Source organism: Methylobacterium sp. Leaf100, from assembly GCF_001422845.1.
GTDB lineage: Bacteria > Pseudomonadota > Alphaproteobacteria > Rhizobiales > Beijerinckiaceae > Methylobacterium.
This window is the reverse complement of record NZ_LMMW01000013.1, coordinates 1-112,055: the sequence shown is the minus strand read 5'-3', so window position 1 is coordinate 112,055 and position 112,055 is coordinate 1. Positions and strand designations below refer to the sequence as shown.

General features: G+C 70.2%; 105 protein-coding genes, 3 tRNA genes and 4 pseudogenes (1 of these 112 running past the window's edge). 43 read left to right on the top strand and 69 right to left on the bottom strand.

Annotated features, from left to right (window positions below):
• Positions 1-42, top strand: the 3' end of a protein-coding gene (locus tag ASF25_RS11290; protein ID WP_156368944.1) for a hypothetical protein. The gene continues 258 nt to the left of window position 1, outside the view; the window shows 42 of its 300 coding nt (coding positions 259-300); its start codon lies beyond the left edge, outside the window; it ends in the stop codon at positions 40-42.
• A 73-nt stretch (positions 43-115) separates the two neighbouring features.
• Here ASF25_RS11290 and aat read toward each other — a convergent pair whose 3' ends face one another.
• The 6 genes from aat to ASF25_RS11260 form a co-directional block, all read right to left on the bottom strand.
• Positions 116-784 carry a leucyl/phenylalanyl-tRNA--protein transferase gene (gene aat, locus ASF25_RS11285; protein ID WP_056169488.1) on the bottom strand — a complete coding sequence of 223 codons (669 nt, stop codon included), beginning with the start codon at positions 782-784 and terminating at the stop codon, positions 116-118.
• Between the two features lie 131 nt (positions 785-915).
• Positions 916-1,251, bottom strand: coding sequence for a hypothetical protein (locus ASF25_RS11280; protein ID WP_056169490.1), 336 nt, complete (start codon positions 1,249-1,251; stop codon positions 916-918).
• A 435-nt stretch (positions 1,252-1,686) separates the two neighbouring features.
• Positions 1,687-1,992, bottom strand: coding sequence for a hypothetical protein (locus ASF25_RS11275; RefSeq protein ID WP_056262829.1), 306 nt, complete (start codon positions 1,990-1,992; stop codon positions 1,687-1,689).
• A gap of 161 nt (positions 1,993-2,153) precedes the next feature.
• Positions 2,154-3,509, bottom strand: a complete 1,356-nt coding sequence (accC, locus tag ASF25_RS11270) for an acetyl-CoA carboxylase biotin carboxylase subunit (RefSeq protein WP_056262832.1) — start codon at positions 3,507-3,509, stop codon at positions 2,154-2,156.
• A 13-nt stretch (positions 3,510-3,522) separates the two neighbouring features.
• Positions 3,523-4,002: an acetyl-CoA carboxylase biotin carboxyl carrier protein gene (gene accB / locus ASF25_RS11265; protein ID WP_056169636.1), complete on the bottom strand. Its 480-nt coding sequence runs from the start codon at positions 4,000-4,002 to the stop codon at positions 3,523-3,525.
• Positions 4,003-4,102: 100 nt separating this feature from the next.
• Positions 4,103-4,924, bottom strand: coding sequence for a DsbA family protein (locus ASF25_RS11260; protein WP_056304693.1), 822 nt, complete (start codon positions 4,922-4,924; stop codon positions 4,103-4,105).
• 167 nt (positions 4,925-5,091) lie between these two features.
• On the opposite strand from ASF25_RS11260, the gene ASF25_RS11255 reads away from it, so the two are divergent.
• The 3 genes and pseudogenes from ASF25_RS11255 to ASF25_RS11245 all read left to right on the top strand — a co-directional run bounded on the left by ASF25_RS11255 (position 5,092) and on the right by ASF25_RS11245 (position 8,321).
• Complete coding sequence (locus ASF25_RS11255; protein WP_200927293.1) at positions 5,092-6,294, top strand: aminotransferase class I/II-fold pyridoxal phosphate-dependent enzyme; 1,203 nt, start codon at positions 5,092-5,094, stop codon at positions 6,292-6,294.
• A gap of 304 nt (positions 6,295-6,598) precedes the next feature.
• Positions 6,599-7,402 (top strand): annotated as a pseudogene (locus tag ASF25_RS11250) (transglutaminase family protein); the annotation flags it as partial.
• 229 nt (positions 7,403-7,631) lie between these two features.
• Positions 7,632-8,321: a metallophosphoesterase family protein gene (locus ASF25_RS11245; protein WP_056169504.1), complete on the top strand. Its 690-nt coding sequence runs from the start codon at positions 7,632-7,634 to the stop codon at positions 8,319-8,321.
• Between the two features lies 1 nt (position 8,322).
• On the opposite strand, the gene ASF25_RS11240 is transcribed toward ASF25_RS11245, so the two are convergent.
• Positions 8,323-9,165 (bottom strand): tetratricopeptide repeat protein, encoded by an 843-nt coding sequence (locus tag ASF25_RS11240; protein WP_056304691.1) that lies wholly within the window; start codon positions 9,163-9,165, stop codon positions 8,323-8,325.
• Between the two features lie 161 nt (positions 9,166-9,326).
• Between ASF25_RS11240 and ASF25_RS11235 the strand changes: the two genes are divergently transcribed.
• On the top strand, positions 9,327-10,736 hold the full coding sequence (locus ASF25_RS11235; RefSeq protein ID WP_244472996.1) for a leucyl aminopeptidase family protein: 1,410 nt from the start codon (positions 9,327-9,329) through the stop codon (positions 10,734-10,736).
• Between the two features lie 223 nt (positions 10,737-10,959).
• On the opposite strand, the gene ASF25_RS11230 is transcribed toward ASF25_RS11235, so the two are convergent.
• Both ASF25_RS11230 and ASF25_RS11225 read right to left on the bottom strand, forming a co-directional pair.
• On the bottom strand, positions 10,960-11,883 hold the full coding sequence (locus tag ASF25_RS11230) for an EcsC family protein (protein ID WP_244472995.1): 924 nt from the start codon (positions 11,881-11,883) through the stop codon (positions 10,960-10,962).
• Between the two features lie 5 nt (positions 11,884-11,888).
• Positions 11,889-13,310 (bottom strand): MFS transporter, encoded by a 1,422-nt coding sequence (locus ASF25_RS11225; RefSeq protein ID WP_244472994.1) that lies wholly within the window; start codon positions 13,308-13,310, stop codon positions 11,889-11,891.
• Positions 13,311-13,707: 397 nt separating this feature from the next.
• On the opposite strand from ASF25_RS11225, the gene ASF25_RS11220 reads away from it, so the two are divergent.
• The 3 genes from ASF25_RS11220 to ASF25_RS11210 all read left to right on the top strand — a co-directional run bounded on the left by ASF25_RS11220 (position 13,708) and on the right by ASF25_RS11210 (position 15,982).
• Positions 13,708-14,850, top strand: a complete 1,143-nt coding sequence (locus ASF25_RS11220; RefSeq protein ID WP_056304685.1) for a histidine kinase dimerization/phosphoacceptor domain -containing protein — start codon at positions 13,708-13,710, stop codon at positions 14,848-14,850.
• Positions 14,838-15,308, top strand: coding sequence for a response regulator (locus tag ASF25_RS11215; protein WP_056304684.1), 471 nt, complete (start codon positions 14,838-14,840; stop codon positions 15,306-15,308). The genes ASF25_RS11220 and ASF25_RS11215 overlap by 13 nt, the downstream gene beginning before the upstream one ends.
• A gap of 209 nt (positions 15,309-15,517) precedes the next feature.
• Positions 15,518-15,982, top strand: a complete 465-nt coding sequence (locus ASF25_RS11210; RefSeq protein ID WP_056304682.1) for an SAM-dependent methyltransferase — start codon at positions 15,518-15,520, stop codon at positions 15,980-15,982.
• 130 nt (positions 15,983-16,112) lie between these two features.
• On the opposite strand, the gene mutS is transcribed toward ASF25_RS11210, so the two are convergent.
• On the bottom strand, positions 16,113-18,860 hold the full coding sequence (mutS, locus tag ASF25_RS11205; protein WP_056304709.1) for a DNA mismatch repair protein MutS: 2,748 nt from the start codon (positions 18,858-18,860) through the stop codon (positions 16,113-16,115).
• A 210-nt stretch (positions 18,861-19,070) separates the two neighbouring features.
• Positions 19,071-19,373, bottom strand: a complete 303-nt coding sequence (locus ASF25_RS11200; protein WP_056169526.1) for a hypothetical protein — start codon at positions 19,371-19,373, stop codon at positions 19,071-19,073.
• A 648-nt stretch (positions 19,374-20,021) separates the two neighbouring features.
• On the opposite strand from ASF25_RS11200, the gene ASF25_RS11195 reads away from it, so the two are divergent.
• The 3 genes from ASF25_RS11195 to ASF25_RS11185 all read left to right on the top strand — a co-directional run bounded on the left by ASF25_RS11195 (position 20,022) and on the right by ASF25_RS11185 (position 24,698).
• On the top strand, positions 20,022-21,689 hold the full coding sequence (locus ASF25_RS11195; protein WP_056304708.1) for a methyl-accepting chemotaxis protein: 1,668 nt from the start codon (positions 20,022-20,024) through the stop codon (positions 21,687-21,689).
• 97 nt (positions 21,690-21,786) lie between these two features.
• Positions 21,787-24,261 carry an ATP-dependent helicase HrpB gene (hrpB, locus tag ASF25_RS11190; protein WP_056304680.1) on the top strand — a complete coding sequence of 825 codons (2,475 nt, stop codon included), beginning with the start codon at positions 21,787-21,789 and terminating at the stop codon, positions 24,259-24,261.
• Positions 24,258-24,698, top strand: coding sequence for a DUF805 domain-containing protein (locus tag ASF25_RS11185; RefSeq protein ID WP_056304678.1), 441 nt, complete (start codon positions 24,258-24,260; stop codon positions 24,696-24,698). Before hrpB ends, ASF25_RS11185 begins: the two co-directional genes overlap by 4 nt.
• 279 nt (positions 24,699-24,977) lie before the next feature.
• On the opposite strand, the gene ASF25_RS11180 is transcribed toward ASF25_RS11185, so the two are convergent.
• The 4 genes from ASF25_RS11180 to ASF25_RS11165 form a co-directional block, all read right to left on the bottom strand.
• Complete coding sequence (locus ASF25_RS11180; protein ID WP_056169534.1) at positions 24,978-25,499, bottom strand: hypothetical protein; 522 nt, start codon at positions 25,497-25,499, stop codon at positions 24,978-24,980.
• 146 nt (positions 25,500-25,645) lie between these two features.
• Positions 25,646-25,721 (bottom strand) — tRNA-Ala (locus tag ASF25_RS11175).
• A 48-nt stretch (positions 25,722-25,769) separates the two neighbouring features.
• Positions 25,770-25,845: transfer RNA gene (locus ASF25_RS11170), tRNA-Ala, on the bottom strand.
• Positions 25,846-26,011: 166 nt separating this feature from the next.
• On the bottom strand, positions 26,012-26,404 hold the full coding sequence (locus ASF25_RS11165; RefSeq protein WP_082502617.1) for a TIGR02300 family protein: 393 nt from the start codon (positions 26,402-26,404) through the stop codon (positions 26,012-26,014).
• Between the two features lie 268 nt (positions 26,405-26,672).
• Between ASF25_RS11165 and aroA the strand changes: the two genes are divergently transcribed.
• Positions 26,673-28,022, top strand: coding sequence for a 3-phosphoshikimate 1-carboxyvinyltransferase (gene aroA / locus ASF25_RS11160; protein ID WP_056304674.1), 1,350 nt, complete (start codon positions 26,673-26,675; stop codon positions 28,020-28,022).
• On the top strand, positions 28,019-28,675 hold the full coding sequence (gene cmk / locus ASF25_RS11155) for a (d)CMP kinase (RefSeq protein ID WP_056304672.1): 657 nt from the start codon (positions 28,019-28,021) through the stop codon (positions 28,673-28,675). The genes aroA and cmk overlap by 4 nt, the downstream gene beginning before the upstream one ends.
• Before the next feature lie 313 nt (positions 28,676-28,988).
• Here the strand turns inward: cmk and rfbA are convergent, their stop codons facing one another.
• The 4 genes from rfbA to rfbC are packed head-to-tail and all read right to left on the bottom strand — an operon-like array spanning position 28,989 to position 32,449.
• Complete coding sequence (gene rfbA, locus ASF25_RS11150) at positions 28,989-29,882, bottom strand: glucose-1-phosphate thymidylyltransferase RfbA (protein ID WP_056304670.1); 894 nt, start codon at positions 29,880-29,882, stop codon at positions 28,989-28,991.
• The gene (gene rfbD / locus ASF25_RS11145) at positions 29,879-30,784 is read right to left on the bottom strand and encodes a dTDP-4-dehydrorhamnose reductase (RefSeq protein WP_056304668.1); all 906 of its coding nucleotides are present in this window, start codon (positions 30,782-30,784) and stop codon (positions 29,879-29,881) included. Before rfbD ends, rfbA begins: the two co-directional genes overlap by 4 nt.
• Entirely contained in the window at positions 30,785-31,861 is a 1,077-nt protein-coding gene (gene rfbB, locus ASF25_RS11140) for a dTDP-glucose 4,6-dehydratase (RefSeq protein ID WP_056304666.1), read from the bottom strand.
• Positions 31,862-31,897: 36 nt separating this feature from the next.
• A complete protein-coding gene (rfbC, locus tag ASF25_RS11135; protein ID WP_056304664.1) occupies positions 31,898-32,449 on the bottom strand; it encodes a dTDP-4-dehydrorhamnose 3,5-epimerase in 552 nt (183 codons plus the stop codon).
• 219 nt (positions 32,450-32,668) lie between these two features.
• Between rfbC and ASF25_RS11130 the strand changes: the two genes are divergently transcribed.
• From ASF25_RS11130 to ASF25_RS11120, 3 genes are all read left to right on the top strand, one after another.
• The gene (locus ASF25_RS11130; protein ID WP_056304662.1) at positions 32,669-33,094 is read left to right on the top strand and encodes a DUF2147 domain-containing protein; all 426 of its coding nucleotides are present in this window, start codon (positions 32,669-32,671) and stop codon (positions 33,092-33,094) included.
• Positions 33,095-33,113: 19 nt separating this feature from the next.
• Positions 33,114-33,890 carry an SDR family oxidoreductase gene (locus ASF25_RS11125; RefSeq protein WP_056304660.1) on the top strand — a complete coding sequence of 259 codons (777 nt, stop codon included), beginning with the start codon at positions 33,114-33,116 and terminating at the stop codon, positions 33,888-33,890.
• Positions 33,891-34,015: 125 nt separating this feature from the next.
• Positions 34,016-34,417 (top strand): hypothetical protein, encoded by a 402-nt coding sequence (locus tag ASF25_RS11120; RefSeq protein ID WP_056304658.1) that lies wholly within the window; start codon positions 34,016-34,018, stop codon positions 34,415-34,417.
• A 77-nt stretch (positions 34,418-34,494) separates the two neighbouring features.
• Here the strand turns inward: ASF25_RS11120 and ASF25_RS11115 are convergent, their stop codons facing one another.
• From ASF25_RS11115 to ASF25_RS11055, 13 genes are all read right to left on the bottom strand, one after another.
• The gene (locus ASF25_RS11115; RefSeq protein ID WP_056304656.1) at positions 34,495-35,472 is read right to left on the bottom strand and encodes a hypothetical protein; all 978 of its coding nucleotides are present in this window, start codon (positions 35,470-35,472) and stop codon (positions 34,495-34,497) included.
• Between the two features lie 130 nt (positions 35,473-35,602).
• Positions 35,603-36,418: a hypothetical protein gene (locus ASF25_RS11110; protein ID WP_056304654.1), complete on the bottom strand. Its 816-nt coding sequence runs from the start codon at positions 36,416-36,418 to the stop codon at positions 35,603-35,605.
• The gene (locus ASF25_RS11105) at positions 36,418-36,714 is read right to left on the bottom strand and encodes a cytochrome C oxidase subunit IV family protein (RefSeq protein ID WP_056304652.1); all 297 of its coding nucleotides are present in this window, start codon (positions 36,712-36,714) and stop codon (positions 36,418-36,420) included. The genes ASF25_RS11110 and ASF25_RS11105 overlap by 1 nt, the downstream gene beginning before the upstream one ends.
• Complete coding sequence (locus ASF25_RS11100) at positions 36,711-37,448, bottom strand: cytochrome c oxidase subunit 3 (RefSeq protein ID WP_082502615.1); 738 nt, start codon at positions 37,446-37,448, stop codon at positions 36,711-36,713. The genes ASF25_RS11105 and ASF25_RS11100 overlap by 4 nt, the downstream gene beginning before the upstream one ends.
• On the bottom strand, positions 37,445-39,142 hold the full coding sequence (ctaD, locus tag ASF25_RS11095) for a cytochrome c oxidase subunit I (RefSeq protein WP_056304650.1): 1,698 nt from the start codon (positions 39,140-39,142) through the stop codon (positions 37,445-37,447). The genes ASF25_RS11100 and ctaD overlap by 4 nt, the downstream gene beginning before the upstream one ends.
• A gap of 46 nt (positions 39,143-39,188) precedes the next feature.
• Positions 39,189-40,271 (bottom strand): cytochrome c oxidase subunit II, encoded by a 1,083-nt coding sequence (coxB, locus tag ASF25_RS11090; protein WP_056304648.1) that lies wholly within the window; start codon positions 40,269-40,271, stop codon positions 39,189-39,191.
• Positions 40,268-40,783: a hypothetical protein gene (locus tag ASF25_RS11085; protein WP_056304646.1), complete on the bottom strand. Its 516-nt coding sequence runs from the start codon at positions 40,781-40,783 to the stop codon at positions 40,268-40,270. Before ASF25_RS11085 ends, coxB begins: the two co-directional genes overlap by 4 nt.
• Positions 40,776-41,750 carry a hypothetical protein gene (locus tag ASF25_RS11080; protein WP_056304703.1) on the bottom strand — a complete coding sequence of 325 codons (975 nt, stop codon included), beginning with the start codon at positions 41,748-41,750 and terminating at the stop codon, positions 40,776-40,778. Before ASF25_RS11080 ends, ASF25_RS11085 begins: the two co-directional genes overlap by 8 nt.
• 14 nt (positions 41,751-41,764) lie before the next feature.
• Complete coding sequence (locus tag ASF25_RS11075; RefSeq protein WP_056304643.1) at positions 41,765-42,319, bottom strand: cytochrome c; 555 nt, start codon at positions 42,317-42,319, stop codon at positions 41,765-41,767.
• A complete protein-coding gene (locus ASF25_RS11070) occupies positions 42,316-42,840 on the bottom strand; it encodes a DUF3341 domain-containing protein (RefSeq protein WP_056304640.1) in 525 nt (174 codons plus the stop codon). Before ASF25_RS11070 ends, ASF25_RS11075 begins: the two co-directional genes overlap by 4 nt.
• On the bottom strand, positions 42,837-44,192 hold the full coding sequence (gene nrfD, locus ASF25_RS11065; protein WP_056304638.1) for an NrfD/PsrC family molybdoenzyme membrane anchor subunit: 1,356 nt from the start codon (positions 44,190-44,192) through the stop codon (positions 42,837-42,839). Before nrfD ends, ASF25_RS11070 begins: the two co-directional genes overlap by 4 nt.
• Entirely contained in the window at positions 44,189-47,053 is a 2,865-nt protein-coding gene (locus ASF25_RS11060; RefSeq protein ID WP_056304637.1) for a 4Fe-4S dicluster domain-containing protein, read from the bottom strand. The genes nrfD and ASF25_RS11060 overlap by 4 nt, the downstream gene beginning before the upstream one ends.
• Positions 47,041-47,700 carry a cytochrome c3 family protein gene (locus ASF25_RS11055; protein WP_056304635.1) on the bottom strand — a complete coding sequence of 220 codons (660 nt, stop codon included), beginning with the start codon at positions 47,698-47,700 and terminating at the stop codon, positions 47,041-47,043. The genes ASF25_RS11060 and ASF25_RS11055 overlap by 13 nt, the downstream gene beginning before the upstream one ends.
• 286 nt (positions 47,701-47,986) lie before the next feature.
• On the opposite strand from ASF25_RS11055, the gene ASF25_RS11050 reads away from it, so the two are divergent.
• A complete protein-coding gene (locus ASF25_RS11050) occupies positions 47,987-50,320 on the top strand; it encodes an FdhF/YdeP family oxidoreductase (protein WP_056304633.1) in 2,334 nt (777 codons plus the stop codon).
• A 61-nt stretch (positions 50,321-50,381) separates the two neighbouring features.
• Here ASF25_RS11050 and ASF25_RS11045 read toward each other — a convergent pair whose 3' ends face one another.
• From ASF25_RS11045 to ASF25_RS23890, 4 genes and pseudogenes are all read right to left on the bottom strand, one after another.
• Entirely contained in the window at positions 50,382-52,199 is a 1,818-nt protein-coding gene (locus ASF25_RS11045) for an ABC transporter ATP-binding protein (protein WP_056304632.1), read from the bottom strand.
• A complete protein-coding gene (locus ASF25_RS23070; RefSeq protein WP_056304631.1) occupies positions 52,196-53,362 on the bottom strand; it encodes a hypothetical protein in 1,167 nt (388 codons plus the stop codon). Before ASF25_RS23070 ends, ASF25_RS11045 begins: the two co-directional genes overlap by 4 nt.
• Entirely contained in the window at positions 53,359-54,216 is an 858-nt protein-coding gene (locus ASF25_RS23895; protein WP_274533783.1) for a sugar nucleotide-binding protein, read from the bottom strand. Before ASF25_RS23895 ends, ASF25_RS23070 begins: the two co-directional genes overlap by 4 nt.
• A gap of 183 nt (positions 54,217-54,399) precedes the next feature.
• Positions 54,400-55,548: pseudogene (locus ASF25_RS23890) on the bottom strand (family 1 glycosylhydrolase); the annotation flags it as partial.
• Positions 55,549-55,924: 376 nt separating this feature from the next.
• Between ASF25_RS23890 and ASF25_RS11030 the strand changes: the two are divergent.
• The 3 genes from ASF25_RS11030 to ASF25_RS22675 all read left to right on the top strand — a co-directional run bounded on the left by ASF25_RS11030 (position 55,925) and on the right by ASF25_RS22675 (position 58,594).
• On the top strand, positions 55,925-57,052 hold the full coding sequence (locus ASF25_RS11030) for a glycosyltransferase (protein ID WP_244472993.1): 1,128 nt from the start codon (positions 55,925-55,927) through the stop codon (positions 57,050-57,052).
• Between the two features lie 73 nt (positions 57,053-57,125).
• Complete coding sequence (gene glf, locus ASF25_RS11025; RefSeq protein WP_056262960.1) at positions 57,126-58,280, top strand: UDP-galactopyranose mutase; 1,155 nt, start codon at positions 57,126-57,128, stop codon at positions 58,278-58,280.
• The gene (locus ASF25_RS22675) at positions 58,277-58,594 is read left to right on the top strand and encodes a hypothetical protein (RefSeq protein ID WP_156368942.1); all 318 of its coding nucleotides are present in this window, start codon (positions 58,277-58,279) and stop codon (positions 58,592-58,594) included. The genes glf and ASF25_RS22675 overlap by 4 nt, the downstream gene beginning before the upstream one ends.
• Before the next feature lie 368 nt (positions 58,595-58,962).
• On the opposite strand, the gene ASF25_RS11015 is transcribed toward ASF25_RS22675, so the two are convergent.
• The 10 genes and pseudogenes from ASF25_RS11015 to alaS form a co-directional block, all read right to left on the bottom strand.
• Positions 58,963-59,187: a hypothetical protein gene (locus ASF25_RS11015; protein ID WP_244472992.1), complete on the bottom strand. Its 225-nt coding sequence runs from the start codon at positions 59,185-59,187 to the stop codon at positions 58,963-58,965.
• 59 nt (positions 59,188-59,246) lie between these two features.
• Positions 59,247-59,378: pseudogene (locus ASF25_RS23595) on the bottom strand (helix-turn-helix domain-containing protein); the annotation flags it as partial.
• A gap of 297 nt (positions 59,379-59,675) precedes the next feature.
• Entirely contained in the window at positions 59,676-59,846 is a 171-nt protein-coding gene (locus ASF25_RS23590; RefSeq protein ID WP_244472991.1) for a hypothetical protein, read from the bottom strand.
• 192 nt (positions 59,847-60,038) lie between these two features.
• Positions 60,039-60,929, bottom strand: a complete 891-nt coding sequence (locus tag ASF25_RS11005; RefSeq protein WP_056304629.1) for an ABC transporter permease — start codon at positions 60,927-60,929, stop codon at positions 60,039-60,041.
• 2 nt (positions 60,930-60,931) lie between these two features.
• Positions 60,932-61,888, bottom strand: a complete 957-nt coding sequence (locus ASF25_RS11000; protein WP_056304628.1) for an ABC transporter permease — start codon at positions 61,886-61,888, stop codon at positions 60,932-60,934.
• A gap of 244 nt (positions 61,889-62,132) precedes the next feature.
• Positions 62,133-63,407, bottom strand: a complete 1,275-nt coding sequence (locus ASF25_RS10995; protein WP_056304627.1) for an extracellular solute-binding protein — start codon at positions 63,405-63,407, stop codon at positions 62,133-62,135.
• A 30-nt stretch (positions 63,408-63,437) separates the two neighbouring features.
• On the bottom strand, positions 63,438-64,430 hold the full coding sequence (locus tag ASF25_RS10990) for an ABC transporter ATP-binding protein (protein WP_056263875.1): 993 nt from the start codon (positions 64,428-64,430) through the stop codon (positions 63,438-63,440).
• 78 nt (positions 64,431-64,508) lie between these two features.
• Positions 64,509-65,930 (bottom strand): dihydropyrimidinase, encoded by a 1,422-nt coding sequence (gene hydA, locus ASF25_RS10985; RefSeq protein WP_056304626.1) that lies wholly within the window; start codon positions 65,928-65,930, stop codon positions 64,509-64,511.
• A 4-nt stretch (positions 65,931-65,934) separates the two neighbouring features.
• Entirely contained in the window at positions 65,935-67,041 is a 1,107-nt protein-coding gene (locus tag ASF25_RS10980) for a ring-opening amidohydrolase (RefSeq protein WP_056304625.1), read from the bottom strand.
• Positions 67,042-67,574: 533 nt separating this feature from the next.
• On the bottom strand, positions 67,575-70,223 hold the full coding sequence (gene alaS / locus ASF25_RS10975) for an alanine--tRNA ligase (RefSeq protein WP_056304624.1): 2,649 nt from the start codon (positions 70,221-70,223) through the stop codon (positions 67,575-67,577).
• Between the two features lie 196 nt (positions 70,224-70,419).
• On the opposite strand from alaS, the gene ASF25_RS10970 reads away from it, so the two are divergent.
• The 4 genes and pseudogenes from ASF25_RS10970 to ASF25_RS23585 all read left to right on the top strand — a co-directional run.
• Positions 70,420-70,830 carry an MAPEG family protein gene (locus tag ASF25_RS10970; protein WP_056263868.1) on the top strand — a complete coding sequence of 137 codons (411 nt, stop codon included), beginning with the start codon at positions 70,420-70,422 and terminating at the stop codon, positions 70,828-70,830.
• A gap of 121 nt (positions 70,831-70,951) precedes the next feature.
• Positions 70,952-72,241, top strand: coding sequence for a PQQ-dependent sugar dehydrogenase (locus tag ASF25_RS10965; RefSeq protein ID WP_056169366.1), 1,290 nt, complete (start codon positions 70,952-70,954; stop codon positions 72,239-72,241).
• 130 nt (positions 72,242-72,371) lie between these two features.
• Positions 72,372-72,707 carry a cytochrome c gene (locus tag ASF25_RS10960; RefSeq protein WP_056263865.1) on the top strand — a complete coding sequence of 112 codons (336 nt, stop codon included), beginning with the start codon at positions 72,372-72,374 and terminating at the stop codon, positions 72,705-72,707.
• Positions 72,708-73,049 (top strand): annotated as a pseudogene (locus ASF25_RS23585) (hypothetical protein); the annotation flags it as partial.
• 76 nt (positions 73,050-73,125) lie between these two features.
• On the opposite strand, the gene recA reads toward ASF25_RS23585, so the two are convergent.
• The 8 genes from recA to flgB form a co-directional block, all read right to left on the bottom strand.
• A complete protein-coding gene (gene recA / locus ASF25_RS10955) occupies positions 73,126-74,217 on the bottom strand; it encodes a recombinase RecA (protein ID WP_056169360.1) in 1,092 nt (363 codons plus the stop codon).
• 372 nt (positions 74,218-74,589) lie between these two features.
• Entirely contained in the window at positions 74,590-77,298 is a 2,709-nt protein-coding gene (locus ASF25_RS10950) for an ATP-binding protein (protein WP_056304623.1), read from the bottom strand.
• A 148-nt stretch (positions 77,299-77,446) separates the two neighbouring features.
• On the bottom strand, positions 77,447-78,514 hold the full coding sequence (gene flhB / locus ASF25_RS10945) for a flagellar biosynthesis protein FlhB (protein ID WP_056263861.1): 1,068 nt from the start codon (positions 78,512-78,514) through the stop codon (positions 77,447-77,449).
• Positions 78,515-78,546: 32 nt separating this feature from the next.
• Positions 78,547-79,311 carry a flagellar biosynthetic protein FliR gene (gene fliR, locus ASF25_RS10940; protein ID WP_056304622.1) on the bottom strand — a complete coding sequence of 255 codons (765 nt, stop codon included), beginning with the start codon at positions 79,309-79,311 and terminating at the stop codon, positions 78,547-78,549.
• Between the two features lie 39 nt (positions 79,312-79,350).
• Entirely contained in the window at positions 79,351-79,617 is a 267-nt protein-coding gene (gene fliQ, locus ASF25_RS10935; RefSeq protein WP_056169344.1) for a flagellar biosynthesis protein FliQ, read from the bottom strand.
• A gap of 277 nt (positions 79,618-79,894) precedes the next feature.
• Complete coding sequence (gene fliE / locus ASF25_RS10930) at positions 79,895-80,212, bottom strand: flagellar hook-basal body complex protein FliE (RefSeq protein ID WP_056169341.1); 318 nt, start codon at positions 80,210-80,212, stop codon at positions 79,895-79,897.
• 29 nt (positions 80,213-80,241) lie between these two features.
• The gene (gene flgC / locus ASF25_RS10925; RefSeq protein ID WP_056169338.1) at positions 80,242-80,652 is read right to left on the bottom strand and encodes a flagellar basal body rod protein FlgC; all 411 of its coding nucleotides are present in this window, start codon (positions 80,650-80,652) and stop codon (positions 80,242-80,244) included.
• A gap of 53 nt (positions 80,653-80,705) precedes the next feature.
• Positions 80,706-81,137: a flagellar basal body rod protein FlgB gene (gene flgB / locus ASF25_RS10920; protein ID WP_056263887.1), complete on the bottom strand. Its 432-nt coding sequence runs from the start codon at positions 81,135-81,137 to the stop codon at positions 80,706-80,708.
• A 233-nt stretch (positions 81,138-81,370) separates the two neighbouring features.
• Here flgB and ASF25_RS10915 point away from each other — a divergent pair, with 233 nt between their 5' ends.
• Positions 81,371-82,807, top strand: coding sequence for a hypothetical protein (locus ASF25_RS10915; RefSeq protein WP_056304621.1), 1,437 nt, complete (start codon positions 81,371-81,373; stop codon positions 82,805-82,807).
• 121 nt (positions 82,808-82,928) lie between these two features.
• Positions 82,929-83,672, top strand: a complete 744-nt coding sequence (fliP, locus tag ASF25_RS10910) for a flagellar type III secretion system pore protein FliP (protein WP_056304620.1) — start codon at positions 82,929-82,931, stop codon at positions 83,670-83,672.
• A 62-nt stretch (positions 83,673-83,734) separates the two neighbouring features.
• On the opposite strand, the gene ASF25_RS10905 is transcribed toward fliP, so the two are convergent.
• From ASF25_RS10905 to fliL, 7 genes are all read right to left on the bottom strand, one after another.
• Positions 83,735-87,094: a hypothetical protein gene (locus ASF25_RS10905; protein WP_056304619.1), complete on the bottom strand. Its 3,360-nt coding sequence runs from the start codon at positions 87,092-87,094 to the stop codon at positions 83,735-83,737.
• Between the two features lie 121 nt (positions 87,095-87,215).
• Positions 87,216-87,626 (bottom strand): hypothetical protein, encoded by a 411-nt coding sequence (locus ASF25_RS10900; protein WP_056169326.1) that lies wholly within the window; start codon positions 87,624-87,626, stop codon positions 87,216-87,218.
• 122 nt (positions 87,627-87,748) lie between these two features.
• Positions 87,749-88,447 (bottom strand): invasion associated locus B family protein, encoded by a 699-nt coding sequence (locus ASF25_RS10895; protein WP_244472990.1) that lies wholly within the window; start codon positions 88,445-88,447, stop codon positions 87,749-87,751.
• A 161-nt stretch (positions 88,448-88,608) separates the two neighbouring features.
• Positions 88,609-89,496, bottom strand: coding sequence for a hypothetical protein (locus ASF25_RS10890; protein ID WP_244472989.1), 888 nt, complete (start codon positions 89,494-89,496; stop codon positions 88,609-88,611).
• Positions 89,493-90,041 (bottom strand): DUF6468 domain-containing protein, encoded by a 549-nt coding sequence (locus tag ASF25_RS10885; protein ID WP_056169323.1) that lies wholly within the window; start codon positions 90,039-90,041, stop codon positions 89,493-89,495. Before ASF25_RS10885 ends, ASF25_RS10890 begins: the two co-directional genes overlap by 4 nt.
• A 7-nt stretch (positions 90,042-90,048) precedes the next feature.
• Positions 90,049-91,254, bottom strand: a complete 1,206-nt coding sequence (gene fliM, locus ASF25_RS10880; RefSeq protein ID WP_056169321.1) for a flagellar motor switch protein FliM — start codon at positions 91,252-91,254, stop codon at positions 90,049-90,051.
• A gap of 36 nt (positions 91,255-91,290) precedes the next feature.
• Positions 91,291-91,785 carry a flagellar basal body-associated protein FliL gene (gene fliL / locus ASF25_RS10875; protein ID WP_056169319.1) on the bottom strand — a complete coding sequence of 165 codons (495 nt, stop codon included), beginning with the start codon at positions 91,783-91,785 and terminating at the stop codon, positions 91,291-91,293.
• A 273-nt stretch (positions 91,786-92,058) separates the two neighbouring features.
• On the opposite strand from fliL, the gene flgF reads away from it, so the two are divergent.
• From flgF to flgH, 4 genes are read left to right on the top strand one after another with little or no spacing between them, the layout of a single operon-like run.
• The gene (gene flgF / locus ASF25_RS10870; protein ID WP_056169315.1) at positions 92,059-92,799 is read left to right on the top strand and encodes a flagellar basal-body rod protein FlgF; all 741 of its coding nucleotides are present in this window, start codon (positions 92,059-92,061) and stop codon (positions 92,797-92,799) included.
• 12 nt (positions 92,800-92,811) lie between these two features.
• Entirely contained in the window at positions 92,812-93,603 is a 792-nt protein-coding gene (gene flgG, locus ASF25_RS10865) for a flagellar basal-body rod protein FlgG (protein WP_056169314.1), read from the top strand.
• Positions 93,604-93,620: 17 nt separating this feature from the next.
• Positions 93,621-94,673: a flagellar basal body P-ring formation chaperone FlgA gene (gene flgA, locus ASF25_RS10860; RefSeq protein ID WP_056169400.1), complete on the top strand. Its 1,053-nt coding sequence runs from the start codon at positions 93,621-93,623 to the stop codon at positions 94,671-94,673.
• Positions 94,674-94,708: 35 nt separating this feature from the next.
• Complete coding sequence (gene flgH, locus ASF25_RS10855) at positions 94,709-95,455, top strand: flagellar basal body L-ring protein FlgH (protein WP_056169311.1); 747 nt, start codon at positions 94,709-94,711, stop codon at positions 95,453-95,455.
• 57 nt (positions 95,456-95,512) lie between these two features.
• On the opposite strand, the gene ASF25_RS23245 is transcribed toward flgH, so the two are convergent.
• From ASF25_RS23245 to ASF25_RS10840, 4 genes are all read right to left on the bottom strand, one after another.
• Positions 95,513-95,689: a hypothetical protein gene (locus tag ASF25_RS23245; protein ID WP_200918727.1), complete on the bottom strand. Its 177-nt coding sequence runs from the start codon at positions 95,687-95,689 to the stop codon at positions 95,513-95,515.
• A gap of 221 nt (positions 95,690-95,910) precedes the next feature.
• The gene (gene dksA, locus ASF25_RS10850; protein WP_056169307.1) at positions 95,911-96,330 is read right to left on the bottom strand and encodes an RNA polymerase-binding protein DksA; all 420 of its coding nucleotides are present in this window, start codon (positions 96,328-96,330) and stop codon (positions 95,911-95,913) included.
• Between the two features lie 266 nt (positions 96,331-96,596).
• On the bottom strand, positions 96,597-97,961 hold the full coding sequence (locus ASF25_RS10845) for an MBOAT family O-acyltransferase (RefSeq protein ID WP_056304618.1): 1,365 nt from the start codon (positions 97,959-97,961) through the stop codon (positions 96,597-96,599).
• A gap of 119 nt (positions 97,962-98,080) precedes the next feature.
• Complete coding sequence (locus ASF25_RS10840; RefSeq protein WP_056169302.1) at positions 98,081-98,506, bottom strand: flagellar assembly protein FliX; 426 nt, start codon at positions 98,504-98,506, stop codon at positions 98,081-98,083.
• A gap of 321 nt (positions 98,507-98,827) precedes the next feature.
• Here ASF25_RS10840 and ASF25_RS10835 point away from each other — a divergent pair, with 321 nt between their 5' ends.
• From ASF25_RS10835 to ASF25_RS10810, 6 genes are all read left to right on the top strand, one after another.
• Entirely contained in the window at positions 98,828-99,982 is a 1,155-nt protein-coding gene (locus ASF25_RS10835) for a flagellar basal body P-ring protein FlgI (protein ID WP_056304617.1), read from the top strand.
• Positions 99,983-100,019: 37 nt separating this feature from the next.
• On the top strand, positions 100,020-100,445 hold the full coding sequence (locus ASF25_RS10830; protein WP_056263845.1) for a rod-binding protein: 426 nt from the start codon (positions 100,020-100,022) through the stop codon (positions 100,443-100,445).
• Positions 100,429-100,914, top strand: coding sequence for a hypothetical protein (locus ASF25_RS10825; protein ID WP_056169293.1), 486 nt, complete (start codon positions 100,429-100,431; stop codon positions 100,912-100,914). The genes ASF25_RS10830 and ASF25_RS10825 overlap by 17 nt, the downstream gene beginning before the upstream one ends.
• 80 nt (positions 100,915-100,994) lie before the next feature.
• Entirely contained in the window at positions 100,995-101,462 is a 468-nt protein-coding gene (locus ASF25_RS10820; protein WP_056169290.1) for a BLUF domain-containing protein, read from the top strand.
• A 50-nt stretch (positions 101,463-101,512) separates the two neighbouring features.
• Entirely contained in the window at positions 101,513-101,965 is a 453-nt protein-coding gene (locus ASF25_RS10815) for a response regulator (RefSeq protein WP_056169287.1), read from the top strand.
• A 33-nt stretch (positions 101,966-101,998) separates the two neighbouring features.
• On the top strand, positions 101,999-104,335 hold the full coding sequence (locus tag ASF25_RS10810) for a DUF3772 domain-containing protein (protein ID WP_056304616.1): 2,337 nt from the start codon (positions 101,999-102,001) through the stop codon (positions 104,333-104,335).
• A 34-nt stretch (positions 104,336-104,369) separates the two neighbouring features.
• Here ASF25_RS10810 and ASF25_RS10805 read toward each other — a convergent pair whose 3' ends face one another.
• Positions 104,370-106,007 carry a peptide chain release factor 3 gene (locus ASF25_RS10805; protein WP_056169275.1) on the bottom strand — a complete coding sequence of 546 codons (1,638 nt, stop codon included), beginning with the start codon at positions 106,005-106,007 and terminating at the stop codon, positions 104,370-104,372.
• A 116-nt stretch (positions 106,008-106,123) separates the two neighbouring features.
• The gene (locus ASF25_RS10800) at positions 106,124-106,876 is read right to left on the bottom strand and encodes an SDR family oxidoreductase (RefSeq protein WP_056304615.1); all 753 of its coding nucleotides are present in this window, start codon (positions 106,874-106,876) and stop codon (positions 106,124-106,126) included.
• A 99-nt stretch (positions 106,877-106,975) separates the two neighbouring features.
• On the opposite strand from ASF25_RS10800, the gene ASF25_RS10795 reads away from it, so the two are divergent.
• The 4 genes from ASF25_RS10795 (at position 106,976) to ASF25_RS10780 (ending at position 108,861) form a co-directional block, all read left to right on the top strand.
• A tRNA-Gln gene (locus tag ASF25_RS10795) sits at positions 106,976-107,050 on the top strand.
• A gap of 342 nt (positions 107,051-107,392) precedes the next feature.
• Positions 107,393-107,968, top strand: a complete 576-nt coding sequence (locus tag ASF25_RS10790; protein ID WP_056304614.1) for a hypothetical protein — start codon at positions 107,393-107,395, stop codon at positions 107,966-107,968.
• 189 nt (positions 107,969-108,157) lie between these two features.
• Positions 108,158-108,412 carry a hypothetical protein gene (locus tag ASF25_RS10785; RefSeq protein ID WP_056304613.1) on the top strand — a complete coding sequence of 85 codons (255 nt, stop codon included), beginning with the start codon at positions 108,158-108,160 and terminating at the stop codon, positions 108,410-108,412.
• Complete coding sequence (locus ASF25_RS10780; protein ID WP_056304612.1) at positions 108,409-108,861, top strand: DUF4326 domain-containing protein; 453 nt, start codon at positions 108,409-108,411, stop codon at positions 108,859-108,861. Before ASF25_RS10785 ends, ASF25_RS10780 begins: the two co-directional genes overlap by 4 nt.
• A gap of 61 nt (positions 108,862-108,922) precedes the next feature.
• Here the strand turns inward: ASF25_RS10780 and ASF25_RS22665 are convergent, their stop codons facing one another.
• Complete coding sequence (locus ASF25_RS22665; protein ID WP_156368940.1) at positions 108,923-109,084, bottom strand: hypothetical protein; 162 nt, start codon at positions 109,082-109,084, stop codon at positions 108,923-108,925.
• 151 nt (positions 109,085-109,235) lie between these two features.
• Between ASF25_RS22665 and ASF25_RS10775 the strand changes: the two genes are divergently transcribed.
• Positions 109,236-109,814, top strand: coding sequence for a hypothetical protein (locus ASF25_RS10775; protein ID WP_056304611.1), 579 nt, complete (start codon positions 109,236-109,238; stop codon positions 109,812-109,814).
• 148 nt (positions 109,815-109,962) lie between these two features.
• Positions 109,963-110,424 (top strand): hypothetical protein, encoded by a 462-nt coding sequence (locus tag ASF25_RS22660; RefSeq protein WP_156368939.1) that lies wholly within the window; start codon positions 109,963-109,965, stop codon positions 110,422-110,424.
• Between the two features lie 416 nt (positions 110,425-110,840).
• Here ASF25_RS22660 and ASF25_RS10770 read toward each other — a convergent pair whose 3' ends face one another.
• The gene (locus tag ASF25_RS10770) at positions 110,841-111,098 is read right to left on the bottom strand and encodes a helix-turn-helix transcriptional regulator (RefSeq protein WP_056304610.1); all 258 of its coding nucleotides are present in this window, start codon (positions 111,096-111,098) and stop codon (positions 110,841-110,843) included.
• Positions 111,099-111,211: 113 nt separating this feature from the next.
• Here ASF25_RS10770 and ASF25_RS10765 point away from each other — a divergent pair, with 113 nt between their 5' ends.
• Positions 111,212-111,982, top strand: coding sequence for an IS1595 family transposase (locus ASF25_RS10765; RefSeq protein ID WP_280137337.1), 771 nt, complete (start codon positions 111,212-111,214; stop codon positions 111,980-111,982).
• The last annotated feature ends 73 nt before the right edge of the window (positions 111,983-112,055 follow it).

The following is a 112,055-nucleotide window of genomic DNA, read 5'->3' as shown; positions in this document are numbered from 1 at the left end:
CCCCTGCCCGCGCAGAAGGGTCCGTCGGCCATGGCGCGATGAGCGCCGATGCGTTGCACCGGGCGGGCTCACCGTATCGGTCACCGACCCCGCGTCCGTCAGGACCCCGCGTCCGCTAGGGCGCCGCGATCGCCGCAAGCGCCGTGTGCCCGTCGACCACCACGCCGCGCGGCCACACATCCCAATCGGCGTCGCCGGTGATCGCCTCGGCGAGACGTCGCTTGTAGACGTGGCGCGGCACCTCCTCGGCGCCGAACTGCAGCAGGTGGTCGGTGACGAACTGGGTGTCGGCAAGGCGGTAGCCCCCGGTCCGCAGGCGGGCGACGAGGTGGACCAGGGCGACTTTCGAGGCGTCCCGCACGGTGTGGAACATGCTCTCGCCGAAGAACGCCGCCCCGAGGGAGACCCCGTAGAGTCCGCCGACGAGGCGGCCCTCGGCATAGACCTCCACCGTGTGGGCGTGGCCGGCGTCGAAGAGCGCGCCGTAGAGGTCGCGGATGCGGGCGTTGATCCAGGTGCGCGCGGCATCCCGGCGCGGGGCGGCGCATCCGGCGATCACCGCGTCGAAATCGTGGTCGACCCGGACTTCGAAGGCATCCGACCGCACGGTGCGGGCGAGGCGCTTGGCGACGTGAAAGCCGTCGAGGGGCAGGATGCCCCGCGCCTTCGGCTCGACCCAGTAGATCGCCGGATCGTCGGCATCCTCCGCCATGGGAAAGATGCCCGCCGCGTAGGCCTTGAGCAAGATTTCGGGCGTGATGTCCACGCGGTCCGCGTCATGCATGGAAAAGACTTTGCATGGAGGAGACTTTGGCGTGGCGCGCGCCGGAATGCCAGGGTGAAGGCGGGCTCCGAACACGGAACGGCGGAGCCGGGAGGCTCCGCCGCTGGACGAATCGGGACCGGGTCCGCCGATCAGAACTCCGGTCCGCCCGAGGTCGTGCCGAGGTTCGGCACCGTGCGGTTGATCTGCTCGGCGTTGCCGCCCTTGGCCGAGTCGACGATGATCGCCTCGCTGTTCGAGGGGAGCGGACGGGCACCGACGCTGCCCGTCGCGTCGAGGTCGACGAGGCCGGTCTCGGGATTGCGATAGGCGCCGTAGACGGACGGGTTGTCGATGGGGCCGCGCGTGGTGTTGCCGGCCTGCGGCACGGCGCGCTCCGGCTGGCCGACATTGCCGGAGGGGGACTGGGCCAGGGCGCCGGTCACGGACAGGGCAAAGGCGGCGACGGCGAGGGTCACGGAACGCATGGGTGTCTTTCGGGATGCTATGGTGTGTCCGGTTGGCGCGGGGCCGATGGCCCTGGCTGGGAAACTGTCTGTCTCCCGTCCGGTGTGGGGAGAGAAGTCGATTGTGCGCAATCGGTTCCAGCGAATTATTTGCTGGCAAAATGCCGCATCGCGTGGCCCTGGCGCCCTTGCCGTGGCCGCCCAATGCAGGGGGATTCTGGAGCCTTCACCATCCGCAATGAGCGGAAAGCGGCAGGTATCGGGTCCGCATAGCCACGCGACCGGACCCAAACTGGGGATTTCTTTCCTTATCAATTGATCGTGATGGTGACGGCGCGTGCCCGAACACCGTCTCGGATTGCGCATGAAAAAAGGCCGGCCCCATGGGGAGCCGGCCAATGACGGACGGTTCGGTTTCGCGAGCCGGGTGTCACACCCGGCTCGCCGCGGGGCGGTCTATTGGGCCGGACCACCGGACGTGCTGCCGGTGTTCGGCGCCCCGCGGGTCGGGTCCGATGCGTTGCCCCCCTTGGCCGAGTCGACGGAGCCCGCGCCGGGGGACATGCCGCCCTCGCCCACCGGCGTCGATTCGGTCCGGGTCGGGGCCATGTCGCGGGTCGAGGGCTTGTCGATGGGGCCGCCGGCGGTGTTGCCCGCCTGCGGAACGCCGCGCTCGGGCTGGCCGACATTGCCGGACGAGGATTGCGCCAGGGCGGGGGTGGCGAGGAGGGCGGTGGCGATCAGAACGTAGGAGAGGCGCATGGACGGTTCCTCGGCGGACACGGGCGAGAGCACTGCGCCGGAGGTGACGCTGACCAGCCCTGGTCGGCGACCGGCCTCGGCGGCACGATGTCACGGGTGAACGAAAGTCGACCCCGCGCCGTTCCCGCCACGGTTGCTGGTTCCGATGCAAAACCGAAGATTTACGGCTCGTCGAGGCCCCCGGCCGCCAGGAAGTTCTCCAGCCAGTGGATATCATAGGCGCCGTTCTGCACATCGGCGTTGCGCACCAGGGTGCGGAACAGCGGCAGGGTGGTGTCGACGCCATCCACCACGAACTCGTCCAGGGCGCGGCGCAGGCGCATCAGGCACTCGTTGCGGGTGCGCCCGTGCACGATGAGCTTGCCGATGAGCGAGTCGTAGTGCGGCGGGATGCGGTAGCCCTGGAACACCGCCGAATCGACCCGCACGCCGAGGCCGCCCGGCGGGTGGAAGTAGGTGATGAGGCCGGGGGACGGCCGGAAGGTCGCCGGGTGCTCGGCGTTGATCCGGCACTCGATGGCGTGCCCCGACACGCTGATTTCGTCCTGTGTCACCGACAGCGGCAGACCGGCGGCGACGCGGATCTGCTCGTTCACGAGGTCGATCCCGGTGATCATCTCGGTGACCGGATGCTCGACCTGGATGCGGGTGTTCATCTCGATGAAGTAGAACTGGCCGTCCTCGTAGAGGAACTCCACCGTGCCGGCGCCGAGGTATTTCAGCTCCTGCATGGCGCGGGCGCAGATGCCGCCGATCTCGGCCCGCATCGCTTCGTTGAGGGCCGGCGAACCGCCCTCCTCCCACACCTTCTGGTGACGGCGCTGGAGCGAGCAGTCGCGCTCGGCCAGATGCACGGCGTTGCCGCGCCCGTCGCCCAGCACCTGAACCTCGATGTGGCGCGGCTTCTCGAGATACTTCTCAAGGTAGACCGCATCGTCGCCGAAGGCGGCCTTGGCCTCCTGGCGGGCCATGCCCAGGGCCTGTTCGAGGTCGGCCTCGGAGCGCGCCACCTTCATGCCGCGGCCGCCGCCACCGGAGGCTGCCTTGACCAGCACCGGATAGCCGATCTCGGCCGCGATGCGCTTGGCCTCCACGGGGTCCTCGACTCCGCCCTCGGAGCCCGGCACGCACGGGATGCCGAGGCGTTTCGCCGTGCGCTTGGCCTCGATCTTGTCGCCCATGATGCGGATGTGCTCGGCCTTCGGGCCGATGAATCCGATCTCGTGATGGGCCAGGACTTCGGCGAAGCGCGCGTTCTCCGACAGAAAGCCGTAGCCGGGGTGCACCGCGTCCGCCCCGGTGATCTCGCAGGCGGCGATGATGGACGGGATGTTGAGGTAGCTGTCGCGGGCGGCCGGGGGGCCGATGCACACGCTCTCGTCGGCGAGCCGCACGTGCATGGCGTCGGCATCGGCAGTGGAATGGACGGCGACGGTCGCGATCCCGAGTTCCTTGGCCGCGCGCAGGATGCGCAGGGCGATCTCGCCGCGATTGGCGATCAGGATCTTGTCGAACATGGTGCCTCGCGCCTCACTCGATGACGAGGAGGGGTTCGCCGAACTCGACGGGCTGGCCGTCCTCGACGAAGACGGCCGTGACGGTGCCGGCGCGGGGGGCCACGATCTCGTTGAAGGTCTTCATGGCCTCGATGAGGAGAACCTTCTCGCCGGCCTCCACCTTGGAGCCGACATCGACGAACACCTTGGCGTCCGGCGACGGGCGGCGATAGGCGGTGCCGACCATGGGCGAGGGCACGGCGCCGGGATGGCCCGCACCCGCCCGGGTGCGCTCGGGCACGGCGCCCGGCCCGGCCGCCGGCGGGGGCGGCGGAGCCACGGCGGCGAGCGCCGGGGCGGGGGCCGCCACCTGGACGTGGACCGGCTCGATGCGGCGAGCGACGCGGATGCGCAGGTCACCCTTCTCGACCTCGATCTCGGTGAGATCCGTCTCGGTGATGAGCTTGGCGAGCTCGCGCACGAGCTCCGGATCGAAGGGATCGTTCTTGGACATCGGCTCCTTGGGCATCGGCTCGGTCGTCGTCAGGCTGGATCGTGTTGTATCGGGAGACGCGGTCTCCCGGGTTCGGGGCGCTTCGCGGCTCGGGGGCCCTTCAGCAGCCGGCGTGGCCGCACTGGCGCACATCGGCGATGACCTTGCGGATCGGATCGACGCCGACGGCGCCCGGAATCACCTCGTCGCCGATGATGAAGGCCGGGGTGCCGGAGAGGCCGAGCTTGTCGCCGAGGCTGACGTTCTCGGAGAGCGCCGCCTTGACCTCGGGCCCCTGCGCGTCCTTGGCGAGGCGCGCCGTGTCGAGGCCCATTTCCTTGGCGACGGCGATCGCGCGCTCGCCCGTCACCCGGCCCTTGGTCTCCAAGAGCTTGACGTGGAACTCGAACATCCGGTCGGCCTTGAGCTGCTGCTTGGCCGCCAGCGCCAGCTTGCTCGCCTCGAGGGATTCTGCGCCCAGCACGGGGAAGTCGCGCAGCACCACGCGCAGCTTCGGATCGGACTTGACCAGGGCCTGGATGTCGCCGAGCGCCTTGCGGCAATAGCCGCAATTGTAGTCGAAGAACTCCACCACGGTGATGTCGCCCGCAGGATTCCCGACGACGACGCCGTGGGGCGAATTGGTGAGGGTGTCGCGGGATTCCTTCAGGGCGGCGGCCTGCGCCAGCTTCTGGGTCTCCTGCGCGCGCTTCTCGCCCTCGGCGATGGCCTCCTGCAGCACGTCCGGATTCTTGACGAGGTAATCCTTGACGATGGCCTCGATGGCCTGGCGCTGGGTGTCGGAGAACACCGGGGCGGCCGAGGTCGCGGCCGTCGCCGCCGGGGCAGTCGCCGCCGGCGCGGCCTGCGGGGCGGTCTGGGCCCACGCGGCGGAAGCGCTGAACAGCATGGCGGAGGTGAGTAGGGACCGGAGCAGGGGCATGCGTCCTCGCGGAGGGGACCGGATGAAAACGCCACCGGCCGTAAGATGATCGTGCACGATGGGCGTGCGTCTATCGGCGGGGTTAGGCGTTTTCGCGGCGGCCGGTCAATCTCGGTCGCGGGCTCCGGACTGTTTCCGTCCCGCCGGATCGGCTCTACGGAGGTGCGATGACGGTTTCGCCAACGCCCCACCCCGCGTCTTCCATCGCTGCATCGCCTCTGCTGCCGTCGCGGCGCGCCGCCCGCGTCGCGCCGTTCCTCGCCATGGACGTGATGGCCGCCGCCGCCGCCCGGGAGGCCCGGGGCGACGGGGTGGTCCACATGGAGGTGGGACAGCCCTCGGCACCGGCCCCGCGTGCGGTGATCGCGGCGGCGCAGGCGGCGCTGGCTGGCGGCGCCCTGCCGTACACCCAGGCGCTGGGCCTGCCGGCGCTGCGCGCCCGCATCGCCCGGCACTATGCCGACACCCACGGCCTCGACGTGGCGCCCGGGCGCATCGTCGTCACCACGGGTTCGTCGGCGGGGTTCATCCTGGCCTTCCTCGGCCTGTTCGACGCCGGCGCCCGCATCGCCGTGCCGCTGCCCGGGTATCCGGCCTATCGCAGCATCCTGCATGCCCTCGACCTCGTGCCCGCTTCCCTGCCGCTGCGGCAGGCGGACCGCTACGCCCCAACGAGCGAGGGCCTGCGCGCGCTCCATGCGCAAGCACCGCTCTCCGGCGTGCTGGTGATGAGCCCGGCCAACCCGTCCGGCACGGTCATCGAACCCGTGCGCCTCGCCGAACTCTGCGCCACGGCCCGCGCCCTGGGGCTCCGCTTCATCTCGGACGAGATCTATCACGGCTTGAGCTACGGCGTGCCGACGGACACGGCGCTGCGCTACGAGCCCGACGCCGTCGTGATCAACTCGTTCTCGAAGACCTGGTGCATGACCGGCTGGCGCATCGGCTGGATGGTGGTGCCCGAATGGCTGGTGCGCCCGGTGGAACGCCTGGCCCAGAACCTGTTCATCTCCGCGCCCTACCTGTCCCAGGTGGCGGCTATCGCGGCGTTCGACGCCGTGGAGGAGGTGGAGGCCGTACGGGCCGGCTACGCCGCCAACCGGGCCCTGCTGCTCGATGCGTTTCCGGGCCTCGGCCTCGGCCGCACCCACCCGGCCGACGGGGCGTTCTACCTCTACGCCGACGTTTCGAACCTCACCGACGACGCGGCCGGGTTCTGCCGGCGGATGCTCGACGAGGCCGGCGTCGCCGCGACGCCGGGCCTCGACTTCGACGGCGTCGACGGCGGCCACCACGTCCGGTTCTCCTTCGCCGGCTCGCATGCGGATTGCGCCGACGCCGTGCGACGCCTGCGGGGCTGGCTGCGCTGAGGCGGCTGGCCCTCTTCATGCATGGGCCGAGAGGCATGGCCCGGGGGTGCTCTCGGGCGAACACCGATGAAGATCCGGCGGGCGCGTGAAACCCTGCACCGACAAAACACGGCGCTGCCTTGCCACCCGGTACCGGGCTCTGCATCCTGCCGGGAGATTTGGCGGCGTCTGGTTTCGGATAAGTCTCCGGCGCAACACTTATTGATCGACGCCCGTGCAACGATAGAGAGTTGCCGGCGGTTTGCGTCTTACCCCCTATTTCGACAAGTCCGGTTCGGGCTTGCACTGGAGCAGTGCCGCCATCATGAAGATCCGGACCGGTTACGCCATCACGTACGAGACGTTTCAGCCGACGCCGATGATGTTCCTGCTGAGCGTACACCCGTCGCGGGCGGGCGATATCCTGACGCCCGAGGTGATGACGTTCGATCCGCCGGTGGATGCGCACCAGTATCTCGACGCCTTCGGCAACGTCACCACCCGCATCCTGGCGCCGGCCGGCCGGATCACCGTGGCGACGGATTTCCTCGTGCACGATTCCGGGGAGCTCGATCCCGTTGTGCCGGACGCGAGGCAGCATCCGGTGCAGGACCTGCCGGACGAGGCTATGCGGTTCCTCCTCGGCAGCCGCTACTGCGACACGGACAAGCTGTCGAACATCGCCTGGGAGCTGTTCGGTGCCGGGCCGGAGGGCTGGGGCCGGGTTCAGGCCGTGTGCGACTTCGTCAACCGCCACATCAAGTTCAACTACCAGGACGCCGACGCCACCCGCTCGGCCCACGACGCCTACACCCAGCAGCGCGGCGTCTGCCGCGACTACGCGCATCTGGCCGTCGCGTTCTGCCGCTGCCTCAACATTCCGGCGCGCTACTGTACGGGCTACCTCGGCGATATCGGCGTGCCCGTGGTGCCGCCGCCGGATTTCTCCGCCTGGTTCGAAGTCTATCTCGGCGGCGCCTGGCACACGTTCGACGCGCGCAACAACCGCCGCCGTATCGGCCGCATCGTCATCGCCCGGGGCCGCGACGCCACGGACGTGGCCATCTCGACGAGCTTCGCCACGGCACTGCTCCTGCGCTTCGACGTCCACACGGACGAGGTTCTGGAGGAGGGAGAGTCCCCGACGCCGATCCTCACGGCCGAGGAAGCCGCCGCCGTGACGGGAAAGCCGACGGATCGGCCGAAAAAGGCCGCCGGGTCTGCCAAGACGCCAGAGACGGCGGTCGCGCCGGTCAAGTCGCCGGAAACGGCCGTGGTTCCGACCGAGGCCGCGACCGTGAACACGCCAAAGGCCACGGCCGGCCTGACCAAGGTCGCCTGAGCGGCCGGCGCCACCCGTGTCGGAAAGCGGCCTCACCTACGCCATCGGCGACATCCACGGATGCGCCGATGCCCTGCGGCGCCTGCTCGCGGCCATCGACCGGCACCGGGCCGGCGCCCCGCGCCGCCTCGTCTTCCTCGGCGACTACATCGACCGCGGGCCGGACAGTGCCGGGGTCGTCGCGACCCTGCGCGCCCTTCAGGCTGCCGAGCCCAAGGCCGTCACCTGCCTCATGGGCAACCACGAGAACCTGATGCTGGCCGCCTATCGCGACGGGTTCGGGAGCGCGCCCTGGCTCGAGAACGGCGGGGTCGCGACCCTGCGCTCCTTCGGCACCCGCGATCCGCAGGCCCTGCCCCACGACGTGCTGAACTGGATGTCGGCCCTGCCGACGGTCTGGGAGGATGCGCGCCGCTACTACGTCCATGCGGGCTTCCGCCCCGGCCGGCCCGGCATCGATCCGGACGAACCGACCCGGCTGTGGATCCGCGAGCCGTTCCTGTCGGCGGACTATGATTTCGGCCGCCACGTCGTCCACGGCCACACGCCGCAAATGGACGGCCGACCGGACCTGCGCCCGCACCGGACCAACCTCGACACGGCCTGCGTCTTCGGCGCCACCCTCACGGCGGGGGTGTTCTCGGACGGTCAGGATGGACCGGTGGAGATTCTCCAGGTGGACGCGCAGGTGGCCGCGGAGGTGTGACTCAGCCGCGCTCGGCCACCCTCGATCCGGCGGGCTTCGCCTTGTCCGAGGCCTTGATGGCTTTCCAGGCGTTCGGCTGGGCGACGAAGGCGCGTAGAGCCACGGTGTTGGCGGCGGCTTCCTCGGGCGAAAGGTCCTGGCGGGACACGGCTTCGGCGTCCGTGAACTTGCCCTTGAGGCCGTAGACCAGGGCGAGGTTCTGGCGCACCCGGGCATCGGCCCGGGGCTGGGCGGCGGCGCGCTGCAGGGTGGCCTCGGCCTCGTCGAGGCGCTTGGCCAGAGCGTAGGACAGGCCGAGATTCGACAGGATCACCGGATCGTCCGGCTGGATCCTGAGGGCGGCCTCGTACAGGCCCTGCGCCCGGGCGTGGTCGCCGAGCTGGTCGGCGACGGCACCCTGGGCCGACAGCACGCGCCAGTCGGGCTGGGCCGCCGTGTGGGCGTTCTGGAGGACCTCCGCGGCCTCGGTGAAGCGGCCGACCTCGGCCAGGCTCTTGCCGTAGGCGGCGAGCACCGCCGTGTTCTTCGGGTTGCGCAGGGCGATCTGCTGGAGCACCGCCACGGCCTGGGGCCGCTGGTCCGTCGCCCGCAGGGCTTGGGCGTAGCGCAGGGCCAGGGGAACGTCGTTGGGATCGGCGGTGTAGCGCTCGCCCATGGCGTCGACCTCGCGGCGGGACACCACGTTGGCGGGCGCGCGGCCGAGGCGCGGCAGGGAGAGACCGCCGAGGGAGCCGGTGGTCTCGGGGCCGTCCTGGCGGGTGCAGGCGCTGGACAGGAGCGCCAGAGCGGCGATCCCCGCGAGGCGCCGGAGCGTCCGTGCCGATGCCAAACGCGGCCTGACCATTGCGCGACTCCGCCTCAACCTTGCCCGCCGGCCGTTGCTTCACGGGGCCGGTCTCCGGGTGATAGACCGTTAACCCTAAGCAGCGGTTAATCCCGCCCCACGGCCGAGGAGCCCGAGCCCTGACCTCCCTGTTCGCCCCCGACTCCAACCACGCCTCCGCCATTCCCATCACCGGCGTCGGGTCGTCGGACTGGCCCCGGATCGAGGCCGCCTTGGATCCGCGCGAGGCGGCCTACGCCCGAGCGACGGGCTTCACGCCGAAGGCCGGCCGCATCGCCCTGCTGCCGGGGCCCGACGGCACCCTGGCGCGGGTGCTGTTCGGCCTCGGCGCAGCGAACCCGGCCCGCGAACGGCTCCTCGCCGGGACCTTGGCCGGCGCGCTTCCGCCCGGCACCTACCGCCTGGAGGGCACCGGCTTTGACGGCACGGAAGCCGCACTGGCGTGGCTGCTCGGCGGCTACCGCTTCACCCGCTACCATGCGGCCGTTCCGGCCGGAGAGGCCGTTCCCGCCGGAGAAGCCGTTCCGGCCGGCGGGTCCGTTCCGGCCGGCCCCGCCCTGCCCCGCCTCGTCGCCCCCGAGGGCGTCGATGCCGAGGCGGTCTCCCGCATCGCCGCCGCCGTGGCGCTCGGGCGCGACCTCGTCAACACCCCGGCCAACGACCTCGGACCCGCCGAGATCGAGGCGGCCGCGCGCGCGCTGGCCGAACGGCACGGCGCCGCCGTCACGGTGGTGTCTGGCGACGATCTCGCGCGCGATTTCCCCCTCGTGCACGCCGTCGGAGCCGCCTCGCCCCGCGCGCCGCGCCTCATCGACCTGACCTGGGGCGATGCCGCCGCCCCCCGCGTCACACTGGTCGGCAAGGGCGTCGCCTTCGACACCGGCGGTCTCGACATCAAGCCGTCCGCCGGCATGCTGCTGATGAAGAAGGACATGGGCGGGGCCGCCGCAGCGCTGGCCGCGGCCGCCATGGTGATGGGCGCGCATCTGCCCGTGCGCCTGCGCGTCCTCATCCCGGCGGTGGAGAATTCCGTCTCGGGCGCGGCCTTCCGGCCCGGTGACGTGCTGCGCAGCCGCGCCGGCCTCACCGTCGAGATCGGCAACACCGACGCGGAAGGGCGCCTCATCCTCGCCGACGCCCTGGCCCTGGCCGATGCCGAGACCCCCGACCTGCTCATCGACTTCGCCACCCTCACGGGGGCGGCCCGCGTGGCCCTGGGCCCGGACCTGCCGGCGTTCTTCACGGAGGACGACGCCCTGGCCGAGGCCGTCGCGGCGGCGGGCCGGACGGCGTTCGACCCGGTGTGGCGCCTGCCCCTGCATGCCCCCTATGCGGGTCTGCTCGACTCGAAGATCGCCGACCTCAACAACGCCCCCGGCGGCCCCTTCGCGGGGGCCATCACGGCCGCGCTGTTCCTGCGCCGCTTCGCGCCCGCCACCCGGGCGCACGTCCATTTCGACCTCTACGGCTGGAATCCCTCGACCAAGCCCGGTCGTCCCGAGGGCGGCGAGGTCCAGACAGCGCGGCTCGTCTATGCCCTTCTGGCGCAGCGTTATCCGGCCGGGACATAGGATTGAACCAACGCATCCCGGGGCCACGCCGCAGAACCCGAGATCGGGAAACACACCGCTCGTCCGATTGACGATGCCGGGTTCCGGGGGCGCGTACGGGAGCCTGGAACGATCCCGGTGCGGGGTCGGCTCCCAGGCTCTGACCAGAGCCCGTCTGGATCGAGCGGGACACCAGGACGCGACGCCGCTCCGGCGGATGCGGCCGGCATCGTTTCTCCAGGGGTCACGCCGCCGTGGCCGCCTTCTCCGCGTCGTACGCCTTGCGCACGAGGGCGGCGCCGTAGGTGCGTTCCAGGCGCCGCACGGTGAAGTGGGCCCGCGCCATGGCCTGGAAGTGGTCCATGAACGCGGCGTTGACGGCAGCCCCCCCGACGGCGCCGAGGATCGGCACGGCCTGGGCGGCGACCTTCTGCGAGACGACGATCCCGAAGCGGGCGGCGATCTGCGCCGAGAACCGGATGAGGGCCGGGGCAGCCTCGTCGAGGAGGGCACGGTTCCCGGCGTAGCGCGCCGCCTCCGCCATGGTCTTGGCCAGCGCCGCGCGCACGGCAAAGTAGCCGCTCTCGGAGAGGGGGGTCTCGGCCCCGCGGGTCCCCAGGGCGAACACCTGCACGCAGGCGAGGGCGTTCTCCGGCTCGGCCAGATCCTCGCCCTCCTCGCGGGCGATCCCCGCGATGGACCGCAGCATCAGGGTGGTGGACAGCGGCAGTTCCACCGCCAGCGTCGCGAGCCCGAAGGCCCCGCCGACGGCGCCCGACATCGCCGCCATGGCCTTGTGGGCGAAGTCGCTCGACGGCAGCAGGCGGCCGAGGCGCGTCCCCGCCCCCACGGGGGCCTCCGCGATCGCCTCGACGAGACTCGTGCCGTCGGCCGGCAGCACGGTCTTCTCCGGCAGGGTCGCGAGGGCGACCCGCAGGGCGGTGTGCATGGCGCTCTCGGTCGCCCGCGACACGACCCCGGTCACCGCCTCCGGTAGGGCGCGGCCGATGGCGTCGAGGGGCGCGCCGGCGGCGGCCGAGAGACGCGCGGCGAGGCCGGGATTCTCCAGGGTTCGCACCGCCCGGCGTAGGGCGGCGGCGTCCGCGTCGCTCAGGGTGGCGTCCTGGGTGGCCGGGGTGGCCGCACTCGTGTCGTCGATGAGGAAGATGTTGCTCACGTCTGCGGTCTCATGCGGGGGCCGGGCGCCGGGACGGCGGATGGATCGGAAGGAGCAAGCCCGGTGCCGCGCGGATAGTTCCCGCCCCGAGCGCCGGGCAGGTCTTCCGGCCCGGCCGGGTCGGCCAGCGCCGCGGGATTCGCGGCGGCCTCGGCCGCGATCCCGGCTGCCTTTGCGGCACTGCGCTCGCCGGCCCGTCCGACGACCAGGCACAGCACCACCACGGGGATGCCCACCGCCGCCGTGATGGCGAAGAACACCGGGTAGCCGTAGGCGGCGACGATGTAGCCGGAGGTGCCGGCCACGAGCTTGCCCGGCAGGGCGTAGAGCGAGGAGAACAGGGCGTACTGGGTCGCGGCGAACCCCGGGGCGGTGAGGCTCGACATGTAGGCGATGAGGGCCATGCCCGCGAAGGAGCCGCAGAAATTGTCGATGGAGATCGCCGCCGTCAGGCGCCAGACCTCCGGGCCGCCGAAGGACAGCCACGAGAAGGCGAGGTTCGAGGCCGCGCCCAGGAAGGCGCCGACCACGAGGGTCGGGAACAGGCCGAAGCGCTGCATCGCCCAGCCGCCGACAAAGGCGCCGGCGATGCCGACCCAGATGCCGTAGAGCTTCGACACGGCGCCGATCTCCGTGAGGGTGAAACCGACCTGGAAGTAGAGCGGGCTCGCCATCACGCCGGAGATGAAGTCCGGCATCCGGTAGAGCGCCACGAGGACGAGGATCGCCCACAGGCCGGGCCCGAGGCGCGCGTGCAGTTCGGCGAGGGGCTCCAGCACCGCGCCCCTGAAGCTCCAGACCTTGGCCGGACGGCCGGCAGCCGCCTCGACGGCGGCGGCGGCGCGGGCCTCGTCCCCCGTGCGGTCGAAGGCGGGGGCGAGGAGCGCGGCCACGAGCCCGACGAGCATCAGGGCCGCCATGAGCAGGTAGGCGGCGCGCCAGCCGTAGGCGGCGGCGAGGAACAGGGCGCCGGCCCCCGCCGACATGAGGCCGAAGCGGTAGCCGAGGTTCGAGGTGGCGGCGAGAACGCCCTGGAGATCCGTGCCGGCGGCGTCGATGCGCCAGCCGTCGATGACCACGTCCTGCGTGGCGGCGCAGAATGCCAGGAGGAAGGCCCCCAGCCCGAGGAGCGCGAGGCTGGTGGCGGGGTCGGCGAAGGCCATCAGGGCGAGGGCGGCGGCGACGGCGCCTTGCGTCGTCACCATCCAGGCGCGCCGGCGCCCGAGGCGGCGGGTCAGCCCCGGCACGTCGAACCGGTCGATGAGCGGCGCCCACAGGAACTTCAGGGTGTAGGGGAGCGCGACGTAGCTGAAGAGCCCGATGGCCTTGATGTCGACGCCCGAATAGGCGAGCCGCGTCGAGAAGGTGCCGAGCACGAGAAGGAGCGGCAGGCCCGACGAGAAGCCCAGCGCCAGCATCAGCGGAATACGCGGATCGCGGGCGAAATCGCGCAGGCGCGGCGCGTGACGCACTCGGCTTGCAGCCATGGAATGGAACTCCTCTCAAGCCCGGCGCTTACTTCCGGCAACCGGAGCGGACGGTGGCCGAGGGCCGGCCGTTTCTCGTCGCGACCGCTCGGGCCGCGATCCTCCGACCGATCTCAGAAATGGCCGATAACTTGTTAACAGCGTGCGTCCAAACTGCGTACATGCGGGACGGGGCCTTTCGGGACTCGGTCTCGCGGGACTGGGCCTTGCATCGCGTCGGACCGGTCGGCTGCACGCCGACCGTCGACTGCGCGGCGCCGCGCCTTACCGGGATGGCCCATGTGACGAACCGCCCCTCCCCGCGTTCCGAAGGCGGTCGGTACCGGCCATGACGGATACGGCTCATCAGGCGGTGCCGGCGGCCCTCGCGCAAACGACCCTCGCCTCGGCCTTCTCCGAAAGCCCGACGCCGATGGTCCTCACGGAAGTGCGGGGCGGCGCCCATCCCATCGTCTGGGCCAATGCGGCGTTCCTCGCCCTCACGGGCTACGCCTGGCACGAGCTCGAAGGCCGCAACTGCCGGATGCTGCAGGGGCCGCAGACCGACCGCGAGACCGTGGCGCGCATCTCCGCGGCCGTCGCGGAGGGCCGCAGCTTCGAGGCCGAACTCGTGAACTACCGCAAGGACGGCACCTCGTTCTGGAACGGAATGACCCTGTCGCCCGTGCGCGACGCCACCGGCGCCGTCACGCACTACTACTCGGCACAGGCCGACATGACCGGCAAGCACAGCCTCGAAGTCGCGATGACGCTCGCCAACATCGACCTCGAGCGCCGCGTGTCCGAGCAGACGGCGGACCTGCGCGCCACCCTGGAGCAGAAGACCGCCCTGCTCCACGAGGTCGACCACCGGGTGAAGAACAACCTCCAGGTGATCTCGTCACTGATGCTGCTCAAGGCCCGGCGCACCCCCGAGGGCGAGGCGCGCGACGCCCTCAACGGCATGGCCGAGCGCATCGGCGCCCTCTCGACGGTGCACCGCATGCTCTACTCGGCCGGGGACGTGACCCGGTTCGACCTGCGCGAATTCGCCGACGATTTCCTGGGCGACCTCGTCGCCGGCCTCGACGGCGAGCGTACGGCCGTGAGCGCCGCCATCGATTCCGTGGCGGTGTCGGCCGCCATGGCGGCGCCCCTGGCGCTGATGCTGCACGAACTCGCCACCAACGCCGTGCGCCACGCCTTCCCGGACAACCGCGCCGGGCGGGTGAGCATCACGGCGCGACGCCTGGACGGCGCCCTGCACATGCTGATCGAGGACGACGGCGTCGGCCTCGCCGCCGCGATCCCGAACCCGGCGGGCTTCGGCCGTTCCCTCGTGGAAATGGTCGTGCGGCAGCTGCGCGGAACCATCGCGTGGAGCGAGACGACACCCGGGACCCGGGTCGAGATCAGCGTGCCCCTCGACGCCATCTCCCTGCGCGAGGCGGCCGACACCACCGCCGAGGAGTTGCCGCAATGGGCCAAGTGACTCCGGGCGCGGGCGGGGCGGCACCGTGCCTGCGCATCCTGGTGGTCGAGGACGAGGTGCTCATCGCCCTCGAACTCGAATGCCTGCTCGAGGATCTCGGCCACGTCACCGTCGGCGTCGCCGGCTCGTCCCAGGAAGCCATCGCGCTGGGCCTCTCGACCCACCCGGACGTGGCGCTGGTGGACATCCACCTCATCGACGGCCCCACGGGCGTCGCCGTGGCCCGGGCGCTCAGCGCCGACCCGCGCACCACGGTGGTGTTCATGACCGCCAACGCCAAGCGCATTCCCGACGATTTCGCCGGCGCCGTCGGGGTGATCGCCAAGCCCTATTCCGAGCGGGTGGTGGCGGGCGCGCTCCGCTACGTCGCCGAGTGCCGCGCCGGCCACGCCGCGAGCCTGGACGGCCTCGACGGGTTCCGGCTCGCCGCCGATGGGTGGGAACGGCTGCATCCCTGAGGGAAACACGCCCGCGCTGTCTGCGAGATGTGCGAGCGCGGTGCCCGCAAGGAGGGGGAGCCCGGCCGCCTCACGTCTGTAGGCGTGGCGACGTCGGAAGCCCGTCGGCGGTCGGTCGTATGGACCCGGTGGCGCTTTGACGGGTCAGTCTTTTCCCGATCAGGTCGCAACACGGCATTTGCCGGCGTGAGCTGAACGGAATCGGACGCATGACGGCCCATAGGATCGAGACGATTGGATTTGTCCGTGGCGGACGCTCCGAGCCGACCGATGACGATTGGGGGCAAAGCCATTCCCTCATCGAACTGGACCCGGTGCGGTTCGGCGCGGATGCGTTCGCAGGCCTCGCTGCGTTCAGTCATGTGGAGGTGATCTTTCTCTTCGATCGCGTGTCGCCGGAAGCGGTCGAGGTGGGCGCACGCCATCCGCGCGGCAGGGCGGATTGGCCCCTCACCGGCATCTTCGCCCAGCGCGGCCGGAATCGTCCGAACCGATTGGGCGTGACGGTCTGTCGAATTGTGTCCGTCGAGGGCACTCAGCTCTCCGTCGAGGGTCTGGATGCCATCGACGGTACGCCCGTGATCGACGTGAAGCCGGTCATGCGCGAGTTTCTCCCTCGGGGGGAGGTGCGGCAACCGGACTGGGTGGCGGAGCTGATGTCGGCTTATTGGTGATGGAGCGAACGGCGGACATCCGCGTTAGGGCCGCCTCGTGCCGGTCGCCTTGGGAATGCGGCGAAGTCCGCCCCTGCTTCCGCCGGAGCGCGCAACTGCAGGTCGCTTGATGCGAAGGCCGGGCGGTGACTCACCCGTCCCGCGCCGCCTTCAGCCGATACAGCGCCTCCAAGGCCTCGCGCGGGGTGAGCGCATCGGGGTCGATGTCGTCGAGCACGCGGCGCAGGCTGTCCTCGCGCTCCGGGGGGGCTTCCTCCAGCGGCGGCGGCGAGAGGGCGGCGAACAGCGGCAGGTCGTCGATGCGCGGGCGCGTCGGGCGCTCGCGCTCGGACTTCTCTAGGTTCTTCAGGATGGCGCCCGCCCGCGCGATCACCCCCGGCGGCAACCCGGCGAGGCGCGCGACCTGGAGCCCGTAGGAGCGGTCGGCCACACCCGGCACCACCTCGTGCAGGAACACCACGGTGCCCCGGTGCTCGGCGACCTTAAGGGTGGCGTTGTCGAGGTGCGACAGGCGCTGGCCCAGAGCGGTCAACTCGTGGAAATGGGTGGCGAACAGGGCGCGGCAGGCGTTCTTCTCGTGCAGGTGTTCGAGGCAGGCCCACGCGATGGATAGGCCGTCGAAGGTCGCGGTGCCGCGCCCGATCTCGTCGAGGATCACCAGGGAGCGCCGGGTCGCCTGGTTCAGGATGGCGGCGGTCTCCACCATCTCGACCATGAAGGTCGATTGCCCGCGGGCCAGGTCGTCGGCCGCCCCGACGCGGGAGAACAGCCGGTCGACGAGGCCGAGCTGGGCGCTCGCCGCCGGCACGAAGGCGCCGATCTGCGCCAGCACGGCGATGAGGGCGTTCTGGCGCAGGAAGGTCGACTTGCCGCCCATGTTCGGGCCGGTGATGAGGCGGATGCGGCCGCGCCCCTCCCCCGACAGGTCGCAGTCGTTGGCGATGAACGGCTCGCCGGAGAGCCTGAGCGCCGCCTCGACCACGGGGTGGCGCCCGCCCGTGACGGAAAAGCCGTAGCCGTCGTCCACCACCGGGCGGCGCCAGTCGCGCTCCACGGCGAGGTCGGCGTGGGAGGCGGACACATCGAGGGCGGCCAGGGCCTCGGCCACGGACGCGATGGCGGCGGCCTGGGAGAGGGTCTCGCCCGACAGCGCGTCGAACACCGCCGTTTCGAGCCGCAGGGCCCGGTCGGAGGCGCCGGAGATGCGGCCTTCGAGGTCGCCGAGCTCGACGCTGGTGAAGCGCATGGCATCCACCATGGTCTGGCGGTGGATGAATGTCTCGCGCATCGCGCCCTTGAGGCAGCCCTCGCCCACCGCCTGCGGCACCTCGATGTAGTAGCCGAGCATGTTGTTGTGCTTGATCCGCAGGGTCCGGCAGCCGGTCTCCTCGGCGTAGCGCGCCTGCAGGGCCGCGATGACCTTTCGCGAGTCCTGGCCGAGCACCCGGGCCTCGTCGATCTCCGGCGAGTACCCTTCGCGGACGAAGCCGCCATCCGCGCGCTTGAGCGGCAGGTCGTCGGCCAGTGCCGCGGCGAGGTGCGCCACGAGGCCGGCATCGACCTGGGACAGCCCGGTTCCGAGGGCGGCGAGGTCGTCCGGCAGACCGTCGAGGGCGGCGAGGTGCGCGGCCAGGCCCTGCGCGGCGTCGAGGCCGTCGCGGAGCGCCGCGAGATCGCGCGGGCCGCCGCGCCCGAAGCCGAGGCGCGACAGGGCGCGGGCGAGGTCCGGCGCCCGCGCCAGGATCTCGCGGAACGTTTTTCGCGAGACGCCCTGCTCGCAGAGCCAGGCGACGGCGGCGTGGCGGCGGCGAATGGCGGCGAGGTCCGTGAGGGGACCGGCGAGGTGCTCGGCCAGCAGCCGCGCGCCGCTCGCCGAGACCGTGCGGTCGATGGCGTCGAGAAGGCTGCCCCGGCGCTCGCCCGACAGGGTGCGGGTGAGTTCGAGATTGGCCCGGGTCGACGCGTCGATGGCGAGGGTGGCGCCGCTGGCCTCCCGGGTCGGGGGCGACAGGGTCGGGCGCGCGCCGATCTGGGTGCGCTCGATATAGAGCAGGGCCGCGCCCGCCGCCGCGAGCTCGGCCCGGCCGAACTGGCCGAATCCCTCCAGGGTCGAGACACCGAACTGCGCCTTGATCCGTCGCTCGGCCCCGGCCGGCTCCAGCTCCGCCTGGGCCAGCGGCGTCACGGGAGCGGGAATCTCGCGCCACAGGCGGGCCAGCGCCGGATCGGCGTGGATGGTCTCCGACAGGACGATCTCGCGCGGCTCGTGCCGGGCGATGGCCGAGGCGAGTTCCGACGCCGGCACTTCGCTCAAGGCGAAGCGCCCCGTCGAGATGTCGAGGGCGGCGAGCCCGTAGGTGTACGCGGCCTGATCCTTGGCGGACTCCGATTTGGCGGCCCCGCCCTTGTTGCGGCCGATGGCGAGCAGGACGTTGGCGCGGGCCGGATCCAGGAGGCGGTCCTCCGTGATGGTGCCGGGGGTGACGAGGCGCACCACCTCGCGCCGGACGACGGATTTGGGCCCGCGCTTCTTCGCCTCCGCCGGATCCTCGGTCTGTGCGCAGACGGCGACGCGGTGTCCCAGCGCGATGAGGCGGCTGAGGTAGTCGTCGGAGCGCTCTACCGGCACGCCGCACATGGGGATGTCGGCCCCGCCGTGCTTGCCGCGCTTCGTCAGGACGATCCCCAGTGCCCGGGACGCGATCTCGGCGTCCTCGAAGAACAACTCGTAGAAATCCCCCATCCGGTAGAACAGCAGGCAGTCGGTGTTGGCGGCCTTGATTTCGATGTACTGCGCCATCATCGGCGTCGCGCCGGCGGTGTCGAGGACCGCCGCGCTGGTGGTGTAGTCCGACGGGGCGGAGCCGGTCTTCGGCATCGAACGGGCGGGGCGCTGCTGCATGGCCTGTGACATGGCGCCAGCCTAACAGACCCGGGCGTCCCTGATCAGCGCGGCCCGTCGCATCGGCTGGGGAGAAGCGCCGAACTCGGGCCGTTGCGCGCGACAGGTACGGCCCAACGAAAAAAGGCCGGCGCTCGCGCACCGGCCCTTCTGTCCGACCGGATCGGTCGGCGGTGTTCGGGGCGCTCAGTAGCGCGGGCCGCCCGTGGTCTGACCCTTCTGCTGCATGAAGCCCGGCTGCTGCGGGTTGCGCGCGTTCGGGTTGCTGCTCATGCGCGAGGCCGGACGGCGGTGCATCCGGTGACCATGGCCCATGCCGCGGTAGCGCATGCCCTGGTAGTGGCGGTGACGGCTCGCGACCTGCTCCACCGACTGGTCGCCGGCGACGATCGGGGCGCCGACCGGCATGGCCGGGGCAGCGGAGGCGGCGGTCATTCCGAAGGCGCCGAGCAGGGTGCTGGCAGCGAGTGCGATGGCGATCTTGGTCATTCGGTTCGTCTTTCGTCCATGCGCCGGGTGGGCGTCGGGGCATAAAGTCGCCGCTCAAGATTCCGTTCCGCGGAAACGTCGCAATAAACTTCGGCAACGGCCTGAAACGACTGACATTTTCGTTAAGCTGAACGGGATTAAGCCGGCCTGTCCGGACCGATGTGCCGAAACGAGCGACGCGGCACCGTGCCGCGAACGGCCCGCCGCGCCGACGGACGTCGGCCGATCTGTGATTCGACGATGCAAGTCCCGATCAGGATCGCATGCAGATCGAGCGATATCGAAACGGGTCCAAACGACTTCGCGTCTTCGGTCGGGGCTTCAATCACAATGACCGAACAATATCTACGTCACTGCGCAAGAACGATCAGGTCCAATATTTCGCCAAATACGCAAGTCTTTCAAATCTGTGCAAAAAATTGTGATTGAGAGCGGGATATTTTTCGTTCCAACTCCAGAAATAAACCGAAGGATGACTGTCTATCAGACCCGCCGAAGAGTCCTGTTGTTGGACCCGTCACGGGGGATCGGACGCCGGATCATACGATCTTAAAGAGTTTCCTCCTACGGTCGATCCAAGCCGGGGCTCCGATGCGGCGGGCGTTTCGTCCCTCCACCGAACCCGCGATCACGCTTCGGACGCTTGCCATGCTCACGACGATTCAAGGCCGCCTCGTCACGCTTCTCACGGTGATGGGCCTGCTCCTGCTCGGGGCGACGGCGATGGGCAACCTCGCCCTGCATTGGAGCCAGCAGAGCTTTCGCTCGGTCTTCGACGATCGCGTCGTCTGCCTGCGGCAGTTCAGCCTGATCCGGGACGCCTACGACGACCTCGTCGTCGCTTCGCGCGAGGTGAGGGACGGGCTCATCGCCGCTCCGGCCGCCAAGGCGCGGATCGAACGGGATCTGGCGAGCATCCGTACCCAGGCCTCGGCCTACCTGGCGACCTACCTGGCACCCGACGAGAAGCCCCTCGCGTCGGCCCTGCAGGACCGGATCGCCGGCAACGAGACCGTCGTCGCCGAACTCCTCCGGCGCATCGCCGGTGGCGCGCAAGGGGAACTCGCCACCGCCCACGCGACCCTGCTGGCGAACGTGGAAGCCACGAACCAGACGCTCGCGGCACTGACGGCGTTCCAGGTCCGGGAGGCGGAAGCCGAGTACGGTCGCGCCACGGCGCTCTCGGGCTGGTCGCGCCTGGCCTTGCTCACCGCTTTGGCCCTCGCGGCCGTCGCCATCGCGTACGGCGTCTACACGGTTCTGGTCCAGGTCTCCCGCCCCTTGCACCGCATGACCGGCACCATGGCGCGTCTCGCCGGGGGCGACCTCACCGCCGCCATCGACGGAGCCGACCGCCGGGACGAGATCGGCGCCATGGCCAAGGCCGTGGGCGTGTTCAAGCAGGCGCTCATCGCCAAGCTCGACGCGGACCGCGCGGCCGAGGTCGAGAATGCCGCCAAGATGCGCCGCACCCGGGTACTCGACGAGGCGACGCAGGCGTTCCGCAACCAAATCACCCAGCTGACCCAAGGCCTGTCCTCCGCCGCCACCGAGATGGAGGCCACCGCCCAGGCCATGAGCCGCACGGCGGACGAGGCCGCCGGCCAGTCCCTGAGCGTCGCCTCCGCGGCCGAACAGACCTCCGCGAACGTCCAGACCGTGGCGGCCGCGAGCGAGGAGATGTCGGCGTCCATCGGCGAGATCACCGTTCAGGTCGCGCGCTCCAGCGACATGGCGGAGCGCGCGGCGGCGGATGCGGCCGCCACCAGCACCATCGTGCTCGGCCTCGCGGAGGGGGCCGAGAAGATCGGCGCCGTCGTCGGACTGATCTCCGGCATCGCGGCGCAGACGAACCTGCTCGCCCTCAACGCCACCATCGAGGCGGCGCGGGCCGGCGAGGCCGGCCGGGGCTTCGCCGTCGTCGCCGGCGAGGTCAAGGAACTGGCGGCGCAGACCGCGCGGGCGACGGAGACGATCTCCGTCCAGGTCACCACCATCCAGGGCGAGACCCGACAGGCCGTCGCCGCCATCAGGGCCATCGAGGCGACCATCGTCGAATTGCGCAGCATCGCCGTCGGCGTCGCGGCGGCCATGGAGGAGCAGGGCGCGGCCACCCAGGAAATCGTCCGCAACGTGACGCAGGCCGCGCAGGGCACGCAATCCGTCACCGTCAGCATCGGCGGCGTCACCCGGGCGGCGGCGGAGACAGGTGCGGCGGCCTCTCAGGTCCTGGCCGCGGCCTCGGACCTGTCCCGCCAGTCCGAGCGGTTGAGCGGCGAAGTCTCGGGCTTCCTCGAGACCGTCCAGGCCGCCTGAGGCGCGCCGCGCAGGCATTGCGGCCGGCCCCGCTTGCGGCCGCGGCCGGTTCGCGGCACCAGGGCGGGCGATGCAACCTGCGCGCCCTCGCACCGATATGTCCTTCGCGGTTCTTCCCATCGAGGCGGTCCTGCCCGCCCTCGCGGCGGCGCTGGCTTCCCGCGCCTCGTGCGTGCTCGTGGCCCCGCCCGGCGCCGGCAAGACCACCCGCGTCCCCCTCGCGCTCCTCGACGCCCCATGGCTCGCGGGCCGAAAGATCATCCTGCTGGAGCCGCGCCGCCTCGCCGCCCGGGGCGCGGCCGAGCGCATGGCGCGCACCCTCGGCGAGCGCGTCGGCGACACCGTCGGCCTGCGCGTGCGCCTCGGCTCGAAGGTCTCGGCCCGTACCCGCATCGAGGTGGTCACCGAGGGCGTCTTCACCAGGATGATCCTCGACGATCCAGAACTCTCAGGGATCGGCGCCGTGCTGTTCGACGAGTTCCACGAGCGCTCCCTCGACGCCGATCTCGGCCTTGCCCTCGCGCTCGATGCCCAGGGCGCCCTGCGCGAGGATCTGCGCATCCTCGTGATGTCGGCGACCCTCGACGGCGCGCGGGTGGCGCGGCTCTTGTCCGACGCGCCCGTGATCGAATCGGAGGGGCGCGCCTTTCCCGTCGACACCCGCCACGTCGAGCGCGACCCCAACTGGCGCATCGAGGAGGTGATGGCCGACACGGTGCTGCGGGCCCTGCGCGCCGATCCGGGCTCCGTCCTCGCGTTCCTCCCGGGCCAGGGCGAGATCCGCCGGGTCGCGACCCTCCTGGCCGACCGGGTCGGGGAGGACACCGACATCGCCCCCCTGTACGGCGCCCTGACGCCGGCCGAGCAGGACCGCGCCATCGCCCCCTCGGCACCAGGGCGGCGCAAGGTGGTGCTCGCCACCAGCATCGCCGAGACCTCCCTCACCATCGAGGGTGTGCGCATCGTCGTGGATTCCGGCCTGTCGCGGGTGCCGGTCTACGAGCCCGGCCTCGGGCTGACCCGCCTCGTCACCGCCCGGGCCTCGCGCGCCTCCGTCGACCAGCGCCGGGGCCGCGCCGGCCGCACGGAACCGGGCGTGTGCCACCGCCTGTGGTCGGAGGTCGCGACCAACGCCCTCGAGCCGTTCGGACGCCCCGAGATCCTGGCCGCCGACCTCGCGGGCCTGCTCCTCGATTGCGCCGCCTGGGGTGTCGCCGACCCGACCACCCTCGGCTTCCTCGACACGCCGCCCGCCCCGGCACTGGCGGAAGCCCGCGCCATGCTCTCCGACCTCGCCGCCCTCGATGGCGACGGCCGCCTCACCCCCATGGGGCAGGCGCTCCGTGCCCTCCCCCTGCCCCCGCGCCTCGCCCGGATGGTGGTGGCGGCCGCCGCCCACGGACGGGCGCGCGAGGCGGCCGACCTCGCCGCCGTGCTGGTGGAGCGCGGGCTCGGCGGCGACGCCGTCGATCTGGGCGACCGGGTCGAGCGCTACGGCCGGGATCGCGGGCCCCGCGCCGGGGACATGCGCCGCCTCGCCCAAGGCTGGGCGAAGCAGGCCGGGACCTTCGCCGCCGAGGCCACGACCGCCTCCGCCGTCGATTTCTCCGAGCCCGGCCCCCTCCTGGCGCTGGCCTATCCCGACCGGGTGGCGCGGGCGCGGGGCCGCGACGGCGAGTTCGTCATGGCCAACGGCCGCGCCGGACGCCTCGATCCCGCCCTGGCGCTCGCCCGCGCACCGTTCCTCGTCGTGGCCGACATCACCGGCACCGCCGCGCAAAGCCGCATCCTCGCCGCCGCCCCCATCGGCCTCGACGCCCTCGAGGCGCTGTTCCCCGAGCGCATCGCCAGCACCGATCAGGTCACCTTCGACCGGAGCGCGCGCGCCCTGCGCGCCCGGGGGCTCCGGCGCCTCGGCACGCTGGTGCTGGGCGAGCGCATCCGACCGGTGCCCCCCGATGAAGAATCCGCTGCCATCCTGGCCCGGGGTGTGGCCGAACTCGGGCTCGCCGCCTTGCCCTGGACGCCGGCCCTGTCGCAATGGCTCGCCCGCCTGCGCTTCCTGCGCGCGGCCGATTCAGCCTGGCCCGACCTGTCGGACGAGGCCCTCACGGCAACCATCGAGGCGTGGCTCGCGCCCGAGATCGTCGGGCGCCTCGGAGTCGATGCGATCACTCCGGACGATCTTGGCCGGGCGCTGCACGCCCTGCTGCCGTGGGACCTGCGCGCCCGCCTCGACACGGAAGCCCCGACCCATGTCGCGGTGCCGACGGGCTCGCGCATCGCCCTCGACTACGACGCCGAGGGCGGCCCGGTCCTGGCGGTGCGGGTGCAGGAGCTGTTCGGCCTGGAGCGCCACCCGTCCATCGCGGGCGGGCGCATTCCCCTGGTGCTGCACCTGCTCTCGCCGGCCTCGCGGCCGATCCAGATCACACGGGACCTGCCAGGCTTCTGGCGCGGCTCGTGGAGCGCCGTGCGCGCCGAGATGCGCGGGCGCTATCCCCGCCACCCCTGGCCGGAGGACCCCGTGGCCGAGCCGCCGACCCGGCGGGTGAAGCCGCGCGGCACATGAGGTTCTTCGGATTTCTCGCGCGTGCCTTCGATCCGCGCGGCCGCATGTCGGCGGGCGCTTACCGGCGCGTCTTCGTCCGGACGATCCTGTACGGGGCGGGTCTGCTTTGCTTCGCCATCTGGCTCGCCGGCCTCGGGGGCCGTGCGGCGGCGATCCTCACGGCGGCCACCCTGCCCGTCGTCGGCCTCGCCATGCTCGCCGCCACCGCCCGGCGCCTGCACGACCGCGACCGTTCCGCCGGGTGGCTCGTCCCCTGGGGCCTCGCCCAGGCCGTCGGCTTCGCCCCCCTCGACCGGCTGGTCGACACCGCCCCCCTCCTCGTCATCGCCCTGCTGCTGGCGATGCTCGGATTCTCGGCCTGGTTTTTCGTCGAGACGCTCATGCGGCGCGGCTCCTCCGGCGCCAACCGCTTCGGGCCGCCGGACGATGCGGGTTAGGGCGCAAGCTGAGGGTCTCACCCCTCTACGCGGTGCGCGTAGGGTGACGGAACACGGGCGCTCGTTTTTCGCGAGCGACGGCGTTCCCCCTATCTCGCGGGCAGCGCGGGTCCCCTCTCCTTTCAGGAGGGGGAGTCCGGTCACGTCCCTTTCAGACGCCTCGCGGCGTGCGAAATCCAATGGTAGGCGGATGCGTGACCGAGGTAGCCTGGACGTGATGAGAGGACGCCAAGCCGTGACGAGGGGGCCGATCGTAGGCGGCTCACTGCCTGCGCCTCTTCAAGCAGTCCCGCCCAGCACGGCGCCGAGATAGACCTCCTCGACCTCGCAGAACGGCACCCCGTCCGGCGTCGCGAGGAGCGCCGCGATGGAGAACAGCGGCGCGGCGGCGGATGGCGGCGCGGCGGCGGCGTAGAGGGTACGGACCGCCAGGGTCCGGCGCATCGGCGCCAGGGCGTGGACCACCCGGCCGAACGGCACGTCCGTCTCCGCCAGGGCGTGGTTCATCGCCGGGGTCAGCCGGGCCGCGACGTACCAGTTGTCGGCGATCGAGAGCACGTGCGGGCCGCAGACGAGGCGCACCCGGCGATGGCGCGAGGGCGCGTCACCCGTCAGGGCGAGGCGGTGGCGCTGCGCGTCCGTGGGAGCGGTCTCGGGTCCGGGCAGGCGCTCCGCTCTGAGTTCGGCCCGCGACAGGCCACGGGCGGCGCACCACGCTTCAAGCACGGCGGTGGCGCTGGGTCCGGCGCGGAGGCGTTCGGTGAGGGTGGCGATCAGCGCAACGTGTGCCGGCAGCGTCATGAACGGGGGCGGCTCGGCATGGAACTCAATCGGGGCGATGCGGTGCCGGGGACGGATCGCCCGGCTCACACCCGTGCCGTCCCGTCACGGCCGAACCGAAGACGCACGTGACTCCGATGAAAAAGCTGGCTGACGACGGACCGGACTGGTGGAGCCTAACGGGATCGAACCGATGACCTCTTCCATGCCATGGAAGCGCTCTCCCAGCTGAGCTAAGGCCCCACATCGTCTAGTCTGGTCGTCCGGGTTCAGGTTCAAGGGAAACCTGATTGGTGGAGCCTAACGGGATCGAACCGATGACCTCTTCCATGCCATGGAAGCGCTCTCCCAGCTGAGCTAAGGCCCCACTTTGGTGCCACCGAACCCAACCCTGCGGTTGGTTTCGTGGGCGTTTCGACCGGCCTCCGCGGTGGCGGCCGGCGATGGCGGTTCTATATTCGGCCCCCGCTTGGGCCTCAACCCCCTTTCTCGCCGGCCGGCAAAGTTTTTTCCCGGCCGGTGCAGAAGTGGGGTCAGCTCTCTTCGTCGTTCTCGATGTCGCCGTCGATGAGATCGGCCACGTCGTCGTCGCCGGCATCCTCCTCCTCGAGGAAGGTGTCGTCGCTGTCCGCCGAATCGGAATCGCTGTCGTCCGTGGTGGTGTCGGTGTCGTCCTCGGCCGCCTCGACCTCGTCGAGGGAGACGATCTCGGGACCGCCCTTCTCGGCGTCGGTGTCCTCGTCGTCATCCGCCGGCACGGCGGCGGCGCGGGCGGCGAGCGCCGGGGCGGCGACGCGGCTGCTGGAGGCGATGGCCTGATAGATCGTCCCGCATTTCGGGCAGGTCGCCGGATCCTTGTCGAGGTCGTAGAACTTGGCGCCGCAGCTCATGCATTGACGCTTCAAGCCGAGTTCCGGTCTGGCCACGGGCGAACCTCTAGATACACTTTTCGGGGAGGGGCCCCGTTAGTCGCGTGCAACGCGTCTGTCAAATACTGGCGTGGTCCTGCGGCGCGGTGCGGTTTTCCTGTCGCGATTCCCACGACGCCGGACGGCTCGGATGACGCGGCCCCGCCTGCGTGATAACCGGCCTGTCCATGAGCCGGATCGTCGATCCCGGCACCCGTGCGGCGGAGGGCGCCGATCCGGCCCCGGATCGGCCCCGAAGCCCCTGACGCCGAAAAGTCCTGTCCCCGTGTCACACGACCTTCCGCCCCAGCCCCTCACCGCCACGGCGGGCCTCGCCCTCCAGGGCTCCCTGCGCCCGCCGGGCGACAAGTCGATCTCCCACCGGGCGATGATCCTCGGCCTGCTCAGCATCGGCGAGACCCGGGTCGAGGGTCTGCTCGAAGGCGACGACGTCCTGCGCACCGCCGCCGCGGCGGAAGCCCTCGGCGCCACCGTCGAGCGCCTCGGCGAGGGCCGCTGGCGCATCGTCGGCGTCGGCCTCGGCGGCCTCACCGACCCGGCGGACGTGCTCGATTTCGGCAATGCCGGCACGGGCTCGCGCCTGATGATGGGTGTCGTCGGCGGCCAGCCCGTGACGGCGACGTTCGACGGCGACGCCTCCCTTCGCAAGCGCCCCATGCGCCGCATCCTCGATCCCCTGGTGCGCATGGGGACGGACGTCGTGAGCGAGCAGGAGGGCGGGCGCGTGCCCCTCACCCTGCGGGGCCCGCGCGAGGCCATTCCCATCACGTACGAGACGCCGGTGGCCTCGGCGCAGATCAAGTCGGCGGTGCTCCTCGCCGGCCTCAACGCGCCCGGCATCACCACGGTGATCGAGGCGGCCGCCACCCGCGACCACACCGAGCGGATGCTGCGCCTGTTCGGCGCCCACGTGGAGGTCACGGCCCACGGTCCGGAGGGCCACGGCCGCACCATCGCGCTGACCGGCCAGCCGACCTTGCGCGGCACCGACGTGGTGGTGCCGGCCGATCCGTCCTCGGCGGCGTTCCCCCTGGTGGCGGCCCTCATCGTGCCGGGCTCGGAGGTCGTCATCGAGGGCGTGATGATGAACCCCCTGCGCACGGGCCTCATCACGACCCTGCTGGAGATGGGCGCCGACATCGAGCGCCTGCGCGAGCGCGACGAGGGCGGCGAGACCGTGGCCGACCTGCGGGTGCGCGCGAGCCGCCTGACCGGCGTCGACGTACCGCCCGAGCGGGCGCCCGCGATGATCGACGAGTACCCGATCCTGGCGGTGGCCGCCGCCTTCGCCGAGGGCACCACCCGGATGAACGGCCTGCACGAGCTGCGGGTGAAGGAATCCGACCGCCTCGCGGCGGTGGCGGACGGCCTGAGCGCCAACGGCATCGCGTACGTCATCGAGGGCGACGACCTCGTGGTGCACGGCGACGGGAGCCCCCCGAAGGGCGGCGGCACCGTGGCGACCCACCTCGATCACCGCATCGCCATGGCGTTCCTCGTCCTCGGCCTCGCCACCCGCGAGCCGGTCACGGTGGATGACGGCGCCATGATCGCCACGAGCTTCCCGAGCTTCCTGCCGACCATGCAGGCGCTCGGCGGACGGATCGCGTCATGAGCGACCTTCACGTGGGTGATATCCCCCTCGTCATCGCCATCGACGGCCCGGCGGCCTCCGGCAAGGGCACGCTGGCCAAGCGCATCGCCGCCCATTACGGCCTGCCCCACCTCGACACCGGCCTGCTCTACCGGGCGGTGGCGCTGACCGTGATCGACGCCGGCTACAAGCTCGACGACCACCAGGCCGCCGCGCGGGCCGCCGCCAGCCTCATCGCCGACCGCCTCGCGGATCCGCGCCTGCGCGAGCGCGCCATGGGCGAGGCCGCTTCGCGAATCTCCTCCGTACCGGCGGTGCGCTCGGCGCTCCTCGCCTGGCAGCAGCGCTTCGCCGGCAACGCCGCCGGCGCGGTCCTCGACGGGCGCGACATCGGCACGGTGGTGTGCCCCCACGCGCGGGTGAAGCTGTTCATCACGGCGGCCCCCGAGGAGCGGGCACGCCGTCGCCACCTCGAACTCCAGCGCCGGGGCGAGACCACGAGCGTCGGGGCGATCCTCGCCGACATCGTCGCCCGCGACGCCCGCGACGCCCAGCGCTCCACCGCCCCCCTCAAGGCGGCGGCCGACGCCGTGCTCCTCGACACCACGGACCTCGACCCCGACGCCGCCTTCGCGGCGGCCCGCGACGTGATCGACCGCGCCCGGCCCCATTGAGGCGGGTCGCTATCGGCTGGGGGATGAGGTGGATCGGAGCGCGCCGTGCCCTCGTCCCGCTGTCGTGAAGCGGAGGATCCGGTCAGTGGCAATGCCTTGCGTATCGCGCGAATGGCGCAAGTCCCCCTCTCCTTCCAGGAGAGGGGGTACCGTCATGCGCTATGCCCGCCGGATGCGGCTTTCGAAGACGTCGCAAACCGGTGTGTGATTTCGGAGCCGGCAAGGAACGCGCACGCGCGCTGTCCCCGACCTTATCGGAGCCGTACCGGGGATCGGATGATCCATCCGGCCCCGGGACTTCCTGAAGGCCCCCTCAGCGCGCGGCGAAGTCCGCGAACGCGTCGTCCTTGGCCAGCCGCAGAAGGTTCTGCCCGTAGGCGGTCTTCGCGAACAGGTTGCCGCGCGCGATGAGCTGATCCTTGTCGATGAAGCCCTGGAGGTAGGCGATCTCCTCCAGGCAAGCGACCTGCAGGCCCTGGCGGTGCTGCAGGGTGCGGACGAACTCGGCCGCCTCCAGCAGGCTGTCGTGGGTGCCGGTGTCGAGCCAGGCGTAGCCGCGCGACATCCGCTCGACATGGAGCTGGCCGCGTTCGAGATAGGCCTGGTTGACGCTCGTGATCTCGAGTTCGCCGCGCGGCGACGGGGTCACGGCGGCGGCGATGTCGAGGACCTGGTTGTCGTAGAAGTACAGGCCGGTCACCGCCCAGGGGCTCTCGGGCTGGGTCGGCTTCTCTACGAGGCGCAAGGGGCGGCCCTCCTTGTCGAGGGTGACGACGCCGTAGGCCGCCGGATTGTCGACGTGGTAGGCGAACACCGTGGCGCCCGACGTGCGGGTGCGGGCGCGGGCGAGGAGCTCGCTCATGCCGTTGCCGAAGAACAGATTGTCGCCGAGCACCAGGGCGACGTCGTCGGTTCCGACGAAGTCGCGGCCGATGACGAAGGCCTGGGCCAGGCCCTCAGGGCGCGGCTGGATCGCGTAGGAGAACTGCAGGCCGAACTGCTCGCCGGTGCCGAACAGGCGCTTGTAGTTGTCGAGGTGCTCAGGGCTGGAGATGATCAGGATCTCGCGGATGCCGGCGAGCATCAGCACCGAGACCGGGTAGTAGATCATCGGCTTGTCGTAGACCGGCAGCAGCTGCTTGTTGATCGACAGGGTGGCCGGGTGCAGGCGCGTGCCCGATCCGCCGGCAAGGACGATGCCCTTCATGCCCGTGTCTCCGTCTGGGTGTGGGCCGGCCCGATGAGCCGGTCGAGGATGTCGTCCAGGGCCTCGCCCCAGGGCCGCGGCGCGATGCCGTAGGCCGCGTCAAGGCTCGCCGTCGACAGGCGGGAATTGGCTGGGCGCCGGGCCGGCGTCGGGTAGGCGCTCGTCGGAATGCCGGTGACCGGGATCGACCGGCCGCCGCGCGCGGCCGAGCCCGCCACGATGGCTTGCGCGAAGCCGCGCCAAGTGGTCGAGCCGGCATTGACGCAGTGGAACGTGCCCGTCGGTGCGTCGGGCTCGGCGGCGAGCCGCAGGGCGATGCGGGCGCAGGCTTGCGCCAGATCCGTCGCCGAGGTCGGGCAGCCGTGCTGGTCGTCCACCACGGTGAGCGCGTCGCGCTCGGCCGAGAGCCGCAGCATGGTCTTCACGAAGTTGCCCCGGTGCGGGCTCACCACCCAGGCCGTGCGCAGGATGGCGTGGCGCGGGTTGGCCGTGCGCACCGCCATCTCGCCCGCCGCCTTGCTGGCGCCGTAGACGCTGCGCGGGTTCACGGGGGCGTCGGGCAGGTAATCCCCCTCCCCGTCCCCGTCGAAGACGTAATCCGTCGAGACGTGGACGAGGGGGATGCCGCGCGCCCGCGTCGCGGCGGCGAGGATCGCGGGCGCCAGGGCGTTGAGGCGCCACGCCGCGACCACGTCGGATTCGGCCTTGTCCACGGCGGTGTAGGCCGCCGTGTTGATCACCGCCCCGTAGGGTGTCGCGTCGAGGGTGCGGGCCACGGCGTCCGCATCGGTGATGTCGAGGGCCGCGCGGTCCGGCGCGTCGACCCGCACGCCGTCCGGCCAGGCATGGGCCCGCAGCTCGGTGCCGACCTGACCGGCGCCGCCGAGGATCAGGATATCCACTTAGGAGGCCTTCGTCGCGGACGCCTGCGCGCCGCCGAGGCCGAGACGCTCGCCGGTGTAGCGGCCCTCGCGGATCGGGCGCCACCACGCCTCGTTGTCGAGGTACCACTTCACGGTCTCTTCGAGCGCCGTCTCGAAGTTCTTCGTCGGCGCCCACGCGACCTCGGCCTCCGCCTTCGACGGGTCGATGGCGTAGCGGCGGTCGTGGCCCGGACGGTCGGCCACGTAGGTGATCAGGCGGTCGTGCGGGGCGTGCTCGGGGCGCAGGCGGTCGAAGGCGGCGCACAGCCCCTTCACCACCGCGAGGTTGTTGCGCACGGAGCGCCCGCCGAGCAGGTAGGTCTCGCCGAGGCGGCCGTTCTTCAGCACCGCCACGAGGCCCTTGGCGTGGTCCTCGACGTGAATCCAGTCGCGCTCGTTCAACCCGTCGCCGTAGACGGGGAGGTTCTTCCCCTCCAGCGCATTGAGGATCATCAGCGGGATGAGCTTCTCGGGGAAGTGCCGCGGCCCGTAATTGTTCGAGCAGTTCGTGATGAGCACCGGAAGGCCATAGGTCTCGTGCCAGGCGCGGGCGAGATGGTCGGAGGCCGCTTTCGAGGCCGAGTAGGGCGAGCGCGGGTCGTAGCGGCTCTCCTCGGTGAAGAACCCGTCGGGCGGGAGCGAGCCGTAGACCTCGTCCGTGGAGACGTGGAGGAAGCGGAACGCCGCCTTCGCGTCACCGGAGAGCCCGTCCCAGTAGGTGCGGGCGCCGTCGAGCATCACCTGGGTGCCGACCACGTTGGTGCGGATGAACGCGCCCGGATCGGTGATGGAGCGGTCGACATGGCTCTCGGCGGCCAGATGCATCACCGCGTCGGGCTTGAACTCGGCATAGAGCGCGTGGACGGCCGAAGGATCGCAAATGTCGGCCTCGGCGAAGCGATGGCGGGAGTCTTCGGCCAGGGGCTGCAGGGAGATCGGGTTCGCCGCATAGGTCAAGGCGTCGAGGGTGAGGACGTCGTGCCCGAGATCCTGAACCAGATGCAGGACGAGGGCGGAACCGATGAAGCCGCAGCCGCCGGTGACCAGGATGCGCATGCGTGTCTTCTCCCTCGAACCCTTGGTATCAAATGTTCAGAACGCGGCGCCGAGATCCGCGAAACGCGGGGCGGCGCGGTCCTTGTCCGACAGCACGGCGCCGGCCTCGTCCATGGGCCAGGCGATGGCTAGATCGGGGTCGTTCCAGACGAGGTTGCGGTCGTGCGCCGCGCTGTAATAGGCGCTGACCTTGTAGGCCACCATGGTGTCCGGCTCCAGGGTGCAGAAGCCGTGGGCGAAGCCGGCCGGCACGTAGAGCTGCTCGCCGCCCTTCGCGTCGAGGGTCACGGCGACGTGGCGGCCGTAGGTCGGGCTGTCGCGGCGCAGATCCACGGCGACGTCGAGGATCGAGCCCGCCAGCACCCGCACCAGCTTGGCCTGCGCCGCCGGGGCGAGCTGGAAGTGAAGGCCCCGCACGGTGCCGACCTGGGCCGAGAACGACTGGTTGTCCTGCACGAACGCCACGTCGATCCCGCCGGCCGCGAGGGTATCGACACGAAAGGTCTCCGAGAACCAGCCCCGGTCGTCGCCGAAGCGGTTGGGAACGACGCGCTTGACCGCCGCGATCTCCGTCTCGATCACCCGCATGGTGGATTGATCCCTGGGAACACCCGAAAATTCGAACCGTCTAGGCCGGGGTTCTCGCCGGGTTGTCAAGGCTGAGACATGACTTGGCGGCCCTGCCGGGCGTCTTCGGGGGTCGTTTGGGGCGTCGCTCGGGGGGGCACTCGGGCGGTCGCTTGCGGCGGTCGTGGACCGTGCGCTATGCCGCCCGACCGCGCGGGACACTTCAGGGAGACAGCGCATATGATCACGCAGAATCGGACGGCCCGCGCCCTCGCGGGCACCCTCCTGCTCCTCGGCCTATCCGGCCCGGCCGCCGCCCAGAGGGGCCCGGACGCCACGGGCGTCTGGCTGACGGAGACGGGCGGCTCCAAAGTCCGCATCGCCCGCTGCGGCGAGGGCTATTGCGGCACCCTGACGAGCGTCTCCGGCCCCGGCCTCGACGCCCAGAATCCCGACGTCTCCCTGCGGACCCGCAGCCTCATCGGCGTGCGGATCATGACCGCCGACCGGGCCAAGGGCGACGGCTACGAAGGGTCGCTCTACAACCCCAAGGACGGCAAGACCTACGCGGGCAGCCTCGTCCTCAAGGGCCCGGACGTCGTCGAGGTCCAGGGCTGCGTCATGAGCGTGTTCTGCAAGAGCCAGACCTGGAAGCGGGTGAACTGAGACGATCGGGAGCGATTCGATGCGGCTGGCGGGAAAGACCTGCGTCGTCACGGGCGCCGCGCGCGGCATCGGCCGGGCGATCGCGGAGGCGTTCGGGCGCGAGGGCGCGACCGTCATCGCAACGGATGCGGACACGGCGGCCCTCGCCGACCTGGAAGCCGCCCTCGGCTGCCGGGTCTTCCCCCTCGACGTGCGGTCCGAGGACGCGTGGGACGCCCTGGCGCGGTTCGCCCCCGCCGTCGACGTGGTGGTGAACAATGCCGGTGTGACGGGGTTCGAGGGCGGGCCGGTCGCGCACGATCCCGAACACGCGACCCTGGCCGATTGGCGCGCGGTCCACGCGGTCAACCTCGACGGCACCTTCCTCGGCTGCCGCTACGCCATCAGGGCCATGAAGGCGCGGGGTGCGGGCTCCATCGTCAACATCGCATCGCGCTCCGGCCTCGTCGGCATCCCGGGGGCCGCCGCCTACGCGTCCTCGAAGGCCGCCATCCGCAACCACACCAAGAGCGTGGCGCTCTACTGCGCCCAGCAGGGCTGGACCATCCGCTGCAACGCGATCCACCCGGCCGCGATCCTCACCGGAATGTGGGAGCCGATGCTCGGCACCGGACCCGACCGGCAGGCCCGGATGGACGCCCTCGTTGCCGACACGCCCCTGCGCCGGTTCGGCCGCCCCGACGAGGTCGCGGCCGTCGCTTTGATGCTCGCCTCCGACGAGGCCACCTACATCACCGGCGCGGACATCACCCTCGACGGCGGCCTTCTGGCCGGATCGGCGGCGGTGCCGGGCTAGGGGGGCGCCGAGCCGTCCCCGCACGCTTCCCGGCCGAAGGGTCCGGCCCATCGCGTCGAACGGCCGGACCGTGGGACGCCACGCCGAAGGTCTTTACCATTCGGTTTTCCAGCACCGATCTGTACATGAGCGACAGAGCATCGCTCTCCAGCGTGAAGGCCTTGTTCGGTTTCGGTAACGCCCTCGTCGCGTGCGAACAGAAGCTCGCGCAAGGCTTCGAGCATATCCAGCAGGCGATCGACCGGGAGTACGGCGCCGGGATGGGCGACCGCGTGTTCCGGGATATCGGCCGGACGCAGACCCGCGACCTCAGCGGCGGCATCAAGCGCTCCGATCTCGGCCTCATCGGACGGACTGCGGACCGGCTCACGCAGAACATGCTCAATGCAGCGCTCACGGACCGCAACATCGGCGGACTGCAGGGCCACCGGCCCGACTACGATAAGATGCAGGCGTTCTTCGACGCGCATTTCGCGGTGGCGACCAACCCCAAATTCCGGGGAGGTACGCTGCGGAATCGAACGTAACCGCATCACCGCGACGACCGGGCCGTCCAGGGTCTCGACGCACCGCACCCGCGGATCCGGCCGATCCGAGACTCGGGTCAGAACTCGACGCCGAAGCGGACCCGTAGGTTGTGACGGGCGAACTGGGTGAGGTTGAAGGCGCGGTCGGCGAAGTCGGGGGCGCGGTCGTGGCCGGACACCTGGGCGGAGTAGGCGACGGTCAGGAAGCCCTTTTCCCTGACCTGCACGTGCAGCACAGGGCCGACGAAAACCGCTCGCCCGAGGAACCGGTTCAGGAACGACCCGTCATAGGCACGCATGACACGGATTTCGGGGCCGAGGAAGACGCTGTTCGTCGCCCGCGCCATCAGCGTTCCCGACAGGGAGAGGGTCGAGGATCGGTCGGTGTCGCCGGAGCCCTTGAGGCGCGCGACGGAGGGATCGTAGATCACGTTCGCACCGGCCCACAGCTTACCCGGAATCAGGCGCGCATCCGCCATGAGCCGGGTGTCCATGCTGAACACGTCGGCGCCCTGGCCCTCGATGGGCGTCACCCGCGAATACAGCGGCTCCGCCTGCAGGGCGATGCCGAATGGATGGTCGTCCGTCCGCTTGAGAACCTGATACTTGAACTCCAGTGAGCCGCCGTTGACGAGGCCGAAGGTCTTGTCCGGCACGCCGACGATGTTGCGGCTGTCCCGCGCGTCGAATTGCAGGCCGGGCTCGATGCTGAAATCGTCGGTCGGATCGTACTGGTAGCTGACGATGGGTTCGCTGGCGCGATAGGCCGACGAGCCCGGCCCCGCCCGGCGCTTGCTGAAGCGGCCGATCGCGTCGACCACCACCTCCTGCTCGCCGGCCTTGCCGGTGTCGGTTCCTTCCGTGAAGCCGAACAGGTTCTCGGTGTCGATCGTGTCGGGCGCGCTGCCCGTGCCCGCCTTCTGGTAGTCTTTGCCGGACGCGGACGGAATCGGTCCGGCCAGGGCGGATCCGGCGACGAGGAGGACCGAGAGCCGGGCCGCCCGGCGGACGCGATGCCAGGCTTGCCGAAAGGGAACGGGTCGTGACGGGAGCATCCCGCACGCTATCCTGCCGCGTCGCGTCCTGGCTGGTGCGCGAAAGCCACACAGGCCTTCGTCCCTCGCGTGCGGCCGGACGGCGCTGGATTAAAACACTTCCAGCCGCATCGCCCGGTTGTGTCCTGCGTCACGGCTTCGCCGTTGCACGCCGATGCAGCAGGATCAGGCCACCGGCCAGACCCAGCAACGTGAGGCCGATGGCGGCCTGCAAGGCCTGCCAGATCCGTGGCGTGTAGATCCCCTGTGCCGCGTCGAATCCGTAGCACAGCAGCCGGACGCGATCGCCGAGCGTGCCGATCCGGCCTTCTCCCGCCTCCACGAGGGCGAGGCGCAGGCTGTCCGCCGTCACGGTGAGGCTCGACAGGACGCGCGACACCCGCCCGTCGCCGGTCAGCGACACGAAGGCGGCCGGGTGGACGATGGCGCCGTGCACGGTATCGGGCACCGACGTGTAGCCGATCGCTTCGGTCAAGCGCGCGACCGCCTCGGGCGGCCCCGTCACGGTGGTGACCGCCTCGGCCAGCGCCCCGTCGATGCCGGCCGTCACGGACGTCCGGGCCTCGTCGCGCGGACCGAGGCCGATGACGACGAGCCGGACATCCCGGCCTGGGCGCAGGCCGGTTCCCATCAGAGCGCCGGACAGGATCGCGAGGGTCGGCGCGCAGATCACCCGGCAGTTCGGGTCGATGGGCACCAGGAGGGTCGGGCGGCCGTCGAGGGCGGCGGCGACCGTGATGGATTGGCCCCCATCGGTCCGGAGTTCGAGGTCCAGCGGCACTCGAGCCCCTGGGGGCGGCGCGAGGCCGACGCGCGCGAGGTCGAGCCGGGTGAGGTCCGCCGAGGCCGGCGACGGGAAGGCCGGTGCCGCCACGACCAGGGTGGCGAGACAGGGCCGGATGGCTCGGGATACCCGCGAGCGGACCCCAGGCTGCGGGCGCCGCATCATCCTTCCGCCAACCGGGCGAACACGTCCGCGAGGGTGAGGGTGAACAGGATCGCCAGCCAGAACAGACCGCAGGCCGCGGTGAGCCGGTCGAGGGCATTCGCCGTATCGAGGCGCATGAACGGCACCGCGACGAGGAGCGCCTGGGTGCCGGCGATGCCGAACGGGAGGGCGACGTTCCAGGGGCCGAGGGGTCGGTAGGCCAGCAGGACCGAGACGGCGAGGAGCGCGATGAGGCCGAGCCAGACCGGCACGGTGCGCAGGAGAATGGAGCGGAGGGTGGGGGCCTCGCTCATCCGGTGCGCCCCACGAGGTAGAGGGCGGGGTAGAGGACGATCCACACCATGTCGACGAAGCCCCAATACAGCAGCGCCACCTCGACCTGCGGACTCGTGGCGAGGAAGTCCGGCGCGTGCCAGCCCTTCCACGCCAGCCGCGTCACCAGGCCGATGCCGATGGCGAGGTGGATTCCGTGCACCGCCGTGGCGAACCAGTAGAAGCCGAAGAACAGCTGCGTCGGCCGGTCCGCGAGCTTGAAGCCCGGTCCGGGCACCAGATTTTCCCGGATGTCCTCGCGGTATTCGAAGCCCTTCACGATCAGGAAAGCGAGGCCGAGGCCCGCCGTGAGCAAGAGGCAGACGAGGACCAGACGGCGCAGGGCCGGCACCTCCGCGGCCCGCGCGGCGATGGCCGCGAGCAGACCGCTCGTCAGCAGCAGGGCGGTGTTCGCCGTTCCGTAGACGATGTCGGTCTCGCGCGCCGCCGCCGCGACGGCCTCGGGATGCTCGGCCCTGAGGGCGGCGTAGAACAGGAACAGCGCCCCGAAGAACAGCACTTCGCTGGCGATGAAGATCCACATGCCGAAGGTCGCCCCGGCCCGCTGCCGCGCGAGGGCATCGGCGGGCGCGAAACCGAGGTCGTGCCAAGGTTCGCGCAGCGACTGGGAAGGCTCGCGCAGCGAGGGGACAGTCTCGCGCAGCGGAGGAGACGGCTCGCGCAGCGGAAGGGACGGCTCGCCGGTCGCCCTCATGCCTGGGATTCCTGCGTCGGCAGATGCGGCTGGTCCTGCGTCGGCGGGCTCCCGGCCGGGTGGTAATCGTAGGGCGGCCCGAGGACGGCGACACGGCCGAGGAAATTGTCGCGGGGCGGCGGCGACGTGGTCCGCCATTCGAGGCCGGTGGCGTTCCATGGGTCGTTGCGGGCGCGGGCGCCGAAGAACACCGACCAGGTGAGGTAGCCCAGCGGCATCAGGTAGGCGACGGCGAGGACGGCCGCGCCCGAGGACGAGAGCACGTTCCAGACCTGGAATTCCGGCGGATAGACGTGGTAGCGCCGCGGCATGCCGAGATACCCGGCGATGAATTGCGGGAAGAACGTCAGGTTGAAGCCGAAGAACATCAGGATCGCGGCGAACTTCGCCCAGGTCTCCGGGTACATCCGCCCGGTGATCTTCGGCCACCACAGGTGCAGCCCGGCGAAGTAGGCCGACACCGAGGCGCCGACCATGATGTAGTGGAAGTGGGCGACGACGAAGTAAGTGTCCTGCACGTGCACGTCGATGGGGATCGAGGCGAGGAACAGGCCCGTCAGGCCCCCCACCGTGAACAGGCCGAGGAAGCCGAGGGCGTAGAGCATCGGCGATTCGAAGCCGATCTGGCCGCGATACAGGGTGGCGGTCCAGTTGAAGACCTTGATGGCCGACGGCACGGCGACGATGAACGACAGGAACGAGAACAGCAGCGCCGCGTAGGGCGACATGCCCGAGGTGAACATGTGATGGCCCCAGGTGAAGAAGCCGATCACCGCGATGGCCACCAGGGCGTAGACCATGAAGGTGTAGCCGAAGACGACCCGCCGCGAGAAGCAGGTGATCACCTCGGAGATCACCCCCATCGCCGGCAGGATCATGATGTACACCGCCGGGTGCGAGTAGAACCAGAACAGGTGCTGGAACAGGATCGGGTCGCCGCCCCGCGCCGGATCGAAGATCGGCAGGCCGAAGGCCCGCTCGGCAAGCACGAGGAGCAGCATGAGGGCGAGGACCGGCGTCGCCAGGACGAAGATCAGGCTCGTGGTGTACATGGCCCACACGAACAGCGGCAGGCGGAACCAGGTCATGCCGGGCGCCCGCAGCAGGTGCACGGTGGCGATGAAGTTGACGCCCGTGGCGATGGTCGAGAACCCGGCGACGAACACGCCGAGCACCGCCACGGAGACGGCAGTGTCGGAGAACACCGTCGCGTAGGGGACGTAGAAGGTCCACCCCGTGTCGATCCCGCCCGCCAGCACGGCGACGGCGGCCAGGAGCCCGCCGCCGAGGTTGAGGTACCAGCTCACGAGGTTGAGTTTGGGAAACGCGAGATCTCGCGCGCCGATCATCAGCGGCAGGAGGAAGTTGCCGAAGGTGGTGGGGATCGACGGGATGAGGAAGAACCACACCATGATCACGCCGTGGAGCGTGAACAGCTTGTTGTAGGTGTCCGACCCGACGAAATCGGCTTCCGGCGTGAACAGTTCGAGACGCACGGCCGTGGCCGCCGCGCCGCCGAGGAAGAAGAACAGCGTAATCGACAGTCCGTACAGGATGGCGATGCGCTTGTGGTCGGTGGTGGTCAGCCACGAGCCGAGGGTGTGGCCGGCCGCGAGGTAGCTCTCCGGCAGGCCCAGCGCGAGCTCGTCCGGGTCCGCCAGGGCCGTGGGGCTTTGGGCGATGTGGGGGTTCATCTGCGCGCTCGCGGACGGGGAGGGCGGGGATCGACGACGGGGCGGGTCACGGGCCCACCGCCGGTCCGGCGGGGGCCGGCGTGTCCGCGACGGGCGCGCCCGGTACCATGGCGGGGCTGCGCTCGCGGGCGGACCCCGGCACGCGGGAGGAGAGCGGCGGCACGCCGGGGCTGCGCACGGTGCGGGGGCCGGCCCCGAGGGCGCGGAGATAGGCGGTGAGTTCCTGCACCTCTCCGTCCGTCAGCAGGCCCGCGTAGCTCGGCATGATCGGCGCGTAACCGGCGGCGATGTCGCGCGCGGGCTGGAGGATCGAATCGCGGATATAGGCCGCATCCACCGTGACGGTGCGGCCGCCTTCGAGGGGAATGGTCTTGCCCCAGAGCCCGGCGAGGTCCGGCGCGTGGATCGTGGAGCCCGCTGCGTGGCACCCGGCGCAGCCGCGCGCGGTGAACAGGCGCTCGCCCACATGGGCGAGGTCGTCGCCCTCGGGCTGGGCCGAGAGCCACGCTGCGTAATCCTGCGGCTCCATGACGATGACGCGGCCGAGCATGCGCGAGTGGTCGGTGCCGCAGAACTCCGTGCACATGAGGTGGAAGGTGCCGGTCTTGGTGGCCTGGAACCAGGTCTCGGTCTGGCGGCCCGGCACGGCGTCGCGCTTCAGGCGGAAGGCCGGGATGTAGAACGAATGGATCACGTCCTGCGAGGTCAGCATCAGCCGCACGGGCGCGCCCACGGGCACGTGCAGCTCGTTGATCTCGCGGGCGCCGTTGGAGGCCTGCGTCTTCCACATCCACTGCTTGGCGACGACGTGGATCTCGATGGCGTCCTTCGGTGGAGTGTAGGCGCCGATCTCGGCCGAGGCCGCCCACCAGAAGATGAACAGGAACACGAACAGGGTGGCGGCGGTCCAGCCGATCTCGAACTCGCGCGACACGACGCTTGGCAGGGCGCCGCGATCGGCCTTCGAGCCGCGCCGGAACCGGATCGCGAAGGTGACGACGAGGCCGACCACCACGAGGACGGTGGCGGCCGAGATCACCGTCAGGCCGAAGAAGATCGCGTCGACCTTGGCGGCCTGCGTCGAGGCGGCTTCGGGCATGAGCCACGAGGGCACGAAGCGCTGCATCATGGGGCGCCCCCGCCGGCGGGACCGGACGCCGCGGCGCCGCCGGGGCTCCCCCGTGGCGCCGGGAGTGCGCTGACCGCGCCACCGCGGCTTCCGAGGCTCGGCCAGCGTTCGGGCTGGACCGGCGCGGCGTAGGCGGCCGCGCCCCGATCGGCGAGGCGGCGCATGGCCTCCCCGATGGGTATCCGGGCGATGCCGCGGTCGCGGTCGACCCACCCGTAGCCCTCCAGCCGGTGACGCTGATCGGCGAGGAACCGCGCGAGGTCGCCGCCGGGATTCTGCTGGAGCTGCGGCCCGGGAAACGCGCGGGGGGCCTGAGCGACCGGTCCCGGCACCTCGCTCCGGTAGTACAGCCACAGGCCGGCCAGCGACGCCCCGACGAACACCACGATGCCGAGGCCCGTGAGCAGCACCGGCTTCAGGGCGATGCCCGGCGCCTCGAGGCCGGGATCGGCGTGATCCGCGACGTCGTCGTGGATGCGGTCGCGCGACGGCTCAGGCATGGGCTCAGGCATGCCGGCTCTCCGGCGCGGAGGCGTCGGCGAAGGTGCGCGTGGTGAATCGCGCGGCGCGGCGCGACAGCAGGGCCAGAACGGCGAGGCCCGCGAGCCCGGCCGCCGCGGCGGCACCGGCCCCGTCGCCGTAGGCCGGCAGGAGCGTCCAGGCGAGGTGGAGGGCGAGGCCCACGAGGACGAGGACGCCCACCGCCCGCAACAGGGCCGCGCTGCGGCGCACGGCAGAAAAGAGCAGCATCCCGAACGGGACGAGGCCGCCGGCCACGAAGGCGGCGAGCAGCACCGCCCGCCATGTGCCCTCGCCACGCTTCAGGTACCACGCGGCCTTCGACGGCAGGTCGCCGTACCACGCCACCACGTAGGCCATCAGGCCCATGTAGAGGACGCCCAGGAGGGTCGCGAGAATGAGCTGGGCGAGGTCGCCCGTCCGCTGTCCGTCGCGGCCGGGCACGCCCACCAGGGCCGCCCACGCGAGGGCGGCGAGCATCTGGTGCAGAGCGATGTCGGCGGCGAACGCGGAGGAGACGTAGGCAGGCTCGACGGACAGGATCCAGTCCACGGCGACGAGGCTGAGGCTGAACCCGTAGAAGGCGAGGCCGAGGCCGGCCACCAGCCGGGTGCAGCGCCCCGTTAGGACGAGGAGGGCGAGACCCGACCAGCCCGCGAGCGCGAGGCCGGCCCGCAGATCGAACCCCACTGGATTGAGGTAGAGGCGCGCGACATCCGCCTTCACGCGCCCCGGATCGGCCGCCCACGGGTAGAGGGCCGGCAGGGTAGCGGCGATGCCGAGGAACGTCAGGGCGGCCAGGGGCACCAGGGCGGTGGCGGGCCGCAGGGCGGGAGCGAGAGCGTCGCCCCACCGGCCGCCCGTGACGGCGTGGATCATCACCCAGACGAGGCTGCCGATGGGGATCATGCTCCAGACGATCCAGGCGAGGAGCCAGCCCCGCGCCAGGGCGTCGGCGATCGACGGCGCGCCCGTCATGGCAGCGCCTCCGCGAGACCCGGCACGTCGGCGACGCGGGCGCCCTGACCGAGTTGCAGGGCGCGGATATAGGCGGCGATGGCCCAGCGGTCCCGCGGCTCGACGCGGGCGGCGTAGGAATACATCACGCCGTAGCCCTCGGTGATCACGGCGACGAGGTAGCCCGCCGGCGCCGCCCGCAGGCGGTCCTCGTGGAAGGAGGGCGGGGCGGGAAAGCCGCGCTGGACGATCATTCCGTCGCCGTGGCCAGTATAGCCGTGGCAGGGCGTGCAGATGGCGTCGTAGCGCGCCCGGCCCCGCCGCAGCAGAGCGGCGTCGACGGGGGGCGCATCGCGCAAGGCCGCCTCGGCCGCGAGATCGCCCTGCGCCACGGTGCCGTCCGGGGGTGTCCGGGCCTCGGCGCCGTCGGCGAACAGGGCCGCCTTGCCGTAGACCCGATAGCGCTTCTGGACCCGCATCGACTGGTCGTCGCAGGCTGCGAGCGGCAGCAGGAGCGCGAAGGCGCCGAATCCCACGCGGAGCGTGCGGCGAGCGTCTCGGGACCGCCTCATGGGTTCATCTCCGACACCAGGCGGGCGCCTGCCCCTTCGAGCAGCACGCGCAGGGCGCGCGGATCGTCCTTCGGGGCGATGAGGAGCAGGAAGCGGTCCTGGCTCGCCCGCTCGAATTGCGGCATCGCGTGCAGCGGATGGTGCAGGCGTGGCAGGCCGCAGGCGGACAGCATGGCGACGAAGCCCGCCAGGGCGGCGGCGAGGATTCCGACCTCGAACGGCACGAGCAGGAAGACCGGCCAGGAATGCAGGGGCCGCCCGCCGGAATTCAGCGGGTAGGCGTGGACCGCGCTGTACCATTGCAGGGCGTACATCAGCCCCGCCGCGCCGAAGCCCGCCATCGCCATGGCGGGCCGGACCCATCGGCGCGTGGGCGCGAACAATCCGGCAAGATCCTCCACGGGGAAGGGCGTGAAGGCGTCGACGGGGCTGTGGCCGTCGGCATGGCCGAGGCGGGTCGCCCGCAGTAAGGCCTCGGGCGTCTCGAACTCGGCGAGGAGGTGGGGGCGGGACCTGCTCATGCGGCGCCCGCGCGGTGGCTGAGCTGGCGGACCTCGTGCATCGACACGAGGGGCAGCAGGCGCGCCAGGACGAGGAAGCCGAGGACGAACAACCCGAGGGGGCCGAATAGGATCGCGAGGTCGTAGAGGCTGATCTGGTAGGTCCGCCACAGGCTGACGGCGTAGCCGCGCGAGAGGGTGTTCCAGACGATGAGGATGCGCTCGAGCCACATCCCGACGTTGATCAGGATCGCGAGGGCGGCGAGGGCCCGCAGGTCGACCCGCACGGCCGGGAACCACAGGGCCTGCGGGGCGAGGCAGTTGCAGAACAGCAGCCCGGCATAGAGCCAGCGGTAATCGCCGGTGAAGAAGTAGCCCACCACCGTCCGGTCGGCGTGCTCGCCGCCGTACCAGGCCATGAACCACTCGGTGGCGTAGGAGAACGTCATCACGATGCTGGCGAACAGCATCACCTTCGCCATGGCGCCGAAATGCGCCCGCGTGATCATCGCCTGGAGGTTCAGGCCCCGGCGGATGGCGATGGCCAGCACCACCACCATGGCGAAGCCCGAATACATCGCCCCGACGACGAAGTAGGGCGGGAAGATGCTTTCCTGCCAGCCGGGCATCAGGCTCGCGGCGAAGTCGAGGCCGACGATGGAATGGACGGAGCAGACGAGGGGGATCGCCAGGGCCGCCATGGTCATGTGGAAGGTCTCGTAGACCTGCCAGTGCCGGGCCGAGCCGCGCCAGCCGAGGGCCAGGGCGCCGTAGATCATCTGTCCCGGCCGCGTGGTGGCCCGGTCGCGCAGGGTGGCGAGGTCGGGCAGCAGGCCGGTGAACCAGAATATCAGGGAGAACAGCAGGTAGCTGAGGATTGCCCAGAAATCCCAGACCAGGGCCGAGCGCCATTGCGGCCACAGGTCCATGGTGTTCGGGTAGGGCGCCAGCCAATAGGCGTAGAGCGGCCGGCCGAGGTGGATGATCGGGAACAGGCCCGCGATGGAGGCGGCCAGCAGGGTCATGGCCTCGGCGAAGCGGTTGATGGAGGCGCGCCAGTGCTGGCGCGTCAGCAGGAGCATCGAGGAGATCAGCGTTCCGGCGTTGCCGATGCCGATCCACCAGACGTAATTCGCGATGGAGACGCCCCACACCACCGTGGTGTTCACGCCCGACAGGCCGATGCCCACGGTGAGCACCGCCCCGATGGCGACGAGCGTCAGCAGCACGAAGGGCAGGACGCAGAGCAGGGCGACGAACCACGCCTTGCCGGGGCCGCGCTTCTGGATCGGATCGGCGATGGCGGCCGTGATCTCGGCGTCGCCGAGGCGCGCGGGCGCGATCCAGCTTTGCTGCTGCCCAACCCCGCTCACGTGTGGTCCTCCGCCCAATCGGGGTTCGGCGCGCGCAGATTGGCGAGGTAGGTGGTGCGCGGGCGGGTGTTGAGTTCCTCCAGCAGCGCGTAGTGGCGCGGGTCCGCCCGCAGGGCCGAGACCGGGTTGCCCGGCCGGGCGAGGTCGCTGAAGGTGATCGCCCGGGTGGGGCAGGCCGATTGGCAGGCGGTGACCACGTCGTTCATGGCGCGGCCGTCCCGCTCGGCCCCCTGCCGCTCCGTGGCGATGCGCTGGACGCAGTAGGTGCATTTCTCCATGACGCCGCGCGCCCGCACGGTGACGTTGTGGTTGCGCTGCGCCCGGATCGGCTCGGCGTTGAGGTTGGCGTATTCCTGGCCGTCGGCGTAGCCGAAGAAGTTGAAGCGCCGGACCTTGTAGGGGCAGTTCGCCTCGCAGAACCGCGTCCCGACGCAGCGGTTGTAGACCTGAAGGTTCAGGCCCTCGCCGTCATGCACCGAGGCCGCCACCGGGCAGACCGGCTCGCAGGGCGCGTGCTCGCAATGCATGCACGGCACGGGCTGGAACCCGGCCTTCACCGCCTCGGGCGTGCCGGCATCGTAGAGGTCGATGCGCAGCCAGTGCATCATCCGGCCCCGCGCGATCTCCTCCGGGCCGACCACCGGGACGTTGTTCTCCGACTGGCAGGCGACCACGCAGGCGTTGCAGCCGATGCAGGCATTCGTGTCGATGGCCATGGCCCAGGCATGGCCATCGGCATCCCCGGTCCAGGCCTCGATGAGCGACGGCTGGTCGGCGCCGATTCCCTTCGGCTGGGCGGTCGCGAGGTCGGCGAGATCGATCTGCCGGAAGAGCTTCGCGGTCCCGCCCTCGACCTGCACGTAATTCTGCGTCCGCAGCACCGCGCCGGTGCGGCCCGTGGCGGCGAGGTCGACGGGCGTGACGAGCCAGCGCTCGGCCCGGGACACGAGGCGGTAGGCATCCGCCCCGATGCCGTTGCCGATGGCCCCGGCGCGAGCGCGGCCGGACCCGAGGGTGAGCACGCCGACGCCGTCGGCCACGCCGGATTCGACGGCGACGGGCACCTCGACGCTCCGCCCCGCCACGCTCAGGCGCACCACGTCGCCGACCCCGACGCCCCGCCGGTCCGCCTCGCCGCGCGACAGGGCGAGGGCGTTGCCCCAGACCTGCTTCGAGACCGGCTTCGGGCATTCCTGAAGCCAGGCGTTGTTGGAAAACCGCCCGTCCCACAGGCACGGATCGGGGCGCAGTTCGACGGTGAAGCCGGACCTTATCCGGGGCGGCGGGCTCGGCGGCGCGGGATCCGTCACTGTGATCGCCGCCGGCGCGCTGCCGGCGATCACGCCGTCATGGAGGCTCCGGCGCCACCATTCCTCGAACGCCGCCGCCTCGCGGTCCGGCCGGCTTTCGCGCCAAGTCTCGCTCCAGGTCTCGTGCCAAGTCTCGCGCACGAGGTCGTAGCCCGACCGGGCCGGGGACTCGCCGAACAAGGCCACGATCTCGTGGATCGAGCGGGCGCCGTAGAGGGGCCGGATCAGGGGCTGGACCAGACTGGCGGTGCCGTCGACGGCGCGCAGGTCGGACCAGCCCTCGAGTTCGTGGGCCAGCGGCAGGTGCCAGTGGGTGGCGCCGGCCGTCTCGTCCCCGTGGGTGCCCGCATGGACGCTGAACGCCGCCCGGCCGATCCGGGAGCCGAGATCGAGGTCGGGGCCGCCGGTGAGGACCGGATTGCAATCGAGGATCGCGAGGCCTTCGACGGTCCCGGAATCGAGGGCGGCCGCGAGGGCGGTGAGCCCCGCGGGGGTACGCCCGTCGATGCGGTCCGGGGGCTCGATGACGTCCACGGGGGCTTCGAGGCGGGCGTTGATCCAATGCGCGAGGGCGTGATGCTCCGGCGCCAGAGCCGGACCGACGAGGAGGAGGGCGCGGCCGCGATGCGCCGCGAGGTCGGCCGCGACGGCTTCGGCGAAGCGCCGGACCGCCTCGCTCGCGTCGGGCGCCGGCAATCCGGCCCCGAGGGCGTTGGCGCAGGCGACGAGCAGGGCGGCCTGCGCGTGCGGCGGCAGCGCGCGGCGCGCATCGGCCTTGATCCCCGTCTGCGTCAGTGCGGATTCGGCGACGTAGAGCCGGCCGAACCGGCCCGGGTCGCGGCGGCGCTCGGCGAAACCGGAGGCCAAGCGGCCCTGATCCGGGCCGGGCCCGAGGGGATCGGCCCCGACGCACAGGACCACTTCGGCGCGGTCGAGCCGGGGCAGCACCCTCAGGGGGCGGCCGAAGGTCTCTACGGTGCCGCGCGTCGCGTGGGTGTCGTCCACCGGTTCGTGGACGTGCCACACGGCGTCCGGCATCGCCCGCAGGAGGGACGCGATCTGGCGCAGGAGGGTCGGCGAGGTGACCCGCCCGGTGAGGAGGTGAAAGCCGGCGCCGTTGCGGCTGCGCGCCCGCGCCAGGGGCCCGGCCAGGGCGCGCTCGAACATCTCCCAGGAGGCGATGCCGCTCCTGTGTTCCGTCACCGTGCGCGAACGGTCGGGATCGTAGAGGTCGAGGATCGCAGCCTCGGCGAAGACGTCCGTTGCGCCGCGGCTCGCCGGATGGAGCGGATTGCCCTCGATCTTGATGGGGCGCCCGTCCACCGCGATGGCGTGGACGCCGCGGGCGAAGCCGCCGAGCGACAGGCTCGTCGCGTAGCGCACGGGCACGCCGGGCAGCAGGCGCTCCGGCATCCGCACGTAGGGCACGATCTCCTCGGACGGTTTCGTACACCCGCCCGCCGCCAGGGCGATGCCGGCGCCGAGGAGGGTCAGGGCCTCGCGCCGCGAGGTGAGGGGCTCGCGCCGCGAGGGCGGGCCTAGCGGTGGCATAGGGAGCATTCGCTGAGACGCTCGGGCGAGCGGATGTGGTATTCCTTGAGCCGCTGCGCCCCGAGGGCGGCCTGATCGGCGGGCGCGCTCCAGGCCGTGTCGAAGACTGCATCGCGGGCGCGCAGGTTCGGGGCCGGATCGCGGTGGCAGTCGAGGCACCAGCCCATGGTGAGGGGGGCCGCCTGCCGGACGAGCTTCATCGTCTGGATCTCGCCGTGGCAGGTGGTGCAGCCGACACCCTTGGCGACATGCACGGCGTGATTGAAGTAGACGTAGCCCGGCAGGGTGTGGACGCGGCGCCAGCGCAGGGAGCGCCCTTCGGCGAGACTGGTGCGCACGGGGGCCAGCATCGGCGCATTGGTCCAGATCTGCGAGTGGCAGGACATGCAGGTGTCCGTGGGCGGAATGCCCGCGAAGGCCGCCTTCTCCACGGCGGTGTGGCAGTAGCGGCAATCGAGGCCGAGGCCGCCGACGTGATGCGCGTGGCTGAACGGCACCGGCTGCTCGCGGGTGACGCCCTGCCCCGTGACGTAGGGGGAGCGCCAGACCGCGTAGGCGACCCCGACGGCGAAGACCGGGACCGTGGCGAGCGACGCGAGGACGAAGCGGACGACCGTGTCGGCCCCCGGACGAAAAATCTGCACCATCCCTCGCACGTACCCCGTGCCACGGCACCCGACGCCTTCAAGACGCGCAAGACCAAACCGTTCGCGAACCATGACGACAGGGTCAAGAACGGAGCGTGCCGAGGCACTGCGCCGTCGCCAACCAAGACCCAACGCAGCCTTCGGTCTACAACATGGGTTATATCTCGCGAACGAGGGTAGGCTTTACCACTTAGTCAGCTTGGATGCGCCCCGAGTTATTTATTCGAGTGAGCCGTTCCTTTCACGCAACTTGCCCAGACCCGAATGGCCGACGTGGAGCACGCGAATGTCCGACGACGAGACGACGGGTCACTATGACGGTCCGGCCGGCGGCTGGGGTTCCGTACGCGGCATCACCGAGATCTTCGGCCGGGAATGGGCGACGCCGCTGGCGACCGAGACCCTGTTCCGCCAGAACAAGCCCAAGGGCTTCATGTGCGTGTCGTGTTCCTGGGCGAAGCCCGCGGACTACCACCCGTTCGAGTTCTGCGAGAACGGCGCCAAGGCGACCCTGTGGGAGCTCACCTCCCTGCGCTGCACGCCCGATTTCTTCGCCGAGCACACGGTGACGGAACTCCGTACCTGGACGGATTACGACCTCGAACAGCAGGGCCGCCTGACGTATCCGATGCGCTACGACCCCGCGACCGACACCTACGTGCCCTGCGGTTGGGACGAGGCGTTCGCCGAGATCGGCGCCGAGTTGAAGCGCCTCGCTCCGAAATCCGTGGTGTTCTATTCCTCGGGCCGCGCAAGCCTGGAAACAGCGTATCTCTACGGGCTGCTGGCCCGGCTCTACGGCTGCAACAACCTGCCCGACAGCTCGAACATGTGCCACGAGACCACCTCGGTGGCCCTCAAGCAGACCATCGGCGCCAGCGTCGGCACGGTGGTGTTCGACGATCTCCAGAACTGCGACGCGATGTTCTTCTTCGGACAGAACACCGGGTCGAACTCCCCGCGCTTCCTCCATCCCCTGCAGGAGGCGGCCAAGCGCGGCGTCGAGATCGTGACCTTCAATCCCGTCCGCGAACGGGGCCTGGAGTTCTTCACCAATCCGCAGAGCCCGGTGGAGATGCTGACCGGGAAGGAAACCCGCATCAGCTCGCAGTACCATCAGGTCCGGCCCGGCGGGGATATCGCGGTGCTGATGGGCCTGTGCAAGCACGTCTTCGCCGCCGACGACGCCGCGAAGGAACGGGGCGAACGCGTCCTCGACGTCGATTTCATCCAGCAGCACACGACGGGCCTCGACGCGTTCGAGGCGAAGGTCCGGGCGACGCCCTGGGACGAGATCGAGCACGAATCCGGCCTGTCGCGCGCGGCCATCGCGGGCGCGGCCGAGGTCTACGTCAAGGCTGACCGGGTGATCGGCATCTACGGCATGGGCCTGACGCAACACAGGAACGGGTTCGAGAACGTCGCGCTGTTCGTCAACCTGCTGCTGCTGAAGGGCAATATCGGGCGCGACGGCGCCGGCATCTCGCCCGTGCGCGGCCATTCCAACGTCCAGGGTCAGCGCACCGTCGGCATCTCGGAGAAGCCCGAACTGGTGCCCCTCGACAAGCTCGCCGAGCAGTTCGGCTTCGAACCGCCGCGCGACAAGGGCGTGAACACCGTCGAGGCCTGCGAGGGCATCCTGTCCGGCGAGATCCGCAGCTTCATCGGGCTCGGGGGCAACTTCGTCCGCGCCACCCCGGAGCGGGACCTGATGGAGGCGGCCTGGACGAAGATGCGCCTCACGGTGCAGGTCGCGACGAAGCTCAACCGGTCGCATCTCGTCAACGGCGAGATCGCCTACCTGCTGCCGTGCCGGGGCCGGACCGAGGAGGACCGGCAGGCCACCGGCCCGCAGGCGGTCAGCATGGAGGATACGTTCAGCTGCATCTCCGGCTCCCTCGGCCGCCGCACGCCCGCAAGCCCGCACCTGAAATCCGAGGTCGACATCGTGGCGGGGATCGCCAAGGCGACCCTGGCGCCGAACCCGAAGGTGACCTGGGACGCCTGGGTCGGGGATTACGGCCTGATCCGGGATGCGATCGAGCGAACCTACGGACCCGAGTTCCGCGACTTCAACGAACGCCTCTGGACCCCGGGCGGTTTCTATCGGGGCAATTCGGCCCGCGAGCGCATCTGGAAGACCGAGACGAAGCGAGCGGCCTTTACGACGCCGAAGCAGAAGAACGCCGTGGGCTTCTCCGAAGCCCCGGGACGCTATCGCCTGATCACCCTGCGCTCGAACGACCAGTTCAACACCACCATCTACGGCTATAGCGACCGCATGCGCGGCATCGAGGGCACGCGCGACGTGCTCCTGGTCAATCCGGATGAGATGGCCCGGGCGAACCTGCGCGAGGGACAGGTGGTCGCCCTCGTCAGCGATGCGCAGGACGGCATCGAGCGGACGGTCTACGGCCTGAAGGTCGTGCCGTTCTCTCTGCCGGATGGCTGCCTCGGGGCCTACTACCCCGAGATGAATCCGTTGATGCCGCTGTCTCACCACGACGGGCCGTCGAAGACCCCGGCGGCGAAATCGGTCCCCGTCCGCATTCGGATCACCGATGCCGACGGGCCGGTGACCGAGCGGCTGGAGCCGACGGGGCACGCCACTTCGGCTTGATCGGGCGAGTGCGGCGTCCGCACGGCGGTGATCGTGCACCGAACCACGCCGGTGCGAAGGGTCAGGCGATGCGGGCGATGTCCGCCCGGCTCTGCGCCTCCACGGGTCCGTCATGGCCGGGCAGCCCCTCGGCCTGGAGCTGCCACATCCGCGCGAACACGCCGCCGGCCCCGCGCAGGGCGGCGGGGCTGCCGTCCTCGACCACGCGGCCCTGGTCGATCACGAGGATGCGGTCGAACCCCGTCAAGGTGGAGAGGCGATGCGCGACGGCGACCACCGTGCGCCGACGCATGATCCGCACCAGGGCGGCCTGCACCGCCATCTCGGATTCGGTGTCGAGGGCGGAGGTCGCCTCGTCGAGGAGGATGATCGGTGCATCCTTGAGGAAGGCGCGGGCGATACCGATCCGCTGGCGCTGCCCCCCCGACAGCTTGGCACCGCGCTCGCCCACGACGGTTTCGTAGCCTTCGGGGAGTCGGCGGACGAACCCGTCGCAGGCCGCCGCCCGCGCGGCCGCGAACACCGCCGCGTCGTCGGCCTCGGGTCTGGCGAAACGGATGTTTTCCAGCACGCTGCGATGCAGGAGGCTGATCTCCTGGGGCACCACCGCGAGGGCGTCGCGCAGGGAATCCTGGCGCACGGACGCGATGGGCACGCCGTCGATGAGGATGGTGCCGTGCTGGACGTCGTGAAGTCGTTGCAGTAGCTGGACCAGGGTCGACTTACCGGCGCCCGATGGCCCGACGATGCCGACCTTCTGGCCGGCCGGGATCGTGAGGGTGACGCCGTCGAGGACGCGCCGTCCCGCCCCGTACGCGAAGGCGACGTCACGCAATTCGATGCGGCCGCCGCCGCAGACGAGGTCCGGCGCGCCCGGCGCATCCGGCACCGTCCGCGGCTGGGCGATGACCGCGAGGGTCTCCTCGACGAAGCCGAATTGCTGGGCCACGTCCACGAGGGAGAGAGCCATGTCCTTGGAGCTGTGCAGGATGCGCAGGGTCAGGCTCGCTACCACCACCACCTCGCCGGGGCTGGCCTGCCCGCTTCTCCACAACATCACCGCCCAGGTCAGGATGCCGGCGGCCATCGCCCAGAGGGCGAGGTCGTGGAGGAGCCGGGCCACCTCGAGGTACATCCAGCTCCGGCGCTGCGCCGTCGCCTCGGCCTCGAACCCGGTGCGCAGGCGCAGCCATTCGCGGCGGCGGGCCGAGAAGGCCTTCACCGTCCACATGTTGGTGATGGTGTCGACGAGGTCGCCCGCCACCTTGGCCGCTTCGCCCGAATAGGCGCGGTGGAGGGGGCGGCCGCGCTCCCCGAACACGATCAGGCCCAGGGTGACGCCGATGACGAAGACCAGGAGGGCGGCGGTGAGCCGGCCGTCGATGGTCGCGAAGATGATCACCGCGCCGCCGACATCCACCACCGGCGGAATGATGCGCCACACCAGGGTGTTGATGAGGGCGCCGAAATTGCCGGCCGTGGCGGTGATGCGCTGGCCAAGGGAGCCCGCGCGGTTCTCCGCGAAGTAGCGCATCGACTGCGCGCTGAGTTCGTCGAAGAGTTCGAGGCGCAGGCCGACCCCGACGCCCACGGTGGTGCGGCAGGCGAGCCACCCCGTGAGCCGCGCGAGCACGCCCTCGGCGGCGATGAGGCCGAGGAACAGCAGCAGCACCGCCGTGACGGCCGAGGCGGCGTCGGCCGGCCGGGTCATGGCGTCGACGAACTGCTTCAGGACGTATTGCTGTCCGACGCCGCAGGCGGAGGCCGCGACCACGAGGGTGAACAGCGATCCGAAATGCCAGCGCCAGCACAGCAGGTGGTGCCGGATGAACCGGCCGGGACCGGACAGGTGCGGGGCGACCAGGGGACCATCCTTCATGCGGCGCCTGGAGCCTGCGCGAACAGAGTCTGCTGGCGTCGGAGTTCCGCGGCGAAATCCGGATCGCAGAACCGTCGTCCGTCTCGGTCGGGTGCGGACAACAGGCCCACCGCGCAGGGGCGCCCGTCGTCCCACCCGGGATAATCGAGAATCGGATAGAGGCAGATCCCCGCGACCGGGACGCCGCCGCGGCGCGCGGCCAGAACCTCGCCGCAGACGTAGTGCAGCCACGCCGCCCGGGCCGTGCCTTCGGCGCCCGTCTCCGCCACCAGGAGCGGACGCTCGTAACGGCCATGAACCTCCGCCAGCATGTCGCGCAGGGGTCGGTAGGCATGGTGGCCGAGGGGGATCGTTCCCCCGTCATGGACCCACTGGTTGTCCGGGTAGAAGTTCACCCCGACGACATCGAGGCAATCGGGACCGCCGCCGAGCTCTGGGCAGAGGCGCCCGCTCACCAGGTCGAGGGCCTCGTACTGCACCGTCCGGTAGGACTCGGCGGCGGGCACGTCCTCCGGGCTGCCGGCGACGACGTGGATCAGGGGTTCGGCATGGAGGAAGCGCGCGTCCGGCACCGCGGTGCGGATCGCCCGCGTCGCGGCGACGGAGGCGCGCACGAGCTGGCGCTTGAGCTCCGGCCCCCGCTCGAGGGCGAGGGGCGCCATGCGGCCGACGTCGCCCCCGGCCCAGGCCCAGTAGGAAATCTCGTTGACTGTGCAGAAGGCGGGCGCGGCGTCCGTCTCTGCGGCCACGATCCGGGCGGCCTCGGCGGCGAACGCGGCAAAGCGGACGGGGAAGGCCTCGGACCAGATGTCGAGGTCGTCGGGCCAACCGTAATGGCAGAGGTCCCAGATCACCCGCTGACCGCTGGCGCGGGCCGCCCGCAGCATCGGCAGGGCGCTCGACCAGTCGTACACCCGGGGCGCGACCTCGATCCGGTGCCAGCGCAGGCCGTCGCGGACGCCACCGAGCCCGAGGGCCCGCAGGGCCGCGTAATCGGCCGCCGCCCAGGTGTCGTGACCCGTCGCGGCGATGAGGTCGAGGCGCTGCCCGTCGCGGCGGCGATGGGTTGAGCATTCGAACCCGCCGAGGAACGGCGTCGGGCTGAGCGCGCCGGCGTCCCGGGTCACCGGGCCTGGAACGGCGCCGCCCTGGGTACCAGTCATTCCGCGGCCTGCCGCACGGCTAGGGGGGACGCCGCCGCGACGGCATCGCGAAAGCGCTGCAGGGCGCTCGCCCGCGTCGGCATGAGCAGGCCGCGCGTGCTCGTGAGCGCGCGGTTGATCCGCAGGATCCCGGATCCGACGGCCGTCGGCGAATGCCCCGCGACACCGTGCGCGATCTCCGCGAGGGCTGCGTCCCGGTCCACCGCCCCACGGTTGACGAGGTGCCACGGCCCGGACACGTCGTCGATGAGAAGATCCAGCGCCGCATGGGCTAGGTCCGGCAGATAGCTGACGGACAGGAGCTCGGGCTGGCCGGGAGGCGTCTCCGTCCCCTCTCCGTGCGCGTCGCGGAGCGGCACGGCTGCGAAAGCGGGGTCGGGCGCATCGAAGACGAGGCCGGGGCGGACGATCAGTGCCCGTGGATGCCGTGATCGGATCCGTGCCTCGGACGCCGCGACGCCGTGCGCGTAGGGGCCATCGGGCCTGACGGGATCCGCCTCGTCGGCGGGTCGGCCGAGGCTGCCGTCGAAGACGCGATCGCTGGAGAACGTCAGGAGCGGGAGGCCCGCGCGGGCGCAGGCCGCGGCGATGCGGCCCGCCCGGTCGGCGCAGACCGGGCGGGCCGCGCCGGAATCCTCCCGGCCCGCCGCATCGGCGTCGAGGCCGGCGGCGTCGATGATCGCCCAGGCCGCATGCCGGGCGATGAGGGCGTCGAGGGTCGGGTCCTCCTCCGACGCGCCGGCCGGCACCGTCACCCGGTGCAACCCCCGGTCCTGGCAGATCCGGACCAGGCCCTGTGCGAGGCGGCCATCCACAGCGAGGATCAGGAGCGGACGGGCGCGGTCCGGGCGCATCGCCACCGCGCCCGCTTGCCGCCGGTAGAACCGGACCGGCCGGTGCCACCAGCCCGGCGAATCGAGGACCGGATGATCGTAGCGTCCGGTGGTCGCGAGGGCGCGCACGGCCGTCGCCAGGGCGGTCGCGCGGGGCTTCGGTGCCCGAATGTCGAAGGCGCCGGGCTCGTAGATCCCCGCGCGGTCGACGAGCAGGCTGTTCCAATCCACCGCGCCCATGAGCGACCAAACGGTCACGGCTTCCACCGGCACGCCCCGGTCGCGCAGTGCCGTGGCGGCGTTCCACACCTCCGCCAGCCAGCGCAGCTGCTCGTCACGGCTGCAGCCGTGGTGCACCTCGGTGACGGCGACGGGAATGCGGTAGCGCTCCCACACCTCGGTGAGGCGGGCGGCGGGACCCGTGGCGCCCTTGGGTAGGGCGACCCGCACGGCCTCCACGTCGGCGTAACGCTGGCGGCCGTTGCCGCCCCGCGAGGCTGCCGGATAGGCCCGCAGACGGCCATCGAGATAGCGCTCGCTCGTGAGGTAGTGGTTGACCCCGATGAGGCCGCGCGCCCCCTCCCCCGTGGCGAGCAGGGCCAGATCCGCCGCCGGAACGCCATGATCGATCAGGCGCCCGTACCAGGGATGGGCCGGATCCACCCGGCCGCACAGGAGATCGAGGCTGAGCCAGCGTCGCGCGTTCTCGTAGGCCGCCTGGCCCGCGAGGGCCGGCGTGCTGAACGTCCGTCCGATGTCCTCGGTCTGGACGAGGCGCGCCGCGGGGATCAGCCGGCGGATCGCCCGCATGGCCAGGAGAGTCGCCTTGCATTGGTTGACCGCCATGCGCAGGAACGCGGCCTCGCTGCGCGCGTGGGGATACCAATGGCCGTAGAGGCCGGCGAACCGCGCCGTGGTCAGCGGTTCGTTGACCGGCGTGAACTGGCGCAGCCAGGGGTAGCGACGGGCGACCCGATCGGCATACGCGGCGAACAGCCGTGGCAGGTCAGGATCGAGGAGACCGGTGCCGAACGGTCCGCTGCCGTGGTGGAGCAGGCCGACGATGGGAACGATGCCGAGGCGCCGAAGCCTGTTCAAACGCGCATCCTGCCACGACCAATCCGGCGTCGCCGAAACCTCTGGCGCGACGCTCTCCCACAGGAGCGGATAACGCAGGGTGCGGATGCCGAGCCGTGCGACGGCGTCGAGATCCGCGCTGCGCCAGCGATGACCGGTCTCGCGCACCTGATCCCGGAATCGGTCGCCGATCCGCGCGACGGTGCATTCGAAGCCGCCCCAGAGTTCGAGTGGCGCGCCGCCGGCGCTCACGAACCGACCCACCGCAAACCGGGCGGCCGCTGTTCCGACTTCGCACTGATCATCGCCTACCGTCCGAAATCGTAATCAGACTCCATCTCGTAATACTGACAATGAATACCGCCGCAATCTTTAACCTATGAGAACGACAGGGTTCGGCAGCGAAAATATCAACGCTTTATCGATCCCGAATTGTACGAGATCTGTTCTCGGGTGATCGCCCAACGACCTCGTAGAGGGGACGCGAAACGTGAAGCAGGAATCTGGACTTTCACCCGATCCGGTCGGCGTGTCGGATCTCATGGTTCTGAATACTCCTCCCACTTTTGGGTATCGAAGTCCTACTCCGGAATATCGCGCATCCACCGCGGAACAGCACGGTGATCCATCGTCCCGTCCACGCCCTCTGCTTGTGTGCTTCTCTCATCTGCGCTGGAACTTCGTCCGTCAGCGCCCGCAGCACCTTCTCACCCGCGCCGCAAAGCGGTTCGACGTCCTTTTCATCGAGGAGCCGGTCTTCGAGGCGGGCGGTACGGCGCGGCTGAAACGCGAGGGCGTCAGCCCGTCCCTCGAAGTGCTCGTTCCCATCGTCGATCCCGCCGACACGCAGTCCCTTGCGCAGGTCCTTCACGGCCTCGTCGCACGGGAACTGGATGGCTCCCGTCATCGCACGCGGGTGTTCTGGTACTATACGCCGGCCGCCCTCGCCTTTACGCAGACGCTGCACCGCGACCTGACGATCTACGACAACATGGACGAGCTGTCGGCCTTCCGGGGTGCCTCGGACGCCTTGGTCTCGCAGGAACGGACGCTGCTGGCCACCGCCGACCTCGTCTTCACCGGTGGCTACAGTCTTTACGCCGCCAAGCGCGATGCCCATCCCGACATCCACTGCTTCCCGTCCTCCGTTGAGACCGCGCATTTCGCCCGTGCCCGCCAGGGTACGCCCCCGGACCCGGCGGACCAGGCCGCCCTGGCCCGGCCGCGCCTCGGGTTCTTCGGCGTGGTCGACGAGCGGTTCGACGCCGACTTCCTCGCCCAATTCGCCGATCTTCGGCCGGAGTGGCAGTTCGTCATCCTCGGTCCCGTCGTGAAGATCGATCCGGCCGAACTACCCAAGCGGCCCAACATCCATTGGCTCGGACCGAAACTCTACGACGATCTCCCGGACTACTTGGCGCATTGGGATCTCGGGCTGATGCCATTCGCCCTGAACGCCGCGACGCGGTTCATCAGCCCGACGAAGACGCCGGAATTTCTCGCCGCCGGCCTGCCTGTGATTTCGACGCCCATCGTCGACGTGGTGCGCGGGTACGGCGAGGCCGGCCTCGTCGAGATCGCCGACACGCCGGGCACCGCCGTCCTCGCGGCCGAAGCCCTGATGGCGCGTGCACGGGCGCCGTGGCTCGCCCGTGTCGACGCCCGCCTCGCCGGCGATTCCTGGGATCGAACCTGGGCCGACATGGAGGCGCGGATGATGGCGGTCCTCGGCGAACCGATGTCGGATTCGCCGCGTCCGGTGCTGCGCGAGACCGTCTGATCCCCTCCCGTCCGCGATGGGGCCGTCCGCTGCGCGCCCTCCCCGCGGCCCGAACAGTCGAGGTTCGAGACCGATGTACGATTGGCTGATCGTCGGAGCCGGTTTTGCCGGCAGCGTGCTCGCCGAGCGCCTCGCGCGCGAGCGGGGCGAGCGAATCCTCGTGGTCGACCGGCGCGATCACATCGGCGGCAACGCCTACGACTGTCTCAACGCCGACGGATTGTTGATCCACCGCTACGGGCCGCACATCTTCCACACCAACGCACAGGCGGTGTTCGCGTACCTGTCCGACTTCACGGCCTGGCGGCCCTACGAGCACCGGGTCCTCGCCGAGGTCAACGGCCAGCGCGTGCCGATCCCGATCAACCTCGACACGATCAACCGGCTGTACGGACTGTCTCTGACGTCCCCCGAGCTCGAAGCTTGGTTCGCCGCCCGGGCGGAGCCCGTCGAGGAGATCCGAACCGCCGAGGACGTCGTCGTCTCGACGGTGGGCCGCGAACTCTACGAGCTGTTCTTTCGCGGCTACACCCGCAAGCAATGGGGCCGTGATCCCTCCGAGCTCGACCGGTCGGTGACCGCTCGGGTTCCGACCCGGACCGACCGGGACGACCGTTATTTCACCGATCGCTATCAGGCGATGCCGAAGCACGGCTACACGGCGATGTTCGCCGCAATGCTCGACCATCCCAACATCACGCTGGCGCTCGGCACCGACTTCCGCAGCCTCGGTCCCACCGCACGGGCGCGGCGCACCATCTTCACCGGTCCGATCGAAACCTACTTCGACACCTGCTACGGCCCCCTGCCCTATCGCAGCCTGCGCTTCGAACACGTCACACGCGACGTCGCGTGGCACCAGCCGGTGGGCGTGGTCAACTATCCGCAGACGGAGGCCTACACTCGGGTCACCGAATACAAGCACCTCACCGGGCAGACGCATCCGCGCACGGCCCTCACCTACGAGTATCCGTCCGCCGAGGGCGAGCCCTACTACCCGATCCCGTGCGCCGCGCATCAGGCGCTCTACAAGCGCTATGAGCAACGCGCCCGCGACGAGCGGAATGTCTGGTTCGTCGGCCGGCTCGCCACCTATCGCTACTACAACATGGACCAGATCGTCGGACAGGCGCTCGCGACGTTCCGGCGGATCGACGCGGAGATTCCCCGGCGGGATGGACGGGTGCGCGCGCCGGCCGTCGATCGGACCACCTCCGAACTGGCGTGAGACCCATGGCCGAGCGGGCGCCCTTCCGGCCTCCGGCGACGACGGAGCGGCCGCTGGGCGAGCGGGACCGGGCGGCGATACGGGAGGATTTCGCCGAGGGTCCGCTGACCGGTGAGGAGCGGCGTTTCGCCGATCTTCTCGCGTGGGAGGCGCAGGCCCGCGCGGACGGTGCCGATCCCCGGACTCTCGCGGCCCTCGCGAAAGCGCGCCGTGCCGCCGGCCGCGCCTGCCACCCTGCGGGGCTTGCCAACGACCCTGCGGGGCTTGCCAACGACGGCGCCGGGCCGCCGCCGCGGGGGCGGAGTGGGCCATGATGCACGCACCACACGCGGCGCAGGGGCCCGCACCGCGGTGCGCCGTCCGACCGCCGCCATCCCGGCGGACCGGTGCGCCACCCGGACCAGGGGGTGAGCGATGCCGTCGCGACCAGCCGGCACCTGTCGGTGGCGCGATGCAGTCGCGCCGACGCCTTCGAGGGCGCAGCGGACGCGGCCCCCCGCTCGCGATCCGGACATGGACGCACCGCAGCTCGCTCGCTGCGCGGATGCTACGCCCGGCCTGGGTGCCGAGGATCCCGAGCGAACGCGCCGGAAGCGGCCGCATCGGCGACGGTGCCACCGGGATGGTGGTCGGTGTGGCGCGATTTGCCGCCGCCCATGCGGATCGGCACCCGGCCTCGGCATCACAGTGCGGAGCTTGCCGTCGTGGCGAGGCGGTGCGTGATCCAGTCCTGGGCGGCGCCGAGGCTGGCGAAGGTCGGCGGGTTCGGATGGTCGACGCGGCCGAATCCGGCTTCGAGGAACCACCGGCCGGCGTCCGACCCGTGCTGCTCGCACAGGTGAACCAGGATCGCCACGAGGAACCCATCGTCGAACACGAGATGGCTCTCGGTATCGTTGCTGCCCACAGGTCGTTCCAGGCGTTGACCACCAGGGTGCTGCTGCGCAGGGTGATCAGCCCCTGGCCCCGCATCTCCTGCAGGGTGCGGTTCACGTGCACGGTGGTGAGGCCGAGCGCATCGCCGAGTTCGGTCTGGGTGATCGGCAGGGGGCAGCGGTGATCGCCGGCGAGGCCCACCGCTTCGAGCTTGAGGTACATCTCGCAGAACAGGTGGGCGATCCGGCCATAGGCCGACTTGCGGCCCATGCCGGTCATCCATTCCCGAAAGATCGCCGCGTCGATCAGGGTGTCGCGCCACAGCACCGCCCCGAGGCGCGGGAAGCGCAGGGTCAGGTCACGGACGCTGTCGTGCGGGATGAACGCGACCGTGGCCACGGTTACGGTGCCGAGGCTGTGATCCATCACCGGCAGGTGGAGGCTCTGCAGATCGGGGGTGTCGCCGGGAATGTGGAACGAGAAGATCTGGCGGCGCCCGTCCCCCAACACCTTGTAGCGTCACAGCCAGCCTTCGAGGACCAGGCAGCATTGCGAGGGCATGTCGCCCTCCCGCACGATATCCTGTCTCGGCTCGAGGGTCCGGATTCTGACCGGCAGGTTGCGAACGGCCTCCTGCTCCTCATCCGAGAGGGTGGCGATGCTGTCGAGCTTGCGCAGCAGCATGGTCATGGGAGCGTTGTTGGAAACCGGGTGCATAGCAACTTCGCTTTGCCACATAGGCGGAAGCCCAAATCTCTCCCGGTCACCAGCCCCTATTGCAAAAACGCCGATGATGCGCGGATCGTAAGCGTCCTCCCTGCGCACGCATTATCCCAGGATAGCCCGCACGGGCTTTCCGCCCCGAACCGTTCGCGGAAGTTCCTATCCGAGCCGCAGCCCGGCCTTCGCCTTGCGCCGCTGGAGGTAAAGGCTCGTTCCGAGGGCGAGGCCGATGACGGCGAGCGACATGCCCGTGGTCAGGGTGCCGAGCGCGTAGATCTCCGGCGTGGTGACGGTGGTGGTGAGGCCCTGGAGTTCGAGCGGCAGGGTGTTGCGGCCGCCGATGGCCTGGCTGGTGCGGGCGAGCTCGTCGAAGGACAAGGTGAAGCCGAACAGGGCGACGCCGACGAGCGAGGGGCCGAGGATCGGCACCACCACGTGCCGCAGGGTCTGGGCGCCGGTGGCGCCGAGATCGCGGGCGGCCTCCTCGTAGGCCGGATCGAACCGGTTGAAGACCGCGAACATGATGAGGAGGCCGAAGGGCAGCGTCCAGGTCAGGTGCGCGCCCAGCGCCGAGGTGTAGAGCCCCATCAGGGTGCCGTGCTCCTGCAGCCAGCCCCAGCCGAAGGCGGCCGCCGCCCAGTTCACCGCATCGTCGAGGAGGCGGAATTCCAGGCCGATCCCGAGCGAGACCACGATGGAGGGCACGATCAGGCTCGCCACCGCGATGGTGAACAGCGCGCCCTCGCCGCGGAAGCGCTTGCGGAAGGCGAGGCCGGCGAAGAACGCGATGACCACGGTGAGGCCCATCACCACGAGGCCGAGGCGGAGCGAGCGCCACAGCGCCCCCCAGATGTCGACGATGCCGAGACCGGCCCAGAGCTTGCCGAACCAGTGCGTCGAGACCCCGTTCATCGGGAAGGTGAGGCCGCCCTGCGGACCCTGGAAGCTGAGGACCAGGATGGTCAGCGTCGGGCCGTACAGGAAGGCGACGAACAGGGCGAAGAACGCCGCGAGGGCATAGAAGGCGGGGGAGCGGGGTCGGTCGCTCAACGCTAGAGTTCCTTCCGCAGGTCGATCAGGCGGGTCATCGCCACGATCATCAGCATCACGGCACCGAGCAGCACCACTGCGTTGGCCGCCGCCGCCGGCAGTTGCAGGGCCGACATCTGGACCTGGATGACCTTGCCGACCGACGCGATCTGCTGGCCGCCCATGACACCGACGGTGACGAAGTCGCCCATCACCAGGGTGATCACGAAGATCGACCCGATGGCGATGCCGGGTTTGGCCAGCGGCACCACGACGTTCCACAGGGTCTGCCAGCCGGTGGCGCCGGAATCGTAGGCCGCCTCGATCAGCGAACGGTCGATCCGCGCCATGCTGTTGAAGATCGGCACGATCATGAAGACCGTGTTGAGGTGGACGAAGGCGAGCACCACCGAGAAGTCGGAGTACAGCAGGCCCTCGATGGGGGATTTGATGAGGCCCATCCCCATCAGGGTGTCGTTGACGAGGCCGTTGCGGCCCAGCAGCGGGATCCAGGAGATCATCCGGATCACGTTCGAGGTCCAGAACGGGATCGTGCAGACGAGGAACAGCGCCATCTGCATCGTCTTCGAACGCACGTGGAAGGCGACGAAATACGCCACCGTGAAGCCGATCACGAGGGTGCAGGCCCAGGTCAGCGCGCAGAACTTCAGGGTCGAGAGGTAGGTCCGCACGGTGGTGCAGGCGTCCGCCGTGTTGAGGCAGCCCTCGAACACGTCGATGTAGTTCTGCACCGTGAAGGCCGGGATGATCTCGTACTCGTTGTAGGACCAGAAGCTGACGATCAGGGTCAGTGCCAGCGGCACCACGAAGAACACCAGGAACACGCACGCCAGCGGGGCGGCCTGGAGATAGGCCAGCGCGCGGCGCCGCCGCGTCTTGGCCGTGAGGCTCGTGGTGGGGGCCGTCACGGCCGGGGTTTTCGCGATGGCGGGGAGGGAGGAGAGTGCAGTGTCGGTCATGGCTCACTCCAGCCGAGCGCAGAACCTCTCCCCGCTTGCGGGGAGAGGGGCGAGCCCCCCTTGTCGGGGGCGAGCCGAGCGGCAGCCAGGGTGAGGAGGCGCCACCGTAAGAGGCACGACCGGCGATACCCCCTCACCGTCGCCCTGCCGGGCTCGCCTCGCCTCCCGACAAGGGGAGGACGAGGCCCTATCCCCGCCGGGCGGGGAGAGGGAAGCGCGCTCCGTGCCTGGTGCATCACCCCGCTCACGCGGCGATGAACTCGTTCCACTTACGGACCATGTAGGTGTTCTCGTCCATCACCGCGTTCCAGCAGGCGACGCCGCCCATGCGGGCCTCGAAGGAGCCGCCGTCGCGGGTGGCGCCGGCCTTCTCCAGCACGCCGCCGTCCGGGCCCTTGATGTCCTTCTCGGCGGCCTTGCCCTCCATCCAGTAGGCCCACTCGTAGGGCTCCATGTGGGATTTCGCCGTCTCCAGCACCGCCGAATAGTAGCCCTGGCGGTTGAGGTAGGCGCCGGCCCAGCCCGACAGGAACCAGTTGATGAAGTCGTAGGCCGCATCCAGCTTGCGGCCCGTCAGGGTCTTGGGCAGGCCGAAGCCCGTGGCCCAGGCGCGGTAGCCCTCCTTGAGGGGCTGGTAGGTGCAGGCGACGCCCTGCGAGCGCACCTTGGTGACGGCGGGCGACCACATCGACTGGATCACCGTCTCGCCGGACGCCATCAGGTTCACGGATTCGTTGAAATCCTGCCAGAAGGCGCGGAACTGGCCGGCGCGCTTGGCCTCGATCAGCAGCTTGATGGTGCGGTCGATCTCCGCCTTCGTCATGTTGCCCTTGTCGGGGTAGGTGTAGTCGCCGGTGGCCTCGATCACCATGGCGGCGTCCATGATGCCGATGGACGGGATGTTGAGGATCGAGGCCTTACCCTTGAACTCGGGGTTCAGGAGTTCCTTCCAGCTCGTGATCGGGCGCTTGATCAGGTCGGGCCGGATGCCGAGCGTGTCGGCGTTGTAGGTGGTGGGGATCAGGGTGATCCACTCGGTGGCCGAGCCGGCGAAATTCTTCGAGTTCTGCCCCTCGAGGTAGAACACCTTCTTGGGTGCCGTGCCCTGGTCGCCGATCTTCTTTCCGGCCACTTCGCCCTTGGTGAAGACCGGGGTGATGTTGTCGGCCTGCTTGATCCGGCGCGCATCCATGCCCTGGATGTTGCCCGAGGGGATGAGCTTCTTCAGGCTGAAGAACTCGGTGTCGAGGAGGTCGAACGAGTTCGGCTGGGTCACCACGCGCTTCGTCACCTCGTCGGTGACGACGGGGATGTACTCGAGGGTGATGCCGAGATCTTCCTTCACCTTGCGGGCGATGTCGCCGGACTGGTTCACGGCGGTGCCGAGGTAGCGCAGGGTCACGGGCTCGGCGGCGATCACGTTGGGAAAGCCGGTGATCGGGCCGGCGCCGAGGGCCAGTCCGGTGGCCCCCGCGCCCTGCAGCAGGGTGCGGCGGCTCAGCTTGATCGTGGTCGTCATGCGGATTCCTCGTACGCAGTGAGAAACGGTTCAGGCGCTCAGACGATGGGCGGCGGCGGCATCCCAGCCGAGGGGCACGGTCTGGCCCAGCGCGAGGGGGTGGCCGGCATAGGCGCCGTCGTCGATGACGGCCGTGAGCGCGGTCGCGCCGCTCCCGCCGAGGCCGTCGGCCTCGAAGCCCACATGCACGCTGGTGCCCTGATACTCGACGGAGACGACGCGCGCCGGCACCGCCCCGGGCCCCGCCTCCGCCCCGAGGCGCATCCGGTCCGCCCGGACGGCGACCTCCGTCGCATCGGGCAGGCGGATGATGTTGTGGCCGCCGATGAAGCGCGCGACGAAGGCGGTGGCGGGGCGCTCGAAGATCGTGCGGGGGTCGGCCGCCTGCTCGATGCGGCCGCCGTTCATCACCACCACGAGGTCGGACAGCGCCATCGCCTCCTCCTGGCTGTGGGTGACGTGGATGAAGGTGATGCCGAGTTCGGCCTGGAGCCGCTTCAATTCGGTCCGCATCCGCACCCGCAGGAACGGATCGAGGGCCGAGAGCGGCTCGTCGAGGAGCAGGACCTTGGGTCCGGTGACCAGGGCCCGGGCCAGCGCCACGCGCTGCTGCTGGCCGCCGGAGAGCTGGGCCGGCAGACGCTCGGCCAGATGCGCCATCTGCACGAGGTCGAGCATGGCGAGCGCCTTGGCCCGGCGCTCGGTCTTGCCGATGCCCCGCATCTTCAGGCTGAAGGCGACGTTGTCGCGGCAGTTGAGGTGGGGGAACAGGGCGTAGCTCTGGAACATCATCGCGGTGCCGCGCTCGGCCGGGGTGGCATCGCCCACCGCCTTCGGCCCGATGACCACATCGCCGGAGGACACGGTCTCGTGCCCGCCGATCATCCGCAACGTGGTGGTCTTGCCGCAGCCCGAGGGGCCGAGCAGGCAGCAATAGGCGCCCGAGCGGACCTTCAGGTCGATGCCGTCCACGGCCGTGGTGTGGCCGTAGCGCTTGGTCAGGCGGATCAGCTCGACGTCCATGCGTTGTCTCCCGACCCGCATCCCAGCAAGGGGCGGGCCAGACGATACCCGATTCGCATCCGATGTCGCGGCGTCCGATCAGACCGGGGGATCGGCTTGCACAACCCGGTCGAGTACCCGTCCATGGCCGAGTGCGCCGGTCACCCGCCCGTCCTCGGCGACGATCTCACCCCGCGCGAGGGTCGCCACCGGCCAACCCGTCACCGCGAAGCCCTCCCAGGGCGTGTAATCGGCGCCGTGGTGGAGGTTGGCCTGCAGGATCGTCTCGCGCCGGTTCGGGTCCCAGAGGGTCAGGTCGGCGTCGAACCCGATGCCGATGGAGCCCTTGCGCGGGTAGAGCCCGTAGAGCTTGGCGTGATTCGTGGCGGTGAGTTCGACGAAGCGATTGAGGGAGATGCGGCCCGCCGAGACGCCCTCCGAGAACAGGATCGGCAGACGGGTCTCGATGCCCGGGATGCCGTTCGGCACCCAGCGGAACGCGCTTCTCGCGCGCGGGTTCAGCTTGCCCTGAACGTCGTCGTAGCGGAACGGGCAGTGGTCGGAGGAGACCACGTCGAACAGGCCGGTCTGGAGGCCGCGCCAGATCGCGGCCTGGTTCGCGGCCTCGCGGGGCGGCGGCGAACAGACGTATTTCGCCCCCGCCATCGGGTCGTCGGCGCCGATGCCCTTCATGTGGTCGGCGGTGAGCGTCAGGTATTGCGGGCAGGTCTCGGCGTGGATCCTCAGGCCGCGCTCCCGGGCCCAGGCGATCTGCTCCATGGCCTCCGCGCCCGAGACGTGGACGATGACGATGGGGAGATCCACGAGTTCGGCGTGCGCGATCGCCCGGTGCGCCGCCTCGCGCTCCACCACCTGCGGCCGGGACAGGGCATGCCCGAACGGGCGGGTCTCGCCGGCCTTCTCAAGCTTCTCGGTCATGTACCGGATGGCGTCGTAGCCCTCGGCATGGACCATGACGCGGGCGCCCTCGCGCCGCGCCACGTCGAACACATCGAGGATCTGGCGGTCGTTCAGGACCAGATCGTCGTACGTCATGAACACCTTGAACGAGGTGTAGCCCTCAGCGATCAGGGCCGGCAGCTCCTGGCCGAGCACCGCCGGCGTCGGGTCGGAGACGATGAGGTGGATGGCGACATCGATGTGGCACTGGCCCTCCGCCAGCGCCCGGTAGGCATGGGTCGCCTCGCGCAGGGAGGCGCCGCGGGGCTGGAGCGCGAACGGCATCACGCAGGTGTTGCCGCCGGCCGCCGCCGCACGGGTCGCGGAGGCGAAGTCGTCCGCCATGACGATGCCGGGGCCGGAATCCTGCGCGATGTGGACGTGGCTGTCGATGCCGCCCGGCAGCACGAGGAGCCCGGAGGCGTCGAGGGTGCGGGCCGCATCCGTGATCCGCGCGGCGATTCCCGCGATGCGCCCGTCGCGGATGCCGAGATCGGCGCGAAACGTATCGGTGGCGGTGACCAGGGTGCCGCCCCGGATGGCGAGATCGAAGTCGGGCATTGCTTCAGTCCCTCACGCGGGCGATGATCGCAACAGGGCCGCCGCCGTCGGGTCCCTGGTGCTCGGCGCCGCCGGAGACGAACAGGTCGGTGCGCCCGATGGCGGCGGCGGCGACCCCACCGACCAGGGCGCGGGCGTGCCGGGTGGCGTTGATGTCGCTGTCGTCGTTCATGATGTGACGCCGGCCGCGGATCAGGCCGTCATGCGAGGGCTCGGCTTTCGCGAGCAGGGCGACCACGCGCTCCGACTCCTCCGGCGTCAGTTGGCCGGAGCCGGGAAAGCCCAGATCCGCCAGCACGCCCTGAACTGCGAAAAAATCGATGCCGTCGCGCATGACCCGGTGGGCGATGGCGTGGGGGCCGGTCCAGCCGGGCGCGTTGCCCAGCACGATGACTTCGTTGCGCATGAGTTCGATGCCGGCCGAGGCGCTGGCGCGGCCGGAATAGAGGTCCCGTCGCGCACCGATGGCGGCGTCGGCGAGGTCCTCGTCCGCCACTTCGCCGAGGGCCAGGGCGATGCCGAGGGCGGAGGCCCCGCGCGACAGGCCCATGGAGGCGTAGGTGTCGTGGGTGGCGACGTCCCGTCCGCGCGCGGCAGCCTCCTGGATGCGGGCGCTGGTCAGGAGCGGACACTTCACCTGGACGAAATGTACGGCCTCCGGGTCGTCGAGCCCGGCCCGGGCCATGGCTTCGGCGACCGCCGCTGCCGTCGCCCGCACCTGCGCCATGCGGCCGATCTCCTCGGGCCGGAAATCGGCCGTGAAGGCGGTGCCGATGGCCAGCGCCGTCGCGCCGGGCACGGCCGGGCCGTCGCGGCGCGCCAATACGAGGAGATGGGGGGAAAGGCCGCCCTCGGTGCCGCCCGACATCACCAGGGCGACCCGCCCGCCGACGGCTTCGGGCGTACACGCCATCGCGCCGGCGAGCGCGGTCTCCAGGGCCATCACGGCGAGCTGGCGGGTGAAATCGTTGACGCAGCCGTTGCCCTCGGTCTTGCCGAAGATCGCCACGATCTCATCCGCCGCCACGGCGCCGGCGGCGATGAGGTCCATCACCCCCGAGACGTCGGCGGGGTGCCGGGTCGGCACGCGGAAGACGAGGCATTCGGGCATGGAACGTCCGGGTCAGGGCGGTGACACAGGGGCAGAGCGCGCGCGAGGTCCGGTGTTGCGGGGCCGCGCCCGCCCACGCCACACGGGACCGTTCGCCGCGCACGAACGGCCCGGGAAGCGTATCGCCGATCCTGCACAAACCGCACCACGCCCTCCAGCCGCGACGCGGTGAGGCGGGCGGGATTCCCAGGCCCGGCCGGCGCCTACGCTGAGGTCATATGCCTAATCCGCAGGCAACTTCAGGGGCGGGTCGGAGGCCCGGTGGCATCGGGGATGGCGCTTTTCCATGCCGCTGCCTCCGCAAGCCGCGAGGAATCGTCGGCCGTCGGCTCCCCCGGGTCCGTGCTGGGATGCGCCGCGCGACCGTGTGCCCACGGGGGGCCCGTCGGCATTCCCCGGCGTGCGGGGCAGATCCCGTGGACCGAGCTTGCGGCACGGTGCGCGCGATCGAAGGCAGTGCGCGGTACCGCTGCGGCGTCGCACGTTGGGCTCGGCAATTCACCGAACCGGCCGACGACGCGCACACCATGATCCTATCCGGCCAGGGCCGTCCGGATCGCGTCCAGAGCCGCCGCCGCGCCCGTGCCTTCCGGTCCTCCGGCCTGGGCCATGTCGCGGCGACCGCCGCCGCCCTTGCCGCCGAGGTGGCCGGCGCCCGCCCGCACCAGGGCGACGGCGTCGAACCGTTCGGTGAGGTCGGCGGTGACGCCGACGACGAGACCGGCCTTGCCGTCGGGGGCGACGCCCACCAGGGCGACGATGCCGGAGCCGATCCGGCTCTTGCCCTCGTCGGCCAGGCTCTTGAGGTCGCGCATCTCGACGCCCTCGACCACGCGGGCCAGGAGCTTCACGCCGCCGATCTCCACGATCTCGTCACCGCCCGATCCGGCCCCGCCCATGGCGAGTTTTTTCCGCGCGTCGGTGAGTTCGCGTTCCAGGCGGCGGCGGTCCTCGATGAGGCTCGCCAGGCGCTCGGGCACGTCGGCGGTGGCGGATTTCAGCAGGCCGGCGATCTGCGACAGGGTGCGGCCCTCCTCGGCGCGGAAGCGCCGCGCGGAATCCGCCGTCAGGGCCTCGATGCGGCGCACCCCCGCGCCGACGGCACTCTCGGCGACGACGGAGACCTGACCGATCTCGCCCGTGCGCGCCGCATGGGTGCCGCCGCAAAGCTCCACCGAGAACGCCTTACCGCCCGCCCCAGGCAGGCCCATGGAGACGACGCGGACCTCGTCGCCGTACTTCTCGCCGAACAAGGCGCGGGCGCCGGAGGCCACGGCCTCGTCCTGCGCCATGAGCTTCGTCACCACGGGTGTGTTCTGGAGCAGCACGGCGTTGGCGATGTCCTCGACGGCGCGGATCTCGGCCTCGTCGAGGGGCTTGGGGTGGCTGAAATCGAAGCGCAGGCGCTCGGCCGAGACGAGGGAGCCCTTCTGGGCGACGTGGTCGCCGAGCACCTGGCGCAGGGCCTCGTGCAGGAGATGGGTCGCCGAGTGGTTGGCCCGGATGGCGGCGCGCCGATCGGCCTCGACGGAGAGTTCCACGGGCTGGTTCAGGGCGAGCCGGCCCTCGTCCACGGTGACGTGGTGGACGAAGAGGTCGCCGAGCTTCTTCTCGGTGGCCGTCACCCGCGCCTTCAGGCCGGCGGCCGTCAGCGTACCGGTGTCGCCGACCTGACCGCCGGATTCGGCGTAGAACGGGGTCTGGTTGACGAGGGCGAGGCCGGTCTGGCCGGCCTCCAGGGCCTCCACCTCGGCGCCGTCGCGAAGCAGAGCCGTGACGATGCCTTCGGCCGACTCCGTCTCATACCCCAGGAACTCCGTGGCGCCGGTGCGCTCCTTGAGGCCGTACCAGACGGTCTCGGTGGCGGCCTCGCCGGAGCCCGTCCAGGCGGCGCGCGCGGCCTTGCGCTGGCGCTCCATGGCGGCCCCGAACGCGTCGGTGTCGACGCCGATGCCGCGCGCCTTTAGGGCGTCCTGGGTCAGGTCGAGGGGGAAGCCGTAGGTGTCGTAGAGGGTGAAGGCCGTCTCGCCCGACAGGTTCTGGCCCTGCGCGAGGTCGCGGGTCTCGGCGTCGAGGATGGCCAGCCCCCGCTCCAGGGTGCGGCGGAACCGGGTCTCCTCCAGCCGCAGGGTCTCGCCGATGAGCGTCTCCGCGCGGGTGAGTTCGGGGTAGGCCTGACCCATCTCGCGCACCAGGGTCGGCACCAGGCGGTACATCACCGGCTCGCGGGAGCCCAGGAGTTCGAGGTGGCGCATGGCCCGGCGCATGATCCGGCGCAGGACGTAGCCCCGGCCCTCGTTGCCCGGCAGCACGCCATCGGCGACGAGGAAGGACGCGGCGCGCAGGTGGTCGGCGACGACCCGGTAGGAGGCGCGGGTGGCGGGCTCCGGCGGGCAGCCAACGGCGTGGCTCACGGCGTCGATGAGGGCGCGGAACAGGTCCGTCTCGTAGTTGCTCGTCACCCCCTGGAGGATGGCGGCCATGCGCTCCAGGCCCATGCCGGTGTCGATGGAGGGGCGCGGCAGGGCGAGGCGGTTGCCCGGCTCCACCTGCTCGTACTGCATGAACACGAGGTTCCAGAATTCGAGGAAGCGGTCGCCGTCCTCGTCGGGCGAGCCGGGCGGGCCGCCCTGCAGGCCGGGGCCTTGGTCGATGAAGATCTCCGAGCACGGGCCGCACGGGCCGGTGTCGCCCATCTGCCAGAAATTGTCCGAGGTGCCGATGCGGATGATGCGGTCGTCGGAGAATCCGGCGATCTTCTTCCACAGCGAGGCGGCCTCGTCGTCGTCGGCATAGACCGTCACCAGCAGGCGGTCCTTCGACAGGCCGAATTCCTTGGTGATCAGATCCCAAGCGAGTTCGATGGCCTGCGGCTTGAAGTAATCGCCGAAGGAAAAGTTGCCGAGCATCTCGAAGAAGGTGTGGTGGCGCGCGGTGTAGCCGACGTTGTCGAGGTCGTTGTGCTTGCCCCCCGCGCGGACGCATTTCTGCGATGTGGTGGCGCGATTGTAGGGCCGCTTCTCGACACCGGTGAAGACGTTCTTGAACTGCACCATGCCGGCGTTGGTGAACATCAGCGTCGGGTCGTTGCGCGGCACCAGCGACGAGGACGGCAGAACCTCGTGGCCCGCCTTTGCGAAGTAGTCGAGGAAGGTCGACCGGATCTCGTTGACGCCGCTCATCGCTGTAAAGACTCTGTCGGTGGGCCCTGCCGGGTCGGTGCTGACGGCCATGACGGCTAGTCCGCGCGCAGGCGTCTCATACGGAGGGTTCCGGCTCAAGTCACGGGCGGTTTCACGTTTCGCACCGGCGGGTGCCCCTCGCCCGCGCGATGGTCTAGGTACGGGGATCACCACCGACCAAGGACACACCGCGCCCATGCCCGTCGAAATCCGCCTCCTTGCCTGGTCCTGCTTCCTCGGCCTTGTCCACATCATCGCCGCCTCCTACAGCGGCCTGCAGCAGCGCGGCGGCTTCACCTGGGCCGCCGGCAACCGCGAGGGCCGGACGCCGGAGGTGACGGGCGCGGCCGCCCGTCTGGAGAAGGCCTCGAAGAACTTCTTCGAGACGTTCCCGATCTTCGCCGCCCTGGTGCTCGCCTGCGTCGCCACGGGGCGCCACAACACCGCCGTGGTGCTGGGCGCCTACCTCTACTTCTTCGGGCGCCTCGCCTACCTGCCGGTCTACGGCTTCGGCGTGCCGAAGATCCGCTCCATCATCTGGGGCGTCTCGGTGGTCGGCATCCTGCTCGTGCTGTGGGGCCTGTTCGTCAAGATCCTGCCGTATTGACATCCCGGGGAGGGCCGTCCCTCGCGGGGGACGGCCCTCCCCTTGTGGAGACCACTGGCAAGCCCGTAACGTCCGTCCGGCAACCGCCCCGATCATGCGGGCGGAGCCGGGAGAGTACCCCATGCGATCCGTCCTCGTCGCGACGCTTCTGGCCGGCGTCACCCTCGGTTCGGCCCCCCTCGGGGCGCAGGCGCAGGGGGCCGCCCCCGCCGAGACGAAGGCCAAGGCCGACGCCTTGGAGAAGCTCCAGGGCATGCAGAGCACGGGCACGGCCGAGGCGCCCGAGATCCCCCAGACCGGGCGCCGCGCCGATGCGCTCCGCCGGACGCTGGGCAAGATCAAGCTCCCCGAGGGCTTCCGGATCGACCTCTACGCCGTGGTGCCCGATGCCCGCTCCATCGCGGTCGGGCCCAACGCCGGCGTGCTGTTCGTCGGCACCCGCAAGACCAAGGTCTACACGGTGACCGACCGTGACAAGGACCGGGTCGCCGACGAGGTCCGGGCCTTCGCGCCCGGCATCGACTTCAAGATCCCCAACGGCGTCTGCTTCTCGAAGGACGGCGTGCTCACCATCGCCGAACAGAACCGGGTGCTGTCGTTCCCGGCGGCGGAGTTCTTCTACGAGAGCCCCGACGTCGCCGCCGGCGTGCTGGTCAAGCAGGGCGCGCTGATCCCGGCCGCGGAGGAGAGCTACAACCACACCGCCCGGATCTGCCGCATCGGCCCCGACGGCAAGACCTACGTGTCCCTCGGCCAGCCCTACAACGTGCCGCCGGCGGAGAAGCGCGACCTCTACGCCAGAACCGGCATCGGCGGCATCGTCCGGATGGATGCCGACGGGAAGAACCGCGAGGTGTTCGCCACGGGCATCCGCAATTCCGTCGGCATGGATTTCAGCCCCGCCGACAAGTCCCTGTGGTTCACCGACAACCAGGTCGACGGCATGGGCGACGACACCCCGCCGGGCGAACTCAACCGCGCCACGAAGGCCGGGGAATTCTTCGGCTTCCCGTGGTTCGGCGGCGGCGCCGTCCGCACCGTCGAGTACAAGGACGAGGAGCCTCCGAAGGGGGCGGTGTTCCCGCAGGCCGAGTTGCCGCCGCATGCGGCCGATCTCGGCATGGCGTTCTACACCGGCAAGCAGTTCCCGGCCGCCTATCGCGGCGGGATCTTCATCGCCGAGCACGGCTCCTGGAACCGCACCACGCCCATCGGCGCCCGGATCATGTTCGTGCCGGTGGAGAAGGACGGCAAGGCGGGCGCGCCGGTGCCGTTCGCCGAGGGCTGGCTCACGGGCGACGGCGAGTATCTCGGCCGCCCGGCGGACGTGGCCGTGTTCCTCGACGGCTCGCTGCTCGTCGCCGACGACACGGCCGGGGCGATCTACCGGATCTCGTACGAGGGGAAGTGACCTTTTGGGGGGCGGGCCGCGCGCCCGCCCGGCTCACCGGCCGCCGGCCGCGTCTGCCCCTTGGCCCTGCGGCTTCTGGTTCGACGGCCTGCGCGCGGATATCTCGATCGCCCCAGAACCCGGAGTCCGCATGCCCCATCCCGCCGCCGCCCTGTTCCTCGCCGCCACGCTCCTGAGCGGGCTCGCCATCGGTCCGGCGCGGGCCGGCGATGCCAAGGCGGGCCGCAAGGCCGCCACCGCCTGCCAGACCTGCCACGGCATGGACGGGCTGTCGAAGCTGCCGGAAGCCCCGAACCTCGCGGGGCAGGTCGAGCCGTACCTCGTCAAGGCGCTCACCGAGTACCGCGACGGGCGCCGGAGCAACGCGATCATGAACGTCGTCGCCAAGGGCCTGTCGGATGCCGAGATCGCCGACCTCGCGGCATTCTATGCCGGCATCGCCATCGAGGTGCTGCCGCCGGGCTGACGGTCGGGGGACGCGCCGCGGCCTCATCCAGGCGCCCGTGGAAGTGCAGAGGCTCGCGAGGCAGACGGCGCAGGCCACCCAGGAGATTTCCTGCCAGATCGCCGAGATCCAGTCCGCCACGAGTCAGGCAGTCTCGGCGATCGCCGCCATCACGGCACGTATCCGCGAGATCGCGAAATCGACGGCGTCGCCTCCACCATCGCGGTCTCCCGCGAGCAGCAGGGTGCGACGACCCAGGACATCGTCCGTGACGTCGCCGAGGCCGCCTCGGCACGCTCGTGTCATTCGGGGCATTTGCCCGCCAAAATCGTCCGCTTCCTCGCGGTGGCGCGGGCGGCGTGAATAGCTAGGCACCACGAGAAAGCCGCCGGGCACGGGGCCCGGCGGCTTTCTCATGGTCGGGTGACGGGTCCGGAACTCAGGCTTCGCCTTCGTCCAGATCCTCTTCGGTGGGTTTGGCCGTATCCAGGATCTTGTCGGCGAGGATGCCGGAATTCTGGCGGATCGCCGCCTCGATCTTCGCGGCGATGTCGGGGTTGTCCCGCAGGAAACCCTTCGAGTTCTCCCGGCCCTGGCCGAGGCGCTGGCTGTTGTAGGAGAACCAGGCGCCCGACTTCTCGACGATGCCGGCCTTGACCCCGAGGTCGATGAGCTCGCCGACCTTGGAGACGCCCTCGCCGAACATGATGTCGAACTCGACCTGCTTGAACGGCGGGGCAACCTTGTTCTTCACCACCTTCACGCGGACCTGGTTGCCGATGGCCTCGTCGCGATCCTTCAGGGTCGAGACGCGGCGGATGTCGAGGCGGACCGAGGCGTAGAACTTCAGGGCGTTGCCGCCCGTGGTGGTCTCGGGGCTACCGTACATCACGCCGATCTTCATGCGGATCTGGTTGATGAAGATCACCATGCACTTCGAGCGCGAGATCGAGCCCGTGAGCTTGCGCAGGGCCTGGCTCATGAGCCGGGCCTGGAGGCCGGGCTGGCTGTCGCCCATCTCGCCCTCGATCTCGGCGCGGGGCGTCAGCGCCGCCACGGAATCGACCACGAGGACGTCGATGGCGCCCGAGCGCACCAGGGTATCGGTGATCTCGAGGGCCTGCTCGCCGGTGTCGGGCTGCGAGATCAGCAGGTCGTCGAGCTGCACGCCGAGCTTGCGGGCGTAGATCGGGTCCAGGGCGTGCTCGGCGTCGACGAAGGCGCAGACGCCGCCCTTCTTCTGGGCCTCGGCGATGGTGTGAAGCGCCAGCGTGGTCTTACCCGAGGATTCCGGGCCGTAGATCTCGATGACGCGCCCGCGCGGCAGACCGCCGACGCCGAGCGCGATGTCGAGCCCAAGGGAGCCGGTGGAAACCACCTCCACCTCGGCCACCTGGGCGTTCTTGCCCAGGCGCATGATCGAGCCCTTCCCGAAGGCGCGCTCGATCTGCGACAGCGCGGCGTCGATCGCCTTCGCCTTGTCCTTGTCCACCATGGGAGCGTCCACAACTTTCAGCGCTGGCTGGGCCATTCGTCGGCATCCTTATGCATGGGGTGGGAGCAAGGCTCAATGCGCCTCGGATGACGATTGATGTACTCGTTTTGTTCTCATTCCGCAAGGCTGGCAGACGTGGTTTCGGAGCGACGGCTTCAAAACGATGGCGGACCGCTCGCCGGATTGCGTGGTCGGTCACGACACCCGCGCAGTCATTCCGGATCGCCGCAGGCGAACCCGGAATCCAGAAACACAGGAAGGGCCATGTCGAACGCGCGTCGCGGCTCTGGATTCCGGGTTCCGCTCCGCGGCCCCGGAATGACGGCGTGGAGGTCATCGGCCTCCAGCCAACTTATCTGACGTCAGGTTCGAAGCCCCGAGTCGCACGGTTCGTTGCCCCCGCAAAAATCAGCGCGCGATGGTCTCCTTCACGGTCTCCACGAGCTGCTTCAGGCTGAAGGGCTTGGGCAGGAAGTTGAAGTCCTCGCCCTCGGGCAGGTTCTTGCGGAACGCGTCCTCGGCGTAGCCGGAGACGAAGATCACCTTGAGGTCCGGGTGGTGCTTGCGCAGCTCCCGCAGGAGGGTCGGGCCGTCCATCTCGGGCATCACCACGTCGGACACGACGAGGTCGATGGTCTGGCTCTTGTCCTCGATGATCTTGAGGGCGTCGAGGCCGGAGGCCGCCTCCAGCACCGTGTAGCCGCGGGCCGACAGGGCGCGGCTGTTGACGGCACGCACGGGATCTTCGTCCTCCACCAGCAGGATCACGCCCTGGCCGGTATGGTCGGGCGCGGGCTTCCGCGGCGACGGGGCGGCGAGTTCGGGGGTGCCCTTGAGGCGGTGGGCGGCGATCTCGCCCGTGGTGCTCGTGGCCGGCAGGGGCGCCGGCTCCGGCTCGGCCACGGGCTCGTGGCGGGGGAAGTAGATGCGGAAGGTGGTGCCCTCCCCCACCGTCGAGCGCACGTCGATGGTGCCGCCGCTCTGCTTGACGATGCCGAACACCGTCGAGAGGCCGAGGCCCGTGCCCTTGCCGATCTCCTTGGTGGTGAAGAACGGCTCGAAGATCTTCTCCATGACGTCGGGCGGGATGCCCTGGCCGGTGTCGATGACCTCGATGAGGACGTGGTCGCCCGCCGGCATGCCGAGGCGCGCCTCCTCGGGGGTCGAATCGTGCACCACGTTGGCGGTGCGGATGAGCAGACGCCCGCCCTCAGGCATGGCGTCGCGGGCGTTGACCGCGAGGTTGACGATGACCTGCTCGAACTGGTTCACGTCGGCCTTGATCGGCCAGATCTCGCGCCCGTGCTTGAGGTCGAGGTCGACCCGCTCGCCGAGCAGGCGCTTCAGCAGCAGGGTGAGGTCGGACAGGGCCTCGCCGACGCTCATCACCTCGGGCCGCAGGGTCTGGCGGCGGGAGAAGGCCAGCAGCTGACGCACCAGGCTGGCGGCCCGGTTGGCGTTCTGCTTGATCTGCATGATGTCCTGGAACGCCGGGTCGGTGGGCCGGTGGCTCGCGAGCAGCAGGTCCGAGTAGCCGATGATCGCCTGCAGGACGTTGTTGAAATCGTGCGCGATGCCGCCGGCGAGCTGGCCTACGGTGTCCATCTTCTGGGCCTGGGCGACCTGCTGTTCGAGCTGGCGCTGGGCGGTGGTGTCCAGGGCGTAGAGGATCACCCGTTCGCGGTCGCCGGATTCGTCGGCCTTGGTGCCTTGACCGGAAGTACCTTGAGCGGGCGTGCCTTGAGCGGGCGTACCTGGGGCCGGAGCCCCTTCCGCGGCGCCCTCGACGCCGGCGGGGCTGAGCCAGACCCGGGCCGAGCGGTTGCCGGCGCCCGTCAGCATCACCTCGATGGGCTCGATGGCGGCGAGCCCGCCGGAGGCCTTGGTGAGGGCCGTCTCCAGGGCGACGCGGTCGCGCTCCACCAGGGCGTCCCAGATGGTCGGCTCGGCGTTGAGGCTGCCGTGCCCGTCCGGCATCGCCTGGCGCGGGGTGCCGCCGAACAGGCGCGCGAACGAGGCGTTGGCGCGGGCGATGTGGCCGGCGTGGTCGACCGTCGCGATGGCGATGGGGCTGTTGTTGAGGAAGCGCGCGAGGCGCACTTCCGCCGCGCGCTGGGGCTCGTCGGTCTCGGCGCCGGCGGAGCGGTTGAGCACGATGGTGCGCGAGGACCCGGGCTTGCCGTCCTGCCCGAAGGCGACGCGGTGGTAGAGCCGGGCCGGCAGAGGGTGGCCGTTGCGGCGGCGCAGATCGAGGTCGAACCGGTCGGTCCTGACCTCGCCGGGCTGTCCCCCCGTGGCAGTGAGCACGTCGGCGCCCGGCGCGATCTCGGGCAGGCGCAGGCCGCCCGAGCCCACGGTCGCCAGGTCGTAGCCGAGCCAGGTCGCCAGGGTGGCGTTCATGTAGACGACGGATCCGGCCGGATCGATGGAGAGGAAACCGGCGGGGGCGTGGTCGAGGTAGTCGATGGCGTGCTGGAGCTCCTGGAAGACGTTCTCCTGGCGCTCGCGCTCGTGGGTGATGTCGCTCACGGTCCACAGGGCGGCGGGCCGGCGCGGTCGGTCGATGGGCCGCACGGCGATGCGGTACCACGCGAAGGCGCGGTCGCCGGCCCCGTCGGGCGGCGGCGCCATGCGGATCTCCTCGCCGTGGCCGAGGCCCTCGCGGGCGGCCTGGGCCAGGCGGTAGACCGCCTCCGACACCTCGGGCGAGCCGACGAAGACCCGTTCCACGGCCCGCAGGTTGGCGAAGCTCTCACCGCCCGCGATGGTGAGGTAGGCCTCGTTGGCGTAGATGAGCCGACCGCCCTCCTCCACCACGATGGTGCCCTCGGGCGAGGCGTCGACGATGGCCTTGGTGATGTCGTCCCGCCCCGTCTGCCCGGCGAGCTGGAGCGCGCCGATGGCGAGCGCGAACAGGCAGAACACGCCCGCCATGGCGAGCAGCGCCAGGAGGCCGAGGATGAGCGGCTGGGCCTGCTCGTTGGCGACGAAGGACAGGCCGACGGCCGCCCCCACCAGCAGCCCCGCCAGGACCAGGAGCAATCCGACGCGGCCCGGCCGCTCGGACCGGTCGATCGCGTTCGACGCGGCCTTGGTTGGTCCGCTGAACTCAGCCATCCCGGGTCGATCCACCTTTCTTGCGCCTACCGGTTAGCGCCCGGTCCGCACGCGCGGCAAGGGTCATCCCGCCACGGCTTCCGTTAAATTGCGGGGAAAAAGGTGCACAAACCGTGGTGCTTGGCCGATCTCGCACGCGCCGAAAGGCTCACGCCGCCCGGCGCCGCAGGCGCATGACGAAGCCGATGACCTCGGCGACGGCCCGGTAATGCTCGGCCGGGATCTCCTCGTCGATGTCCACGGTGGCGTGCAGCGCGCGGGCCAGCGGCGGGTTCTCCAGCACCGGCACGCCGTGTTCCTTGGCGAGCGCCCGGATGCGGAGCGCCAGGCTGTCGACGCCCTTGGCGACGCAGATCGGCGCCTGCATGCCGGCCTCGTAGCGCAGGGCCACGGCGTAGTGGGTCGGGTTGGTGACGATGACGGTGGCGGTGGGCACGGCCGCCATCATGCGCTTCTTCACCCGCTGGGCGCGGATCTGCTTCATCCGGCCCTTCACCTCGGGGTTGCCGTCGCTCTCCTTGTGCTCCTGCTTCATCTCCTCCTTGGACATGCGCAGCTTCTGCCGCCACTGGAAGCGCTGGTACAGGGCGTCGCCCATGGCGATGACGACGAACACCGCTAGCATGCCGCCCATGAGCTTGAGGCAGATGGCCAGGATCGCCGCCAGGGTGGCGGTGAGGTCGAGGCGCACGAACGCGTCGAGGCGGTCGCGCTCGCCCCACAGGATGGTGCCGCCGACGATGCCCACCATGGCGAGCTTGGCCAGCCCCTTCACGAACTGGAACATCGCCTCCTTGCCGAAGATGCGCTTGACGCCGGCCATGGGCGAGAGCCGCTCCCATTTCAGCCCGATGGCTTCGACGGAGAACACCAGGGGGTGCTGGAGCAGGCCCGCGGCCAGCCCCGCCACCACCACCAGCCCCACCGGGATGGCGAGCGCCTGGGCGTACAGCAGCATCGTGCGCAGGCCCATGGCGGCGTAGACGTGCGGGTCGGAGGGCACCGCGTGGGCGTTCATGAGGAAGCCGCGCATGCCGGCCACGAGTTCGCGCGCGATGGAGCCCGACGCCATCACCAGGGCCAGGGTGAAGGCCGCCAGGATGAAGAGCGTGTTGATCTCGACGGAGTTGGGGACGTTGCCCTGCTCGATGGCCTTCTCGATGCGCCGCGGAGTCGGGTCTTCGGTCTTGTCTTCCGGATCCGCATCGTCGGACATGGGTCAGGCCCCCGTGCTGCCGGAAGCGCGGCTCATCGCCCGGCGAGGTCCGCGAGGTAACGCCCGATATCGTCCAGGAACACCCCCATCATCACGCCCAGACTCCCGAGCAGCACCAGCATGCCGATGAGCACCGAGGCCGGCACGGCCACGAAGAACACCTGCATCTGCGGCATCAGCCGGGCGAGCACGCCGAGCCCGACGTTGAACAGGATGCCGAAGGCGATGAACGGCGCCGAAATCTGCACGCCCAGCGCAAAGCCCCGCGCGATGGCCTTCAGGGCCAGGGCCGCCGCCTCGCCGAACCCCGGTACGCCGTCCGGCGGCAGCAGCACGTAGCTCCGGCCGATGGCCGCGAGGGCGATGTGATGCAGGTCGGTGGCCACGATGAGGGTGACGCCGAGGAGCGCCAGGAAATTGCCCAGCGCCGTCTGCTGGCCGCCCTGCGTCGGATCGACGGTCATGGCGTAGGACAGGCCGAGCTGCTGCGACATCACCACGCCGGCGACCTGCAGGGCGGCGAGCACCATCCGCACGCTGAGGCCGAGCACCAGCCCGACCAGCACCTCGCCGAACAGCAGGGCGATGAGCCCCGGCCCGGCGATGGCCTCGCCCTGCATCGGCAGGAGCGGCCGCACGGTCGGGAACAGCACGAGGGTGAGCAGCAGCGCGAAGGCCAGGCGGAGGCGCGGCGACACGAGCTGCTCGCCGACCCCCGGCAGCAGCATCACCAGGGTGCCGACCCGCGCGAAGGTGAGGAGGAAGGCCGCCGCGATGCTGGGCAGAAGCAGGTTCATGGCCCGTCATAGCAGGTTCGCGGCCCGTCATGGCAGGCGTCACCCCCCGGAGACGATGCGGGCGGCGATGCGGGTCATGTAGCCGCCCATGGCGTCGCCCATGAAGGGCAGCATGAACAGCAGAGTGGCGAACACGGCGACGATCTTGGGCACGTAGATCAGGGTCTGTTCCTGGATCTGGGTCAGGGCCTGCAGCAGGGAGATCACGAGGCCGACCACGAGGGCGACCAGCATGGTCGGCCCCGCGACCTTCAGGAAGACGAAGATGCCGTCGCGCGCGACGTCGATGATGGCGAGGCCGGTCATGGGGGTGCTTCGTTTCGAATTCTGAGGAGCAGGTGGAAAAGTTGATCGCGTTCGACGGCTTGGGCCTTCGGAAATCTCCGGCCCCGTGTCATCCCGGGGCCGTGGCATCCCGGGGCCGCGCAGCGGAACCCGGGATCCAGAAACTCACGTTTCGCAAGGTCTTCCGCTGTCGGCGGCTCTGGGTTCCGGGTTCGCCTCCGGCGCCCCGGAATGACGGTGCGGTTCACCTCAGATCGTCCCGCCCGCGCGCAGGGAGGAGCGGACGCGGGTCTTACCCCTAGATCTGCATCCGCATGATCTCTTCGTAGGCCGAGATCATGCGGTCGCGCACGGCGACCATGGTCTGGAGGGCGGTCTCGCTCTCGGCCACCGCCGTGACCACGTCGACGACGTTGGCCTTGCCGCCGGCCACCGCCAGGGCCTGGGTGTCGGCCCGGCGGCCGGCCTCGCCCACGGAATCCAGGGTCGAGGACAGCATCGCGCCGAAGTTCATGCCCTGCGGGCTGGCGACCGGCGCGGCCTTGGCCATCGCGCCCTTGGCGCCGATGTTCTGGACCGCGGCGTAGGCTCCGGCGGCGAAGGCGTTGGTGGCCATGGGGTGTCTTTCGCGCAAGGGAGTGCGGATCAGGCTTTGAGGATCTCGAGGGTCTTGGCCATCATCCGACGGGTGGCGGTGACCATGTTGAGGTTGGCCTCGTACGAGCGCTGGGCCTCGCGCATGTCCATGTTCTCGATGAGCCCGTTGACGTTGGGCAGGCTCACGTCGCCCTTCGCGTTGGCGGCCGGATTGCCCGGATCGTGCTTGACCCGGAACGGGGCTGAGTCGCGGCGCACGCGCCCGGTCTCGACGAGGCTCGCCCCGGTCTCGCGGTCGACCTGCTGGGTGAAGGTCGGGATCTTGCGCCGATAGGGCTCGCCGCCGGGCGTGGTGGGGGCCGATTCGGCGTTGGCGATGTTCTCGGCGATGACCCGCATGCGGCTCGACTGGGCCTTGAGGCCGGAGGCCGAGGTGGTGAGGGATTTGAGGAAGTCCATGGCGCTCTACCGTCGTCGAGGGGCGTTCAGCGGGCGGAGGATCGGCGGGTCGGTTAGCGCTTGCCGATGGCGATCTTCAGGGTCTCAAGGCTCTTCTGGTACATGGACGAGGCCAGGCCGTAGCTGCCTTGGTTGTCGGCGGCCTTGATCATCTCCTCCTCGAGATTCACACCGTTTCCGCTCGGCCTGATCTCGAAGCCCCGGACCCGGCGCGGATCGGCGCCCGGCCCCTCCCCCATCCCGGCGAGGGCGATATGCGCCGGGCTCGTCACCGCGAGGCTGCCCCCCGACGCGCCCACGGGCTGGGTCATCGCCAGGGTACCGCCGCCGCCGCCGCGACCGAGATCGGGGTTCGCCAGGTCGCGCGGCTTGAACCCCGGCATGTCGGCGTTGGCGACGTTCTCGGCCAGGATCTTCTGGCGGGTCTGGTGCCACTGCATCCGTGTGCGCAGCATGCCGAGGGTGGGCAGGTCGGTGACGGACACGGTGCGATCTCCAGCGACCGCGCCCGGTTGGAATTGCCGGGCGATGGGCAAAATCTGCCGTGCCCATGGTTAACGCCGCGTTAACATCCTGCGCCGGCGGAACAGTCGGCCGCCGCATCAACAGCCTGTTAACGAAGTCTTAACGTTGTTGCCCCGGCTCGGCGCGGGCGTGATAGTGCTTCCACCAGCGTTGCGTCGGGCCGGTGGCCCCTAAAAAGCGAGAGACCCCGGTCTTGTCTTCGTTCTTCAGTTCAGACGGCTCCTCGACGATCCAGTTCGCGATCATCTTCATCGTGATCTTCGCGGTGCTGGCCGCCGTGGTGTTCGCCTTTCGCCGCCTGACCGGCCGGGGCCACGCCCTCTCGACGAAACTCGGTGCGCGGGGACGCCAGCCGCGCCTCGGCATCGTCGACATCTACGAACTCGACCGGCAGCGTCAGCTCATCCTGCTGCGGCGGGACAACGTCGAGCACCTGCTCCTCGTGGGCGGCCCCAACGACGTGGTGATCGAGCGCAACATCTCGCGCGGCGTCGGCGCGCGGCTCGGCACCGACGAGGCGGCCCGCCGGGAGCCCGAGCTGGAATCCGAGGCGGAGCCCGCCGCCTCCCTCGAGCCGCCCCGGTTCCAGCCGGCCTTCGAACCGGCGTTCGAGATGCCGGTGGTGGTGGCCCCGCCCCTGCCCGGCTCGACCACCCGCCCGGCGAGCGTCGGCCGCCCCCTCGACCTCTCCGCACCCGACACGGCGGACATCTTCGTGCCGGAGCCGCCGCGCGCGCCCGAGCCGACCCGTTCCCCAGAACCGAGTTTTGCCGCCGAGACGGCTCGCATCCGCGAACCGGCCACCGAGCCGGCGCCCCGCACCGACCCCCCCGCGTCGCGCCCGGCCCGTCGCCTGCCGCCCTCCCTCGCCAACCTCGTACCCGGCGCGGCCAAGCGTGCCCAGGCCGCCGAGGAGGCGTCCCGCCCCGATCCCGAGCCGATTCCTGAAGTTCGCCCCGAGGCGCCGGTGCCGCAGCGCAGCTTCGACGCGGCCATCCTCTCCGACATGGCCCGCCAGCTCGAACAGGCCGTGCGCCGCCCGTCTCCCGCCGCGGCGCCCCCGCGCCTGCCCGAGCCGAACCGCGAACCCGTGCCGGCGCCGCCCGCGCCGACCTTCGTGGTCGCCCCGGAGCCGGCTCCGATCCCCGTGCCCGCGCCCGTGATGATGGCGGAGCCTCGGGCGCAACCCGAGGCGGTGTTCACCCCCGTCGCCGCCGTCGCCGAACCGGCCGCCGCCCCCACCTTCGCGGAGCCCCGGCCGGCCGAGCCCGACGCCGTCGACCCGATCGCCGCCGCCATGGCCGCGACCGCCGAGGCGCCCGAGCCCGATGCGGGGCAGGCCGACGACCTGTTCGAAGCTCCCCAACCCGCCGCTCCCGTGACCGAGCCGGACCGGTCCGGACTCGACCGTTCTGGACTCGACTTGGACCCTTCCGCGCTGCCCCCCGACGGACCGGTGGCGCCACCCCTCGCGCCGGAGGCCCCGCCGCCGACGCCCGAGCCGGTCAAGCCCGATCCGGTCAAGCCCGCGCCGACGAAGGCCGCTCCGGCACCGAACCCGTTCTCCGTCGAGGAGATCGAGGCCGAATTCGCCCGGCTGCTCGGCCGTCCCCTCGACAAGAAGAGCTGACCGCCGGGCCCGCTTCGGCTGGCCCCGCTTCGGTCATGACACCGACAGGTTTGCGGTGGAGGACGCGACGTTCCGGGGAATCGCATCGCGCGACGCCCCGCCAGATCCCTGCGGAACCACGATGATCCGATCCAAACGCTGCGCCGTCGCGCTCGCCGCGACGGCGCTCGGCCTGACCCTGGCGGCGGGCGCGGCCACGGCACAGAGCCTATCCGTCGATCTCGGCGCCGGCGGCGTCACCGAGCGCGCGCTGCAGCTCGTCGCCCTCATCACGGTCCTGGCGCTTGCGCCCTCGGTCCTCGTGATGGCGACCTCGTTCACCCGGATCGTGGTGGTGTTCTCGATCCTGCGCTCGGCGCTGGGCACCCAGAGCGCGCCGCCCAACGCCGTGGTCACGAGCCTCGCGCTCTTCCTCACGGCCTTCGTCATGGCCCCCGTCGGGCGGGAAGCCTACCGCACCGGGATCGAGCCCCTCATCGCCGGTCAGATCACCCAGAGCGTCGCGTTCGAGCGCGCCTCGGCGCCGTTCAAGGCGTTCATGCTGAAGAACGTCCGGGAGAAGGATCTCAAGCTGTTCCTCGACATGGCGAAGGTGCCGGTCCCGTCCGGCCCGGAGGCCATCGGCCTCGAGATCGTCACCCCGGCCTTCATGATCTCGGAGCTCCGGCGGGCCTTCGAGATCGGCTTCCTCCTGTTCATCCCGTTCCTGATCATCGATCTCGTGGTGGCGTCGATCCTCATGGCGGTGGGCATGATGATGGTGCCGCCCGCCACGGTGGCCCTGCCGTTCAAGCTGATCTTCTTCGTCCTCGTCGACGGCTGGACCCTGGTGGCCGGGTCCCTGGTGCAGAGCTACGGCACCTGAAAAGCCGCGCGACGGAGAAGCCTCGCCCCGCGGCTCGGCGCCGGTCAGCCCGGCGGTCCCGATCAGCCGGGCGGGGTTGCCGGTCCCTGCGCATCGGCGCGGGCCTCGCCCTCGCGCTTGCCCCGCTCGGGCACAGCGGCGTCGGGATAGCGCTTGCGGTATTCCGTGAGGAAGGATCGCAGGGTCTCGGCACTCGTGGCCTTCTGGGCGATCTCGCGGAAGCCCGCCGTGCGCACGGCATTGGGCTGGGTCAGCAGGGCGAAGGTGCGCGCGTCGATGCTGTCCGCCATCGGGTCGGCGAACTTCGCCCGCAGGCGTTCCAGGCTCAGGGTTTCGCCGGCCAGCCCGTACGCGATGGCGGCGCGTAGGACGTCGGTCCGCTCCTTGTCGTCCAGGGGGGCCCGTTGGCGCCAGGCCTCGCTCACCAGGGTCTCGTGCGCCTCGCCGGCCTCGCGCCAGCGCCGTCCGGTCCACAGGATGTCGGCCCGCAGGCGCGCCGCATCGGCCCCCGGCTCGCCCTCGATGGTCTCCAGGGCGAGGTCCGTCCGCGAAAGGTCGGACAGGGCGCGTGCCCGGAGGAGCGCGCGGGCCCGGCGCAGATCCTCCGGCAGTTCGGGCAGATAGGTCGCGTCGAGGACCTGGAGCGCGGCCAGCGGCTTCTCGTCCATGAGCCGGATGGTGGCGAGCCGCGCGGCCACCTCGGCACGGGCCGGCCCGGCGAGGCGGTGGTCCACCTGATGCTGCAGCAGGTCCCCGGCGGAATCGAGGAGATCGAGCTCCACCAGGCGATCCGAGAGGCGGCGCACGATCTCGTCGCCCCGCCGACCGATCGGGGCGTAGTCCTTGAAGTCGAAGTACAGCGCCAGGGCCTCGACGCCGGACAGGTTCGCGCCGCGCTCGCCCAGATAGAGCTCGTCGAAGAGGGCCAGGGCCGAATCGTGCAGGGTGCGGGCGATGGGCGACTGGCCGCGCAGGGCGTCGGCCCGTCGCGCGGCCGTGAAGGCCTGACGCCAGCGCCCGGCCTCCTTGTAGAGATTGGCGAGGGCCGCGATCGCCCGGGTCTCGATCTCGTCGCCGTGCCACGTGAGCGACAGGGTCTCGATCCGGTCGATGGCGTCGGTGAGCGGCAGCTTGGCCGAGGCATGGCCCAGGATGGCGGCGCGCAACGCGGCATCCGCCGCGACGGGGCCGTCCCCCGCTTCCGCGAGGCGGCGGTAGCTCTCCAGGGCGACGGTGGTGCGGCCCGTGACCTCGTCGATGCGGGCGCGCAGGAGTGCGAGCCGATCGCGCAGCGGCCGCTCCGGAAAGCGCGCCCCCGCCAGGGTGATGTGGCGGCTCGCCGAGTCCCAGTCGCCCGCCTCGATGGCCGCTTCGGCGGCCGCGCTGCGCAGGAGGATCTGCAGATCGTCGGGGTACCGTTCGAGGATGCCGGCGGTCTCCCGGAACGCCCCGTCGGCCTTGGCCCACTGGCCCGCGAGGGCGTCGAGGTAGCCCTGCCACAGGCGCACTTCCGGATCGGATTTCAGGCCGTCGCTCTCCAGAATGCGCCGTGCCTCGCCCGTGTGGCCCATGCGGGCGGCCGCGATGGCGATGAGAAGGGAGACATCGCGCTGGCCGGCCAGCACCGGATCCTCCGCCACCGCGACCTTGAGGACGCCGTAAGCCTCGATCGAGAGGCCGTTCGCGAGGAAACTCCTGGCCAGGGTCAGGCGCAGGGGGCCGCGGGCGACGCGGGACGCCTCCGTCACCGCTTCGAGCTGGTGGCGCAGGAGCTCCCGAACGTCACCCCGGCGCGAGGCCTCCCAGGGGCCGCGATCGACGGCGAGATCGGCGACGGCCGCCAGCGGTGCATCGGTCGCCCGCGCGACGCCCGACACGGCCAGGCCGGAATCCCGGCCGATGGAGACACCGTCGAGGTCCGGCCGGACCAGCAGATCGTCCGCCTGCGCCAGGACGGCGATGCCCTGCCGGCTCGGCAGCAACTCGAAATCGACGAAGGCCTGACGCTTCGCGATGCCGGCGGGCTTCGGACCGTGACCGGTGACGACGCCGATGCGCTCTCCGTCGAGGTCGAGCCAGGTCGCGCCGCCGGGGCTGGGCAGCTTCACCCCGACGCCGAGGCGCCCGTTCGCCCCCGCATTCCGAACCACCGATAGGGATTCGCTCGCCGCGAGATCCGTGCCCGCCACGAGCTCCCAGCCCGTCGGAGCCTCGGTGGGGCCGACCGGAACGAGGTCGAGCAGCCGCTCGCGCGGGACGGGGAACCGCAGAGTGACGAAACCACCCGTTCGCACGGGCGGCCCCAGGGGCGTCAGGATCGGATCGCCCGATGGAACGCTCACGGGGCCCGGCGTCTCGAACACGAGGGTGGCGATGCCCGCCCGCTCGAACAGGGCCGCGGCCGGCATCCGCTCGAAGGGAAACACCAACCCGGGGCCGGCGGGACGGATCACGGCCGCTCGCGCAACGACGGCCGGCGGCTTTGCCGGCGCGCCTGCGACCGGCTGCACCGGAGCGGTCGCGGGCGCGCCGGAGGACGGGTTGGGCTCAACCGCCGCGGGCTTGACGTCGGCCGTGGGGTCCGCCGCGCGGGCCTCGGACGGCTTCGTCTCCCGGGCCTTGGGGATCAGATCGAGGGTGACGCCGTCGGCGTCGCGCGTATGGGTGACCTCGTACCCGTCCGCGGGGGTCACCAGCAGACGGGCGCCCGCCGCATCCCCCTCCACGGACAGGGCCGCCACCACGGGCTTCAGACGTCCGCGCGTCGCGGTGTCGTCGATCCGCCATGCGCCGGGCAGGTCGAGGCGCGTGGCCGCGCCGTCGCGCTCGAACCGCGCCGTCGCGGATTCGGGCAGACGCAGGCTGAGGCGCATGAGGTTGGGGCGAAGGGCCAGTTCCAGGGGCAGCCGGACGGGCTCGGGCGGCTTCGGACGGGCAGCGCGCAGGGCGGCCTCGGCGGCCTGGGTCCGGGCGAACAGCTCGGCCACGATCTCGGGCGGCAGGGGGGGCGGCAGACCGGCCCAGTCGAGGGGCAGGAGATCGATGAACGTCGTCTCGCCCGCGCTCTGCACGTTGACGCGATAGGGCCGTTGCAGGGCGAGCCGCAGGCCGGCCCCGTCGGGATCCCGCCGGACCACGGACACGTAGTCCGGCATCTGCGCGGCGAGGCGTTCCGCGAAGGCGGGACTGCGCTCCGAGAAGGTGATGACGAGAACCGCCCCCGAAATCCGAGCCTTGACCGTGACGGCGGTGTCGAAGCTCAGGGCGATACGGCCGTAGCGCTCGGCCTGCGTGCCGGCAGCCGATGTCAGGCGCCCTGCATCGGCGGGTCCGCACAGGACCAGACCGGCGAGGATCGACGCCGCGGCGAGGCCGGCCAGGGGCCGAGGCCGTCGAGTCGCGATACCGGCACCCAGACCCATCGCAGAATTCGCCAAACCCGAGGGGCACCCGACTCGCACCGCGAGACGGGCGCCATACGCCACACCGTCCTGGTACTCTCTCAGGCCAGGGCTAACGTGGGCTTAAAAGCCGGGCGCGGCGCTACTGTGCCGCCCGCTTGACGACGAGCCCGGGGATCGTCGTCCCGGCCGGACCGAAATTGGCCTCGGCCCGGGTGCAGTTCGCGGGCGTGTCCTTGGTGTAGACCTCGGTGTAGGTGCGCGACCGCAACAGGAGGTCGCCGGCCGAGAGGTCTTCCAGGGTCACCCCGAGGCTAGAGACCACGGTCTTGAAGCGGGCGTAGTCGGGCTGCAGGTCCGGACACGCATTCTGCACGAAGTACAGGAGCCCGGAGAGTTTGGCGGCGCTGTTGCGCTGGCGTTCGGCCTTCGTTTCCGGAGGCCTGTTCTCCGGTGCGGCGGCATCGGGTGGCGGGGCGTCCGGTGTCGTCTGGGCGAGGGCGGGCGCGGTCGCCAGGGCGGCGAACACGCAGGCGGTCAGAACGGACTTCATGGGCGTTTCCTCGTGAGTGTGACCGAGCCGATGGTCTCGTCGGGCGCGGATTTTTGTTGCGCTTGGCTCTCGGTCGGTTCGTCGGCGGTGCCGGCGCGCGCCGGATCACCACGGCATCGGTGTCAGCCCGCCAACGCGGCGGCGCGGGCCAGGGCGGGACCGAAGCCCCCGAGGGGCACGGTGATGACCACCGGTTCCTTGGCGTCCGGCCGCGTGGCCGTGACCGTCAGGGCCTTGGCCGTTTTCATCGTGTCCGTCGCGAGGGTCGGGAAGCTGACGGGGACGATGCAGCCTTCCTGACTGCAGCTCAGATAGGGCGCACCCTGTCCGAGAACCGCCTCGTCGAGCTTGAACTGGACGCCGCCCTCGATGTTGACCCCGAGCGGCATCAGAATCAGTCCGGCGGCACGGCCCTCGGCTGGCGAGCGCAGTTCGATGGCGAAGGAGCGGCGTCCATCCGTCTTCGACCCTTGGGCCTGCATCAGCGTGCAGGTCGACGGCCCGGTGCCTTCCCGGGCGCAGACGACGGTCCAGTCGCCGTAGACCTCGCTGACCGAACTCGCGCCGGCCGGCCAGACGGCCGTGGACGCCGTCGTGGCGGGCGCCGTCGTGGCGGGAGCCGGTTTGGCCGCAGGCGCGGGCTTGGCCGCCGGGGCGGGCTTCGGTTTCGGCTTGGCTTTCGGCGCCGTCACGGCGGGCGCCTCCGGCTCGCCCTCGTCCTGGGCGAAGGTCTGCGTGGTCAGGAACGGCAGGAGTGCGAGCGACAGGGACAGGCCGAACAGCGCGGCGGTCTGCGGGCGGAACGGATAGAGCGGCGACAAGCTGGGCCTCCAGGGATGCGTCTCGAGCGTGTGCGACGCCACTCCCGCGAAAGCCCGCCCTCCGATCGACGGCGGGCGGTGCCGTATGGTGGCATCCGAGCCTGCCGCCTAACCCCGACGCCCGGCGCGCGCAACCATAAGGATGGTCTGAGACCCAAGCGTCAGCGCTTCGGTTCCACCCGGCCGGAAGGCTCGATGGCCTGCAGCTCGTTGGGGCCGAGGCCGGCGACCACCGGGGCCTGTGCCGGCGCCATGCCGCGGGCGCGGTTGGCGAGGGCGACGGTGAGTTTCTCCGCCGGCTCCGACTGCATCAGGGCGAGAACCTCCGCCATCTTGCGCGGGTTCATCGCCAGCACGATGGGGACCAGCACCTCCAGGGTGAGACGGTCGAACACCCGGGCGGCGTCCTTGGGCTTCATCGTCTCGTACATGGTGACGATGTTCTTCAGCGCCGCCTTCTCCGCCTCCGCCCGCTGGGTCGCGCCGCCCTCCGCGCTGCCTTCACCCTGTTTCAGGGCATCGATGCCGGTTTCGAGCTTACGCTCGGCCGTACCGATCAGCTGCTCGCGCAGATCGAGAGCATCGCTGCGCTGCTTGAGCGTCTCGCGGCGCGTCGACAGGCGTTCGAGGATCGCGCGCTCGGATTCCGGCATCGCTTCCGGAGGCGGTGGGGGCCGGGTCGGTGCCTTCGTGGGCTCGGCGGCCGGCTTCTCCGGTTCCTTGGGCGTCACGGAGCCGGTGGTGGCCGGATCCGACGGCTCGTACCCCGTGCGTGCCTTGGAGAGAACACGGGCGAAGTCCGGCAGGGGCGCACCCGGCACCGGCTTCGCATCCTCGACCGTCAGCGCGGCGAGCTTCAGCACCAGAAGGCCGACGGCCGCGAGGGTGACGGCATCGACGAGCCGAAGCTTGATCGGGCGCGGCTGCGGAAAGCGAAGCCGCAGGCTCGGCTTCCCCGCCGAACCGGGCTTCTTGGCCGATCCGGGCTGTTTGGCCGATCCGGGCTGCTTGGCTTGGCTTGGAATCCGGGTCGGCACCGGCGTCGTCATGCGGCCTTGCTCCGCAGGCGGCCGAGGGCCCGCTCCGACATGGCGAGGGCGGCGGCGGCGGCGGCGCCGAGGCGTTCACCGTTGGGGCTCGCCGGAACTTCCGCGGGCGTACGGGTCTGCGGCGGGACGATCTGCGGATGGGGCCGGACGGCCGTGTCGGCCATGGGCGGTGCCCTGAGGGTGCTCGCCTGGGTTCGACCCGCGCCGGTTTGCCCTCCCCCGGCTTGGGCGACGATGGCCGAGATCCGGCCGATGACCGCTTCGCCGGCCGCGACGTGGGTCGACAGGTCGGCGGCGTAACGCTCGGCGGTGGCGAGGCGGTCGGCCAGGGTCCGATCGCATTCGTCGAGGGTCGCCCGCAAGCCCGCGACGGCACGCTCGGCGGTGGTGCTGGCGACCATCAGTTCGCCTATGGTCTGCCGCATGCCGGCCTCGTCGGCCTTCATGCGCGCGATGCGTCGGCTGAGGCGGATACAGGACACGATGGTCGCGACGAGCAGGATGGCCACGAGAACGTCGGCCGTCAGGGTGACGAGGAGACTCATGGTGGGCTCACCCGTCGTTGCGGTTGTTCATGGAGGCTTCGAAGGCCTGGAACGTGGTGCGTGACCGGCGCAGCGGCCGGGTCAACTGCACGGCGATACTGTCGTCGACCCTGCCGATGCGGCCCTGCGTCAGGGCCCAGTCCCCGCAGCGCACGGAGATGAGGTCGGAGGGCTTGGTGTCGAACATCAGGGTGTCGCCGACCTTGAGGGACAGCACCTTCTTCAGGGGCAGCATCGTTTCGTGCAGCACCGCCTCCATGGTCGCGTCCGCCTGCCAGATCTCCGTGGCGAGATGGCTTTCCCAGACGTGGTCGCGGCCGAGCTTCTCGCCCATGAAGCTCTGCATGAGCAGTTCACGGATCGGCTCGATGGTGGCGTAGGGGAACAGGATCTGAAGCAGGCCGCCGCGCCCGTCCATGTCGAGCTTGAGGCTGATCAGGATCGCGGCGTTGGCCGGGCGGGTGATGGTGGCGAAGCGTGGGTTGGTCTCGATCCGGTCGATGGCGAAGCGCACGGGGGAAAGCGGCTGGAACGAGAGTTCGAGGTCGCTGAGGATGATCTCCACGAGGCGGCGGACGAGCTGCATCTCGATGGTGGTGAAGGGCCTGCCGTCGAGGCGCGTCGAGGTACCGCCGCGCTTGCCGCCCAGCAGCAGGTCCATCGTCGAGTAGGCGAGGTTCGATTCGACGGTGACGAGGCCGGAATTCTCCCACGCGTCGGCCCGGAACACGCCCAGAAGCGTCGGGAGGGGGATGGCGTTGAGGTAATCGCCGAAGCGCACCGAGGTGATGTTGTCGAGGGTCACCTCGACGTTGTCCTGGAAGAAATTGCGCAGGCTCGTCGACAGCAACCGGATCATCCGGTCGAAGACGATCTCCAGCATCGGCAGGCGTTCGTACTGGACGACGCCCGAATCCACGATGGCGCGCACGCCGCCGGCGCCCGAGGCCGACAGCTCGCGCAGGGAGAACCCTAGGACGCCGTCGATCTCATCCTGGTTCAGGATGCGGTCGTTGCCGGCGAGTTCGGGAAGATTGTCGGTCTCCCCGTCCTCGATCATCGTCGCCCATTCGGCGGCGACGTCGCTCGCATGCGTCGTGGTGCCCTGCTCGGCCAGCGCCGCGCCCCACTCGTCGGCCAGGGACGTATCGCCCCCGGCCTCGTTTTGGGCAATGAGGGCTGCGGCCCAGTCGTCCTCGTCGGCGTCGGCCATGGGAGTCCCGAATGCGGTGGTGGAAGGAGGCCGAAACTACTGGACGATCACGTCCTTGAAGAGCACCGCCTCGGCCCGTGCCGGATGGATCGCCACGTTGACCCGCCGCAGCAATTCCTCGCGCAGGCGGTACAGGCCGGCCGAACCGGCGAGGTCGCTCGCGCGCAACTCGCGCATGTAGACCTGGAAGGCGTCCTCGATGCGCGGCATCAGCGGCTTCACTTCCTGCTCGACCTTGGCGTCCTTGAGCTCGATGGAGATCTTGATCTTGGCAAAGCGCGCCTTGTCCTGACCGGCCTCGCTCGACAGGTTGACCATCATCTCCCGCACGTCGAGGAAGACGATCGGGGCCTTGACCTCTACCGCGGTCGCCGCGTGCGCGTCGCCGGCCTTCTTCTTCATGACGAAGACGCCGCCGCCGCCGAGGGCGAGCAGCGCCACCGCGCCGATGATGATGAGCTTCTTCTTCGAACCGGCCGGAGGCGCGCCCTCCTCACCGTCCACGGCGGCCTTTGTCGGCTTCTTCGCCATCGATCCTGCCCTGACTGGAACGCCGCCGTCCTCGAGTCCCGCGTCAACGTGAAACTCCTGGTGTCGAGATATCGGCCCGCAGGGTTAACGGGTCGTTAAGGCGGCAAAAGCTGCCGGGTCGGACTTGCCGCGAAGACGGGGGACGGCTCGACCGGCCCGGTCGGGCATATCGGACAACTCTTTGTTTTCGTTCGGCAAAAAATGGTCGCGCCGGCTGGCACGCCGCGTGCGGACTGGTTCGATCAATACCGCTCGTCGCAGTTGGATCGTGTCATGCAGAACGCAATGTTCGTGGGGGTCTCGAGCCAGGTCGCGCTTCAGCGCGAGCTGGAGGTGATCGCCAACAACATGGCCAACGTCTCGACCAACGGCTTCAAGGCCCGCAACTCGCGGTTCCAGGAATACCTGATGCCGGTGGCGAGCGCGGACTCGTTCCCGAAGCCGGATCGGCGCGTGTCCTACGTCATCGACCAGGGCACGGCCCTCGATCTCGGTCAGGGCCCCATCGAGCAGACCGGAAACCCCCTCCACGTCGCCGTCCGGGGCGAAGCCTTCCTCGTCGTGCGGACGCCGGCCGGCGACCGCTTCACCCGCAACGGCGCCTTCGAGACCGACCCCCAGGGCAACCTCGTGACCAGCGACGGCTATCCCGTGCAGGGCGATGGCGGGCCGATCCAGATCGGCCCCCAGGAAACCGGCCTCGCCATCGGCCCCGACGGAACGGTCTCGACCAACCTCGGCATCCGCGGGCGGGTGCGCCTCGTGACGTTCGCGAACCCGCAGGCGCTGACCAACGAAGGCGCGAACCTCTACGCCTCCACGGCCGCGCCGACGGCCGCAGGGCTCGCCGGCCGCGTCGAGTCGGGGGCGCTGGAGCGCTCCAACGTCAAGCCGGTCATCGAGATGACGCGGCTGATGGACGTCAACCGGACCTACTCCATGGTGTCGGGCGTGATCTCGCGCCTCGATGAACTGCGCGGCACGGCGATCCGCCGCCTCGCCGAAGTCGCCTGAGGATCAGCACACATGCGCGCGCTCTACGCTGCCGCCACCGGCATGGCGGCCCAGGAACTCAACGTCCAGGTCATCTCCAACAACATCGCCAACCTTCGGACCACCGGCTACAAGCGTCAGCAGCCGCATTTCCAGGATCTGCTGTACCAGAACCTGCGCCGGGCCGGTTCCTCGACGTCGGACCAGAACACCCAACTGCCGGCGGGCCTCGCCATCGGCTCGGGCGTGAAGACCACCTCGACGGCCCGGGTGATGTCGCAGGGCACCTTGACCTCGACGCAGAAGGACTACGACGTCGCCATCCGGGGCGAGGGCATGTTCCGCGTCACCATGCCGGACGGGCGCACCGCCTACACCCGCGACGGCTCGTTCGACCTCTCGGCGCAGGGCCAGCTCGTCACCCGCGACGGCTATCTCGTCGATCCCGGCATCACGGTGCCGAACAACGCCACCTCCGTGACCATCAGCGCCCAGGGGGCGGTGCAGGCGACGGTGCCGGGCCAGACGGCGCCGCAGGCGCTCGGGCAGTTTCAGCTGGCGCGGTTCGTCAACAAGGTCGGCCTCGAATCCATCGGCGACAACCTGTTCATCGAGACCGCGGCGTCGGGCCCGGCCATCGCGGCTGCGCCGGGCGCGGAAGGCTTCGGCAATCTCCAGCAGAGCTACCTCGAGGAAGCCAACGTCAACGCGGTGACGGAGATCTCGTCCCTGATCGCGGCGCAGCGGGCCTACGAGATGAACTCCAAGGTCGTGACCGCCGCCGACCAGATGATGTCCACCACCTCGCAGATGTTCCGCGGCTGATCGGGAGCGCCATCAAGATGTACGCCCTGAGATACGTTTCCCCGACCCTTCGGCCCCGCGTCTCGCCGGTCAATCCGGCGATGGTGGCCCGCGCCCTGTTCGCGCTCCTGGCATTCGGACTGCTCACCCTCCCGGTTCTGGCGGAGGGCCCGGCGCAGCGCCTTCGCCTGCGCGGCGACGTCACGGCGCGCGGCGACGTGCTGACGCTGGGCGATCTCGTGGAGGGGGCGAGCGCCGATCTTTCGGTGCGCCCGCTGTTCCGTGCGCCGTCCCTCGGGGGGCACGGCACCATCCAGGCCCGGCGCATCGCCGAGGCCGTCGCGGCCCTCGGGCTCGGCGAGATCGAGACGGGCGGGCGCGTCCAGGTCGCGGTCCAGCGCGCCGCCCGGCGCGTCGCCCAACCGGAGATTGAGGCCGCCCTGAAGCGGTCCCTCGAGACCGCCTACGGCCTCGACGGCCGCACCGTGGCGATCCGTCTCGATGGCGACGCGCCGGTGCTGCTCGCCCCCGTCGACCTCGACGGACAGGCCTCGGCCGTCGATCTCACCTACGATCCGCGGTCCCGGCGCCTCGCCGCCCTGGTGACGCTCGGCGACCGCCAGGCTTCGCTCCGGGTCACCGGCCTCGTCATGGAGATTCGCGAGGTGGTGGTCATCGGGCGCCAGCTCAACCGGGGCGAGGCCGTCACGCCGGCCGACTTCACCGTCGAGCGGCGGCCGAAGGAAGCGGTGCCGACGGACGCCCGGACGGGCGCGACGGACCTGCCCGGACAGGTGGCGCAGCGGGGCTTGAGCGCGGGCGCGATCCTGCGCGGCGGCGATGTCGCGCCGCCCGACCTCGTCGCACGCGGCGAAGCCGTCACCATCGTGTTCGACGCGCCGGGCCTCGCCCTGTCCCTCCGGGGCCAGGCCAACGAGAGCGGCCGCCTCGGTGCCGCGATCACCGTGACCAACCCGGTCTCCAAGAAGGTGCTGCCCGCCACCGTGATCGGGCCGGGGCGCGTCTCCGTCGGCCCGGCGCCGGCGCCGATCCAGCGCCAGGCCAACGCCGCCCTCGACGGCACCCGTTGATCCTCCCCCTTCGAATCGCCTCAGGCACGGTCCCGATGACCCACCGCGTTCGCCCCGCCCTCGCCGTCGCGCTCCTGTGCACGGGTCTGACCGCCTGCAACACCGCCGATCGGCTGTCGCAGATCGGCGCCACCCCGGCCCTGTCGGCCATCGAGGACCCGACGGCGCAGGCCGGCTACAAGCCCGTGCGGTTGCCGATGCCGGAGGTCCAGCCGGTCTCCTACGCGCCGAACTCCCTGTGGCGCACGGGATCGCGGGCGTTCTTCAAGGATCAGCGCGCGGCCCGCATCGGCGACCTCGTGACCGTGAAGGTCAACGTCACCGACCGGGCCAACCTGAACAACGAGACCAAGCGCTCGCGCTCCAACGCGGAGGGGTTCGGCCTGCCCAACGCCTTCGGCCTTGAGAAGAACCCCGCGGTGGCGGCCGCCGGCATCGCCGCCGACAAGCTCCTCGACGCGACCTCGACCACGTCGAGCGACGGCACCGGCTCGGTTCAGCGCAACGAGACCGTCACCACCAGCATCGCCGCCATCGTCACGCAGATCCTGCCGAACGGCAATCTCGTGGTGGAGGGCAAGCAGGAGATCCGCATCAACTTCGAGGTGCGAGAACTCATCATCGCCGGCGTGGTCCGCCCGGAAGACATCGAATCCGACAACACCATCGAGTCGACCAAGATCGCCCAGGCGCGCATCGCCTATGGCGGCCGCGGCCAGATCACCGACGTGCAGCAGCCGCGCTACGGCCAGCAGATCGTCGACGTGCTGCTGCCGTTCTGACGCGGTCCCGGACGGCACCGCGAACCCTCGCCCGGGGACGATCGTCCCCGGGGAAATCTAGTGCTCCGTGCCGGGCCGGTTCGGGCGCGGCGCCTCGCCGTGGGTCTTCGTGAAGGCGGAGCGTTCCGGGTCGTTCTTCTTGGCGGCGACGCGGGCGCGCTGCCACAGGGCGACACCGATGACGATGCCGAGGGTCGCGAGGGCGAGGACGAGGATGAGAACTTCATTGTTCACGGCGTTGGCTCCCTGACGATAGTGTTATCGTGGGGAAGCCGAACCGTGGTCCCAAGGTTCCGCGAACGGCGCCCGGCATCCGACCAAGTCGACACCAGTCTTCGAGGCCGAGGCCGCCGCCGCTTATCCGAATTGGCGCCGAACGGCGCCGGCCCGCACCGGTCCGGCGGCGGATCGGGTTCGGCGGCGCGCCCCTCGTCCCGATCTTGTGCCCGGTGACCTCAATCGTCCCGGTAGACCCGCTCGCGCCGCTCGTGGCGCTCCTGGGCTTCCAGGGACAGGGTGGCGATGGGTCGGGCGTCGAGGCGCTTCAGGGAGATCGGTTCGCCGGTCTCCTCGCAATAGCCGTAGGAGCGGTCCTCGATGCGGGCGAGGGCGGCGTCGATCTTGCCCGTGAGCTTGCGCTGGCGGTCCCGGGCCCGCAGCTCGATGGCCCGGTCGGTCTCCGACGAGGCCCGGTCGGCGAGGTCTGGATGGTTCTCGTTCTCGCTCTGGAGGGCGACGAGGGTGTCCTGGGCCTCGCGCATGATGTCGGATTTCCAGCCGAGAAGCTTACGCCGGAAATATTCACGCTGCCGATCGTTCATGAACGGCTCGCTCTCACTGGGTACGTAGCCGTCCTCGAGTGTGATCTTCGCCATTCGCGCCCCTCGCAAGTCTGTCGCGGCCAGTTTGCGGCGATATTTTGCGTCGCTATAATGCAGGGATCGGTCCACGACAACGCGCCGATACCACAGGCGGGCCGGTTCGTAACAGGCATCGGCGCCCTGCGGCAAACACGCAACGGATGTACGGCGTGCCGATGCACCCGGGCCCGCTGCCCGACCGACCGGGATACCCGCGTTTCGCGGGCGCCACCCTGCGAAATTCCCCGTAGAACGGCCGACCGGCGCCGGTCCCGAAGTGCTCAGAACTGGAAGTAGATGAAGGCGTAGTTCGCGTCCTCGCCGATCCGCAGGAGCAGGGCGACGAACAGCAGGCCGAAGCCGAGCGCCGCGAACCGGGTCGGCGGCGTGCGCTGGACGACGCTCCAGGCCGTGGGGCCGAGGCAGGCGATGGCGGCGGCCGGCGCCAGGGTGCGCCACGGCAGGCCGGTGCCGAGGGGCGCGTGCCCGACGAGGCCGTCGAAGATGCGCACGGCGCTCGGGAAATCGGGCGCGCGGAACAGGACCCAGGTCGCCGCGACGAAGCCGAAGGTGAGGAGCCGGCCGAGCGGCACCGGCATGGGCAGGCCGCCACGCCGCCACAGCAGGCCAAGGGCGAGGCCGATCCCGTGCGCGAGGCCCCAGGCCACGAAGGTGAGGCCGGCGCCGTGCCAGAGGCCGCCAAGGGTCATGGTGGCGAGGAGCGCGAGAATCTGGCGGGCGAGGCCGTGCCGGTTTCCGCCGAGCGGAACGTAGAGGTAGTCGCGCAGGAAGCGCGACAGGGTCATGTGCCACCGACGCCAGAAATCCTGCAGGGACGTCGCCCGGTAGGGCGCGTCGAAATTCTGAGGCAGGATCACGCCGAACATCAGGCCGAGGCCGAGCGCCATGTCGGTATAGCCGGAGAAGTCGAAGTAGATCTGGAAGGTGAAGCCCAGGGTCGCCTGCCACGCCTGCGCCACTGTCACCACACCGCCGCCCGCCGCCAGTTCGAAGACCGGATTGACGACCTGGGCCAGGGGGTCGCCGAAGTAGACCTTCTTGGCGAGGCCGATGCAGAGCAGCATCACCCCCTGTCCGAAGCGCTCCGGCGCCACCGGTCCACGCTCGGCGAACTGAGGCATCACCTCGCGCCAGCGCACGAGGGGCCCGGCCAGCACCTGCGGGAAGAACGCGATGTAGAGGGCGTAGTCGCGAAGGCCGTAGGCGGGCGCCCGGCCGGCCCGGAGGTCGGCGAGATACATGCAGTGGTGGAAGGTGAAGAACGAGATGCCGAGGGGCAGGGCGAGGCCGACGGGGGGAAGCGCGAGGCCCGGCACCCAGGCGACGAGTCCGGCGAGAAAATCGAGGTACTTGAACACCGCCAGCGCCGCGAGGTTCGCCGCGATGGCGATCGGGATCAGCCCGCGCGGGCGGCCGCGGAGATACGCCCGGGCCACCAGCCAGTTGGCTCCGATGGACACGGCGATGAGCGGCACGAAGCGCGGGTCCCACCAGCCGTAGAACACGAACGAGAGCAGGAGCAGGCATTCGGGCCGCAGGAACGGGCGCCACCGCAGCACGAGGCCGTGGAGCGCGAGGGCGACGGGCAGGAAGCCGAGCAGGAAGATCGTCGAGTTGAACAGCATGCGCGCCGGGTCACGGGTGCGACGGATCGCGACCCGTCCGCGTGTCCGGGGCCGGGAACGGCTCGGCTTGTCGGGGATCGTGGCGGGGGCGTCAATGTCGGGGCGCGTTCAGGACCGGATCAGGCCGCTTCGCGCGCCTGAAGCTTGGCCAGTTCCACCGCCGCCCGCAATTCGATGTCGGCGATGAGGCCGTCGAGGCGGGGGTCGCCGCTCTCGCCCGAGCGCTGGGCGAGGCGACCCGCGATGGCCTGGAGATCGCGGGTCGAGACCCGGCCCATGATGAGGGAGGCCTTCAGGCGGTCGAGGCCGTCGAGGAGGTCGTGGCCGCGCCGGGTCGCGCGGCGGCGGCGCTCCTCCGGCGTATCGGAATTGGTCTGGAGGGTGAGGATCGCATCGAGGCCGGCGAGGGACGAAGCTGGCGTCGCCGCGGCGCTGGTCGCTGTCGCCGGCGCCTGCCCGAGGGCGAAAGCCGGGCCCGCCTCGGTCCGGCGCGGTGCGGTGGCGCCCCCCGCGGCGGCGGCGGCGAATCGGGGGTCGATGCGCATGGGGGACGACCGTTCCGTATCCGCGCGGCCGGTTCCATCCGCCCCCTAGCCGCGCGGCGCCGGGGGACGGCCGATTCGGTGACCCCGCTCGCGCGGCCCCGGGATCGGTACGAGGCGGCAGAATCCGGCCGGATTGGTTAACCGCGGGTAAAGCCCCCGGCAGATCCTGCCGGGTCGGCATGAAGGGCGGTGGCCACGTCCGTCCCGGCACCGGAGCTCCTCAGAAAAATTCGTTCAAAAACAAGGGTTTGCCGGAACGATCGGTTTGGCACGCTCCTGGCAGATTGGCTCCCAAGACCGCGCCCTCCATCGAAACGCACCATGCGCATTCAGATGCCCCGCTCGACGTTCCGCTTCGCCTGGCGCTCCATCGCCCGCTGCCTCCTGGCGCTGGTCTGCGCCGGGCTGACGGTGGTCCCGGACCGGGCCTTCGCCCTGTCGCGGGTGAAGGACATGGCGAGCATCGAGGGCGTGCGCCAGAACCAGCTCGTGGGTTACGGGATCGTGGTCGGCCTCAACGGGACCGGCGACACCCTGAACAACATCCCGTTCACCCGGCAATCCCTGCAGTCGATGCTGGAGCGCCTCGGCGTCAACACCCGCGGCGCCACCATGCGGACCCAGAATCTCGCCGCCGTGATGGTGACGGCGAGCCTTCCGCCCTTCGCCACGCAGGGCAACCGCATCGACATCACGGTGTCGTCGCTGGGCGATGCGAAGTCGCTCCAGGGCGGAACCCTGCTGGTGACGCCGCTCCTCGGCGCCGACGGCGAGGTCTACGCCCTGGCCCAGGGGTCGGTGGCCATCGCGGGCTTCTCGGCCGAGGGCGACGCCGCCAAGATCACCCGGGGCGTCCCCACCAACGGCCGGGTGCCCAACGGGGCGATGATCGAGCGCGAGATGGCGTTCAAGATGAACGACATGCGCTCCCTGCGCCTGTCCCTGCGAAACCCCGACTTCACCACCTCGAAGCGGATCGCGGCCGCCATCAACGACTTCATGGGCGCCGACACCGCCGAGCCCACGGACCCCGCCACCGTCACCCTGCAGATCCCGCCGAAGTACAACGGCAACATGATCCGCCTCGTCACCGAGATCGAGCAGCTCAAGGTCGAGCCCGACCAGACGGCGCGGGTCATCGTCGACGAGCGCTCGGGCATCATCGTCATGGGCCGCGACGTCCGGGTCTCCACCGTCGCCATCGCACAGGGCAACCTCACGGTGACCATCACCGAGCAGCCGCAGGTGAGCCAGCCTGCCCCCCTGTCCAACGGCCAGACCACGGTGGTGCCGCGCACGGGCGTGAAAGTCGATACCGGGGAGGGCAACAAGCTCGCCCTGGTCAAGGAGGGCGTGACCCTGCGCGAGCTCGTCGACGGGCTCAACGCGCTCGGCGTCGGCCCCCGCGACCTCATCTCGATCCTCCAGGCGATCAAGGCCGCCGGGGCCCTGCAGGCCGACATAGAGGTGATGTGATGCGCTCTTCCCCCTCCCCCAGCACGAGGCGTTGACCATGCTGTTCGCTCCCCTTGCCGCCACCGCCGCCATCGGCGTCGGAAAAGCCATCGTCGGCGACATCGCCAAGACCGTCACGGGCGCCACCAGGGCCGCCGCGGGCGCTTCCAAGACCGCCGCGGCGGCCAACGCTCCGGCGACCGGCGCGGCGGCGACGACCAAGAGCGCCGCCGAGGCGAAGGCCCGGAAGGCCGCCTCGGAGTTCGAGACCATGTTCCTCGAGCAGAGCCTCGACCGGCTGACCCAGTCCGACGGCACCGAGGGCCCCCTCGGCGACAACGGCACGGGCGGCGGCGTCTACCGCTCGATGCTCACCAAGGAATATGCCGGCCAGATCGTGAAGAGCGGCGGCGTCGGCATCGGCGATCAGGTGTTTCGCGAGATGATGAAGATGCAGGAGGGCGCGAATGGCTCCGTCAACTGAGGGCCCCCTGCGCATCGTCGACCGCGCCGGAGCCGGGGCCCTGGTGGCCCGCGTCATGGAGACCCTCGACGCCCTGGAGGCGGTGCTGGCCCGCGAGAGCGACCACATCCGCGTCGGGCGCCTGCACGAGGGGCTGGCCGAAACCGAGCGGAAGACCGGCCTGTCGGCGGCCTATCTGCAGGGGTTGGAGACCATCAAGGCCAACGCCATCGCGCTGACGCGCTTCGCGCCGGAGGGGATCGAGGCCCTGAAGGCGGCGCACCGGCGCTTCACCAAGGCCGTGGAGGCCAACCAGATGGTGCTGGCCACCGCCCGCTCCGTGTCGGAGGGTCTGGTGAAGTCCCTGGCCGAGGAGGTGGGCCGCGCCCGCGCGCCGACGATCTACGGCCGCCCGTCGCACGCCCCCTCCCCCTATGCCCGCGCCGGCCACGGCGGCAGCCAGCCCCTGGTGCTGTCGCGCAGCCTGTAGGAATCCGCGGTGGCGCGTCTTTACGCTCCGTTATGGCCGGCGCGTCTAGGCTCGGGACGCGACCATCACGGGCCACGATCATGCGCGCCAAACGGACGAGCCTCGTCCATCTCATCTACTTCTCCCGGCTGAACCTCGCCGCCGATGCGCCGACGCGCGCCCGGCAGCTCGGCGAGATCACCCGTCAGGCCCAGAAGAAGAACGAGTTCTCCGTCATCACCAGCTTCCTCATCGTGGAGCAGAACTTCGCCGCGCAGATCATCGAGGGCGAACGCGCCTCGGTGAGCGACACCTTCAACCGCATCGGCAACGACACGCGCCACCGCGACGTGCAGATCGTCGAGTGGCGCGAGATCGTGAAGCGGGAATTCGTGAACTCGTTCTCCACGGGCGTGCGCGGACCGGCTAACGACGCCGTGTTCGTGAAGGCCAACCTCATGCCGATGTTCCAGCGCGGCACCCCGAAGGCCACGGGCATCCACGCCCTGGCCATGCAGTTGCAGAGCGAATCCATGTCGAAGCAGGGCATCGACCACCTGTTCGTCTGAACCCCATCCGGACGCCCCGTCGCCGCCCCCGGCCTTGAGACGCGAAACCCATGAGCGAGACGCCCCCGATCCTCATCGTCGACGACCAGGAGAAGCTCCTGAAGCTCGTCATCCTGCTCATGAACCGGCTCGGGTTTCCCGATGTCGAGGGCGTCAACGATGCGCCGACGGCCCTGGAGCGCCTGCGGACGCGGAAATACGCCCTGGTGATCTCCGACCTCGACATGGAGCCCATGGACGGCCTCGCCTTCCTGCGCGAGATACGCGCCGACGACGCCCTGATGAACACGCCCTTCATCCTCACCGAAGCCTCGTTCGACTTCGAAGACATCAACCTCGCCCACCAGGCCGGCGCCGACGCCTTCATCCTCAAGCCGTTCGACATGTCGGTGCTGAAGTCGAAGCTGAAGCAGGTCATCAACCGCAAGCCGCGCAAGCGCGAGGCGCCGCTGGCCGCCGAATCCGCCCTCAGCGTGGATTTCCCCATGCTGGGCAAGTTCTGAGCGGACCCGCTCCGACGCGCCGGCCCGTCCCCGATGATCGCCCCTCCCACCGGCCCGGCCGGGCGGCTCGCCCAGCGGGTGTCCCTCATCCTCGCGCTCCTCTTCGGCGTGGTCGGCGGCGGCGCGGCGGCGCAGGACGGCCCGCGCCCGGATCTGCGCCGGTCCCTTTCCGAGATCGCCGCCGAACTCCCCCTCCGGCAGGCCGACTTCGCCGGGCTCTCCGCGCTCCGCGACCGGGCCGAGGCCCTGGCGGCGGAGAGCCGCGAGGTGCAGGCCCGGGACGCGGCGGCCCTGGAACGGGCGCGGACGGCACGGCTCGACGCCGGCCGAATCGAACCGCCACCAGAGCGCGACGCCGCCATCCGGGCGGCCGACGACGCCCTCCGGTCCGCCGAGGAGCGGGTCCAGGCGGACAAGGCCCTCGCGGCCGACCTCGACGGCCTCGGCAATCGCATCACCGAGGCGCGGCGCAGGCTCTTCGCCGCGCGCCTGTTCGCCCGCGGCGCAAGCCCGCTCTCCTTCGGATTCTGGAGCGAACTCGTCGACCGGGCGCTGCCGCAGGTCGCCGGCAAGCTGTCCGATCTCGGCACCGCCATGGCGGCCGGCCAGGAGGGTGACGACGCCGCCGAGATCGCCATCGGCGCCGCGGTGGTCCTGACGGGCCTGCTGCTGCTCTACGCGGCGATCCGGAAGGCGCGCCGGTACACCCTGGACCGCTGGCAGCGTTTCGCCGCGCGGACGAGCATCAGCCCCCGGCGACGCGCCGCCGTGCACGCCCTCCTCGACATGACGCTCACCGTCTGCTCGTTCCCCCTCGCGGTCGTGCTGCTCCTCGTCCTGAACGACGACATCGATTTCACGCCCGGCAGCCTCGATTCGATCATCTTCCGCGTGCTCGCCGCCGTCGCGGGCGCCCTCCTCGGGGCCGGCATCCTCCGGGCCATGGTGGCGCCGCGCGATCCGGCCCACCGGCTCCTCGCCGTCAGCGACGGGACGGCCCTGATCGTCGCGCGTACGGGCCACGCCCTGATCCTGGTCTACGCCGCCGATCTGGTGTTCGCCGAGTTCGCCGTCGCGGCGCATTTCCGCATCGTGATCAGTCAGGCCGCCACCATGGCGATGATCGCCCTGTGCTGCGCGCTCCTGGGGCTGGCCCTCCTGCGCCTGAGCCGGGACGAGGCCCCGGCCGAGTCGGACGCGATGCCGGCGGCGCGGTCGGCCGCCTCCCTCACGATCCTGACGCCCGTCGTCTGGGCAGGGCTCGCGGTTTCGTTCGCGGCGATGCTCGCCGGCTACACGGCCCTCGGCGGCTTCCTCATCGGCCGCCTGATCGTCACGGGCCTGCTCCTCGCCCTGGGCTGGGTGGTGCTGATCTGCGTCGACGCCCTGTTCGTGACCCGGGCCGACATCGAGACCAGCCCGCGGCTGCTGCGCCTCAGCCGGGCCCTGGCGGTGCCGCCCGACACCCTGGCCCTCGGCTCGGCCGTGGTCTCGGGCGTGCTGAACGTCCTCGCGGTGACCGCGATGATCTTCGTCGTCATCGGCCCCTGGAACCTCGCCTACGGCGAACTCAACCCGTTCCGGGACGCGTTCCTCGGCACCCATCCGGGCGATGTCCGCACCCTCGTCGGCGCTGCGGGGTTCGCCGCCCTGACCGCCATCGTCGGCGTGGCCCTGACGCGGGCCGCGACGGGTTGGCTCGACCGCAGGGTCCTGCCGCAGACGCGCCTCGACGCCGGCGCCCGCTACTCCGTGATCACGGTGGTGGGCTATGGCGGCCTCGTGCTCACCCTCCTCCTGGCGCTGGGTCAGCTCGGGGTGAATCCGCAGAGCCTGACGGTGATCGCCGGCGCGCTCTCCGTCGGCGTCGGGTTCGGCCTGCAGAGCATCGTCTCGAATTTCGTCTCGGGGCTGATCGTCCTGGCCGAACGCCCGATCCGGGTCGGAGACCTCGTGACGGTCAAGGGCGAGGAGGGGCGTGTCAAGAAGATCAGCGTCCGCTCGACGCTCCTCGCCACGGGCGATCGCACGGACCTCATCGTGCCGAACACCGACATCATCACGTCCATCGTCCGCAACAAGACCCTGACGGACGTGTCCCAGCGCCTGCGCCTGCCGGTGGTGCTGGCCCAGGACACGGATCTCGCGCTGGCGCGCGACATCCTCGTCGCCGTCGCCGCCCGTCATCCCAACGTCGCGGCCGACCCCGCGCCGGTGCTGCTCCTGACGAAACTCGGCGAGAGTCTCGAAGTCGAGGCGCGCGTCTTCGTCCACGACGTGTCGCAGAGCGACGTGACCCGCAGCGAACTCAACCACCTGCTGCTCGAATTCTTCCGCCGCGCCGGCATCAAGCTGGGCGGGACCGCGTGAGCCCGCGCCCGAAGCCTGCGAACCCGAAACCGGCTCAGGCCACCGCGCGCTTCTGGTAATCCTTGATGTCGGAGAACCGCAATGCGGGCGCCCGCTCCTCCTCGTAGCGCAGGGAGAACGCCGTGGTGGCCATGAACACCGGCGCGCCGTCGAGGTCGCTCGCCAGGGCCGAGCCGTGGCTGCCGATGAAGTTGTCCAGATCGGTCTCCTTGTCGGCCTCGATCCAGCGGCAGATGGAGAACCGGGTCGGTTCGTAGTCGATGGGCAGGCCGTACTCGGCCTGGAGCCGCTCCTTCAGAACGTCGAGCTGCAGGGCGCCGACCACGCCGACGATGGCCTGGGAGCCGTCATGCGGGCGGAACACCTGCACCACGCCCTCCTCGCCCATCTGCTGCAGGGCCTCGCGCAGCTTCTTGGCCTTCATCGCGTCCGTGAGCTTGATCCGCCGCAGGATCTCGGGGGCGAAGCTCGGCACACCGCGGAACACGATCTCCTCGCCCTCCGTCAGGGTGTCGCCGATGCGCAGGGTCCCGTGGTTGGGGATTCCGACGACGTCGCCCGCGAACGCCTCGTCCGCGATGGCGCGGTCCTGGGCGAAGAAGAATTGCGGCGCGGAGAGCGACATGGGCTTACCGGTTCGCACGAGCTTGGCCTTCATGCCCCGGCTGAGCCGGCCCGAGCACACCCGCATGAAGGCGATGCGGTCGCGGTGGTTCGGATCCATGTTCGCCTGGATCTTGAACACGAAGCCGGTCATCTTCGGCTCCGTCGGCTCCACGAGGCGCTTGTCGGCGTCCTGGCCGCGCGGCGGCGGGGCGAAGCGGGCGAGCCCGTCGATGAGGTCGCGCACGCCGAAGTTGCGGAGCGCCGAGCCGAAGAACACCGGCGTGAGGTGCCCCTCCCGGAACGCCTCCAGATCGAAGCGCTTCAGGCCGGACTCGGCGAGCTCCGCCTCCTCGCGCCAGGTGGCGACCTCGCCCTCCTCCGTCAGGAGCCCATCGAACAGCGGATCGTCGACGCCCGTCACCGGCACGGTGCCGGCATCGTCGGCGGCGTCGAGGCGGCGCACCCGGCCGTTGCCTAGGTCGTAGGTGCCGGCAAAGCTCCGCCCCCGGCCGATGGGCCATGTGACGGGGGCGACGTCGAGGGCCAGCACCTTCTCGATCTCGTCCAGCAGCTCGAACGGGTCGCGGGCCTCGCGGTCGAGCTTGTTGATGAAGGTGACGATGGGAATGTCGCGCAAGCGGCAGACCTCGAACAGTTTTCGCGTGCGCGCCTCGATGCCCTTGGCCGCGTCGATGACCATCACGGCCGAATCCACCGCCGTCAGGGTGCGGTAGGTGTCCTCCGAGAAGTCCTCGTGGCCCGGGGTGTCGAGGAGGTTGAAGACGCAATCGCCGTACTCGAACGTCATCACCGAGGTGACGACGGAGATGCCGCGCTCCTTCTCGATGCCCATCCAGTCGGAGCGGGTGGAGACGCGGTTGCGCTTGGCCTTGACCTCGCCGGCGAGTTGGATGGCGCCGCCGAACAGCAGCAGCTTCTCCGTGAGCGTGGTCTTGCCGGCATCCGGGTGCGAGATGATCGCGAAGGTGCGGCGCCGGGCGACGGGATCGCTCTTCGGGTCGGGCGCTTTGTGTTCGGCGGATTTGGTCTCGGTCTGCATCAGCATGGCGGGCAACGGTGTTCCGGGTCCGCGGCGGGCGGACGATGGCCGCCGGACGGCGACCCGAGAGAGCGGGCTGTGTAGGCGTTTCCGGGGGGAAGCGCAAAGCCGCCGGAATGGGCTCAGCCCCGGCCGATATACGGCATCTTCGTCGCGAGCACGGTCATGAACTGGACGTTGGCCGAGGGCGGAAGCCCCGCCATGTAGACCACGGCGTCCGCCACGTGGGCCGCGTCCATCACCGGCTCCGGCTTGATGCTGCCGTCGGCCTGCCGGGCGCCGTGCGAAAAGGCCCGCGTCATCTCGGTCTCGGCATTGCCGACGTCGATCTGCCCACAGGCGATGTCGTGGGCGCGCCCGTCGAGGGAGGTGGCGCGGGTCAGCCCCGTCATGGCGTGCTTGGTGGCGGCGTAGGGCGCCGAGTTCGGGCGCGGCACCTGGGCGGCGATGGAGCCGTTGTTGATGATGCGCCCGCCGCGCGGGTCCTGCGCCTTCATCAGCCGGAACGCCCCTTGCGTGCACAGGAAGGCGCCCGTGAGGTTCACGTCGACGCTGGCACGCCAATCGGCCAGCGCCACCTCGTCCACGGGCACGCTCGGGGTGAACACGCCGGCGTTGTTGAACAGCACGTCGAGGCGGCCATACGCCTCCCGGGTCGCCGCGAACAACCGCGCGACGGAATCCGGGTCGGCGACATCGGCCTCGACGGACAGGGCCTCGCCCCCCTGCCCCCGCACCGCCTCGGCGACAGCCTCGAGCCGCGCCCGCCGCCGCCCGGCCAGCACCACGGCGTAGCCGGCTTCGGCGAGCCCCAGGGCCACCGCCCGGCCGATGCCCGAGCCGGCCCCGGTCACCATCGCGATCCGTCCCGCCATCCGCCGCGTGCTCCCTACTCCCCACCCGCTCATAAAGCCGGCGTCGCCCTGTTGCCAGCCTCCCCCACTCCGTCTAAACACCACCCGGCCTTGCGCCGATGGGGCGTCGCCAAGTGGTAAGGCAGCGGTTTTTGGTACCGCCATTCCCAGGTTCGAATCCTGGCGCCCCAGCCAAATTTCCTTAGGGAAATCAGCACTTAGCTCGGCCGACAAATCGGACATAAAAGAACAGACGGTGTTTTCGGCCGCACAAAGGCCCGCACACTCTGTTCACGCCTCGTCCCGCCTGCCTATCGGTAGGGAGGCCTGTGAGCAAGCCTTCGCCGAGATCGGAGTGGCGGTAGCCCGGCGCCGCACGCCCTGCCCCTGGAACCCCTTCCCAGCAAACAGCCCGTGGGGCCGCCAGATTGACGAGGCTTACCGCCGCGATCTGGCTGGCGAAGGCACTGTCCGGCGCATCTACCCGCGTCGCTCGGCCCGCTTCACCCCCGCCTCTTCCGCAGGGAGGGCCAGCGCATGACCGCGAACACCAACCGCCGTCAGTTCATCGCGCTCGGGGGCGCCGCCGCCGCGGCTCTCGCCCTGCCGCCCGCCCCGGCGGCAACGGCGCTACCCATCGGGACAATCACGCCGAAGCCACCCATGCCAACATGGATCGTCGGCACGCCCGGCGAGTCCGACCACGAGGTCATCCGCGCCATGACGCGTGAGGCGGCCATCCGCTTCCGTGCGGAGGATTGCGACGATGACGACGAGGACCGACCGGAAGGGCAGACGTGCGAGTGCCACGCATGCTCAGCGAGCGGCGGGTACGAGGCGACCCGCGTTGAGCAATGGGATGGCCGTCGCCGCGACAGCATTACGGACAGCGATTGGCTCGATGCCGGCTTCGACGCCAACTGTGCTCGGTGCGGCGACGTGGCGAACAGGGAGGATGATGGGCGCAACGTCAATGGCAAAGCCATCTGCGGCGACTGCATGAAGCTCGCCGATTGGGAGATTGTGGACCCCGAGATCGCCGCTGAGATGCGGGCCGACCTCGCAGACGCCACCGCACTTGCCCCCTCCCTCTCCGGGAGGACGAGCGCGTGATCGACCTAGTTGATCTCTGCCGACAGCGGTCCCGCGAGGCGAAAGAGCCCCGTCAGAAGGGCTGGTGGACCCACGAGGCGAATATGCTGAACCGTGATCCATCGCGAGAGGCTTTGGTGCGCCGGTTTTTGGCTCGCGACCCGCGCCTCGTCAGCGTCCCCGCCCCCTCCCTCTCCGGGAGGAATTGAGATGGCAAAATTCGCCGACGAAATCATTCAGGCCTTGGCCGAGTCGTGGGCCGGCATGGACGGGCACTTGGCCGACTACAAGCGCGAGCGAGACGAGGGGATCAGCCTGTTCGATCCGACATGCACAGGGCATTACGAGGGCTACTACGCCGAAGCGCAGAGCATCCTGGAGCGTCTAGAGCGGCGCGGGTTCGTCGTCGTCCCTGCCCCCACCACCCACGTCGCTCCTAACCTCGCGCAGGGAGGCGAACTGTGAGCGAGCGTCCGGTCCGCCTGAAGCTTTCGCGCAAGGCCGGCTTCAGCCTCCAGGCCCATTCCCTGGCGACGAACGGGCTGCCGGCCGTGAACGTGGCCCGGCCGTCCGTCTGGGGCAATCCGTTCGTCATCGGCGCGCCGAGCGGATGCGATTTCGAGGACGGCGGCGACCCGACGCCCATGGTGGATGCCCTCTCGCGCGATCAGGTCGTACAGTTCTACCGGAACGCGGTCGAGGGCTACTTGAAGCCGGAGATGCATCCCGCCGGGCATCGGTGGCTCGCGCGCTTCCGCGAGCGTTGCCGGGGCATGTCGCCAGCCGAGGCGGCACGCTCATACCTCAAGGGCCGCAACCTCGCGTGCCGTTGCGATCTGCATGAGGCCTGCCATGCGGACGTGCTGCTCAGGCTCGCGAACGGATGGTCTTGCGACCCCATCCCGGTCCCCTAGTCCCCCTCCCCTCAATCGGTTTTCGGATTGGGGCGGGGGCGCTCGCGGCGGGGGTGGGAAATCAGGGCTCGGCGTCCGAAGGTGTTTTCGGCTTCATGCGTTCGCGGCGCTTGAGTTCGGCTTCCGCCGCCTCGCGCATGAACTCGGACATGCCCCGAGCGCCAACGGCCCCGATGATGCGCGCCACGAGCGGCGGGTCAAGCCATACGGTCTGCTTGACCATCTTCATGCCGGTTTTGATCGGAGGTCGCCCCATCCGGCGGGGAGTATCCGACTGCGATAATTCCGTCAAAGCGCCCTCATAAACGCCGTTGTCTATTGACGTATAAACGCAGTTGTTTATTCTGTCCATATCGAACTACGGAGCCATTGAAATGAGCAATCAAATCCCTCTGATGGACGGTGAGCACTCCCCGGCGCTCGTGGTCAGCATCACCGTCATGCGCAACATGCTGGCCGGCTGTCAGGTCGTTTTCGGCAAGGGGGTCACCGAACAAGAGGCTGGAGACGCGGAAGCTGCCGCAGTCATGGCTTTGTTCGAAGAAACATACGGCAAAAGGCAGGCTGTCGAGGCCGATAAAGCGTCGGCCGACCCAGACCAGGCAATTGGCGAGGCCATGAAAGCCATAGAGATGGCTGGGGCGCATCCGGTGCTGACAGGCATCGTCGTCGCACTAGAGGGCGCCCGCAAAGAGTATCGCACCTACATCTCTGGCGAGTCGTTCCCGGTGGAAGGGTTCGTCGCCCGCAACTGCGCTTGCTGTGCAGACCAGCCGACTGTTCCACCGGACTGCCCGGCGTGTCACGGCGCTGGCGGATTCACTCGATACCACCTCGCTACCCATCAGCCCGCCGCCGGGGCGCACGCACCCGATGCGGGGGAGAAGTCCGGTATTATGCAGCAACCTCACCCAAAAGCGTTGAGGTGGCATAGAGACAGTCATGGTGTCTAAATCATTGTCTTTTAAGGGATTGGCTCATTCATACCCCTCTTTCGTTCCTCATTGGTACTTGTTGGCGGATTCAATGATTCATTGGCCTCTCATTGGGCTTGCGTTATGAGGCGGCATTCCATAAGTTGATTGAGAATGCGGGGCTGCCATGCGGGATATCCGTGCTGATCTTCAAGAAAGACTAGAAATTCTCGCTGCGCGGGAGAGTGAGGTTGTGCGCGAGCATAATCGACACATGCGTGAGCTTGAGCAACGGCTGGAGAATGCCACTAAATCGCTTCAAGAGGAGCGGTCGGCGATTCAATCAATGATGGCTGTAGAGATGCGTAGGCACGGCGACGATAGTCGTATTCATGCACCACTGCTTCCTCTGCAAGACTTTGTTGTCCGAGAAGCTTTTAAGCGCGGCATAACCTCTAAAGAAGATCTGAGGCTTGCGGCGGTTAAAGCTGGTTACTTCCCTGACGGAGAGACGGGCGGGCGCCAAATCCACACCACTGTGCTGAACCTTACCCGCGCCAACCGACTCATTGAAGTCCAAGACGGACGCTACAAGGCCCCGATATCCGCGTCACCCAATGGTCCGCAAGTCGAGGCAGGTGTAATGTGATGAAGTTGCACGCTAGCTCTCTGGCGACGGTTCGCGCCGGGAGAGGAACGTAGTCGGACCGGAGAATCCCTCTCACAAAGGGACCTCCGGCCCGGCCAGGACCAACACAGACTGAACTACCTTCTGGCTAGGAAGAGAACGCAGAATGCGACGGTGCCCACCACCGGAATATCGCATCTCTCGCGGCTCTCTTCAAGCCGGAAGTCCCTTCGCAGTCAGCGACAAGGATTTCCCATGGCAAAATCTCGAAAGAACCTTAAGAGCCCGACTCGGCGTCCTGAGTTCCCCTGTGACCTCCAGACGGCGGGCAATATCCTCCACGCCGTTCTGGTGAAGCGGTGGAGCCAGTCGCGGGCCGCTTTCTATTTTTGCGTGCACAGCGGCACGGTCTCTAAGATCGTGCGCGGCCTGTCACATCAAGGGTCCACGCCACGCTCGTTTTGATCTAGCCCGCCGGGATTGCCCCTGTAGGTGATCCCGGCCGGGTCGTCGCTCAAAACGATTCCGGCATCCTCAAAAGCACGCCGCATCGCCAGCAGATTGTTGGTGATCGGCGTGCGCAGGCCGTTCTCGAACTGGCGGATCGTACTCAGTCCGATACTGGCGCGTTTGGAGAGATCGCCCTGCGACCAATCCAACCAAGCTCGTGCTGCGCGGCAATGCTGAGGTGTCATCTTGGCTCATAGGTAGCGCGTGAGGTTTTTTGCGTCAAGGCAATTAAAAGCGTTGACGAAGGCGCAATGAACCCATAGAACTCACCTCAACGCAAAACGTTGAGGTTTACCCCGTGGCCCAGCACTTTCTCCTCTCCAAGGCGGCCCGCACCCTCAACCTCACCAAGGTCGCCCGCATGTCGGACGATGAGGCTTGGTCCACGTTCAAGGCTATCCGCTGGGCCGCTACCGATGGCGAGGCGTTCTGCCCCCGCTGCGGTTGCCTCAAGCACTCCTTCATCGCCACCCGGAAGCTCTTTAAGTGCGCCGGTTGCCGTCACCAGTACAGCGTCACCAGCGGGACCATCTTCGCCTCCCGTAAGCTCCCCATCCGTGACCATCTCCTCGCTATCGCGATCTTCGCCAACGGCGCCAAGGGCCATTCCGCCCTCCAGCTCTCACGCGACCTTGATTGCCAGTACCGGACGGCCTTCGTGATGGCGCACAAGCTGCGCGAGGCCGTCGCTGCCGAGGCGGCCGATGTTACTCTGGCGGGTAACGTCGAGGTCGACGGCGCCTACTTCGGCGGCCACGTCCGCCCCGAGAACATGAAGGCGGATCGCCGCGACCGTCGCTTTGCCGAGAACCAGACCGGCAAGCGCCGCGTCGTCGTCGTGATCCGTGAGACCAAGGGCAAGGCTGTTGCCTTCGCCTTCCGCTCCGAAGCCGAGTCGGTGCCGACCATCGTCGAGCGCGTGGCCCCTGGTAGCGTCGTTCATGCTGACGAGGCCAAGGGCTGGGATCGTCTCCACGCCTCTTTCCAGACCCGCCGCATCAATCACCAAGAGGGCTACAGCGCTGACGGCGCTTGCATGATCGGCCCCCACGAGGTGGTCCGAGGATAAAGTTAGTGCACGGTTGGCCGCTCCGCCACGGGTAGCTTGGCCGGCGGAGCTGGTCGGGCGAGCGCAGCCGGCC

Bases quoted from the DNA above. Each gene is read 5' to 3' on its own strand.
- ASF25_RS11070 (WP_056304640.1), bottom strand. From the start codon at position 42,840: ATGAGCAGGTCCCGCCCCCACCTCCTCGCCGAGTTCGAGACGCCCGAG.
- ASF25_RS10995 (WP_056304627.1), bottom strand. From the start codon at position 63,407: ATGACGACCACGATCAAGCTGAGCCGCCGCACCCTGCTGCAGGGCGCG.
- ASF25_RS10890 (WP_244472989.1), bottom strand. From the start codon at position 89,496: ATGACGACGCCGGTGCCGACCCGGATTCCAAGCCAAGCCAAGCAGCCC.
- hydA (WP_056304626.1), bottom strand. From the start codon at position 65,930: ATGCCCGACTTCGATCTCGCCATCCGGGGCGGCACCCTGGTCACCGCC.
- aat (WP_056169488.1), bottom strand. From the start codon at position 784: ATGCATGACGCGGACCGCGTGGACATCACGCCCGAAATCTTGCTCAAG.
- ASF25_RS11255 (WP_200927293.1), top strand. From the start codon at position 5,092: ATGACGGTTTCGCCAACGCCCCACCCCGCGTCTTCCATCGCTGCATCG.
- ASF25_RS10800 (WP_056304615.1), bottom strand. From the start codon at position 106,876: ATGGCGGGACGGATCGCGATGGTGACCGGGGCCGGCTCGGGCATCGGC.
- flhB (WP_056263861.1), bottom strand. From the start codon at position 78,514: ATGTCCGACGATGCGGATCCGGAAGACAAGACCGAAGACCCGACTCCG.
- ASF25_RS11180 (WP_056169534.1), bottom strand. From the start codon at position 25,499: ATGACGCTGCCGGCACACGTTGCGCTGATCGCCACCCTCACCGAACGC.
- mutS (WP_056304709.1), bottom strand. From the start codon at position 18,860: ATGCCGAAGACCGGCTCCGCCCCGTCGGACTACACCACCAGCGCGGCG.
- ASF25_RS11125 (WP_056304660.1), top strand. From the start codon at position 33,114: ATGCGGCTGGCGGGAAAGACCTGCGTCGTCACGGGCGCCGCGCGCGGC.
- ASF25_RS10835 (WP_056304617.1), top strand. From the start codon at position 98,828: ATGCGCATTCAGATGCCCCGCTCGACGTTCCGCTTCGCCTGGCGCTCC.
- ASF25_RS11115 (WP_056304656.1), bottom strand. From the start codon at position 35,472: ATGCTCCCGTCACGACCCGTTCCCTTTCGGCAAGCCTGGCATCGCGTC.
- flgG (WP_056169314.1), top strand. From the start codon at position 92,812: ATGCGCGCGCTCTACGCTGCCGCCACCGGCATGGCGGCCCAGGAACTC.
- ctaD (WP_056304650.1), bottom strand. From the start codon at position 39,142: ATGAACCCCCACATCGCCCAAAGCCCCACGGCCCTGGCGGACCCGGAC.
- ASF25_RS11110 (WP_056304654.1), bottom strand. From the start codon at position 36,418: ATGCGGCGCCCGCAGCCTGGGGTCCGCTCGCGGGTATCCCGAGCCATC.
- ASF25_RS10785 (WP_056304613.1), top strand. From the start codon at position 108,158: ATGGCAAAATTCGCCGACGAAATCATTCAGGCCTTGGCCGAGTCGTGG.
- ASF25_RS10830 (WP_056263845.1), top strand. From the start codon at position 100,020: ATGCTGTTCGCTCCCCTTGCCGCCACCGCCGCCATCGGCGTCGGAAAA.
- fliE (WP_056169341.1), bottom strand. From the start codon at position 80,212: ATGGCCACCAACGCCTTCGCCGCCGGAGCCTACGCCGCGGTCCAGAAC.
- ASF25_RS10815 (WP_056169287.1), top strand. From the start codon at position 101,513: ATGAGCGAGACGCCCCCGATCCTCATCGTCGACGACCAGGAGAAGCTC.
- flgH (WP_056169311.1), top strand. From the start codon at position 94,709: ATGACCCACCGCGTTCGCCCCGCCCTCGCCGTCGCGCTCCTGTGCACG.
- ASF25_RS11105 (WP_056304652.1), bottom strand. From the start codon at position 36,714: ATGAGCGAGGCCCCCACCCTCCGCTCCATTCTCCTGCGCACCGTGCCG.
- flgF (WP_056169315.1), top strand. From the start codon at position 92,059: ATGCAGAACGCAATGTTCGTGGGGGTCTCGAGCCAGGTCGCGCTTCAG.
- ASF25_RS10770 (WP_056304610.1), bottom strand. From the start codon at position 111,098: ATGACACCTCAGCATTGCCGCGCAGCACGAGCTTGGTTGGATTGGTCG.
- ASF25_RS22660 (WP_156368939.1), top strand. From the start codon at position 109,963: ATGCGGGATATCCGTGCTGATCTTCAAGAAAGACTAGAAATTCTCGCT.
- hrpB (WP_056304680.1), top strand. From the start codon at position 21,787: ATGTCCTTCGCGGTTCTTCCCATCGAGGCGGTCCTGCCCGCCCTCGCG.
- recA (WP_056169360.1), bottom strand. From the start codon at position 74,217: ATGGCCCAGCCAGCGCTGAAAGTTGTGGACGCTCCCATGGTGGACAAG.
- ASF25_RS11050 (WP_056304633.1), top strand. From the start codon at position 47,987: ATGTCCGACGACGAGACGACGGGTCACTATGACGGTCCGGCCGGCGGC.
- ASF25_RS11185 (WP_056304678.1), top strand. From the start codon at position 24,258: ATGAGGTTCTTCGGATTTCTCGCGCGTGCCTTCGATCCGCGCGGCCGC.
- glf (WP_056262960.1), top strand. From the start codon at position 57,126: ATGTACGATTGGCTGATCGTCGGAGCCGGTTTTGCCGGCAGCGTGCTC.
- ASF25_RS10965 (WP_056169366.1), top strand. From the start codon at position 70,952: ATGCGATCCGTCCTCGTCGCGACGCTTCTGGCCGGCGTCACCCTCGGT.
- ASF25_RS10840 (WP_056169302.1), bottom strand. From the start codon at position 98,506: ATGCGCATCGACCCCCGATTCGCCGCCGCCGCCGCGGGGGGCGCCACC.
- fliQ (WP_056169344.1), bottom strand. From the start codon at position 79,617: ATGACCGGCCTCGCCATCATCGACGTCGCGCGCGACGGCATCTTCGTC.
- ASF25_RS10980 (WP_056304625.1), bottom strand. From the start codon at position 67,041: ATGCCCGAATGCCTCGTCTTCCGCGTGCCGACCCGGCACCCCGCCGAC.
- ASF25_RS11240 (WP_056304691.1), bottom strand. From the start codon at position 9,165: ATGGTCAGGCCGCGTTTGGCATCGGCACGGACGCTCCGGCGCCTCGCG.
- flgC (WP_056169338.1), bottom strand. From the start codon at position 80,652: ATGGACTTCCTCAAATCCCTCACCACCTCGGCCTCCGGCCTCAAGGCC.
- ASF25_RS11060 (WP_056304637.1), bottom strand. From the start codon at position 47,053: ATGCCACCGCTAGGCCCGCCCTCGCGGCGCGAGCCCCTCACCTCGCGG.
- ASF25_RS10845 (WP_056304618.1), bottom strand. From the start codon at position 97,961: ATGCTGTTCAACTCGACGATCTTCCTGCTCGGCTTCCTGCCCGTCGCC.
- ASF25_RS10990 (WP_056263875.1), bottom strand. From the start codon at position 64,430: ATGGACGTCGAGCTGATCCGCCTGACCAAGCGCTACGGCCACACCACG.
- fliM (WP_056169321.1), bottom strand. From the start codon at position 91,254: ATGGCCGACGCCGACGAGGACGACTGGGCCGCAGCCCTCATTGCCCAA.
- accB (WP_056169636.1), bottom strand. From the start codon at position 4,002: ATGTCCAAGAACGATCCCTTCGATCCGGAGCTCGTGCGCGAGCTCGCC.
- rfbB (WP_056304666.1), bottom strand. From the start codon at position 31,861: ATGCGCATCCTGGTCACCGGCGGCTGCGGCTTCATCGGTTCCGCCCTC.
- ASF25_RS23070 (WP_056304631.1), bottom strand. From the start codon at position 53,362: ATGACTGGTACCCAGGGCGGCGCCGTTCCAGGCCCGGTGACCCGGGAC.
- ASF25_RS11055 (WP_056304635.1), bottom strand. From the start codon at position 47,700: ATGGTGCAGATTTTTCGTCCGGGGGCCGACACGGTCGTCCGCTTCGTC.
- ASF25_RS11130 (WP_056304662.1), top strand. From the start codon at position 32,669: ATGATCACGCAGAATCGGACGGCCCGCGCCCTCGCGGGCACCCTCCTG.
- accC (WP_056262832.1), bottom strand. From the start codon at position 3,509: ATGTTCGACAAGATCCTGATCGCCAATCGCGGCGAGATCGCCCTGCGC.
- ASF25_RS11075 (WP_056304643.1), bottom strand. From the start codon at position 42,319: ATGAGGCGGTCCCGAGACGCTCGCCGCACGCTCCGCGTGGGATTCGGC.
- ASF25_RS10790 (WP_056304614.1), top strand. From the start codon at position 107,393: ATGACCGCGAACACCAACCGCCGTCAGTTCATCGCGCTCGGGGGCGCC.
- ASF25_RS10900 (WP_056169326.1), bottom strand. From the start codon at position 87,626: ATGAAGTCCGTTCTGACCGCCTGCGTGTTCGCCGCCCTGGCGACCGCG.
- ASF25_RS11275 (WP_056262829.1), bottom strand. From the start codon at position 1,992: ATGCGCCTCTCCTACGTTCTGATCGCCACCGCCCTCCTCGCCACCCCC.
- ASF25_RS22665 (WP_156368940.1), bottom strand. From the start codon at position 109,084: ATGGTCAAGCAGACCGTATGGCTTGACCCGCCGCTCGTGGCGCGCATC.
- ASF25_RS11085 (WP_056304646.1), bottom strand. From the start codon at position 40,783: ATGCCTGAGCCCATGCCTGAGCCGTCGCGCGACCGCATCCACGACGAC.
- ASF25_RS11215 (WP_056304684.1), top strand. From the start codon at position 14,838: ATGGGCCAAGTGACTCCGGGCGCGGGCGGGGCGGCACCGTGCCTGCGC.
- ASF25_RS11100 (WP_082502615.1), bottom strand. From the start codon at position 37,448: ATGAGGGCGACCGGCGAGCCGTCCCTTCCGCTGCGCGAGCCGTCTCCT.
- ASF25_RS10905 (WP_056304619.1), bottom strand. From the start codon at position 87,094: ATGGGTCTGGGTGCCGGTATCGCGACTCGACGGCCTCGGCCCCTGGCC.
- ASF25_RS11220 (WP_056304685.1), top strand. From the start codon at position 13,708: ATGACGGATACGGCTCATCAGGCGGTGCCGGCGGCCCTCGCGCAAACG.
- ASF25_RS11260 (WP_056304693.1), bottom strand. From the start codon at position 4,924: ATGCCCCTGCTCCGGTCCCTACTCACCTCCGCCATGCTGTTCAGCGCT.
- fliP (WP_056304620.1), top strand. From the start codon at position 82,929: ATGATCCGATCCAAACGCTGCGCCGTCGCGCTCGCCGCGACGGCGCTC.
- ASF25_RS11195 (WP_056304708.1), top strand. From the start codon at position 20,022: ATGCTCACGACGATTCAAGGCCGCCTCGTCACGCTTCTCACGGTGATG.
- ASF25_RS10885 (WP_056169323.1), bottom strand. From the start codon at position 90,041: ATGAGTCTCCTCGTCACCCTGACGGCCGACGTTCTCGTGGCCATCCTG.
- alaS (WP_056304624.1), bottom strand. From the start codon at position 70,223: ATGAGCGGCGTCAACGAGATCCGGTCGACCTTCCTCGACTACTTCGCA.
- ASF25_RS23895 (WP_274533783.1), bottom strand. From the start codon at position 54,216: ATGCGCCCGGACCGCGCCCGTCCGCTCCTGATCCTCGCTGTGGATGGC.
- ASF25_RS10820 (WP_056169290.1), top strand. From the start codon at position 100,995: ATGCGCGCCAAACGGACGAGCCTCGTCCATCTCATCTACTTCTCCCGG.
- ASF25_RS23590 (WP_244472991.1), bottom strand. From the start codon at position 59,846: ATGACCATGCTGCTGCGCAAGCTCGACAGCATCGCCACCCTCTCGGAT.
- dksA (WP_056169307.1), bottom strand. From the start codon at position 96,330: ATGGCGAAGATCACACTCGAGGACGGCTACGTACCCAGTGAGAGCGAG.
- coxB (WP_056304648.1), bottom strand. From the start codon at position 40,271: ATGATGCAGCGCTTCGTGCCCTCGTGGCTCATGCCCGAAGCCGCCTCG.
- ASF25_RS10960 (WP_056263865.1), top strand. From the start codon at position 72,372: ATGCCCCATCCCGCCGCCGCCCTGTTCCTCGCCGCCACGCTCCTGAGC.
- ASF25_RS11225 (WP_244472994.1), bottom strand. From the start codon at position 13,310: ATGCTGGCGCTGGGCTTCTCGTCGGGCCTGCCGCTCCTTCTCGTGCTC.
- ASF25_RS11210 (WP_056304682.1), top strand. From the start codon at position 15,518: ATGACGGCCCATAGGATCGAGACGATTGGATTTGTCCGTGGCGGACGC.
- rfbA (WP_056304670.1), bottom strand. From the start codon at position 29,882: ATGAAGGGCATCGTCCTTGCCGGCGGATCGGGCACGCGCCTGCACCCG.
- ASF25_RS11120 (WP_056304658.1), top strand. From the start codon at position 34,016: ATGAGCGACAGAGCATCGCTCTCCAGCGTGAAGGCCTTGTTCGGTTTC.
- cmk (WP_056304672.1), top strand. From the start codon at position 28,019: ATGAGCGACCTTCACGTGGGTGATATCCCCCTCGTCATCGCCATCGAC.
- ASF25_RS10970 (WP_056263868.1), top strand. From the start codon at position 70,420: ATGCCCGTCGAAATCCGCCTCCTTGCCTGGTCCTGCTTCCTCGGCCTT.
- flgA (WP_056169400.1), top strand. From the start codon at position 93,621: ATGTACGCCCTGAGATACGTTTCCCCGACCCTTCGGCCCCGCGTCTCG.
- fliR (WP_056304622.1), bottom strand. From the start codon at position 79,311: ATGAACCTGCTTCTGCCCAGCATCGCGGCGGCCTTCCTCCTCACCTTC.
- ASF25_RS10810 (WP_056304616.1), top strand. From the start codon at position 101,999: ATGATCGCCCCTCCCACCGGCCCGGCCGGGCGGCTCGCCCAGCGGGTG.
- ASF25_RS10950 (WP_056304623.1), bottom strand. From the start codon at position 77,298: ATGGCTGAGTTCAGCGGACCAACCAAGGCCGCGTCGAACGCGATCGAC.
- ASF25_RS11000 (WP_056304628.1), bottom strand. From the start codon at position 61,888: ATGACCGACACTGCACTCTCCTCCCTCCCCGCCATCGCGAAAACCCCG.
- ASF25_RS10825 (WP_056169293.1), top strand. From the start codon at position 100,429: ATGGCTCCGTCAACTGAGGGCCCCCTGCGCATCGTCGACCGCGCCGGA.
- ASF25_RS10805 (WP_056169275.1), bottom strand. From the start codon at position 106,007: ATGCTGATGCAGACCGAGACCAAATCCGCCGAACACAAAGCGCCCGAC.
- rfbC (WP_056304664.1), bottom strand. From the start codon at position 32,449: ATGCGGGTGATCGAGACGGAGATCGCGGCGGTCAAGCGCGTCGTTCCC.
- fliL (WP_056169319.1), bottom strand. From the start codon at position 91,785: ATGGCGAAGAAGCCGACAAAGGCCGCCGTGGACGGTGAGGAGGGCGCG.
- ASF25_RS11200 (WP_056169526.1), bottom strand. From the start codon at position 19,373: ATGACCAAGATCGCCATCGCACTCGCTGCCAGCACCCTGCTCGGCGCC.
- ASF25_RS11045 (WP_056304632.1), bottom strand. From the start codon at position 52,199: ATGAAGGATGGTCCCCTGGTCGCCCCGCACCTGTCCGGTCCCGGCCGG.
- ASF25_RS10775 (WP_056304611.1), top strand. From the start codon at position 109,236: ATGAGCAATCAAATCCCTCTGATGGACGGTGAGCACTCCCCGGCGCTC.
- ASF25_RS11280 (WP_056169490.1), bottom strand. From the start codon at position 1,251: ATGCGTTCCGTGACCCTCGCCGTCGCCGCCTTTGCCCTGTCCGTGACC.